Source organism: Kaistella polysaccharea (assembly GCF_020410745.1).
Classification (GTDB): Bacteria; Bacteroidota; Bacteroidia; order Flavobacteriales; family Weeksellaceae; genus Kaistella; species Kaistella polysaccharea.
In genome coordinates, this window is record NZ_CP084528.1 from 1,153,431 (window position 1) to 1,268,773 (window position 115,343).

Consider the following 115,343-nt stretch of genomic DNA (forward strand, 5'->3'; position numbering starts at 1 on the left):
TCACCCCATCTTCTAATTCACGAAACCTGTTTCTTAAAAATGTTTGACCTGTCAATCGAGATGAATTACACTCGTCTTCTCCCGGATGAAAAATAATTACAAGTGGTTTTGAATCATCGAGCTTTTCATTTATCGCCTTTTCTATTAAAGATTGCAGGGCCGGTCTGCTGCTGATATTTCCCCTATTTACTCTAAAAATAAGTTTCTTATGATTCATAGAATCTCCGGGAACATCAAGAAATTTATGAGTCGCCCGAATTTCATCGAATTTAGTTTTGGTTATTTGATTATCATCTTCATCAAAGTATTTTATCTCCTTTGTTGCAGCTGGTGTCGCGGAACAGGAATACATTAAAATTGCAAATAGCAGTGTAGGTAAAAGATTTTTCATCGTTTAAAAAATTTATAACTGCAAGAAATTTAGTTGAAGACTGCTCATAACGAAAAGTTTACATGGTTTTAAGGAAAATAACGTTCGAGTGAACGTTTTTTTAAGGTGTCAAAGCCATTATTTGAGATTTAAAATTTTCAAGTTTGATCAAATAATAACCAGAAAATAATAAGACCCAAAGCATGAAAACTAAATAAAACGGAATGAAGTTTATTTCAGAATTTTGGATTTGTGCACTCATCAATAAAATTCCAACAATTATTCCACCGATGAAATTATAAATCATGGCGTTTTTAAGACTCATCGCAATTAATCCCGTTAAAAAATTCCACCCGGTTAATTTGTCTTTTATTTTAATTTTATTGGGTTCAGAAAAGTCAATCATAACTTTGTGTGCAAAATCAAGATTTACAGTCACGTGATTTGCGTGTACTGCATATTTAAAATCATACCTCTCAAGAAAGTTTATAATTTGATCTTTTCCCATTATTTAATTTAATGATTTAGTAATAATGCGCGTACCGTACGTACCGTACTGCATTTCGAAAACCAAGACTAAATATACTGAAACTTTATCTTTAGAAGATACTTTAATGCATCTAAATTTTCTGAAATAAAAGTTGAATATCTTATAAATACTTCCCTCCTACTGTCGGTTACCTTAGATTCCATTTTTAATTGAAGGAGGCGGTACCCTCACCTCATTTGCTTTATTAATTATTTCTGGATGATTTTTTTTCCATTTTTCATTACAAAGTGAGTCCAACTTATTAGGATGTCTATTCAAGGGGACTATTTTATCAAGTCTTTGTAAATATAACAAATTGAACAATTAGTGGAAATCTTTAAACTTACGAATATCCCACACTATTGCAAAACAGCTGTTATCTGATCTTTTTCATTTTTTCAAGAAATCCAATATCTTTTTATTTAGAATTCCAGGTTGCTCGAAAGGAATATTATGGGTGCTGTTCTCAATTATTTCTAATTTTGCATTATCAATCATTTCTGCAATTTGCACCGTGTGTTCTTGTTTTATATCATCATCGTCACCTGCAAGAATTAATACAGGATTTTTAATCTTCTTTAAATCATCAATGGTAATATTGGGATAATTGATCATTAAATTTAATCTTCTTTTTTCCTTTTCATCTTTGGAATTTTCATAACCTTGCTTTATTGATTGCATTAATTCATCTTTCACTCCTTGAGGATTTGTATTCGCACCAATTGTAACCAGTTTATTTACCAAATCATGATTTTTAGCATTGAAAATTAAACCTGTAATTCCACCATCGCTCCAACCCACGATATTTACTTTTCCCAATTTCAGTTCCTTTATTATTTGTAACAAATCGTCAGCTAACTTCTCATATCCGTAATTGTTTTTTGCAAAATCAAGACTTTTTCCTTGTGCTCTCGTGTCTATTGCAATCACCTTGAATTGTTTTGTGAAGTATGGAATTTGATTATAAAAATCTGAAATTATTCCATTATTTCCTTCTAATAAAATGAGTGGTTCTCCGCTTCCATATTCTTCATAATAAATTTTGGCATGGTCAAGTTTAATATATCTTCCATTCGTATTTCTTCCATATATTGTTTTTATGCCTGCTTCTCTGCCTTTATAAAAACTGATTAGTTCTTTTTCAATATGATTTTCTGTTGGCTCTTCATTAATTATTTTATAATCAAAATTTGTTTGTCCTTTCTTCTCATAACCGACATTTATATTGGTAAGAAATGTGCCTTCACTTTTTTTCCATTGAGATTGGCTCTGATATTTGAATATTAAATTTTCCGATAGAGATTTTTTAGCAGAAATTCCAAAAACAAAATCTTCATTATCAATAGGATTGTAATCTACCAGTTGTAAGGTAATTGCAATTTTATCTAAGTTATTGAATATCAATTTATATTTTAATAAATCAATTATTTGCCAACCTGTTGATGAAGTTTTAAAAATGATATTCTCATTCAAAATTGATCGGTCTGGCAACGAGTTTTTTACGCTATAGATATTTAGTTTTAAAGTTATTTGTTCAAACTTCGAACTTGGTATTATGTGGAAACTGAAATAATTTAATTTTGTTTTTTTATAAATTTCAAAAATATTTCCCTGTTCAATGGTTGGTACATTCTTATCAAACATTTTTGAAAAAGTTATAATGGGACGAGATTTCTGACCAATCGTTTTTTCTTTTAATTTTTTTGCGGTTAAAAAAACTTCTTTAATATTCTCAGTTTTAAATTTTAGAATAACGTTCGGATTTTCTTTTAACTCTAAAAAATTAAATGTTTGCTCCAGATAACCTTCTGCCGTTATGATTACATTTTCATTTTGAAATTCATTTGGAATACTTATTTTGTAAAATCCTCTTTCATCTGTAATTGCACCTACATTTGTATCTTTAATACCAATAGCACAATACGATAAAGTTTTGTTTTCCTCGTTTTTTATAACCCCCTGAATAATGGTTTGAGATTTAACTAAAAAGAAAGACAATAATAAGAAGAAGATAAATTGCAATTTCAGTTTCATAAAAATTAGAGGAATTTTGAAAATATTAAATTAAAAAAATTAATTGTCTTAAGATGGCAGATAACGTTTTGCGTATTGGCGATGGTGTGGCTTTAATGCGAAAATTTTATTGTTATAGGTTAAACTTCGAAATATCTAAAAGTTTAAACTTGCAAAAAACCCGCACTATTGCAAAAACCGCTGTTATCTGCAGGTATATTTTTCAATCTTATTTAAACTGTAATTTTGCTGACTCAAAAATTAATTCAGTTATTTTACGAAATTTCTCTCCTTTCTTTGGATTTCCTGTATAACAGAAGTCTTTTTTAAATTCATTCCTTCTATATTCAATATTGAAATAAGGTGGGTCAATCCCTTCCATTTTTGCTGTGTCTTTGATTGAAATTTGTTTATATAAATCTACAATTTGGTTGTATTCATTTTTAGATATTTTCCGATTGTCCAACTTTTTATTTGCGTAAAATATTTTTACAGTTTCATTTTTCGCTCTTTTTTTATTTGTAGGAATCAAAGTTATACTTGTCTCACCTCCAATAATCATTGCATTTCCAGTTTCAAATTTGAGATACTCATTACTTTGGGTTTTACAAGAAATTACCAATACAATCAATAATAAAAATAGTAAATTTTTCCTCATTTAAATTTGTGCTTTTTGTTGGTAAATTCTTGCAGATAACATTTTGCGGCTTTGCGATGGTGCGGATTAATATGATAAATCTTTCTATTATAAACTGAACTTCGAAATATATAAAATCTTTAAATTTGCGAAAATCTCGCACTATTTCAAAACCGCTGTTATCTGTAGTGCTTTTTAATAATAATCAATTTTTCTAATCCATTTAAACAAGTCAACACCATCAACATTTTTTATAATTTCAATCCAGTTATTTTTTGAATCGTATTTGTATCTGAAAGATATTTTATGTTTTTTACCTTCTTCTATATATTGTAAATCGGAAATGCTACCATTTTTATATTTAAACCTTTCAATTATCATTGATTTTTTTATATCTACATTACAGCAATTGCGCTCTGTTACGTGATTTAAATTATTATATTTAAAATAATCAAAACTTTCCATTCCTGTCCTATATCTTCTTTTGGTTGAAATTAGATTGTCATTTTTATATTCATATTCAATCCTATTTGTTAAAAGAGGCTCTTTGTGATTTTCGTCATCTTCGTACAAATCATAATTTTCATATTTGATTAATCTACTTTTCGCATCATAAAAGTTTAAGATATCTTTATAAACAGTTAAAAGTGAATCTTGAACACCATATGACCAACTCCTTTTTCCTTCTTCTTTCCAAGAGTTCGGATTTTTGTAAATTCTGTATTTCAATTTTCCTTTATCATTATAATAATATTTGTATTCATTAACAGTTCCATCTTCATCAAATTCTTTTAAAGTTGTCAATTTCCCTTTATCATATTTTTTGTAAGTATGACGAAAAAAATCATTTTTAGAATTCTGTCTTATAATGTTTACATCTCCGTAATCAGAATAATAGTAGGTTGTGGTATATTTTGAATAATTACTTGAGTCTATTTCTTTTTCTATTTTTTATTAATATTATAAATTTTTTTATATGAATTCATAAAATTGTCCTTTTTGCCGAACCACGTATCAACTGTTATATTTCGGTTTTTGTCAAAATTTCTTTCATAATTTATAAAATAGCACAAATCAGAAGTATACCAAGTGTCTTTAAATCTCGCAATAGTTGATTCTGGACCCATAAATCCAGAATGTCCATAATCATCATAATAAAGAAGTTGTGGATTTTCAGTTTCAGTTAAAAAAAGAACTTTTTCTCTAATTTTTTTAATATTCCAAAAATTGTATCCTTTGGCAAATAGTTTTGCGATTTAAATTCTGTAAAAAATAATAATGTTAAAAGTGTAAAGAATAGACATTTTTTCATTTAATGACGGTTTTGTTAGCATTACAGATAACGTACGGGTATTTCTGCAGGCGGGGCTTAATATAACCACCTTTTCTATTTACGAATATATTGAAAATATCTAAAATCTTCAACTAAAAACTGATCCCCGCTTGCAGAAATATTGTGTTATCTGCAGTTTCTTTCATTGAATTTCCGAGTTGTTTTCGATAAATCTCTTGTTTATTGGATCAGAAATTAAAAATAAACTTCCCATCTCATTGCTATAATTTGGATTATAATATATTGTGCTTGAATCAGAAATGACTTTTATGATTTCTCCAGTTTTCCTTTCCACAGAAACCGTTGCATAAACTTCTGCGTATCCATTTTTGATTTTATATGGGAACATATTTGAATTTATTTTTCTATCGAAATTCTTAATGTTAGATTTAGTTAGTTCTACGCCAATAATTCCAAAAGCATGATTATCAGAACGCTTTAAGTATTTAATTTTTCCTTCAAATTTTATATTATTTGTTAAAGCTTTGTCAGAAAATTCACTGGTTTGCCTACTAATTTTTAAGTCATAAAATATAAAAATAATTAGAGCAAAAAGTAAAATTAAAAATCTATATTTTTTCATTGATTTCATAACTTTTTGTTCTAGGCAGTTTTTTGAAATTGCAGATAACGGTTGGGTATTTCTGTTGGCGGGGACTTTTTATAACAAGTCTTTGTAAATATAACAAATTGAACAATTAGCAAAAATCTTGATGATAGGAACTTCCGCCCCGCTAATAGAAATACCTTGTTACCAGCAGTTTTTTTTGTGGTTAGTAGTTTAAAGTTATAAAGAGAATTTTCTTGTGAATCATTTTTCAATTTCATATTTGTAAAGCAATTCCTCGTTTTATTGTGGGTCCGATTTATTCCACATTTCTAAAAACTCAACCTCTGTCATTTCGTTGTCGATAAATTCAGTAATTTCAAGTTGTTGATCGGCTAAACCTCCAAAATCATCTTCTAAATACTGTTCGTTATATTTAAGAATTTTGCCATTTCGGAAAAGTTGAATTTGCTTTATAACATTTAAGTTTTTGTCTGTTTCAAAAAAATAAGTTGAATCACCCCAAGAATCAGTCAATTCTTCTCCAGTAGTTTCTTCCCAAAATTTTTTAAAATATCTTGTATTCATATAAAAACGATTCTTTTTAAAATTGCTGGTAACGGTTGGGTATTTCTGTTGGCGGGGACTTTTTAAAACAAGTCTTGGTAAATATAAGAAATTGAGCAATTAACGAAAATATTTATGATATAATCTTTCACCCCGCTAATAGAAATACCTTGTTGTACGACGTTTTTTTTACTCAATATACTTATTTAATTTCGGTTGCAAAATCCAAACTCCAACTATATAAAACCAAAGTAAAAAGAAATTCCCTGCTGTTCCAAAAGTCTCAAGATTTTTATTCTTTTCATATTTCGTTAAACTTTCAGAACCTAGAAGAAGTAATATTAATCCACATAGAATTGCAAATAAATGAAAAGGGAATATTTTTATAAGTCCGTTTCCATTATTGACTGAAATATCATAAATCATATAAATTATTAAAACAAAAAAGTAAAATATAGAATAGAAAGTCGAAAATTTTGTTAACAGTTTTCTTCCAGAATTATTTGTTCCATTTTTTTTGTCAAATTCCGTGATAATGGAATACATCCACAAGTAAAAAGGGGCACCGAGAAAAAATAAAAAGAAAATTTTCGTGGCATTTTGATTTAAGTACCATTTAGATATTTCTTCCATAATTTAATTTTACTCTTGTATGTGCAGTTTTATTAAAATGTCGTACAACGGTTGGGTATTTCTGTTGGCGGGGACTTTTTATAACAAGTCTTGGTAAATATAACAAATTGAACAATTAGCGAAAATCTTTATGATAGGAACTTCCGACCCGCTAATAGAAATACTTTGTTACCAGGAGTTTTTATATTTCCATTTCTACCATTTCGGCTCTTGCCCCAAATCTAATAGGTAAAATACTCGTTCCAATTCCTTTTGAAATATACATTTTTGGCTCCGAGTCTTTATACCAACCTTTTAAATATCTTCCACTTCCTTGAGGTTTGAATGGAACAATTCCTAAGAATGTAATTTGTCCTCCGTGAGTATGACCAGAAAGAACTAAATCAATATTTATATTTCCTTTTTGTTTTGTAATTATATCTCTATGTTCAGGACAGTGTGATAAAACAATATTTGTTGCAGAGCTTTTTAGATTTTCAGTCGCTTTTACGAAATCAGCATCGCCACCAATAAAATCGTCAATTCCAATTATTGATATATCACGGTTTCTTATTGATATAGTTCTATTCTCATTTATTAACAATTCGCAATTATTTTGAAAATAGACACTTTTAAGTTCATTTAGATTAACATTTCCCCAATATTCCCAATTTCCCGTTATAGCATATTTTTTAATCGAATTATCAATTAATTTGAGGAATAAGTTCAAATGTTCTATTTTTTCTGTTTTGTCAACAGAATCCCCAGTGATAAATATTAAATCGGGTTTCAGTATATTTATTTTTTTCGCTATAGATTTGTGGAAAAATCTTAATTGATCAAAATGTAAATCCGAAATTTGTATGATTCTTATTTTATTCTTTTCCGATTTTGAGATGTCAAAATAATTCCAGTCAATAACATATTTTTCAAACCAAAATGAGTCTAAAAGAATTAATCCAGATGTGGCTAATATTCCTGTTTTTATAAATTTTCTTCTGGTTAATTTTTTCATTTCTAAAATTACTGGTAACGGTTGGGTATTTATGCAGGCGGGATAAAAATACGAAAACTTTATACTTGCTAAAATCTTAATTAATTGCTAAAATCTTCGATGAAAACGTCTGACCCGCTTGTATAAATACCTTGTTAGTGGCTGTCTTTTTCTATTGTTTTTTCATCTTTTTTAAATATTTTTTCATTATCCAACCTGTCTGTGGTAAGTTGTCAATTGGACTAAAGTAACTTACATATGCCCACTTGCTATTAAATTGTAAGATTGTAACTTCAAAATCAACTGGAAGGCTTATAATTAGAACTGCTTTCGATCCAGGTTTTGATAAAACTTTGCAAACTCGATCTACAATTCGAAACTCTTTATCTTCTTTTAATTTGTTTTGATAAATACCAAATTGTTTACTAATCAACGTTTCAACTTCTTGTCTAGTTGAATATTCAGGTTTAGGTATCCAATTTCTCGCTTCACTCGTCAACGTAATAATAAAACCTAACAAAGTCAAAATTTTCCAAAATAGAGTTTGACCGTCTGAGTCAATATTGTCAACTTTATTTTCAATTCTTTGAAGAAAATCATTCAGTTCATTATACCCATCCTTTGTAATTCCATTTTCATCGAATATTCTTTCATTTAATAAAACTACTTCTTGCGTAATTTCCTCAAAATCCTTTATTAAATTCCATTTTTTGTGGGCGGTTGCAACAGAAGATAACTGTCCTGACAGTCCACTAACTGCAAACTGTATATTGCCAATTTGAGAAAATAGGTAGTCATTTCTATTAAATACTTCGGATATACTTCTAAGGTTTCCGAAAAGTATATCGTGTTGCTTACTTATAGATGCTATTGCAGTAATAGTTGCTTGTGGAATAGCAAATTGAGTTAAACCATTAAGTCCTTTAATTGCTGCCAAAGATGAATTCAAACTAGTTTGCTGTAGTGAGGCATTTATGCCAAGTGCATTTAACATATTTATTCCAGTAAGATTGCTAAATGGCTTATCAATTTGTTGAAAGGTTTTGGCAAGTTGACTAATTGTAGTAAATCCAGCCAAATCACTTGAGATTTTTCCTTGAGTTTTGAGAATTTCAGATATTTGTGAACTTACTCCAAAAGACTTAGGAAGATTCTGCATCCATTCGGTAGATTTTATTATGTCTTCAATTCCTTTCATCTTTTATGTTATTTTCTGCTTCGGATAAGGTTGCCACTAACGGTTGGGTATTTCTGTTGGCGGGGACTTTTTATAACAAGTCTTGGTAAATATAACAAATTGAACAATTAGCGAAAATCTTGATGATAGGAACTTCCGCCCCGCTAATAGAAATACCTTGTTAGCAGAAGTGTTATCTTTTTTCAAGTTTTTGAATAAATTTTCTATTTATTCGAGATTTGCTCTTCAGTTTAAATAAGCTGTATAATTTAGAAGTTAATTCTATTTCTTTGTTTGTATTTGTTCCTTCAAAACCACCAATAGAATAGACTCGATTATCGTTTAAAACAATAACTGTATTAGTATTTGCTCCATCAATTACAGGATGTTTTTTTTCATCCTCTTTAAAGTCATTCTCCGTGAAAGAAGTAATGATTTTTTGAATGGCTTTTATCTCATCCTCATTTAATTCTAAATATTCAGGTTCCAACTTTGGATTGTCGTCTATGAATTGTTGATGTTCGGTTCTCCGATTTTCTAATTCCTTCTCACTTGCATCTTTTGATGGTGGTGGAGGCGGTGGAATCAAATATTTAGAGGGATTATAAAATATGAGAGATTTGTCACTTAGATTAGCAATGATCTCAAATTGCTGAATAAAGGGTGGATAATATCCAAACTTTACCAAATTTGCCTCGTTAGAATTAATTTTCTTGTCACAACTTACGGTTGCGAAAATCAGAAGAATTATTGTGAAAAAATATTTCATGCGGATCGGGTTTCTAACATTTCTGCTAACGGTTGGGTATTTATGCAGGCGGGATAAAAATACGAAAACTTTATACTTGCTAAAAACATAATTAATCGCTAAAATCTTCGATGAAAACTTCAGACCCGCTTGTATAAATACCTTGTTACCTGAGGTCTTTTCTACTCACTAAGTTTTCCGTCTTTGTAATTCTGAATTACTTTTTCCTTTCCATTCTCATTATACATTTCCCATGGTCCGTCATAAATTCCATTTTTCCAATTTCCAATTCCTCTTAATTGTCCGTTTTCGTACCAGTATTTATGAGTTCCATTTGGTTTACCGTCGATGAATTCTCCTTCACGTGCTTTTTTGCCGTTAGAATGCCAAAATTCCCACTGTCCATTTTCTTTGTGATTTTTAATTTCACCTTTTGAAAATATATTACCATTTAAGAAGTATGCGGTTTTACTTCCGTCGGTTATAGGTTTGAATTCAAGTTTTTGAGATTTATCTGTCGGTATGTTCTGAGCATTTTTTAAAAAATCTGATTTTCCGATCAATGTTTCTCCAATATAAATTTCGTAATCATCCATATTGATGTTTTGAGAAAACATATTTAAAAAACAGAACATTGTAAAAGTCAATGTAAAAAATATTTTTTTCATGCGGGATTTTGTTTTTAAGATCGCAGGTAACGGTTGGGTATTTCTGTTGGCGGGGACTTTTAATAAAAGTCTTTGTAAATATAGCAAATTGAACAATTAGCGAAAACCTTTATTATATAAACTTCAAACCCGCTAATAGAAATACCATGTTGTACGCAGTTTTTATTTATTTTAAGAGGTAACTACCAAATATTATAATCGCAAATATACCACTTGCAATACTACCATAAAAAGCCGATTGTGCTGAATACTGATATTTAGTTGTTTTAGTTAAAGGCAGCTTACAAACAACGAGTACAATCAAACAAAAATTTATAAGAATTAGAGATATCAATAAGGATTTTTCTAATTTTTCTATATCAGTAAACTGAATAATTAACAAATCAATACCAAAGATCGCTAATCGAGATAACTCGTAATAGTTTATTTTCTTAAAAATCCTCAAAATATTACTCATTTCAACTCTTCATATTTGTTATTAATTTCATAGTGAAGAATATTAACTAAGAAATCTATTTAGTCTGGTATTTCCGTCGGCGTTGTGAATTGCGGACAACGGTTGGGTATTTCTGTTGGCGGGGATTTTTTATAAATGGTCTTTGTAAATATAACAAATTGAACAATAAGCTAAAATCTTTATGATAGGAACTTCCGACCCGCTAATAGAAATACTGTGTTACCTGACGTATTTATTTTCACAATCTTGTGCTTTTTTTATCATTAATGAGTCAAAACGCTGACTTTTTTTAAAATTTTCAACTTTTCTATCAGTATAACTTCCTACAAAAAATTCTTGGTAATAATATTTTTTGGTCGTTGCCGATTCTGCATAATTACCAAGCGTTCCCCATCCAAAAATTCCAATTTTTTGTCTTGAAGGTTCGTTTAGATTCTTTTCAATTGTCCATTCCTCATTGAAATCTCTATTATCCATTTGAGGAATTTCAGATTTATTTCCTTTATCATCAACAAAAAAATACTTTTGATCAATGAATCCATCATCTAGTTTATTTGAAATTAGTAATATCCCGTCGTTTGGTATTTGATAAATTATTTTTCCGTCATTTTCTTTTATTTCTGGAGCGCATTTTAGATTGTAAATAATGTTTACTTTTCCTTTAAAATTTTGCGGAATTAAAAAAACTTCGGGAGATTTAGTATTTAGTTGCTTCCATATGAAAAGAAAAAATGGAATTGAAATTATTGGAAAAAGGGTCCACAATATTTTGTGAAAAATTTTTGTTTTGCTTATCCAAATTAATATTAAACCGATAAACAAAAATACAACAGGTAGTAAATAATAGTAAATTGTTCCTGGAGCAAATCCGATAAGCACAACAGTTATTATTGTTATTAAAATACCTGAAATGTAAAATTTTTTGTTTTTAAACACGATTTTTATAATATGGCAGGTAACGGTTGGGTATTTCTGTTGGCGGGGACTTTTTATAACAGGTCTTGGTAAATATAACAAATTGAACAACTAGCGAAAATCTTTATGATAGGAACTTCCGACCCGCTAATAGAAATACCTTGTTGTAGGAAGTTTCTTAATCCTTTACCTGTAATAAAAGGTCATTTATTTTAGTTTCGTAAAAGTCCAATTTCATTTTTTTAAAATCAATTTCGTTTACATCTAAAATAATCTTTTTTGAAGTTATGATTTTATTATCAATTAATTCCTCGTTAATAAATTTTGCTATTTCTGGTTTTTCATTTTGATCGAAATAAATTGTAGTTTGATAAGAAATCGTTTTAGCAGGAATTTTTTTATTTTTTTTGAAGAAGTGAATTTCTGAGTTTAAAATACGAACTAATTTCCCATCGTGGTTTCTGCTAAATTCGGTTTCAAATCCAATTGAACCAATTATTTTTTTAGACTTATTTTTTATTGTTCCAGAACCTTCAATTAGTTTCGTTGGAAATGATTTTGAGTAAGTATTTATTGTGTCCAAATACTTATAAGATTCAAATCTGTTTTTTAAAGCATTATCTTTATTTTGCGCAAAAGTTTGAAATGATAAGAAAAATAAGATCGGAATTAATGCTTTCATTCTTAATCGGTACTTGTGTGAAATTGCCTACAACGGTTTGGTATTTATGCAGGCGGGATAAAAATACGAAAACTTTGTACTTGCTAAAATCTTAATTAATTGCTAAAATCTTCAATTGAAAACTTCAAACCCGCTTGTATAAATACCGTGTTATACGGGGTTGCTTTGTTCCCAATCTTCTTTATTAATCTGAAATAAATCCATTAATTTACTTCCATAATTTATTTGGCGATTTAATTTCATTCCATTTCTTGAGGCAACTCTTTTTGAATTTATATTTTCTTGAACAATAATAGAAATCAATCTATCGTGAAAATTGTTTTCAAAAGCATAGTCTCTGCATTTTTTTGCACTTTCGATCGCAAAGCCTTTCATTCGGTAATTAGGAAGAATAGAATATGCTACTTCTAATTCAAAATCTTTTTCAACTTCCCTTACTAAAAGTCCACATTGTCCAATTAATTTATTGTCCTCTTTGCAAATTAATACATTTTGCCCACCGAGATTATTTTCATACCGGTTAAATGTCCATTCGAACCATTTTTCACAACGTTCTTGTGGCGACTTGTATTCTGCCATTCCGAGTAATTGTGTGGTATGATCATCCTTGAATAATTCCAACCACTTTTCAAAGTCAGAATCTTCTAATTGTCGAAATTTTAATCTTTCAGTTTCTTGGTTTGTTAAAAGAAATTTCATTGGCTGACGATATTTTTTTGCAATCTCGTATAACGGTTGGGTATTTCTGTTGGCGGGGACTTTTAATAAAAGTCTTTGTAAATATAGCAAATTGAACAATTAGCGAAAATCTTGATGATAGGAACTTCCGACCCGCTAATAGAAATACCGTGTTGGGCGATCGCTTTTTTACGGTTTCTGATATTCTTTTAAATAGTTATAAGTCGCGTCTTTTAACGACTTTTTTAAATTATTCATTTCATCGCCACCACCACTTTTGCGAATTCCAGTCGCTTGAATTTCTCTATTATCTCTTATGTTTTTGAAATTTATTACCGTTTTTAATGTTGCTACAGAGAAACCAAAATGCCAATTGATTATTGAAATATCAGTATCAATTATTAAAGGTTCTTCACCATCAACTTCGTCAAAACTTTCAATAAATTTTAAATTTAAATTGGTTTCGTTAGCAAGTTCTTTGATAGATAATTTGAAAGTTTCCTTGACATTTGGTTGCGCTATTCCTCCGAACACCGTTCCAACCATTCCTGAGAAGTTTATAGTATTTTGACTTTTAGTGTTTAATTGGAAATAAATAGTTTTTCCATCGTAGAAGTTTTTATTTAAAGTGCTATTTGTATAATTATGAGAAGTGCCACAACTCAATAATGTCAGCATAGTAATAAATTTTAACAATAATTTCAAGTTTTTCATATATATATCTTTTTTTAAAGTGGCGCCCAACGGTTGGGTATTTCTGTTGGCGGGGACTTTTTATAAGAAGTCTTTGTAAATATAACGAATTGAACAATTAGCGAAAATCTTCATGATATAAACTTCCCACCCGCTAATAGAAATACCTTGTTAGCGGTTCGGCATATTTTCTTGATTTTCTATTAATTTTTTTGTCAAAAGGTTTTCCAAGTCATTAAAGTTACATTTTAAAGTGTTGGAAGTTATAGATAATGGTGTTCCATATATTTTATTATTTCCCTGTAAAAGTTTTTTCTTAAAGCCATTTACTCTTTCAACATAATAGTCAGGATTTGATATATAAATTAATAAAAATTTTGTCGAAGCAACTTTTTCTGTTTTTATTTCGATGATATCATTCCATTTTATAAGTCCAACACTTGAAGCATTTGAATTATCCAAAATTCCGTCATCATCAACTGTTAATCCAATTTTTCTCTCTAATAATTTTTTAATTCCGTAAATGCCTGTTGCAGAGAAAAAAATAATAGCCGCGATACCTGCGATTCTTATTATTTCCAGACTTCTGAAAAACAATGATATAAACATTTCAGGTTTAGTAGAGAATAAAATTCCGCATACTACAAATAAAATAGACGCAAAAGTTCCAAGAAATAATTTCGTTTTGCTTAATGGAATTTCAATTTTGTTCATTTTAATTTTTTTCGAAATCTCATTCTTTATTTCTCGGTTTTTTTGCTGACCGCTAACGGTTGGGTATTTATGCAGGCGGGATAAAAATACGAAAACTTTATACTTGCTAAAAACTTTATTAATCGCTAAAATCTTCGATGAAAACTTCATACCCGCTTGTATAAATAGCTTGTTAGTGGCTGCCAATATTTAAAGAAATAATCTCTTATCGTTTTTTTTAGCAATTTCTAAAGTGTCCATATTATTTTTAAAATCTTTGTTTTTCTTTAAAAGAACAAATAATTCTTCTTTAAACTTATAAATTTTAACTTCTGTCTTCGTAAGTTTTGATTCGGTTAAATTAACTTGTGTTGAAATATAAATCTTGCATTTAAGTTTGTTTCCTTTTTTTAAAGTAATTTCATCTTTAAAATTCGGCATCATTAGATTTTCTTTTCCAAAAACATAGTTTTTGCCTTTCAATTTTTGAATACTATATTTATAAATCAGTTCATTTAAATGGTCTTTTTCATTTTTAGAAAACTCAATATTACTTTTATAATTTTTATACCAGTCTATTTTAAACTCTCCATTTTCAACATTTAGATTATAATTTACGGTTGAAATATATAAATCAAATTTTTCTTCTTTCGAACAACTTGTTATTAAAATGACAACTAAAATCAAGCAAAAATTTTTCATTTTTTCTTCTTTTTGTTTTCGCGCGGGTTGGTTGCCACTAACGGTTGGGTATTTATGCAGGCGGGATAAAAGTACGAAAACTTTATACTTGCTAAAAACTTAATTAATCGCTAAAATCTTCGATGAAAACTTCAGACCCGCTTGTATAAATACCTTGTTAGCCGTAGTATCTTCTTACTATAATATTTTGTCGATTGAATCAGGTAATAATGGTTTAATAAATTCACCTGTATCTTTTAAGAATTTTCTATTCTCTTCTTTTGAAACCCACGTAAATATTTTTCCTCCAAAAGATTTGAACCAATTTCGTTTATTCAAAACTTTTGATTGACCTTTAAGTTTTTCAATTTCTTTATGTAACTCTTCAAGAACGTCTTTTAATGCTTCCTTATCTTTAATTTCGCTTTCTAATTTATCAATGAATTGATTTTCTAAATTTTCTAATTTTTCATTGAGTTTTGTTATTTCATCCTTAGAAAAATAATCTTCAGGAACATTATCGAATTTTTCATTTATTTTTTGAATTTCTTCATCAAGATCTTTCAATTTTCTCAGTTCAGGTGCGAACGTTAATTCATTCCATAGATTATTTAGCCAATTATTTAAATATGTTAAAACTTTAGCCTCACCTTCAAATTTGAAATGTTCCGTTTCTGAAACCGTTCCAGGACTTAACCTTCCTGAAAACTCATATTGCTGATACTCAATTTCCTTTTGATTTGAAAGAATTCCGAAAGAACTTGTTTGTTTTTCACTGCGAGATAAAATAGACATTTCAGATGGAATCTTTAGTTCGAAGAAGTAAGTTTCTGTATAATTATAGTTAACATTTAATTTCCCATATTCTTCAGTAACAGAAAAATCATTACTGCCAAAATATTTGCTTTCGTCAATTTTCTGCTTTAATTTTAAAATGAATGTCTTATTTACCATGATTTTATTTGATATTACGGCTAACGGTTGGGTATTTCTGTTGGCGGGGACTTTTTATAAAAAGTCTTTGTAAATATAACAAATTGAACAATTAGCGAAAATCTTTACGATAGGAACTTCCGACCCGCTAATAGAAATACTTTGTTACCTGCTGCCCTTTTTTAGTCTCCGTCATTTTTCCCCTTATTTAATGTAATTTGCATTTGTCAGATTACGCAATAAATTAGTGTAAATCCAATAAGAGCTGAAAATGGTGAAATTAATTGAAAGTAAAATGGTTTTAAAATGTCAGCCGCTTTGTTTGAAAAATTATGATGAAATTTATGAGGCACAAAATATAATACCAAAGAAGTAAGCAACATAAACCAACCAAAAGTTTTAAAAATGTCAGGATATTTTGAAATGTTTGCCGATAAAATCAGTGCAGTTGCTGGAATAATTCGTACCGTTATTTCAGCGTAATTTATAAAATTCGTACTTCCTGCTTTTCGTAAAATTGTTCTTGCGATTTCGGGTTTAATAAGCATTAAAACTCCAACACAAATAAAAAATAGACCGAAAAGTATAATTGTCCATTTAGCTAATATTTCTATCATTTTATTGTCTGTTCGTTGTTTGCGAGGTTTATTTTAGGGTTGCAGGTAACGTTTGGGTATTTCTGTTGGCGGGGACTTTTTATAACAAATTTTTGAAAATATAACAAAATGAACAACTAGCGAAAATCTTGATGATAGGAACTTCCGACCCGCTAATAGAAATACCGTGTTAGCGGTAGGTTTTATTTATTTCTATATTTTTTCCATTCTTCAAAACGTTTGTCAATTTTAGGTTGCAAAGTTTCATAATCTTCAAATGTATTTTCGATATGATAAAGTGTTTCATATTCAAAACCTAATTTTTCTGCTTTTTGGTCAAAAACTTCAGAATAGTCATCTAAATAATTAGCGAATTTTTTACCAAATTCCGTTGCATTTTCAAAATAATCTATGGCAAATTCATTTCCTAAATCATTTAAATCTTCATCAGTGAATTTTTCATCGCAGTTGTCAATCAAAAATTCGGCACCAGTTAAGTTTCGCTGTTTTACTCTTTCAATATCTTTAGTGTTTTCTTCAAGTTGAAATTCAGATACTAAATCATTATCTATACACCAATTTATAAACATTCCAATATGTGTCGCTCCATTTTCTGTTGGTAATTCATCAGGAAATTCTCCTCCATAATGCCACGATGCGTCGTCATATTTTGCCATATTAATTTACTTTTCTTTGAATATTTTTGGTTTCACATTCGGTTTTCTAAACTTACCGCTAACGGTTGGGTATTTCTGTTGGCGGGGACTTTTTAAAACAAGTCTTGGTAAATATAAGAAATTGAGCAATTAACGAAAATATTTATGATATAATCTTTCACCCCGCTAATAGAAATACCTTGTTGTACGACGTTTTTTTTACTCAATATACTTATTTAATTTCGGTTGCAAAATCCAAACTCCAACTATATAAAACCAAAGTAAAAAGAAATTCCCTGCTGTTCCAAAAGTCTCAAGATTTTTATTCTTTTCATATTTCGTTAAACTTTCAGAACCTAGAAGAAGTAATATTAATCCACATAGAATTGCAAATAAATGAAAAGGGAATATTTTTATAAGTCCGTTTCCATTATTGACTGAAATATCATAAATCATATAAATTATTAAAACAAAAAAGTAAAATATAGAATAGAAAGTCGAAAATTTTGTTAACAGTTTTCTTCCAGAATTATTTGTTCCATTTTTTTTGTCAAATTCCGTGATAATGAAATACATCCACAAGTAAAAAGGGGCACCGAGAAAAAATAAAAAGAAAATTTTCGTGGCATTTTGATTTAAGTACCATTTAGATATTTCTTCCATAATTTAATTTTACTCTTGTATGTGCAGTTTTATTAAAATGTCATACAACGGTTGGGTATTTCTGTTGGCGGGGACTTTTTATAAATGGTCTTTGTAAATATAACAAAAAAGAACAATTAGCGAAAATCTTTATGATAGGAACTTCCGACCCGCTAATAGAAATACCTTGTTGTAGCGCGTTTTTATTTTTCAATTTCTATTACTTCGACAGTTTTGTTTACGTATAAAACAATCATGATTCCAATGATAACGGTAATTCCAGTTGTAATGTAGTGAAGGGAATTTGCGTTCACAAAATTATCAACAGCATCCTTCAATAACCTTCCAAAAAATTGAAGTCCAGAAGCGATTATCAAGAAAATTATTGACCAAATTTTAATTCCAATTTTAGCATATTGATTCCTCGTTAAGATTAATGCGAGTAAAACTCCTTGAATAGTTATTGGAAGTATTCCACTTAATTTGCCTGTATCTATAGTCGCATAGATATTCCACATCATTAATCCTCCGATGACAGCAATAATTGTCCAATAGACTGTTTGGTTATTAAATTTTGATATTTTCATCTTAGATTTTAAAATGTGCTACAACGGTTGGGTATTTCTGCAGGCGGGCATAATAACCAAACTTTTTCTACTCGAAATATACTAAATATATAACACAAATCTCGTTTTGAAAACTTCCAGCCCGCTTGTAGAAATACCGTGTTGCCCGCAGTGTTTTTTTGCGAAATTTAGTCCAAAATTTCAGTTGAGTTAAATTCGTAATTATTTAAAAATACCATCATTTAGCTCGATATTTTTTCCTTAGAAATTCCAAAATTTATTTCCGCACATTTGCGGCATTTATTCGGTGCGATTTCCAATATTTTTTTTTCGTCGCTATTTTCAATATTTATTCCGGTTTTTTGTCGTCCGCTCTTTAATATTCACGCTGTCTGTTTTGAGAATTTCCACACGTTTAGCACGGAATTTTTTAGATTTTTATTTCAGAAATTTTAGCCGTTAAAACAGTAAAATTTTAATTTTGAACGATATTTTTCACATTGCGGGCAACGGTTGGGTATTTCTGTTGGCGGCAACTTTTTATAACAAGTCTTTGTAAATATAACAAATTGAACAATTAGTGAAAATCTTGATGACAGGAACTTCCGCCCCGCTAATAGAAATACCGTGTTGCACGCAGTTTTTTTATTTCTCAATTATTTTTAGTTTCTCAAGAGCGTTAGGAAGAAGAAATGTTTTAGTTTCTCAAGTCTTAATTCGCTTGAAAGTCCGTTTTCAAAGTCGAAAATTTCAGATGATTCCGATTTAATACTCATCATTATGTCAGAGGCGTCATGTTGTATAAATTCGGTAGAATTAAAATTTTTCTCAAAAGGTTTTATTTGAGTTTTTATTCTAAAATAATAATTCTTTGAGTATCCTGATTTTATCAATAATATGAAGATAATTGTATCGCTACTTTCTAAAAAATAAGAACTTTTAAACTTCTTAAGATTTAATTTTTTACAATTTATATCAAATTCATTTCGAAAATCTTTAATCTCCATTCTTTCAACGATCGTGGTTTTTAAAATTGCGGGCAACGGTTGGGTATTTATGCAGGCGGGATAAAAATACGAAAACTTTATACTTGCTAAAATCTTAATTAATCGCTAAAATCTTCGATGAAAACTTCAGACCCGCTTGTATAAATACCTTGTTAGCAGATGTGCTTTATTTTGGTGCGTTAAATTTTAAGAATTCTATGCTGTTTTCCTCAACATTTATTAACGCGTTAAAATAGCATTTTCCTCCGCCTTTCACTGTCAAAATTTGCGAATCGAAATATTCTGTTTTTCTACATGATGCATTTACGTAAATAAAGTTTTTGTCAAGTTTTTTTACTCCGACATACTGAAAATAATAATTTGAGTAGTTAAGTTTTTTCTTTTGTAATTCGTTTTTGAGTAATGAATTTACAATTTCTATATTTTTAACATTTGGTAAGAATTGGTCATAATTTTCAGTGCCTTTTTCAAGGTAAATTTTTTGTCCACTAGCGAAGCATATTTCTTTGTCCGTCAACTTAACTTGAGCGAACGTAAATATTGAATTTATTACTAAACCAAAAATAAAAAGTTTTTTCATTTCTTTTATTTACATATTGTTAACCGCAATGTCTGTAGCATATCTGCTAACGGTTGGGTATTTATGCAGGCGGGATAAAAATACGAAAACTTTATACTTGCTAAAATCTTTATTAATCGCTAAAATCTTCGATGAAAACTTCAGACCCGCTTGTATAAATACCTTGTTATCGGCAGTGTTTGTTAATTTCTTCGGTCTAGACTTAAATTGGATTCAATTATATATCGCAAAAAGTCTTGTCCAAAATTAGTTATTGTAAGCGAATTTGATTCTTGATCATAGTTAACTAATTTATTTGAAATTAAAAATTGCAAATAATCTTTATAAAGATAGTTCTTATATGTTTCGGGATAAATCTTTACAGCATTGTCAAAATAAAACTTCAGTTCATCAATATCTTCAGTTATAGAGTAATTAAGTCTTTGTAATATTCTTATCTGACTTCCAAAAATCACCAAATAAATTCGCTCAAAATTCTTTAACAATACAATTAATTTAGAGTAATCATAGAGTTGTTCGGCTCGAGTTTGAACATCATTTATTTCAGTTAAATTTGTTTCGGAATTAATTATTTCGTCAAGTTCAATATTAGTCGCTTGTGAAAATTTAGACAAGTAATTTTTGAAATTACTTTCATTAATTTGAGAGTCTATATTTTCCAATTCCGCGATTTGTTCTTTTTGATTTGATTCAGAAAACGTTTCTAAAAGCGTTCCTCCGTAAGATAATTTTTTCAAATTCAGCAATAAATTTGAAATAGGCTTTTTAAGTGATAAAAAAATAACGAGAACAATTATTGGCCAAGCAATGGAACCAATAAACTTTAGAATTATTTCAGTAAAATGATATATCATATTTTAAACTTTTTTTTAACATTGCCGATAACGGTTGGGTATTTCTGTTGGCGGGGACTTTTTATAACAAGTCTTTGTAAATATAACAAATTGAACAATCAGCGAAAATCTCGATGATAGGAACTTCCGCCCCGCTAATAGAAATACCTTGTTATCTACCGTTTTTTTACTGGATCCAATAACTGTTGCAGTAATCTATAACTTGTCCATTTTTCACGATTATATCAAAATTATTTCCATGCTCATAATCTTGCTTGGTCATAAATATTCTTGTCAAATAGATATCTTCTGCAATCTGGATTGAAGATGAAACTTTCAGATTGTATTTTTGGGAAAATATTTTATTGACTTTATATCTAAATATTCCCGCTTTTCTCTCTTTCGTTTTAAGTGTTTTTCTAAATTTTATATTTTCTGGAATTCTCAAAGTCGTTAATTTCGAGTTTTTGACATTCGCATAAGTTAACATTGTTTTAAAGTCATAGTTTTTGTCAATATTGAACGTGTAATTGTTTGAAGAATTTTTACACGTTTTATAGTCCCATAAAATTATTTCAATAATCGTTTCCTCACCTTCATTTTTACTAATTGGCTCATATGAAGATTTATTAATAACATTTCCATCGTAATATATTACTGATTTCTTTATTTTTGGTAGAATTTTGGACGCAAAATAATCAAGGCTAATTTGTTCTGTTTGAGCAAATATAAAATTAGAAAAAATAACGAAAAGTGTTAATGTTACGCGCTTCATAAAATGGTAGATAACGGTTGGGTATTTCTGTTGGCGGGGACTTTTTATAACAAGTCTTTGTAAATATAGCAAATTGAACAATTAGCGAAAATCTTGATGATGTAAACTTCAACCCCGCTAATAGAAATACCTTGTTATCTGCTGCCAAAGATCACAAAAACATTCTGTCGTCGTACTTTTTAACTGATTTTAAAGTATCTAGACATCTTTTAAAGTCGGGATTTTGCTTTAAAATATTAAGTAAGTTTTTTTTAAAGAGCAATATGTTTTTCTCCTTATCAGGAAGGTCGTCAATATTTTTATAGTCGCCGTTTACTATTCTTATAAAAGACTTATTGAATCCTTTGTAATAAATATAAAAAGAATCTCCAGAATTTGGCATAATCATCATTTCATTTTGGTCAACAACAATATTGTCGTTTGTCAAAGTGTCAATAAATTTTTCGAAAAATACTTTCGCAATTTTATTTTCCTCAGTTCTAGAAAGTTTTATAGAGTCAGAAAATTTGTAGAAATCTATTTTAAATTTACGTGACTTCATATCGAATTCGTAATCGGTGTTTACTAAGTTGAAAGAGTAATTTTTAAAACTATCAATAGGATAATTTCTTTGAGTTATAGCAACTGATTTTTTCTCATCATTACTACAAGAAGTGAGGATTAATGAAACAAGGAAAAGTATTATCAATTCTACTCTCATTTATAACGCAAATTTTATTTTGGTAGCAGATAACGGTTGGGTATTTATGCAGGCGGGGTAAAAATACGAAAACTTTATACTTGCTAAAAACTTAATTAATCGCTAAAATCCTCGATGAAAACTTCAGACCCGCTTGTATAAATACCTTGTTAGCGACAGTATTGTTTTACATTTGCTTTTCAATTTCGTTCATTTCAGTTTCGAGATCTATTATTCCTTTATTAATTTTAATATGTTCAGACATTTTGTATTCTGCAATATTTGAAATTAGCAGAATTTCATCAAATTCTTCTATAATATTCATACATATTTTTTCCATTATTTTTAAGAATACTAATTTTTCATTTAATGTGTCTGGAAATGAATATTCGTAAACCTTATTCTCTTCGTTATCAAAAAAAGACTTATTCTTAATTTGGAAGTTATGAGCCAGAAGTTGATTTCTAATATCGTATAAATTTGTCCATTTATTTATTCTTTTTAATCCGTATTTATTTTTATCTCGTACTTTTCTTATTCTCGCCTTTAAAGATTCATTATCAGTTAATGTTTGATTAAATTTTTTGTATTCATCTAAAAATGAACAAAACTGAATTACTGAGTAATTAGAAAGTAATGCACGAATCGAATTACTAAAAGGAGTTCTATTATAAAATTCTTCATCGAATTGAATTTCATTTATATATTCACTTTTAATCAAGCATTTCTCAATTGAAATAACTGTTAATTTAGTTTGCGTAAATAAAAAAGATAGTCCTTTGTAAACTTCGACTAATTGTTTCATAAAATATTGTCGCTAACGGTTGGGTATTTCTGTTGGCGGGGACTTTTTATAACAGGTCTTGGTAAATATAACAAATTGAACAACTAGCGAAAATCTTTATGATAGGAACTTCCGACCCGCTAATAGAAATACCTTGTTGTAGGAAGTTTCTTAATCCTTTACCTGTAATAAAAGGTCATTTATTTTAGTTTCGTAAAAGTCCAATTTCATTTTTTTAAAATCAATTTCGTTTACATCTAAAATAATCTTTTTTGAAGTTATGATTTTATTATCAATTAATTCCTCGTTAATAAATTTTGCTATTTCTGGTTTTTCATTTTGATCGAAATAAATTGTAGTTTGATAAGAAATCGTTTTAGCAGGAATTTTTTTATTTTTTTTGAAGAAGTGAATTTCTGAGTTTAAAATACGAACTAATTTCCCATCGTGGTTTCTGCTAAATTCGGTTTCAAATCCAATTGAACCAATTATTTTTTTAGACTTATTTTTTATTGTTCCAGAACCTTCAATTAGTTTCGTTGGAAATGATTTTGAGTAAGTATTTATTGTGTCCAAATACTTATAAGATTCAAATCTGTTTTTTAAAGCATTATCTTTATTTTGCGCAAAAGTTTGAAATGATAAGAAAAATAAGATCGGAATTAATGCTTTCATTCTTAATCGGTACTTGTGTGAAATTGCCTACAACGGTTGGGTATTTCTGCAGGCGGGCATAATAACCAACTTTTTCTACTCGAAATATACTAAATTAATAACAAAAATCTCCTTTTAAAACTTCCAACCCGCTTGCAGAAATACCGTGTTGCCCGCAGTGTTTTTTTCAGGAAGTTTATTCTTAAATTCCCGCTGAATTCGTTTCGTAATTTATTTAAAATTGCAAGAATGTAGCTCGATATTTTTCCTTAGAAATTCCAAAATTTAAATCCGCAATATTTCCGTCATTTATTCCGCGCAATTTTCCAATATTTTTTTGCGCCGGTAATTCCAATATTTAGTCCCATTTTTTGTCGTCCGCGGTAAGAAGTTCGCGCTGCTTTTTTTCTAAAATTCCACGCGTTTAACTCCAAGTTTTTTTACGTTTTTATTCTCAGAAATTCTAGCCGTTAAAAAAGAAAAATTTAATTTTGAACGGTACTTTTCACATTGCGGGCAACGGTTGGGTATTTATGCAGGCGGGATAAAAATACGAAAACTATATACTTGCTAAAAACTTAATTAATCGCTAAAATCTTCGATGAAAACTTCAGACCCGCTTGTATAAATACCGTGTTACAAGCTGCGCCTGTTTGCAAGTTTACTGAGAATATATTACAACAATTTATGCACTTTTAACTGTCAGTTTTTTTTCGTCAGAACAGCAATTTTCCATTATTCTTTAATGATGTGTTGAATCTAAAATATTAATCCGTCATGTAATTTAACGCAATAATTTAATTGTACAACAGAGTAGAAGATGTCTGGAAAGTCAGTTTTAATTTTTAGAAAAAAACTTTATTTGATTCCGTCTTCTAATAATATTTTTCTGGGGTTTAAGAGTTAAAAGTGGAAATCAAAATTAAACATAATTCACAAAAAAATTTGATCAGAATCCAGTTTTGCTGAAGTCAAGTTTCAGTAATTCGAGAACTTCGGAATTAGCACAAAATTTTCTATGGCGTTGCTTGTAACGGTTGGGTATTTCTGTTGGCGGGGACTTTTTATTACAAGTCTTTGTAAATATAACAAATTGAACAATTAGCGAAAATCTTGATGATATAAACTTCAGCCCCGCTAATAGAAATACCTTGTTGTAGGCAGTGCTTAATATAGTTTTCCAGGATATTCTTCCGCAATTATTTCCTCGATAGATTTATGATCTTTTATTGAATTTAAATTCTCTAATATTTCTAGAGTTTCACGATATTGCATTGCTTCTGGCAAAACGGTAAATTCAGCTTCAAAGCCAAGTTCAGCAATTTTATTTTCGATTTCGGCTAGACTGACATTAAAAAATTCTTTTCTATAATTCATCATATTTACCTTTCTTTCACTGAAAGCTTTATGAAGTTCAGCTTCTAGCGTTCTTGCTTCATCAGAATATATCATAGCGTGAACATCAAACTGAAATGGTACTGAAGCATCTCCAAGTTCACGTACTCTATCAATAGGTTCCAATCTTCTGGTCATTCCAATTTTGTAAACGTTTTCACCAAAAGATCCGAGGTTTGAAATTATATAAACATGTCCACGTTTAGTTTGTTGAGCCATCGATAAAGCTCTTTCCTTTTTTTCTTGTGCATTTAGAAGTTCCTGTTCAAGAAGAAGAATTTGTGCATGTAATTGTTGTTGTAGTTCTCCAGTTGCTTTCTCAACTTCTTTTCTAGCTTTTTGTAATGCTTTCTGAAATGTTTCTTCTTCCTTCTCTGCCTTTCTTTGAGCTTGCTCAAATTCACGACGCGCCTTTTCTTCTTCGCGTAATTCTTCTTGAATTGCACGCATTGCTTCTTTCTCGTCTTGGCGTTTTACTTGAAACTCATATTCTAAGATTATTTCTTGTAATTTAAGTTCTAAATATTCGTTCGAGAGATAAACAGTAGAGCTTTCACCAAGTTTGTTTAACGTTTCATACGATTTTTTAATCCTTTCTTTAATCTGATTGATGTTATTCCATTTAACTTTTGATATTAAAGCATTGCACTCACCATTGAAAGCACGAAGAATTAGTTTAGTGAATTTTTTTGTCGAAGCTCGCCCTTTTGCCTCACTGCCATCAATGGTCCATCTCGTATTACAAATTGCAGCTGTATCGAGTTGAATCATGCTTTTTTGTTGTTCGATAATGCTTTTTTGTTCAGCACGGTACTCTTCAGATTTTTCAAAATCGTAAATAGGTTCATAAATTCCAAATTCAATTAAATCTATTTTCGATTCAAATAAGCTCACATCTTTTCTCAGTCGCGTATAAGTTTCCAAGGAAGCTTGGTAAGTAATATCTAATTTTTCAAAATCACTCTGCAGCTTTTGAAGTACTTCTGTTTTATTCTCAATTGTTGTATTTAGTTCCTTGGTCTTTTCAAATATTAAAGATTGTATTTCAATTTCTTTGTTGACGATTTCTTGTTCAATATTCGAAATTGGTTTGTACTTTTCTAGTTGCGTTTTTAACAGTTTAATTTCATTTAGTTCTTTTCTCTTCAAAAAGTCAAATAATCCCATATTTCATGTTTTTATCTCTATGTTTTTGTATGCGTGATCTTGGTTGCATTGCCTACAACGGTTGGGTATTTATGCAGGCGGGATAAAAATACGAAAACTTTATACTTGCTAAAAACTTAATTAATCGCTAAAATCTTCGATGAAAACTTCATACCCGCTTGTATAAATACCTTGTTATCGGCAGTTTATTGTAATCGAAATTTACCGGTATTCATAGACTCGTAAAGTGACGTTATCAAGTTTCCCATCAATAGTTTCAATTTTTTGAATCCAATTGCAATAGTTATCATAAACATATTCATAGCGATTGAATCTATTTCCAGTTTTTGAAGTACATTTCTTTTCTATCATGTTGTTGTTTGCATCAAATTTGTATTCACATTTGAAATTTCCAATAGGTCCATCATAGTGATAGCCAATTTGATTATTGTTAGAATTATACTTTTTAATCTCAGTACTTTTCACCTTTTTATTTTGTGAATTTAAACCTATTCGTTCTATTTCATTTCCTCTACCATCATACTTTAGAGAAATTATATCATTAACTAATTTTCCATCTGCATCATATTGATATTCTATGATCGCTTCTTTCTCTCTTTTTCTAATTACTTTTGACTTTAAATCATTTCTTTCATATTTGATGACTTCAATTTTCTTTCCAGTAGAATCAAAAACGTTTATTTCTTTTCTAAGTAGAGTAGAAATTGTATCTTTTATTTTATATGTTATTTCCTCAATATTTTTTCCATTGCTGTCAAATTTGTAAACGTTTTTTATCAAAATATCCTCAATTTGTGTGTTCGGTTCATATAAATATTGAGCCATTACTTCCTGAACATTTCCATTAATATCAAAAAAGAAGGTTTCGTGAACGTGATTCCGTCTTAAGTCAGTTTTATAAATAAGTTTATCCGAATTTGATACTACTTCATGAACTGTTGATTTATATGATCTGACTTTTCCTTTTAAGTTATCATTTGCTAAAGTATTACCTTCATTTAAATTATTTTCGCAATTAATTCGCTCTTTTTCAGAGTTTGATATTTGTCCAAACATAAATGTTATTTGACAAACCATTAAAATAGGTAGTAAATATTTTTTTTTCATTCTTAATTCTTTCTATCGAAGTGGTGAGTAAATTGCAGATAACGGTTGGGTATTTCTGCAGGCGGGATAAAAATACGAAAATTACATACTTGCTATAAATTTGACAAATAGCGAAAATCTCCAACTGAAAAACGTCCTACCCGCTTGTATAAATACCTTGTTGCGCGATGTTTTTATTTGCAGTTTTTTGTTTTTCGATCCTCAGATATTTTCTTTAAAAAACGGATTTATAATCTTCCACAAAGTTTTAATAAAATAGCGCGCAACGGTTGGGTATTTCTGTTGGCGGGGACTTTTTATAACAAGTCTTGGTAAATATAACAAATTGAACAATTAGCGACAATATTCATGATAGGAACTTCCGCCCCGCTAATAGAAATACCATGTTGTGCGAAGTATTTTATTTCCAAACTTCAAAAATATTCGAGTCATTCAGTTTGAATAATTTATTCGAAACAATATGATCTCCTGTTTCATTTATTTCTTTTACTCTATTTTTTAGTTCTTTAATGTCAGATATAGAACTGCTTCCCGTTACAAAAAGTAAATCTCGTGCTGGAATTGCTATGATTATTTCCCCATTAACCGGAAAATTATTATGATTCCAAATGTCTAATAATATTAAACTTGATTCATAATTTCCGCCCGCGATTAACATGAAAATTTCTTCGTTGCCATTTCGTTCAATATTCTCAATTATAGAATTCAAATTATCGATTGCTAAATTTTTAAGTTGATTAAATTCCAAGTTTAAAGACTTTAAATCGTCTTTTTGTAAATAAGAAATATTGCTTTCAAGGTCTTCGGCGTAGAAAATATACAAATCCGAATTATACTTTTCATAAACGTGGTCCTGAAAATTTTCAGTTAGATTAGATAATTCTATTACAAAGCGGTAGTCTTTAATTATTGGAATAATCCTAGACAATTCTATTGATTCTTTTTTTGAATACAAAGTTTTAGAAGCGTTTATGTATCGTTCTATTATTTCATCAAGTTCTTCTGGATTAAAACAATACTCAGAATAACTGTTATTTAAGTAGTGAGAAAATTGTTCACCTTTTCTGTCCTCTGTTTTAATTTCTAAATTATCAATGCTGAGTAATGAAATCTCCTTTACTTTCTCGCATAGTTTTTCATAGAAAAGATTTGAAAACTGAATTTCTGTTAGAAGTTTATTCTTTAATTTTTCCATGAATTTATAACATACTTTGTGAAATATTGCGCACAACGTTTGGGTATTTCTGTTGGCGGGGACTTTTTATAACAAGTCTTTGTAAATATAACAAATTGAACAACTAGCGAAAATCTTGATGATAGGAACTTCCGACCCGCTAATAGAAATACCTTGTTGGCGGCAGTTTTTTTATTCAGTGCCGAATAATTTTCCATTAAAAGTATGAGTACAGCAGTTACAAAATGTGTTCATATCTTTTGCTTTTAGATTTGGATTCGAGATTTGTAAAATTCCGCTTTTGTCAACATATAAACCAGAAAAATAAGAGGATTCTCCAGTTCTTACAAAATCTTCTTTTTCATCTTCTCTTAAAGCGACCATCCCAAATATTGCATCAGAACTATTTAATCTAGATTTTGCTTCACTAAAAACAGTGTCCCAATCCGATCCAACTTTTGACAACAGAAATCTATAAAGTGGTGTGTAATCTAAACCTCTTTCTTTTCGACCAAACATTTTTCCTTTCGTTTGTTCTAATGTTTCCTTTTTACTGTTTCTTGTACGTTTAAAATCTCCACCAAAATTATGATGAACATTATATGTTTTAGTATTTACTTTTCTAAATAATTTAGATTTTTCTTTGTTCATTTTTTACTTTTAAAAAAAAACTGAATATCATTTTTTTTTCGCGGAATATCTTTGATTGCAGTCGGTTTAAAATTGTCGCCAACGGTTGGGTATTTCTGTTGGCGGGGACTTTTTATAAGAAGTCTTTGTAAATATAACGAATTGAACAATTAGCGAAAATCTTCATGATATAAACTTCCCACCCGCTAATAGAAATACCTTGTTAGCGGTTCGGCATATTTTCTTGATTTTCTATTAATTTTTTTGTCAAAAGGTTTTCCAAGTCATTAAAGTTACATTTTAAAGTGTTGGAAGTTATAGATAATGGTGTTCCATATATTTTATTATTTCCCTGTAAAAGTTTTTTCTTAAAGCCATTTACTCTTTCAACATAATAGTCAGGATTTGATATATAAATTAATAAAAATTTTGTCGAAGCAACTTTTTCTGTTTTTATTTCGATGATATCATTCCATTTTATAAGTCCAACACTTGAAGCATTTGAATTATCCAAAATTCCGTCATCATCAACTGTTAATCCAATTTTTCTCTCTAATAATTTTTTAATTCCGTAAATGCCTGTTGCAGAGAAAAAAATAATAGCCGCGATACCTGCGATTCTTATTATTTCCAGACTTCTGAAAAACAATGATATAAACATTTCAGGTTTAGTAGAGAATAAAATTCCGCATACTACAAATAAAATAGACGCAAAAGTTCCAAGAAATAATTTCGTTTTGCTTAATGGAATTTCAATTTTGTTCATTTTAATTTTTTTCGAAATCTCATTCTTTATTTCTCGGTTTTTTTGCTGACCGCTAACGGTTGGGTATTTATGCAGGCGGGATAAAAATACGAAAACTTTATACTTGCTAAAAACATAATTAATCGCTAAAATCTTCGATGAAAACTTCAGACCCGCTTGTATAAATACCTTGTTACCTGAGGTCTTTTCTACTCACTAAGTTTTCCGTCTTTGTAATTCTGAATTACTTTTTCCTTTCCATTCTCATTATACATTTCCCATGGTCCGTCATAAATTCCATTTTTCCAATTTCCAATTCCTCTTAATTGTCCGTTTTCGTACCAGTATTTATGAGTTCCATTTGGTTTACCGTCGATGAATTCTCCTTCACGTGCTTTTTTGCCGTTAGAATGCCAAAATTCCCACTGTCCATTTTCTTTGTGATTTTTAATTTCACCTTTTGAAAATATATTACCATTTAAGAAGTATGCGGTTTTACTTCCGTCGGTTATAGGTTTGAATTCAAGTTTTTGAGATTTATCTGTCGGTATGTTCTGAGCATTTTTTAAAAAATCTGATTTTCCGATCAATGTTTCTCCAATATAAATTTCGTAATCATCCATATTGATGTTTTGAGAAAACATATTTAAAAAACAGAACATTGTAAAAGTCAATGTAAAAAATATTTTTTTCATGCGGGATTTTGTTTTTAAGATCGCAGGTAACGGTTGGGTATTTCTGTTGGCGGGGACTTTTAATAAAAGTCTTTGTAAATATAGCAAATTGAACAATTAGCGAAAATCTTGATGATAGGAACTTCCGACCCGCTAATAGAAATACCGTGTTGGGCGATCGCTTTTTTACGGTTTCTGATATTCTTTTAAATAGTTATAAGTCGCGTCTTTTAACGACTTTTTTAAATTATTCATTTCATCGCCACCACCACTTTTGCGAATTCCAGTCGCTTGAATTTCTCTATTATCTCTTATGTTTTTGAAATTTATTACCGTTTTTAATGTTGCTACAGAGAAACCAAAATGCCAATTGATTATTGAAATATCAGTATCAATTATTAAAGGTTCTTCACCATCAACTTCGTCAAAACTTTCAATAAATTTTAAATTTAAATTGGTTTCGTTAGCAAGTTCTTTGATAGATAATTTGAAAGTTTCCTTGACATTTGGTTGCGCTATTCCTCCGAACACCGTTCCAACCATTCCTGAGAAGTTTATAGTATTTTGACTTTTAGTGTTTAATTGGAAATAAATAGTTTTTCCATCGTAGAAGTTTTTATTTAAAGTGCTATTTGTATAATTATGAGAAGTGCCACAACTCAATAATGTCAGCATAGTAATAAATTTTAACAATAATTTCAAGTTTTTCATATATATATCTTTTTTTAAAGTGGCGCCCAACGGTTGGGTATTTATGCAGGCGGGATAAAAATACGAAAACTTTATACTTGCTAAAAACTTTATTAATCGCTAAAATCTTCGATGAAAACTTCATACCCGCTTGTATAAATAGCTTGTTAGTGGCTGCCAATATTTAAAGAAATAATCTCTTATCGTTTTTTTTAGCAATTTCTAAAGTGTCCATATTATTTTTAAAATCTTTGTTTTTCTTTAAAAGAACAAATAATTCTTCTTTAAACTTATAAATTTTAACTTCTGTCTTCGTAAGTTTTGATTCGGTTAAATTAACTTGTGTTGAAATATAAATCTTGCATTTAAGTTTGTTTCCTTTTTTTAAAGTAATTTCATCTTTAAAATTCGGCATCATTAGATTTTCTTTTCCAAAAACATAGTTTTTGCCTTTCAATTTTTGAATACTATATTTATAAATCAGTTCATTTAAATGGTCTTTTTCATTTTTAGAAAACTCAATATTACTTTTATAATTTTTATACCAGTCTATTTTAAACTCTCCATTTTCAACATTTAGATTATAATTTACGGTTGAAATATATAAATCAAATTTTTCTTCTTTCGAACAACTTGTTATTAAAATGACAACTAAAATCAAGCAAAAATTTTTCATTTTTTCTTCTTTTTGTTTTCGCGCGGGTTGGTTGCCACTAACGGTTGGGTATTTCTGTTGGCGGGGACTTTTTATAACAAGTCTTTGTAAATATAACAAATTGAACAATCAGCGAAAATCTTGATGATAGGAACTTCCGACCCGCTAATAGAAATACCTTGTTATGCGAGGTTTCTTTAATTAGATAACATTGTTAAAAGTTCGCATTTTTGTTTGTCAGAAATAGTATAAGTTTCACATATTTCATTATGCTTATTATTTTTTATTCCTAATTCTCCAGGAATTGGCCTAAATAGTTGAAAGACATTAACAAAACTTAAAGCGTTTCTTTTAAAGGAAAGTAACAAATTAGGTTTATTTCCATAGTCATTAACAATTTGAATTTTTAGTAGAAATTTTCCAAAACTTTTTCCAAAAAAGGTTTCTAAAATGGGATTTAAAATTATTAATAATGCAAACGAAACAGCAAATAATTCATACATGTCATTAAATTTGCGTCCAATTAATTTATAAATTATTATTCCTAAAATTACATAAATAATTAAATCAATAATTTTCGCAAAAAGTCTAATGCTAAAATTTCGAATGGTAGGATTGTATTTTATGTCAAAATCCACCACTTCTTGGTAACGATTTCCATAAGAATCTTTTTTTATTCTTCTAACTTTTTTTTCGGTTGTTAATTCAGAAATTTTCTTTGACATTTTGAATCCTATATTAGGTTTTTTACACAATCTTTATGAAATCTCGCATAACGGTTGGGTATTTCTGCAGGCGGGCATAATAACCAAACTTTTTCTACTCGAAATATACTAAATATATAACACAAATCTCGTTTTGAAAACTTCCAGCCCGCTTGTAGAAATACCGTGTTGCCCGCAGTGTTTTTTTGCGAAATTTAGTCCAAAATTTCAGTTGAGTTAAATTCGTAATTATTTAAAAATACCATCATTTAGCTCGATATTTTTTCCTTAGAAATTCCAAAATTTATTTCCGCACATTTGCGGCATTTATTCGGTGCGATTTCCAATATTTTTTTTTCGTCGCTATTTTCAATATTTATTCCGGTTTTTTGTCGTCCGCTCTTTAATATTCACGCTGTCTGTTTTGAGAATTTCCACACGTTTAGCACGGAATTTTTTAGATTTTTATTTCAGAAATTTTAGCCGTTAAAACAGTAAAATTTTAATTTTGAACGATATTTTTCACATTGCGGGCAACGGTTGGGTATTTCTGTTGGCGGCAACTTTTTATAACAAGTCTTTGTAAATATAACAAATTGAACAATTAGTGAAAATCTTGATGACAGGAACTTCCGCCCCGCTAATAGAAATACCGTGTTGCACGCAGTTTTTTTATTTCTCAATTATTTTTAGTTTCTCAAGAGCGTTAGGAAGAAGAAATGTTTTAGTTTCTCAAGTCTTAATTCGCTTGAAAGTCCGTTTTCAAAGTCGAAAATTTCAGATGATTCCGATTTAATACTCATCATTATGTCAGAGGCGTCATGTTGTATAAATTCGGTAGAATTAAAATTTTTCTCAAAAGGTTTTATTTGAGTTTTTATTCTAAAATAATAATTCTTTGAGTATCCTGATTTTATCAATAATATGAAGATAATTGTATCGCTACTTTCTAAAAAATAAGAACTTTTAAACTTCTTAAGATTTAATTTTTTACAATTTATATCAAATTCATTTCGAAAATCTTTAATCTCCATTCTTTCAACGATCGTGGTTTTTAAAATTGCGGGCAACTCTCAAATATACGCAACTTTCACAATCCCACAAATTTTTTTTATTTAGGGTTAATTCCTCACTATCAGGTATTTATTTTTTTTATACTTTCGTAGTTATACAAAATACGCAAGTTTAACTATTCAAATACGCAGGTCGTACTATGGAAAATACCTACTCCACTTTTGATAAGAAATACTTCATTCCCGAAGAATCTACTCACCGGGATCAAAACATTATTCTCCTTAAATTCCCCAAAGATTTCGCTTTGGTCAACATGCTGAAAAGCGCTGCCAAATGCCGTTGGTCCCAGACCAAAAAATCCTGGTATGTCGCCGACAGCCCTTTCAACCGCGATCTCTTTGGTCTCGATCGGAAAATTGTCGGCAAAGAAGTACTGCTCAAAATTCATCCTGTAAACTTAGATGAATTTGCAAAATACCAGAATCACCTTATTCTCAAAGGATTCAGCCAAAACACCATACGCGTCTATTCCCTGGAATTTGCGCAGTTGCTTTACATTCTCAAATCATTTCCCATAAAAGACCTCACCAAAGAAAAACTTCAAAGTTATTTTCTCTACTGCCACAAAGAATTAAAACTTTCCGAAAACCAAATTCACAGCCGAATGAATGCCGTGAAATTTTATTTTGAAAAAGTGCTGCATCAGGAAAAAATCTTCTTTGATATTCCGCGACCCAAAAAACCTCTACTTCTTCCCAAAGCATTGAACACCACCGAAATTAAAAAACTTCTGAATGTCACGGTGAACCCAAAACACAAACTCATTCTTCAATTATGCTATGGCATGGGTTTGCGCGTAAGCGAGATCGTAAATATTAAAATAGAACACATCGATTCTAAAACCATGAAAGTCTTAATTGCTTCAGCCAAAGGAAAAAAAGACCGTTACGTAAATCTTCCCCAAACCATACTCCAGGATTTACGGCAATATTACAAAGCATTTACACCCAAAATCTATCTTTTCGAAGGACAGTCTGGCGGCAAATACGCCATCAGAAGCGCCCAATTTGTTTTTAAAAACTCCATGAACAAAGCCGGAATAATAAAAACAGTCGGCATTCACAGTTTACGGCATTCCTACGCCACACATCTTTTAGAATACGGTACCGATATTTCCCTCATCCAAAAATTACTGGGCCACAACGATATCAAAACCACGCTCAACTATACGCAGGTCGCCGACCGCACCATTTCCAAAGTCCAGTCACCTTTAGATCACCTCTAAAACGTGGCAAAATAGTTTTTTTGGGAGCAACACGGTTTTGGCTTCTTTGCCAAACCTTACCTGCTCTCCGTTACAATTCCTCATTTCGCCGCGCTCCGCCTCGGCGGAGCGCGCCTCATTCCGGGATTTTCACTGCGATCAGGGCTAGAATGAAGTTTCAGCTTTTTCTCACAGGCCACACGCAGATTTTGTCGCGGTTACTTCCATCTAAAAAAAGATTTTTTAAAACGTCGAAGTGCAAAAAACATCTTTTTAAAAGCAAACTACTTTCGCAGGTAAAATTTACTTCTGTCAAAATTCTAAAAATTTAAAATGATTAAAGTAAACTTTTAGCAAAATATTTTACGTGTGAAGAGATTTCATTTTCCGGAAGTTCCGGAGAACAGAAAAGCAAAAAAATATGCTTTTAACGCCATTTTTATTCGAAATAAAAAACGAAAAAAAAATGCACATTTAACAGCATAATTTTATAAAAGGAAGTTGGGTTAAAGTTTTGCTGGCACCACGCAACGTGATAGCGCTGTTAGAGCTCAAAGCTCTAACAGCGCTTTAAAACTCTTTTCGACGCTCGCTTCGCTCGCGCCCTGCGCCACTATTTTTCAGTAAATTTTTGGCTGATACAAAGGTAAATTTTATCAAAATCGAAAAGAAAGGGCAAAAAACTGAAACTATAAAAACGAAAAAAAAGCACATTTAGCAGCATATTTTTTCAAAACCAATTTCATTTCAAATTTTCACCGGTAAGACGCTACAAATACTCTTTTCGGCGCTCGCTTCGCTCGCGCCTCATTCTCAAGCCAAAATAAAATATGCTAAAACACCAAAAAAAATCTCCGCCGAAGCAGAGATTCATTTTAATTAGAAGCGCTTGTTTTCCGAATGTCGGTTTTGAAAACGCAGTCTTTATAGCGATCGTTGATGGAGATAAATATATTCGGTAATTTTTCTTTTACCCATTTTTCTACCATTTCATTTTTCTTTTTGTTCAGCGCCATTTGTTTAATTCTGTTGTAATCTGTCGCAATATCCAGTTGGTGTGCTGCGATTACATCGTCGATTTTAACAATGGTTACTGTTTTTCGGTCCTGTTCAGCCGTATCTTGAAATACATCAGTAATATCGCCTTTATTCAGACCCGCAATTTGATACGAGATGGTTGGCGGCAAATTTAATTTTTCAATTTTATCTGACCCATCTTCGGGCGATGTTAGAATTCCCGCGTTAAACTTCGTTTTCTTATCATCTGAAAAACGGTAAGCGGCATCTTTAAAGCTCATCTTTCCGTCGATAATTAAAGTTCGGATGCTATCCAGTTCTTTTTTAGCGGAGGCGATTTCTTCCTCATTAGGCTCGGCTTTCAAAAGGATATGACGGGCGTCGTAATTTTTTCCACTTTTCTTCACCAGTTGAATCAGGTGATAGCCGAAATCAGACTCTACGGGATCCGACATTTCGCCTTCCTGTAAATTCAGCGCTGCGGCTTCAAACGGTTTCACCATTTTCCCTTTAGAAATATTGGTGTAAAGACCGCCTTTCGACGCCGATCCTGGATCATCAGAATAAATTCTCGCCTGACTTTCAAAGGATTCGCCCGCTATAATATCTTGTTTGATTTTATTCAGTTTAGCAATGATTTCGTCTTTGTGCGCATTCGTCAATTTAGGATACATTACGATCTGCGACAGCGAAACTTCATCTTTAACTTCCGGGAGCTGATATTTAAAGGTATTATAGAAATCGGTTACTTCATTCGGCGTAACATCGGCTTTTTCTGTAATCCGGCCATATTTACTTTGCCCGTAATAATTATCGGAGTCTATTTTTTCAATGGCATTTTTCATTTCATAAGACGTCCGGAATTTATACTGCGCAAGCATTGCTTTTTCATCGGCGAACTGACCTAAGATCTGGTTATATTTCTGCGAAGCGTTTTCTTTAAGTGCCGCCGACCGGTTTTCAATTAAAGTATCACGCTTGGCTTCGTAGATTAAAAGCTTGTTGTTTACGATGCTTTCTACAAATTCACACCGGTCAGAAACTGGTCCGCCCTGTTGTTTGGCAAAGTTTGCCTGATCTGCAATATCAGATTCCAAAATAATTTCGTCACCCACCACTACTGCAATTCCATCAACCAAATCACCGGCTTTCATTTTAGACTGCGCCTTCGTAACAATGCTGAAAAACACCATCATAAGGGTGAGAAGAAAAATATTTTTAACGTTCTTGTTCATATTTAATTTTTAAGGACTTGCAAAATTATAATTCTAATCGAAATAATCTGCATTTTTTATTATAATTATTTCTTAAAGTTCTTCTCTAAACCCGTGATAAATTCAGGTTGAACAATGATTTTCGTTTTGGCTTTCTGCTCGGCGATGATCTCATTCATTTTCTGCTCGTTTACTGCATCTCTTACCTCATCCAGGGCTTCTTCCTGCGTCATTTGTTCCGGTGGCAAAATTTTATCAATGACAATAACCAAAGATCTTGCGCCCAAATCTGCTTTGTGAACGCCTGGTTTAAAAGGAACTTTGTATTTCGTAAAAACTTCTGCTTCCTTCGCCATTTCTCCTGTTTCGAAAGCTACTAAAACCTGTTTCTTATCATTCAGCTTTCCGGCATATTTTGCTTTCAGCGCTTCCCAACCTTTTATATTTTTAATTTCTTTTGCGATTTCCTTCTCTAATTTCGGATCTGCAATAATTGCCACGCGACCATCAGCTCTTTCACCCCACATAAATTTGCTTTTATTTTGGTTGAAATATTCAGTTAGCCATTCTGGATGCTTCGCAATTTCATCTTTCAGATATTTAGATAAAATAAAATCGGAATAAAGTCCTCTTTTAAATTCGGTTAACTCTTTATTTACTTCTCTTAAAGTGGTAAAATTTTGGCTGTAAATTCGCATCAGATCCTGGGAGTTTACATTGTTGATGGCTTCCGTCCAGGCAGCAGGTGCAAGTTTTGCAGCTTCGGCTTTCTTATCGCCCATCATTTTTCTTAAATCTCCAACGGTAACTTTCTGACCTTTATATTGGTACAATAAATCCGCATCTTTTGCTGCAGAAAAATTAGCAAACGATTTCTTAATCTGTTGGAAAGCGGGGAACTCCTTGTACGTTTGATCTGTTTTCAGATATTCCGTCATTTTATCCTGTAGAATTTCTGCATACAGCGAGCTGTTCATTTCCCGAAGTAAAAAAGCACGGTTCTTATCGTTCAGCACATAAGGATCTACACTGTAAATATTGAAAATAAAATAATTCTCTCCGAAAAGCAAAGGTTCTGGAGTATAATAACCGGCCTTTTGTCCTTTGAAAAGGTCATAAACCTCGTTGGGCAAGGTCGGCGAACCCATCACCACGCCTCCGTTTTGTTTTTCGTGCTCGTTTGCACCATACAATTTAGCCACTTCCTGAAAGGATTTTCCGGCTTTTAAATCGGCGTATATCTTTTGTTGAAGTGCTGCAGAATTTTCATTCTTCGGAAAAGAAATGGTACCGAAAATCATGTAACCAAGACTTGGCCGTGAATTCACCACTTTCGCAAAACCGATATAAGAGGGCGTATTAAAAAATTGAGTGTACGTATTATTCGCCGCAGTTTTCACCTCGTTGTACATCAAATTATCCAGACTTCCAGGTTTGATGTAAATGGGTTTACCACTTCCTTTTGTGTATTTGGTAATGGCTTCTTCCATAGTGATTTTACCAGCTTTCACATCTTTATAAACCTGCTCGTAATTGTTGGTATCACCTGCTTTCTTTTCCAGAATAAAGACCTGAACTTCTTTCTCCGTCTGATTATCTTTAACATAACCGTTTAAAATCGGATCGATCACTTGAGCCGGAAAGAAATATTTACTGCGCAATTCAGTTTCTTTTTCCGCCATTTTCTCCCGAAAATCAGACAAAGTATCTGCCTTTTTATCGGCCGCAAATTGCTGAAATAAATAGAAATTTTGGGTGGTCGCAATTGTCTTTTCGATCCCCGCATTTTCCAGGCCGTATTTGTATTCCGTTTTAAACTGATTCAGGGAAATGCTGTCATTCCCAATGATCATATACTGCGCAGACATGGTGCTCACAAGGCCGAACATGGCGATAACGCCAAAAATTTTATTCATTTTTTTTACTTTCATTATTTTCTTAAAATCAAAAGCATTACGCTAAAAGATCGTGAGATTGGTGGAGTATTCAATTTTAAAACCTGTCAAAATTTCAGACTCCTTAAAGATTACTGTTTAGGTCTAAGGTTAAACTTCAACTTCAAATGTTGTTAATTCTTTGAAATTTTTAATTCTCGCGATCATCTCGCCTTCTGCAACTTCCTGTAGCTTTTGCGTTCCGAATTTTTCCACAGTGAAAGAAGCCATTGCAGAACCTACGATTAAAGCAGACTTCATAGTTTCAAAACTGAAATCTTCTTTCTTAGCCAAATATGCTGCAAAACCTCCGGCGAAAGTGTCTCCCGCGCCAGTTGGATCATAAACTTCTTCTAACGGTAAAGCTGGTATAGCGAAAATCATATCGTCATGGAAAAGCAAGGCACCGTGTTCTCCTTTTTTAATGATCACAAAACGAGGTCCCATTTTATGAATTTTTTTAGCTGCTTTTACAAGAGAATATTCTCCGGATAATTGGCGCGCTTCTTCATCATTAATGGTAATAACATCCGTTTTACCAATGATTTTAACCAAGAGATCCCACGCAGTATCCATCCAGAAATTCATGGTATCTAAAATGACCAGTTTCGGTCGGGAAGTCATTTTTTCTAAGACAGAAAGCTGAACGCCAGGATGAAGATTGCCAAGAACTAAAATCTCTGAATCTTGCATCGAATCTGGAATTTTCGGATCAAAGTTTTCCAGCACGTTTACTTCAGTCACCAACGTATCACGGGAATTTAAATCGTTGTGATATTTACCGCTCCAAAAAAATGTTTTACCATCTTTTACGACTTCAATACCTTCTATATTAATTCCTCTTTCTTCAAACATGTCTAAGTCACTTTGGGGAAAATCGCCACCAACTACGGAAACAATACCAGATTTAACTTTCAATATAGTGGAAGCTAAACTGATATAGGTAGCCGCACCACCCAAAATTTTATCAGTTTTTCCAAAAGGAGTTTCGATAGCATCGAACGCAACTGAACCTACAACTAATAATTTCATATTTATTTTTTTTCTAATTTATTTCCACTCGAATGTATCGATCAAGTGAAGTAAGTCTTTTTTAATATAATCTACCGCCGGACCCAAAGAATCTGGTTTCGGTCGGGAATTAAAATACAAATTGGCGGTGACATAATGCCGCGTAGAATCGGTCACAAAAAATTGGAGATTGCTTGCGGTTGGACCTTTAAGCTCATAAAAATTTCCGTACACATTACGTTCCGGATAACTGAAAGATTTGGTATCAATCGCACTGGCTTTGATGGTATGTTCGTACACCATTTTCTCTGATTCCTGCACATGACGATCAAAATCATTTTTAATGGGAAAGTACGTGATGAATACTTTCGCTTTCATTGCAGGATATTCTATATAATACCAGCAGGGATTTTTTGCCTCTTTTACTTTCGCAAATTCCGAATAGTCAAACGAGAAATTGCAAGGTGATATAAACCGCTGATATTTCGCTTCTGGATACTCTAACCGAAGTTCACCCGTAGGTTTTGGTTTTGTGTCTTCTGCACAAGAAATCAAAACGAATCCTAAAAAAGTTAAAATGAGTTTTTTAAACATTGCGCAAAAATACGAATTACTTTTAAATTTTAAGTATCAATATAAGGAGTGTTTCACAGAAAATAATTAATGATAATTAGTTCTCACAAACCGAACTCAAATAGGTTTCTAAGGGTTTGGGAAAGGATTTCTGTTTCGCCTCTTCTTCATTAATGATAATATATCCTTCTTTCTGCGCAAAATTCATTAGCATTGTCCTTGAAGGGAGTTGAATATGATCAAACTGAATCGTCAGATTCTTATGCGTAAGTTTATGCAAAACCGTTTTTTGGTTCACCAAATAATCGCTCCAGTCGGCTGGAACTTCCATCGGAAAATCGTAGAGTTTCTTCCAGATGAAATCTTCTTTGCGCTGTCGAATTAAAAAGGAACCTTTAAATTCTACAAAAGAATACTTTAATTTTAAATCGGTCGGCTTCGTCTTCTTCGTTTTTACGGGAAAATCTTGTACTCGCCCGAATTCGAAGGCGAGACAATCATTATTTAAAGGACAACTTTCGCACACTGGATTTTTGGGTTTACAGATCGCCGATCCCAAATCCATAATGGCTTCATTGAAATGTCCGGCTTCATTTTCGGGCATTATTTGCCTCGCGAGGTCGGAGAAATACCCAAATGCTTTACTATTTGAAACATCAAAATTATCGGCAAAGATGCGCGATAAAACACGGTAAAAATTGCCATCGACGGCGGGAATACTTTTTCCAAAACAAATACTGGAAATTGCAGCCGCCGTATATTTGCCAACTCCTTTTAAGGTTAGTATATCTTCATATTCCTGGGGGAAAACCCCTTTAAAATCATTAATAATTTGCAGAGATGCTTTGTGTAAATTTAAAGCTCTGGAATAATAACCAAGTCCTTTCCAATATAATAAAACATCATCTGTGGAGGCTTCAGCTAAAGTTTGAACATCCGGAAATCTTTCGATAAATAGATTGTAATGATTTAAGCCCTGTTCAATACGGGTTTGCTGGAAAATAATTTCACAAATCCAGATCTTGTAAGGATCATTGGTTTTTCGGAAGGGTAAATCGCGTCCGTGGATTTGATACCAATCGAGCAGTTTCCTACCAACATGAAGAAAATCAGCATTTTGTTTTTTTGTTTTCAAAAATTCTTGTTATATTTGCACACCAAAAATATAAATAAATAAAGGAATGACAAAGGCAGAATTGGTGAATACCATCTCAAATAAATTGGGAACTGAAAAGAATGAAACACAGAAGGTTATAGAAGCTTTTATGCAGGAGATCAGAACATCAATGTACAATGGAGACAATGTTTACTTAAGAGGTTTTGGATCATTCATTATAAAAACCAGAGCTGCAAAGACGGGAAGAAACATTTCTAAGAACACAGCAATAGAAATTCCTGCACACAATATTCCGGCTTTCAAACCGTCAAAAACGTTTGTAGAGAAAGTAAAAACCAAAGTTGCAGTAAAATAGTCAAGCAGTAAATAGTTATAAAACAATTAACAAAAGAAATATACGTTACAAACCAAAAAATTTAAATTATGCCAAGCGGAAAGAAAAGAAAGAGACATAAGGTTGCGACCCACAAAAGAAAGAAAAGAAGAAGAGCAAACAGACACAAGAAAAAATAATCTCTTTGCGATTAACAATATAATAATATAGTTGGTGTTTTTATACGTATAAATTTCACCGACTATATTTTTGTTTTTATCCAGCGGTAAACGGCGAATATTTAGTATTTTTACGAAGGATTTCGTCTTTCCTTACCCCAAAAACAAAAAACACAAACCATTAAAAAAATTGAGTCATTGTATTTTGAATTATCGAAATGTAAACCACACTCAATTATTTTAATCCCTTACTAAAAGAATGAAGAAAGAACTGATAATATCACATGAAGATGCGCAATCAAAAATTGCCCTACTCGAAGACGGCCGTCTCTTTGAACTTCACGAACAGGAAGACAAAAGAGATTTTGTTGTTGGCGATTTATTTATCGGTAAAGTAAAAAAACTCGCGCCCAATTTAAATGCGGCTTTCGTCTCTATTGGTTACGAAAAGGATGCATTTCTTCACTATCAGGATTTGGGTCCTCAGTTTCTGACGTATAAAAAATTTCTTCAGGATACCGTCACCAACAAACAGCAAAACTCCTCATTGAAGAATTTCGAAATTCAAAAGGAAATTCATAAGAACGGTCTCATTGAGAAAGTTTTAGCAAAAGATGACAGCGTTATTCTTCAAATTACCAAAGAACCTATTTCTACAAAAGGTCCCAGAATTTCTACCCAAATTTCCCTCACGGGACGTTTTTTGGTTTTAATTCCCTTTGATAAAAGTGTTTCTATTTCGAAGAAGATTGGAAATGGTGAAGAAAAAGAACGGCTTCGTACTCTTATTGAAAGCATTAAACCAGAAGGTTTTGGCGTAATCATCCGTACGGTAGCAGAAGGAAAGAAAGTAGCAGAACTTCACAACGACATGAATCAGCTGATTCAGAAATGGGAAACTGCTTTTAAAAATCTTCAGAAAAACAAAGTTCCCAGCAAAGTATTGAGCGAAGAAGATAAAGCCTCTTCGATCTTGCGCGATAACTTCAATGCAGATTTCGTTAATATTTACTGTGATGATAAACAGATGGTTGACGATATGCGCAATTACCTGGAAGTAATCGCACCCGAACGTAAAAATATCGTTCAGTTCTACGACAAACCAATTCCTTTAATGGAATATTATAACGTAGAAAAACAACTGAAACAAAGTTTTGGCAAACACGTAAACATTCCAAGTTCAAAAGGTGCTTATCTTGTGATCGAACATACGGAAGCACTTCACGTCATCGATGTAAACTCCGGAAACAACCTATCTTCCGGCGCTGGTGCTGGCAGTAAAGAACACGCTTTAAACGTAAACAAAATGGCAGCAACGGAAATTGCACGTCAGCTTCGTTTGCGCGATATGGGAGGAATTATCGTCGTCGACTTCATCGATATGATCAGCGCGGATCACCGTAGAGATTTATACGAACATTTTAAAGAAGAAATGCAACGTGATAAAGCACGTCACAAAATTTTACCGCCAAGTAAATTCGGACTTATTCAATTGACGAGACAGCGAACGCGACCGGAAAAACAGATTAAAACCAAAGAAGACAATCCAAACATCGATGGGGAAATTCTGGCGCCAATTGTGGTGGTAGAAAGAATGGAAGAAGTGATTCGTAATCTGATTCAGACCGAGAAAGGCAAACTTTTTCTGCATGTTCACCCTTTTGTAGAAGCTTATCTGACCAAAGGTTTAATCAGCATTCAGGTGAGATGGTTTTTGAAATATAAAAAATGGGTAACAATTATCCCAAGAGATTCTTTTAAATATTTAGAATACAAAATGGTAAATTCTAAAAAAGAAGAATTGATGAGCTATTCTAATTAAGACTACTAAAAATCGCACTAAAATATACAACTTCCGAAAATTATCGGAAGTTTTTTTGTGGTTTAAATCCGTAGAAGACAATTCGGAAAATAGTTTTATATTTAAAATTCAAAACACAAAAAACATTCATTATGAAAATCAAAATCTCTGTAGTAATTCTTCTTTTTTCTTTTACGGCTTTGATGAGCCAAAAATTCGACAAGTTAATCTATTCGAAAAAAGATAAACCGACGGTTATTATTAATGAAATTATCATCGCCAATTGGGAATTATTAAATTCAATCCCAAGCAGTAAAATAAAGAAAATGGATGTCATGAAATCCAAGTCGAACGAAGCGGATCAATATTCCGCAAAATATCCTAATTTAAGTCAATATGGATTAATCGTCTGTACTGCAGATGTTGCTCAACTTGAGTCGAAAACCCAAAATCAAATTCGAACTTTCTTTGGCACAGATCCAAAAACTAAAATATATGTGGATGGTTTTCTCTTGGTAAATAATGATTTCCGGATCGCTACAAAAAGCATCAGAGAAATTGAAATGATCAAACCCAACGAAGAGGAATTCAATACAGAAATGATTATTAATGTTTGGACTTTGGATAAAGAGAACAGAATATCGTCTTTGACAATATCAAAAAATGAAATTATAAAAGATTTTTAATAATTTCAAAAGAATGCGCAATATTTTCCGAGTACTTGTGGCGTTAACTTTTGCATTAATTTCGTGTAATCCTAAAACCGAAAAAACCATGAACTCTACGAACTGCGCTTGATGAAACCCAGTTTGAACTCGCCATCTGCACTATTTTCACTTTGGAAAGTGGCCTTATAACGAAAGACTTCACCTATTATGATAATTTCGATGAGGAGGAAATGAAATAATTTAGATCAAAAAATTAATATTTCTTAAGAAATCTTTTTTACATTAAATTTTCAGTAATTTAGGTTTTTATTAATTTTCAGATTTACAATTAACGCATGTCCGATTCTTTTTTCATCGACCAAACTTTTGACAAAATAGACTTTACTTTAAATCAATTACCAAAAGGCGAATATGAAAACTGTATTTTCCGAAACTGTGATCTTAGCGATTATAATTTGTCTGACTTTAAATTTAATGAGTGTGAATTTGTAGATTGTAATTTGAGTTTAGCCCAATTACATGGAACGGTTTTTCGGGATGTTAAATTTAAAGAATGCAAAATGCTGGGACTTCAGTTTGAAAATTGCAATGATTTCGGTCTTGCTTTTACTTTCGCGCAATGTCAGTTGAATCACTCCTCTTTTTTCCAGCTTAAAATAAGAAAAACAGTTTTTAAAGAGTGTCAACTGCGTGAAATCTATTTTTCCGAAGCTGATTTAAGTTTCGCAACCTTCGCAGATTGTGATTTATCGTTATCTAACTTTTACCAAACTGTTCTCGAAAAAGCCGATTTTCGGACGGCTCAAAATTATTCTATCGATCCGGAAAATAACCGCATCAAAGGCGCTAAGTTTTCCTTATCAGGAATTTCTGGCCTACTCTACAAATATCAAATTAAGATTGAGGAATAAGTAGAATTACAATTCTTTCTACATTCAACTTTAATCTAAAAGCACTAATTTATTTCTTGCTCTATGAAGTTCATAAATCTTCATTGTTTTTCCCTTTCAACATGATTTGAAAAAGGAATCGGCAGGTCATTTTCTTGGACTTATATTTGTTGCTATGGAACGGATTTGCAAAACAGACATTTCATGCCTTGCGTAAATGAACGATAATGTTGTGAAATAATTTCACATCCTTTAAAACTATATTGTAATACATTTCGTATTTTACAGATACTAACAGAAAGTGAGAAATGATGGATAAGAGGAAAAATAGTGATTTAAATTTTGGAAAGGGTTTCACGTTTAGCAAACACACCCCAGAAGAAATTTCTCATTTTGATCGGGTTTTCGATGTTTTTAAAGATCTTCTCACCCATACTTCGGGTGACATTGAAGAAGCCTTTGAATGGCTGGAAATGCTGGATAAAGAATATGACATTTTCACCGATGAATATACCTTGGAGAATTTTGAAGAAGACCTTAAGAAAAGAGGCTACATCAAAGAAGAAATAGATCCAAAAGACGGAAATGCTGGAACTGGGAAAGGTAAAAATATTTTAACCGCTAAACTAGAAGCTGCTTTGCGGGAATTTGCTTTAGACCAAATTTTTGGGAAACTGAAAAAAAGCGGCATCGGAAATCACAATACCAAAAAAGTTGGCGTTGGTGATGAACGCGACGGTGAAAATCGAAACTTTCAATATGGTGATGATCTATCAACCATCAACATGACCGAAAGTTTAAAAAATGCTCAGATTAATAATGGAATCTCAGATTTACGCTTAACCGAAGACGACCTCATCGTTGAGGAAACAAAACACAAAGCGCAAATGAGTACGGTTTTGATGATTGACATCAGCCACTCCATGATTTTATACGGCGAAGATCGGATCACGCCCGCGAAAAAAGTGGCCATGGCTTTGGTGGAACTCATCAATCGAAAATACCCAAAAGACTCCATTGACATTATTGTTTTTGGAAACGAAGCGTGGCCCATAAAAGTGAAAGACCTTCCCTATTTACAAGTCGGACCTTACCACACAAATACGGTTGCAGGTTTAGAATTGGCGATGGATATTTTGCGTAGAAAGCGAAATACAAACAAGCAGATTTTCATGATTACAGATGGAAAACCGAGTTGCATCACCTTGCCAACGGGGGAATTTTACATGAACAGCAATGGTTTGGATGAAATGATAGTTTCCCAATGTTTGACAAAAGCTGCACAAGCCCGAAAATTGAAAATTCCAATCACCACTTTTATGATTGCACAAGATCCTTATTTACGGAAATTTGTGGAAGCTTTTACCGCACTTAACAAAGGAAAAGCATTTCTAACAGGACTTTCCGGATTGGGCCAAATGATTTTTGAAGATTACGAGAAAAACAGAATAAAAAGAATTTAACGATTGTACAAAGTATAATATACCAGGTAAATTACTTCGTACATTTTTACATTTGACATCGTACAACTAAAAAGAATATGAAAACAGATATTACATTTAAAGAATTAAAAGATTCCGGTTACCAACATAAAACCATTAACCAGGAAATTCAGGCAAATTTAATTGCAAAAATAAAGGCAAAAGAACCTGTTTTCGAAGGTCTTTGGGGTTATGAAGATACGGTTGTTCCGCAATTGAAAAAAGCAATATTAGCAGGACATCACATCAATCTCTTAGGTTTACGCGGACAGGCAAAAACAAAGATTGCACGAAGTATGGTGAGTTTGCTGGATGAATATATGCCGATTGTGAAAGGTTCTGAAATTAACGACAGTCCTTTTATTCCAATCTCAAAATACGCAAGAGATCTTATTGAGGAACACGCCGATGAAACTATGATTTCCTGGGTTCACCGTTCTAACCGTTTCTTTGAAAAACTGGCAACTCCCGATGTGAATGTAGCCGATTTAATTGGTGACATCGATCCGATTAAAGCAGCAACTTTAAAATTGCCCTATTCCGATGAACGCGTTTTGCATTACGGAATGATTCCACGAGCAAACCGCTGTATTTTCGTATTGAATGAATTGCCCGATTTACAGGCGAGAATTCAGGTTTCTTTGTTTAATATTTTGCAGGAAGGTGATATTCAAATCCGTGGTTTTCAGTTGAGAATGCCACTGGATATTCAGTTTGTGTTTACGGCAAATCCAGAAGATTATACGAACCGAGGAAGTATAGTAACTCCTTTGAAAGATAGAATTGGATCTCAAATTTTTACCCATTATCCAAAAACAATTGCACTGGCGCGTCAGATTACGGAACAGGAAGCCATGATTTCTTCCGAGGATCAATCGCAAATTCAAGTCCCAAGTTTGGCAAAAGATTTATTAGAAGAAGTTGCGTTTGCAGCGCGAGATAGTGAATATGTAGATGCAAAAAGTGGCGTAAGCGCGCGACTCACCATTAGCGCCATGGAAAACTTAATCGCCGCAGCAAAATTAAGATTGATTGAATCAGATGCGACAAAAACTTCAGTTCGACTGGTCGATTTTATGTCCATTATTCCATCCATTACCGGAAAAATTGAACTCGTTTATGAAGGCGAGCAGGAAGGTGCGGATCACGTTGCGAAGTTGTTAATCGACAAAGCAGTCATGACCCAGTTTGAAATGATATTCCCGCGCGTTCCGAAGTTAGAAAAAGAAGGTATTAAAACGCCATACACCGATTTAATTAATTGGTTTAACAAAAAATCAGTTCAACTCAATTACGCTGATTCTGACGAAGAATTCCATACCAAACTGAACAGCATTACTCCGCTTCACGACATCGTAGCCGAATATGCGGAACAATTGGACGACGATGATCAGGACTTTTGCAAAGAACTCATTTTGTGGGCATTAACCATCAGTAAGAAATTAGACAAGTCGGAAAGTGAAAATGCTTTTACCTTTGATTCTGCGGGAATTGGTAAATATTACAGCAATTAAAAACAGATTTTCAGATTAAAGAATTTCAATTAATTTAAAGTTTTTTTTTCAACTTTGAATTTTATTAATTTAACCTCTCTTAAATATTATAAGAGAGGTTTTTTTAATATAATTGCGGAAAATTATCCTACTTTGTACTCAATAAAAATGAGGTAATTTTGAAGTTTAAATTTAATTTTTAAAGGAGCTTATTATCAAAAAAAATCTTCTTTTTAAATCCGTGTAAAACAGAAAGAAATGGACTTACTCAGCAATATAACCTGGAGCTTTACCGAAAAAGGATACGATTTGCAAAATGAATTCAATGCCGATATTTCAGAATACCAAAAGGAAATCAAGCAAGAAAAATCATCCTGGAATCCAACTGAAATCGTGATTGAACATCCGAGCGTGGATATCGTTTTCGTAGCCTGGATCGATGTTAATGGTTTGGCTGAAAACGAAATTCTTTTAGAAGACGAGGATTTTTTTGATGATGAAAGAACCAGTGAATTTGGTTTATTTCAAGCTGACATTCAGGCTCGTCTCCACGCTGAAAATGGAAAGAATTTCTCTGCTTTAGAATTAATGTATAAGCTCGATCAACAGTTAAAACCCAAAGAACTTGGTGATGATCTCTTTTTTGAGGGTTTGGGAAGTCTTGAAAGTGACGGTAATATTCCTAAATTTTATTTATTCTGTGGCAGTTGAGATTGGATAAATAGAACAACTTTTCGCACAAATTCTACTGGTGATCAGAAAATGTACTTTTAAGAAATTTAGAAATCTTTAATCCCAAAAGCAATAAGCGACAATTGCGATAAATTAAGGGTTTTAGATATATTTGTCTTCAATAAGCTCAACTTAAAATCTGAAAAAGATGACGCAAAATAAAATTGAAATAATCAATTTTTCGGAAGGTTTGGAAGAACCCATAAAAACCCTCAATTATGAATGGCTGGAAAAATATTTCCGAGTTGAAGAAAGTGACATCCGTTCTCTTTCAAATCCAAAAGAAGAAATTATTGACAGAGGCGGATTTATTTTTTATGCAAAACTAAATGATGTTATCGTTGGGACCTGTTCTCTTCTGAAGAAAGATGAAACTGTTTTCGAATTAGGGAAAATGGCCGTGTCAGCAAACGCACAAGGACACAAAATCGGGACAATTTTACTGGAACACTGTTTAAATTTTGCCAAAGAAAAACAAATTAAAACGCTTATTTTATACTCAAATACGCAATTAAAATCTGCCATTCACCTTTATCTTAAATACGGCTTCAGGGAAATAGCCCTGGAAAAAGGATTGTATGAAAGAGCAGATATTAAAATGGAAAAGCAACTTTAGTCAAATTAAAATCTTCTGATTTTATTTGAATATTATACGTTATTTTGGGAAAAGAAGGATCAAGCCCAAATCAAAATTTTGACTCAACTTCCAAAAAAAAACGGCACCTTTCGGTGCCGTTTATCAATTATTTAAAACAGAAATTATTTAAAATCCGCTTCTGTCGCGTTGTTTAATTCATACGACTGAACATCCAACTGCATGTCTTGTCCCATTTGATTTACTTTGATGGTAAACGGTAATTTCACACCGTCAACTTCTTTGTAATTGGAATAGTACGTTGGGGTTTCAATTTCTTTCCCCTGCATTTTCTGCTTCTTCACTTCACCTACTTTTAAGCCCGTTTTCACGTCATAGTAGTAAGTAGCATCAGCTGTTTTGACTGCGTACGCATCAGCACCGTCAATTTTTTCGATACCTCCCAACGTGTAATCTTTAGAAGTTCCAAAAGTTAATTCCGGGAAAAGACTTTTCTCTTTGGCATAGGCTGCCTGCATTTCTGCGGGCATATCCATCTTATTTCCCTGTGCGGACATTGAACCTTTGTTTCCGTCATACGTCATTTTCTGCACTACATTACCCATCATGGAAACTTCCATATTTACTTTTCCACCAAGAGCTTGTGTATTTTTGATACCCAATTCCATTCCCTGCATTTTTGTGGTCGCAACAGAAGTAATAGAGTTAATTTTAGAAACTTTGTCTTTACCGCCGATAGCAGCAATGTACTTATCTCCAATACTTGCAACAGTTACATTGGCATCAACCTTCTTCACTTCTGGTTTTGCAACCGGATTTCCGTAGGTGTCAAAATATTTTACCGGATAACCTAAACCATCCAGCTGATCCGCAAACTGACTCGATTTGCCTGCCACAAATATTCTCATATTGTTCGGCTTAATAAAATAATCAGATGCTTTTTGAACTTGATCAATCGTCAATCCATCAACCGATTTCAGATAATTGGTGTAGAAATCTTTTGGTAAATCCTGCGTAATTAAATTTAAGGCAAAACGCGCAACCGTTTCCGGTCTTTCTAAGGACATGATAAATGTACCTTTTAACTTCTCTTTTGCATTCTTCAATTCTTCCGGTTTAATGGTTTTGATGCCTTTAATTTCCGTCATGAATTCTTTGATCGCTTTGTCGGTTACTTCACCACGAACATTCGCAGTTCCGCCAAAATTAGAATCGTATTTCGATGTGTCTAAGGCAGTATAAGCTCCATAAGTAAACCCGTTTTTCTCCCGAAGGTTCATGTTCACTCGCGTTTCCAAACTTCCGCCTCCTAAAATATAATTGGCTGTAGTCGCTGCAAAATACTGTGGATCTTTCATTTTTAAATTATGAAGATCTCCTAATTTAATTACAGACTGTGCTGCCGTTGGAACATCCACCACATCGATTTCAGTTTTGGCAACATTGGTAAACTTCGGTAAAGAAGGATATTTGTAATCTGATTTTTTCCAACCTTCAAACGCATTTTCAACCATTTTCTTCACCTCGTTGTACTTCACATCCCCGATAACAACAAGGTATGCGTTGTTCGGTGCGTAAGATTTTTTGTAATAATCCTGAACATCAGCCAAATTAATGGCATTTAAAGTTTGCTCAGTTTCATACTCACCTAAAGCAGAATTTTTGCCATAAGTTAAAACATTGAAAACACGTCTTCCGATTACTTCGGCGCTTAGTTCACTTGATTTTAAACCTGCAATTCCTCTTTCTTTTGATTTACTTAATTCTTCATTCGAGAATTTTGCATCGGTAGCTCCAGCAGCAAAAAGGGTTAAAATTTCTGGGTAATATTTTGAAAGTGTACTTGCGCTCGCGCCATTTCCTCCATAATTAATGCTAGCTCCCAGGAAATCTATTTTTTTGTTAAACTCGTCTTTCGATATTTTCGAAGTTCCACCGCCCAAAAGATCGGCCATCATACTACTTACACCTGCTTTGCTTCCTTCCACCATCGGCGGACGATCAAAGGTTAAAGTAGTACTTACACGCGGTAATTTGTGATCTTCTACCACCATAACAGTTAAACCATTTTTCAGTTTAAAGGTTTGGGGCGTTGCAATATTTACAGTCGGCGTAGGTCCTGGTTTTGGCATTTGGTTAAGGTCGATAACCTGTGCACTCATAAAGCCAGAAATAAAAAATACGGCGGCAATACTATATAATGATTTTTTCATCTTCGATTATTTTTTTTCTGGTAAATAATTAATAATAACTCTTTGGTTGCTGTTCAGATATTTCTTTGCAACGTCGCGAATATCTTCACGGGTAATGTTTCGGTAGATTTCAATTTCTTTATTAATTAAATTGGCATCGCCCTGTAAAACGTGATAGGTCGCCAAAGAACTTGCAATTCCCTGAATACTGGAGTTCGCATTTACAAACTGATTTTCAAACTGGTTTTGCAATTTTTGGAAATCTTCTTCACTGATTAAAGTAGTCTGTAATTTTTTTATCTCAGCATCGATATCTGATCTTAACGTAGCTTCAGTCGTCGTTCCTAATGGAATCGCAAAAAATGCAAACACACTATAATCTTCTTCACCTAAATTGATCGCCTGCACCTGAAGCGCTTTTTTATCTTGATCAACCAGTTTCTTGTAAAGCACAGATGATTTACCGTTACTTAAATACGAAGAAATCATATCCAAAACTTTAGAATCACGTGTTTTATCACTCGGCGTTCTATAGGTGTAAAGGTAAGCTGGCAACTGAATATTAGGATCAGTAAAAGTCATTACCGTTTCTTTTGTAATCGGATCTTCCTGTGGTAAGTTTCTTACAATTGGCGCTCCTTTAGGGATGCTTGCAAAATAAGTATCAATTAATTTCTTTGTTTCCTCCTTTTTAAAATCTCCCGCTACAACTAAAGTTGCGTTATTTGGAACGTAATATTTTTTAAAGAAAGTTAAAAATTCTTCCAATTTTGCAGAATCTAAATCTTCCATTTCACCAATGGTCGTGTTTTTATAAGGGTGTTTTTTAAAAAGTCCGGTTTTAATGGCTTTCATAATATTCCCGTAAGGCTGATTATCAACACGCATTCTTTTCTCTTCTTTCACCACTTCATTTTGAGTATCAACTCCAATTTGATTGATGACAGGATGTCTCAAACGTTCTGATTCCATCCACAATCCAAGCTGAAGATTATTGGAAGGGAAAGTTTCGTAATAATACGTACGGTCGTCTGTCGTGTTGGCATTGTTTGTACCGCCGTTGGCACCCACAATTTTCATCCATTCACCACGTTTGATGTTCGGTGTTCCTTCGAAAAGCAAATGTTCGAAGAAGTGTGCAAACCCAGTACGGTTTGCGATTTCATCTTTTGCACCTACGTGATACATCACAGCAGTGGTAACAACAGGCGCCTTATTGTCCTGATGCAGAATAACATGCATACCGTTTGGCAAATCATATTCTTCAAATTTAATTTCCTGAGCCTGTGACAAAACTCCCAAAAGAAGGAGGCCAAAAGCTGAAAAAGATTTTTTTATCATAATGTTGAATTATATTATTTTCAATAAGTAGCAAATTCTCTATAAAAGTTACATAATCATATAAATTATTATCGTCATCGTCTTAATTATTATTGATATTAATAAAATAGTTCAAAATCATCAGCGTAAGGTCAATTGATTAACACACGTATCTTTTTGTTGATTAGAAGTTGCGGAAATAATGAAAATGCATTTTTACTATTTAAAAAAGCTTTTCTACATTTGTTAAAATTTTAGAAATGCAATTGATAAAAGTGGGACTTTGCGCCTTTGGAATGAGTGGAAGAGTATTCCACGCACCATTTTTAAAAGAACATCCGGGATTTTTTATGGCAGCGATCGTAGAACGAACCAAAGAAGAATCTAAATCCTACTATCCCGAAACCGATATTTACAGATCGGTAGAAGAAATGCTTCAACATGCTGATATCGAATTAGTTGTTGTGAACACACCCGTTCAAACACATTTTGAATACGTAAAAAAAGCACTGGAAGCCGGCAAAAATGTTATTGTCGAAAAACCATTTACCGTAAATGTTACCGAAGCTGTGGAACTCGTAACGTTAGCAAAAGAAAAAAAGCGCTTCCTCAGCGTCTATCAAAACCGCCGATTTGATCGTGATTATCTTCAAGTTCAGAAAATTTTAAAAAGTGAAAAATTAGGAAATATAAAAGAAGTTGAAATTCGTTTCGACCGTTTTCGTACTGAACCGAGCGCAAAAGAACATAAAGAAAATCCACAATTAAAGGGTTCTGGCGCCTTGCACGATTTGGGATCACATCTGATTGATCAGGCAACGCAACTTTTTGGTTTCCCCGAGAAAATTTTCGCTGATGTAACTTCAATGAAAGGTCCTGAATTCGCCAATGACTATTTTGAAATCATCCTTTACTATCAAGATGGTCTGCGCGTCCGATTAAAATCCTCGGTTTTCAGCAAGGAAGCGCATTACGCCTATATAATTCACGGCGACAAAGGAAGTTTTTTACAGGAAAGAAGCGATGATCAGGAAAAAGAATTGGTTGCTGGCGCAATTCCCACATTCAATGAAGATTGGACAAAACCGTTAAATGAACCCGACGGAATTCTAAATTATAGAACAGAAAATTCCGACACCAAAAGAAGTTTAACGTTGAGCGAACCCGGCAATTATATGACCTACTATCAGGAGATTTACGAACATATCGCTTTCGGATATCCGTTACCTTCGTCAGGAGAAGAAATTATTCAGAATATGAGAATTATTGAAGCTGCGTTGGAAAGCTCGAAAGAAAACAAAACGATTGCCCTATCTCATCATTAAGTAGGCTTTTGAGGAAAGGTTTCACGAGAAAGATATGTAATATTTGGGCACCTTTTTCCTTCCTCCACGCTCACTTTTTTATCAGTGGTTTTGACTTCCTTCAGCAATCATTAAAAAAAGTATTCCATTCATTCCGCGTCTCGGCTTGGGAATTAAAAAGTATTGTGGTAAACCGCTGGACAATATAACCTACAAAAAAGTTATGAAATTGTTAAATGAAACGCACTTTAATGTTAATCTGATGTTAAACCACAGCTCAATTTTTCAAAATAACGCCGTATTTCATATCTTTAATTGAAAGTATAAATAAACACTTTAAACGTTAAAAAAATATGGAAATCTTAATCAACACCGACAACAATATTACTGCAAGTGCATAGATGAGAACGCATCTAACAGCAGATTTAGAAGCAAACTTCGAACGTTTTGCCGAGCATCTATCCCGCCTGGAAGTGAAAATTAGCGATGAAAATAGCCACAAAGAAGGTGAAAATGATAAAAAATGTGTGCTCGAAGCCCGCTTGCGCGGAATGAAACCTATAGCCGTAACAGGTCAAGGAAATTCGATTGATCAGGCGCTGAGTGACGCTTCTACCAAGTTGAAAACCTCCCTGGATACGACCATGGGAAAATTACGCAGCTATTAAGAAGAACTTACTATTGCTCATTATAAAGACGTTTTCTCAAGCGTCTTTATTTTTTTGCCTTTCAGTTTCTGGAGATGTATGTTTTTTTATAAATCATGTAATTTTCGGTCTGCTTTTGACTAAAATTTCTCATAAAACGTATTATTTATAAATTAACGAAAACATTTTTATCTAATAATTCTCTTTGGTATCTTTGTCACCTGTTCGAAAGTATGAGAAAACACCCACAAAATAGATTACAAACTCAAACTTCGACAACCGCCTAAAAGTTGATGAAAAAGGAACAAAACAATTGGACTTTCTGCCCAGACTGTCAGAGTCTTGGCAAAAAAAAGCGCAGAATTAAAAAAAGTCTGAGACTTCGCTACCAAGAGGAACTGGAAAAATTCGAAAAGGCAAATGGCAAAGGAACTCCTCCAGTTCGTCCCGAAGCTCAACTTTATACTTGTCCAACTTGTTCTGGCGCTGGAATAATTCCTTTGGAACACCCGCCGATTCCAGATCCTGATAATTATCCAAACGTTGCCATTATTGGCGGCGGAATTGGCGGCGTTGCTTTGGCAGTCGCTTGTCTCCATCGCGGAATCCCTTTTACACTTTATGAACGTGATCAAAGTTTTGATGAACGCTCGCAAGGATATGGACTAACGTTGCAACAGGCGAGCAAAGCCATCGAAGGATTTGGAATTTTAAAGCTGGAAAAAGGCGTAGTTTCTACGCGACATTTAGTTCACACGACCGACGGGAAAGTGGTCGGCGAATGGGGAATGCGGAAATGGTTGGAAACTGAAACCGAACAGAAAACTTCTCCAAAAAAAACCAATATTCATATAGCGAGACAATCTCTGCGCCTGGCACTACTGGAACAACTCGGCGGAAATAAAGCGGTCAAATGGGGATATCAACTCCTCGATTTTAAAGAAAATAAAGGCAATGGAATTGAGCTCAACTTTCAAGTCGACGGGAAAATAAAAACCACCAAAGCAGATCTTATTGTTGGCGCGGATGGAATTCGCAGTGCTGTCCGGAACTTGCTGATTGACGAGGAAATCTCTCCATTGCGTTATCTGGATTGCATCGTGATTTTGGGAATTTGCCCTCTATCTGCGTTGCAAAATATTGAGAGTGATTTATTAGATTCCGCTACCGTATTTCAAACAGCCAACGGCAAGGAGCGAATCTACATCATGCCTTTTGATTCCGACTCGGTAATGTGGCAATTGAGTTTTCCTATGTCAGAAAAGGAAGCCAAAGAATTGAGCGCAAAAGGAAGTAAAGCGCTGAAAGAAGAAGCAATTCGCAGAACACAATGGCACGTTCCAGTTCCCCAGATTTTAGCAGCTACTCAGGAAGCTCAGATTTCCGGTTATCCAGTTTATGATCGCGCTCTGCTCACTTCAGAATTATTAAAAAATGCTGGGGCTGCAACCTTGATCGGCGATGCCGCACATCCGATGAGTCCATTTAAAGGTCAGGGCGCGAATCAAGCTTTGCTGGATGCCCTTTCTTTAGCCCGTGAAATTTTTAAAAAATGCAAACCATTATCTCAATGGAAAGAAAGTGGAATTAGAGAAAGTGTTTTAACTGATTTTGAAAATGAAATGTTAGAACGCAGCAAATCGAAAGTCGAGGATTCTGCCGCCGCCGCAAAATTTCTCCATTCTGAAATAGCTATTTATGAAGGTGATGAACCGAGAGGAAGGGTTTTGAAGAGGAACGAAGTCTGAATTTCGACTTTATTTGCTGCTACTTTTTTGTACCTTCTTTTTAGCAATCTATATTCTAACAGTAAAATTCAGAACAAAAACGAACAAAAAAAGCACAATCCCTTTCGAAATTGTGCATCTATATTTTATAAAATAACAGAAAATTAATCCGCCATTGCTTCACCTGCTTTTCTGTAGGTGTAATTTCCGTAAATGTGTCTTCGTGCAAAACGGCTCGGCGAATCTGAATTTACCATTTTGATGTAGGCATTTCTAGGAACACCAATGTATTCGAACATTTTTCCATTCAAATGCTGAACTTTCAATATCGATTTTTCTAAATAGAAATCCTGAATATTTGATTTTGATATCGTTTCGGTATATTCTTCTTTGTACTTTTCCTGCGTCTCTGGGTTGATGCTTACCAAAAAGTGGTAGGCTTCAATCACCGACTTGCTTTTTTCTTCAGCGTCGAGTTTCGCAGCTTCGTCGTTTACAAATTTATCTGGATGAGAATCTTTCATCGTATTCCGGTAAATTGTTTTTAAATCTTTTAAGGTGGCGGTTTTATCTACTCCAAGAAGCTTTCTGTGCTCTCCAATTTTTTTCATGTACTGAATTTATTTTTGCGGGTGCAAAATTAGGCTTTTTATATTTAATAGGAATATTAAAAAGCTTCAACTTCCTCAAATTCATCACAAAATTTATCTAATCGCCGACAGTAGGACTTCACACAGAATATTGCCAAAGACGATCAGTGTTGTAAGAATTGCTCAACTGAAGCACGATGCAGTTTTACCGAACAGCGCCTTCGGGGAATTTAACCTGGTTAGGAGATTCATTCAGCTTTGGTAAAGCGTATTTTAAAATTCGAGTTCGGCGACCAGTCGTATCGGTCGGTTCTACTGGATAAGAAACCACGGCTTCCATCCAGGCGTAAACATTATTCCTAAAATAAACAGCTGGTTCCCATTGTCGGTGCTTTCGCATATCAATTCTCGGATATCTTTCATTAAAATCCTGTCGTGCAGCTTCTAGCAGACAATCTTCTACAAATTGTAAATCACTCGTGTATGCAACCTGAATCGCCGTTTCATTCCAGATAAAAGGAACTTGCGGACCGGAATAATTAATGATTTCTTCGCGCAAAATTAAACTGTTTGGAAAACGAACAGTTCTACCACTTCGTCGGTCATTGCCAAGATAGTCTCCGCTACATTCTAAAATAGAAGTGTCTAAGTAATTAATTTCAATGACATCGCCACGAAACCCTTTGATCTGAATTCGATCGCCTACCAAATAAGAACGGCGCAAAATCAAATAAATCCACGCGATAAAGGAGGAAATGGGTGCCTGCAAAGCAAAACCTAAAACCAAAGAAATCAAACCGAAACTTACGGCGGCGGCCATTAAATTTTGAAAAAGAAAAGATGCCGCCACAATAAGACTGAAAACGAGGGCAAGAAAACGTACGATTCGCAACAGATTATACCGGTCGCCTTCCAGATGGTTTTGACTGTAGATCAGTTTATCGATGAATTTACTGATGAGGTAAATGATGGATATTAGAAATAAACTGATACTCAACTTTCTAATAAAAGGAATATAATGACCCCAAGAATTGAAAATCGGCAAATTCACGAGATAATAGATTGCAATTAAAGCCACGGCGATGGAACTATAAATGATAATCCATTTTTTATTATTGTGCTTGTCCATAGAAAAGGTGTTCAAATTTAAAGTCGAAAGGAAAAAGAATTCTTTAATATAAACTTTAAAGTTAAAAAAAGATATTAAAAAAATACCCCCGTCGTAAACCTTTGCTGAAATTAATCACTGAAAGGTTTTTAAAAAAAATAGAAAATAGCCGCTAACCTCTGAACAAAAAGAAATCATCTTTCATATCCTCAATTTGCGAATCTTCGTTGGTAATGATATAATCAATCGCTCTCGTGGTGAATTCATTTCCCTTTTCAGTTAACGAAACGATACCATGTTGGATGGTGAAGAGATTATTTTTCAATCCTAAATTCAAGACGGTTTTACTGCGTATTTTTTGCCAGTTGATGTGTTCATTAAGATGGTGAACGTGTCGCTCTTTCACTTCGTGATGATTTTTAAGATGCAGAATAAAAGTGATTAAGGAGACTTCGATTCGTTGTTGCTTTTCTCGATAAAGTACCGCGAATAAACCTTTGCTTGGCGCAAATAAATACACTATTAAAAACACAACGCCCAACATGGTAGCAATACTTCCGGCAATAGAAGCATCTAGATAATTGGCAGCCCAATAACCTGCAACAGCGCTGAAGACGCCAAAGAAGCAAGCCAGCAGAATCATTTTCGTGAGATTTGTCGTCAGCAAATAAGCAGAGGCTGCGGGAGCAATCATCAATGCCACTACCAGAATTGCACCTACGGCATCGAAGGCTCCAACAGTTGTAACCGACGCCACACTCATTAAACCATAATGAATGATCGCTGGAGAGAAGCCCAGTGAAGTCGCCAGTCCCGCATCAAAAGTGCTGATTTTTAACTCTTTATAAAAAGCCAGTAAAAGCGTAATTGTTATCAGCAATATAATCCCGATTACCCACATTGATTTAGGGCCAAGATCAAATCCGTCATAATAAATACGGTCAAAAGGAGTAAAAGCCAATTCGCCCAAAAGCACCGCATCGATATCCAAATGTATATCATTGGCATATTTGGCAATCATAATAACGCCAATACTGAAGAGCGCCGGAAATACCAATCCGATGGCTGTATCTTCTTTGACCAGTTTGGTTTGCTGAATTTTTTCCACCATTACCACGGTAAGCACGCCCGTTAAAGCGGCTAGTAAAATGAGCAAAGGCGAATTTAAATCTTGCGTGATAAAAAACCCGATTACCAATCCAGGTAGAATAGAATGACTGATCGCATCGCTGATCATCGCCATTTTCCGAAGGACTAAGAAGGTTCCCGGAATAGCGCAGGCAATCGCTACCAAACTGGCAATGATCTGTATTTCTAATTGAGCACTACTCATCCTTCAGGTTTTGATTATACATATTGGTAGCTGCTTTTACGCCTGCTGGCGTCAGACTCCACATGTTTCCATGGAGCGTCACATAGTTTTTATTGACGAGCTGTCGAAGTCCTTTTCGGCTGTAACCTTGGAAATTATTCAAAATTTTAATTGCGTGCGGATGCGAACTGTCTTCGTGATCTTCAATAATATGATACATAAAGGCCAATGTTTTCTGAAATTCTAAATCGTTTCTATTTTGGATCAATCTAATTTGTTTGAATAAAAGTCCGCGGGTCGGTGAAAAAATAAAGGAGAATAAAACAAAAACCGAAGCGACTAAAACAATCACAGGTCCGGTTGATAAATTATTTTGAGTAGAACTGATGGCCGTTCCAAAAACTCCAGCACTTGCTCCTAATATTGCGGCGAGAAAAACCATTAATCCTAGACTATTTGTCCATTGTCTGGCCGCAGCTGCAGGTGCTAAAAGCATAGCGCTCATTAAAACCACGCCGACCGTCTGTAAGCCAAGAACAATGGCTAGGACAATAAAACTTGTTATTAAAAGATCAATGAACTTGGTGTTAAAGCCTAAAGTTTGCGCGTAATCTTTATCAAAAAGTAGGATTTTAAATTCTTTCCAGAAAAGTAAAAGAACGATTAAACATAAACCGGTGACAATACTCATTAACCACACATCACTTTCTACCAAAGTGGCGGCTTGTCCGAAAAGATATTTATCTAAACCCGCCTGATTGGCGTTGGGTTGTTTCTGAATGAAAGTCAAAAGTAACATTCCGAATCCAAAGAACACAGAAAGAATTAATCCTAAAGCAGTATCAGATTTTAAATGGGTTTTGGTGGTAATTCCACGAATCCATAAAGTGCCGATGAGTCCACTTATTAAGGCTCCAATTAACAGAACATTGGTGTCTTTGGAACCGGTAATTAGAAAGGCTATAGCAATTCCCGGCAAGGCAGCATGAGAAATAGCATCGCCCAGTAAACTTTGTTTTCGCAACACGGCAAAACTCCCCAACATTCCAGTAACTCCGCCCAAAACAGCGGTGCCCAAAGTGATGGTTCGCAAAGTATAATCGCTAAAAACGAGTTTGATGTATTCTACGATATCCATTTTATTTCTGAATACTTACTTTGTAATTAATGCCGTAGGTCTTCGTCAGATTATCATCATTAAAAATATCTTTCACGGGACCAGTCGCAATTTTCTTAACGTTTAAAAAAGTGACCCAATCGAAATATTCGGGAACGGTTTGCAAATCGTGATGGACAACCACCACCGTTTTATTGGCTTTTCGAAGTTCTTTTAAAATATTGATAATCGCTACTTCAGTTGTGGCATCAACTCCCTGAAAAGGTTCATCCATAAAATAAATTTCTGCGTCCTGAACTAAGGCACGCGCTAAAAATATACGCTGTTGTTGGCCACCAGAAAGCTGGCTGATCTGTCGATCTTTAAAAGAAAGCATTCCCACTTTTTCTAAGGCTTCCAAAGCTTGTTTTTTTTCTTTTTCTCTCGGTCGCTTAATCCAACCTAAATTTCCGTAGGTTCCCATCATGACGACATCAACGGCAGTGGTTGGGAAATCCCAGTCGACACTTCCCTTTTGAGGAACATACGCTACTTTTTTTCTTTGCGAATCGTAAGGTTGATCGAAAATGGTTACACTTCCGGCGATGGGTTTTAAAATTCCTAAAATAGCTTTAATCAATGTTGATTTTCCAGCACCATTTGGTCCGACAATCGCCATCAACACGCCTTCTGGAATCTGCAAATCAATATCCCACAAAACCGGTTTGTAATTATATGCGACCGTAAGATCATCTACTTTAACTGCTATTTTTTCCATTATTTTAAAGCGCTGACGATGGTGTGAACATTAAATTTAAACATGCCGATATAAGTACCTTCTGGAGTTCCAGGATTCCCTAACGCATCAGAAAACAAAGTTCCCCCGATTTTCACGTCGTGATTCTTAGAATTTACCGCAGCCTGCAAAGCTTCCACAGTTCGTCTCGGAACAGAACTTTCAATGAAAACAGCTTTTACTTTATGGTCGATGATATAAGCGGCAGTTTTCTGAACATCTTGCACGCCGGCTTCCGTTGCGGTAGATAATCCTTGCAAACCAACAACATCAAATTTATAGGCTTTTCCAAAATAATTAAAAGCATCGTGAGCCGTAACCAGTCGACGTTGATCTTGGGGAAGTGTGGCGATTTCCGCTTCAATTTCCTGCTGTGAAATTTCTAATTTTTCTAAATATAACTTGGCATTCTTTTGAAAAAATTCTTTATTTTCCGGCATTGCAGCTGAAAGTTGTTTTTCGACAAAAACGGTAATTTTCTTCCAATTATTAACATCAAACCAAATATGAGGATCGTAATTCGACGCAAAAAGCGTGGAACCAATTAAATCTTTTTTATCTAAAGCATCCGACACCGCTACCGTATTGATTTTTTGTCTTTTCATCTTTTCAAAAACTTCTACCAGTTTACCTTCCAAATGAAGACCGCTGTATAAAATCATATTTGCATTGGATAATTTAGAAACATCACCTTCACTGGCTTTATAGAGATGTGGATCTACACCTGCGCCCATTAAACCTTCTATCACCACTTTGTCACCACCGATATTTTTAACCAGATCCGTAATCATGGAAGTCGTAGTGACGATATGGAATTTACCGTCTTTGGGTCTGGTATCTTTACAACCGAGAAGAAAGAAGCTTAAAAAGGCGATGAGTAAAAATTGTTTCATTAATCTAACATTTGAAGCGAAGTTATAAAAAAAAGCTGGCTTACAACTCATAAAATAATCAAAGACAATAAATTGACGGTCAAAAATTCAAAATAATTTTTCCTGAAAAAAATCAAAAGTTACTATCACTACAGGAATTTTAGTGAGGTTGACCGCTCTGTGTTATAATCTTATATTTGCCGCAAAAAAAAATGAACCTGATTCACGAACCGTGGCCGTGGTATGTTGCCGGACCCATGATCGCCTTAACCATGTTTTTATTACTCTACTCGGGAAAACATTTTGGAATGTCATCGAATTTAAGAACGATATGTTCGATGGGTGGCGCAGGGAAAATCTCTTCCTTCTTTCAATTTGACTGGAAAAAAGAACGTTGGAATTTAATGGTGGTGGTTGGTGCCATCATCGGTGGATTTTTAGCCTCTAAATACATGTCGAATAATGTAGTAGAAATCAACCCAGAAATCGCCTCTCAACTTTCCGAAAAATACGGAATTGAAAGTGCCAACGCAGGTTATTTGCCAACGGAAATATTTAGTTCAGAAAATCTCTCTAATCCTTTTACGCTGGGAATTTTAATCTTGGGTGGATTCCTGGTTGGTTTCGGAGCAAGATATGCTGGCGGATGTACTTCTGGTCACGCCATTTCTGGCTTAAGCAACTTACAAGTTCCTTCCTTGATCGCGGTTATTGGCTTTTTCGCAGGTGGTTTAGTGATGATTCATTTATTATATCCTTTCATTTTCGGTGTATGAAATATTTAAAATTTTTAGCAGTAGGTATCTTTTTCGGAATTGTGATGTACAAATCAGAGGCAGCGTCATGGTTTCGAATTTACGAGATGTTTCATTTTGCCTCTTTCCACATGTATGGAATTATTGGCTCCGCAGTGATTATCGGCTTAATTGGCGTACAGTTGATTAAAAGAAAAGATTTAAAAACATACGAAAATCAGGAAATGTCTTTAACGCCAAAGAAGCCGGGAATCTCTAGATATTTAATTGGAGGAACCATTTTCGGGCTTGGTTGGGCATTGACAGGAGCATGTCCCGGACCGATGTTCGTCTTAGCAGGTGCAGGATTTTATTCAATTTTAATAGTGATTGCGGGATCAATCTTGGGAACTTTAGTTTATGGAGTACTGCATAAAAAACTTCCTCATTAATAATGTAAATGATCAATAATATCGCTTTTATAAGGTTGAATTTAATTTGAAAATTATTCATCACCATTAATAAAAATAGGAAATCCATTCTCGAAAACTTGACGATTGTACTCCTCTCCATCTCCCTCAAAATTCCTACCTTTGCGTCTTAAAATTTTGCAAGAAAATGAACGCTTTTATTGAAGAACTGAAATGGCGCGGCCTGTTTGCCGACATGATGCCGGGAACCGAAGAACAACTGAATAAGGAAATGACCACGGCCTATATTGGCTTTGATCCTACCGCAGATTCGTTGCATATCGGAAGTTTAATTCCAATCAAAGTTCTGGCCCATTATCAGCAACATGGTCATAAACCCATCGCTTTAGTGGGTGGTGCTACAGGAATGATCGGTGATCCATCTGGAAAATCGAATGAGCGAAATGCTTTAGATGAAGATACGCTGAATCATTATGTGGAATGCTTGAAGGGTCAACTTTCTAAGTTTTTAAATTTCGACGGTACCGAAACCAATAATGCAGAACTCGTCAACAATTACGATTGGATGAAAGAAATTTCTTTCCTGGAATTCATTCGGGATATCGGTAAAAATCTTACGGTAAATTATATGATGGCTAAAGAGTCGGTGAAGAAAAGAATTACTGGCGAAGGCGGCGCAGAAGGAATGAGTTTCACAGAATTCTCTTATCAACTCTTGCAAGGTTATGATTTTCTGCATTTGTACAAAGAAAAAAATGTACGATTGCAAATGGGTGGTTCTGATCAGTGGGGGAATATTACGACCGGAACAGAATTGATCCGTAGAAAAGTGCAAGGTGAAGCTTTTGCTTTAACCGTTCCATTAATCACCAAAGCTGATGGTTCTAAATTCGGAAAATCGGAAGCGGGTGAAAATTACTGGCTCGATCCGAAAAGAACGTCACCTTATAAATTCTACCAATTTTGGGTAAATGCTACAGATGCAGACGCTGAACGTTTTATAAAATTTTATACATTTTTGAGCAAAGAAGAAATTGAATCTTTAATTGAAGACCATAAAACCGCTCCGCACGAAAGAAAGTTGCAGAAAAAATTAGCGGAAGAAGTAACCGTTTGGGTTCATAACCAGGAAGAATTTGAGAAAGCGGTAAAAGCTTCAGAGATTTTATTTGGTCGTTCGACAGCAGAAGATTTAGTGAGTTTGGATGAAGCTACCTTTTTGGAAGTTTTCGAAGGTGTTCCACAAAAAGAGATCCTGAAATCTGAAGTAATTGGCAGCAACATCGTCGATTTAATTTCTGAGAAATCAGGTTTCCTTAAATCAAAAGGAGAAGCAAAAAGAGAATTGACCAGCAACGCCATTTCCATTAATAAAGAAAAAATAAGCGAAACCTTCGAAGTAGCAGAAAAAGACCTTATCGACGGTAAATTTCTTCTTTTACAAAAAGGAAAGAAAAATTACTTCATTTTAAAAGTGATCTAACAAAATAGAATGCAACTCGTAACAATTAGTATGTCGAACCGCGTTAAACTTTCACAAACAATCTAATTTTAGAAGCATTTCGTATATCTTTACACCAAATAATTTAATCAATGACAATCATTATATTCATCATCGTTCTCTGGTATTCAGGGTTATTTTTTCAAACTTTTTTCCTGCACCGTTATGCAGCACATCAATCCTTCAAAATGTCAAAATTTGGCGAAAAGTTGTGTTATGTTTTAACGTGGGTTACACAGGGTTCTAATTATTTATCCGCTTACGGATACGGCGTTATGCACAGAATGCATCATGCTTATGCTGATACCGAAAAAGATCCTCATTCTCCGAAATACGATGATAATTTATTCACCATGATGTGGCGTACAAAAAAAATCTACGCAGATATCAACAGTCAGAAAGCGATCATCGAAGAAAAATTCACGAAGAATGTTCCGCAGTGGGAAGCTTTTGATAAGTTCGCCAGTTCTTGGGGTTCCAGATTAGCTTGGGGAATTGCTTATACCGCATTTTTCTACTTTTTCGCAACCGCTTGGTGGCAGTGGCTTTTGCTTCCTGTTGCTTACATGATGGCGCCAATTCACGGCGTAATCATCAACTGGTTTGCACACATTTATGGTTATACCAACTTTAAAGTTTCTGATACTTCTAAAAATTTATTGAAATTTGATTGGTTAATGATGGGTGAAGCCTATCACAACAATCACCACAAACACGGTGGACGAGCGAATTTCGGTGGAGTAAGATGGCATGAAATGGATGTCACATATCAGATCATGATTTTGTTAGACAAAATGAAACTGATTAAACTGAATCCAGTTGCAGTGGTTAAAAGAGAACATTAAAAATAAACCGAGTTTACGCTCGGTTTTTTTGTGATTAATTTTAAAGTTGGGTTATTTATTTATTATAAACGAAAGGTTCGAACTTGCAATCTATTATCATATTATAATATACTACTCTACAATAATTTTTCCTTTCATTACGACATGAACCGTGCAGTAATAGTCTGAGGTTTTTTCTGGTGTAAATGTCCACGACTGGCCGTTTGCCAAAAGCGGCGAAGCCCAGGAATTGCCCTTCTCAGTAGCATTGTGCTGCACAATATCATCATTACTGAATTTTACTTTATCGCCTTTTTTTACGGTAATTGTGGCAGGATTAAATTTCATATTATTGATGGTCACCACATGAGTTTCTGCTTTTGAAGCAACCGCATCGCTTACCTTTTCATTTTCAGTTGTCACGACACCACCGACTGGCAAAGCACTGGAAGAATCTATTGGAGAACTTGCGTTCGTGCTATCACTAGTAGTTTGCGTATTTGCTTGAACAGCAACTTCCTTATTTTCTGAATGACAACTCCCAGCACTTAATAAACTTCCAATCGCAATCAATGCTACTCGTGATCTGTATAATTTTGAAAGCATGATTATTTTTTAGGAGTGTTAAATCCTTTCTGAACCATTTTCGCATGGTCAAGGTGCATTTGCAAAGTCGGCATAATTTTTACGAGCAAGGCTTTGAGTTCTGCATTTTGTGCTTGTGGAATCAACATTTTCTCAACGGCATTGATGACCGCTTCATGATAACTTACTTCATTATCAATATATGCTTTGTCAAAGGCATGTCCTTTTTTCATATTCAATGTGGCTTTTTCTTTCGCAGCTCCGGCTAACAAAGATTTCGAAACATCATTTGTTTCTGGGGTCACATTGAGTTTTGTAACAAGCTTAACCGCCATATCAATTACTGCAGCATGATCTCGCTTCATCGTATTTGCAAAGTTTTTTACTTCTTTGTTGGTTGATTTTTTTAAGGCGATTTGAGCGTAATCCACATCTATTTGGTTGGCAACAACGGCTACAGAGGCAATTTCAGGATCAGTGAGTTTTGGAGTTTTTGGGTCTTGAGCGTTCACGTTGGTAGAAAGTGAAACAGCAATTAAGAGCATTGTTCCACTTAAAGCTAAATTTTTTAGCGTTTTCATTTTGTCTATTTTTAAGTTAATATTTAGGTTTTTTTTCGCTGTTAATGAAATTCAGAGGACAGGAAAATTTTTATATTATTTTTAAGAATGTAAATGGTAAGATTAAACTGTATAGAAATTGTATAAAACTTCGAGGCAAGTCAACCCAATCACTATTGCAGACTTTTTTCTAAATATATAGAGTTTGGCAAACAGGAAAAGGTTACAAAAACTTTAACCCAAAGAATATTTTAACTCATTTTAGAAAAAAAATAGGTAGTAAAACAGGATCGATGATGATCTCCGAATTTATCCTAAAACCTTATCTTTGCTTCATGGATTTACATTATCGCGTTCGCGAACCTCAAATAATTACTTCAAAAACCCCTTTACTTATTCTCCTCCACGGTTACGGCAGCAACGAAGAAGATCTCTTCAGTTTTACGCCGACATTGCCAGAGGATTGGTTAATCGTAAGTTTTCGTGCACCTTTTAGCAGCGCTTATGAAGGTTATTCCTGGTACGATATCGATTTAATGAATCAGGAGAACCGCATCGATCTTCCGCAGGCGAAAGAATCATTGCAGACCGTTCTAGAAAACATCATGAAAATTACCAATCATTACGAGTTGACCGACAATCAAACGCATTTAGCAGGTTTTTCTCAAGGCGGAATTTTGAGTTACGCTTTGGCTTTGCAGAATCCAGATCTTTTCACAAAAGTGGCGTGCCTAAGCTGTTATTTCGAAGAGAAGTTAGTTGGAAATATCAGCGGTAACAAAAAGAAAATCGAAAAACAGCGTTTCTTTATTTCTCACGGAACGGACGATGCAGTTATTCCGCTGGAATGGGGCCGAAAAGCTGCCGATATTTTATATGATTTAGGCGCCTATTTTTCGTTCCGCGAATATATGAGCGGACATGACGTCAATCAGAAAAACTATATGGATCTGATGGAATTTTTCGAAAAGTAAACCGAAATTATTTTACTATTTCTAAAGAATAATCCTTAATAATTCAATTCATTAACAATCAAAAACCTATGAAAAAACTTTTCCTTTTGGTCATTTTAATATCTACTAGTGTAGTCGCACAAATTACACTCAAGATTACGGCCGTTCCTACCAATACTCCAGCTGGAGCCACCATCTATGTTGCTGGAAATTTTAATGGTTGGAATCCGAGCGCAACTCCGATGGTCGCCGATGGTGCCGGAAATTATACCTACACTGTAGCTGAAGGTAGCGGTGTTTTAGAATATAAATTTACACGCGGAGCCTGGTCTTCAGTGGAAGGAACCGCAACCGGAGATGAGCTATCGAATCGTACTGCTACTTTCACCGGAACTGCACAAACATTAAATTTGACTGTTGCTTCTTGGAAAGACTTAGGTGGAACGGCAAATCCAAGTACGGCAGCTTCAAATGTGAAGATTTTAAGTAACGACTTTTTAATTCCACAATTGAATAGGACTAGAAAGATCTGGATTTATCTACCACCGGATTACGAAACGTCCACGAAAAGATATCCCGTGTTGTATATGCAGGACGGTCAGAATTTGTTTGATGACAAAACTTCTTTTTCGGGAGAATGGCAAGTTGATGAAACCTTGAACAGACTTTTCAGCGAAGGCGACTACGGTGCAATCGTGATTGGTATTGAAAATGGGGGCGAAAGTCGTATCAACGAATATACGCCTTGGAACAATCCAAAATATGGCGGCGGTGAAGGTGATCTTTACATGAAATTTATGGTGGAAACCCTGAAACCTTACGTAGATAAAAACTATCGAACACGACCTGGAAAAGAATATAATGCATTGATAGGAAGTTCTTTGGGTGCTTTAATTTCAAACTATGGCGGCGTAAAATATAGCGACACTTTTTCTAAAATAGGATCTTTCAGTCCGGCGTATTGGATCGTAGCTTCGGAATTTAATAGTTTTATTACCAATTCAACTGCAGATTTATCGGGATCGCGAATTTATTTTGTGGCTGGTTCTAAAGAAAGTGAAACGATGGCAAGCGACATCGAAAGCGTAAAAAATAAGATGTTCACCAAAGGACTTACCGCAGCAAATACTTTAATAAAACTGGACGCTGAAGGACAACACAATGAAAATTACTGGAAACGTGAATTCGGAGCTGCATATGAATGGCTCTTCAAAACCACCGTATTGAAAACCACTGATGTTGTTAAAAAAAAACTCGTTGTTGGTTTCGAAAAAAATCAAATCTTCGTTAAAGGATTAACTGGAAAATCGGAGGCGAGAGTTTACGACATGTCTGGAAGATTGCTGCAGAAACTCCAACTGAATAATGGTTGGAATACTTTTAAAAATTCTTTACAGAAAGGTAATTATATTCTGCAGACCGAAACAGAATCTATTCGTTTCATCTACAAATAAGCAAGGAATACAAAATTTAAAAAAACGAAGTTGATTTTTTCAGCTTCGTTTTTTTTATGCAGTAAATAGTTGCAATTTTCTTTTATTTCTATGGTTCAATAACGGTAGAATTCTTAACTTCTTTGATCATAAACGAACTTTGTGTACTCCCAATATGTTGTAGATTCGTGAGTTTACTCACCATAAATTCCCGATATTCAGAAATATCTGCGACACAGATTTTTAAAATATAATCGTAATCACCAGAGACATGAAAACATTCTAAAACCTCCGGAAATTGCGTGATTTCTTTTTCAAATTGAACAATATATTCTTTCTTGTGTTGTGCTAATTTTACGTGACACAAAACAACAAAGCTCTTATTCAGTAGGCTTTTATTGACCAACGCCACATATTTCTCGATTACTTCGTGTTTCTCTAATTTTTTAATACGCTCGAAAACTGCAGTAACAGACAAATCCAAGTCTGCAGCCAGTTGTTTGGTGGTTTTCTTGGAATCATTCTGCAGCAAAATGAGTAATTTTTTATCTTTTAGATCTAAGTTCATCTGTAATATTTTCGGGATTTATTTTAATAATCATTCAAATATAAAATTAAAAACTAAATTTTATTAGTTTTACCGTTTTATTTTCTAAAAATATGGGAAGTTATTGGTTAAGAATTGGAATTTTAGCAATTTTATCAAAACAAAATAATATCATGGAAAATTTTAATCCGGCAAACAACATTCAGGATTTGCAATACTTTGGGGAATTCGGGGGCGTAAATCCATCTATTTCAGACAGTTCTACATATACGTTCCTTTCGGCAAAAACCATGTTCGATACTTTTGAAGGCAACACCGAAGGATGTTATTTATATTCAAGACATTCCTCGCCAAGCAACCTTTATCTCTCTGAAGCTTTAGCCCAGATGGAAGGTACAGAAAGCGCCAATGTAACAGCCTCTGGAATGGGAGCGATCACTTCTACCCTTCTTCAACTCTGCAAAAGTGGAAATCACATTATTTCCAGCCGAACGATTTACGGTGGAACTTATGCGTTCATGAAAAATTTTCTGCCAGACTTTAATATTAGAACTTCTTTTGTAGATATTACCGACCTTTCGATCGTTGAAAGCGCAATCACCGAAAATACAAAAGTGATCTTTTGCGAAACTGTCAGCAATCCTTTATTGGAAGTTGCGGATTTAAAAGCCTTGGCCGCAATTGCTAAAAAACACAATCTAAAATTGATCGTTGATAACACCTTTTCACCCCTTTCAATTTCCCCGACCATTTTAGGAACAGATATTACGATTCACAGTTTGACCAAATTTATTAATGGGAGCAGTGACGCTGTAGCAGGCGTTGTTTGTGCATCGTCGCAGTTTGTAAATGATTTGAAGGATGTAAATTCGGGCGCCTGCATGCTTTTGGGACCAACGTTGGACAGTTTGCGTGCTTCGAGTATTCTTAAAAATTTACGGACGCTCCATATCAGAATAAAAAAACACAGTGAGAATGCGCAGTATTTAGCAGAAAAATTTGAAAAAGACGGATTAACGATTAAATATCCAGGCTTGGAAAGTCATCCGCAACATGAGCTTTTTAAAAGTATGATGAATGTAGAATATGGCTTCGGCGGATTGCTCACGCTGGATGTAAAAACCGTAGAAAAAGCAAATGAATTGATGGAGTTAATGCAGAAAGAAAACCTCGGTTATCTTGCGGTGAGTCTTGGTTTTTACAAAACACTTTTCTCAGCTTCCGGAAGTTCAACCTCGTCAGAAATTCCAGAAGATGAACAAAAAGAGATGGGACTTTCCCAAGGATTAATCAGAATGTCTATCGGTTTAGATCACGATATCAAAAGAACGTATGAAAAAATGAAATGGTGTATGCAGCAAGTTCATATTTTGTAATCATAGAAAGCAGAATCAAGTTTTTAAAATTTTAACCAAAAAAACAACCACATTATTCTGGTTGTTTTTTGGTATTTAAGAAAAAATTCTGCAATTTAAAGATCAAAATTATTGGGATGCACTTTTTTAAGCTCAGTTACCGTTCCCAAGACTTTATCTTTTAGTGAAACCTGATAATCCTCCAATTTCTTCGAGATTTGCTCATCCGAAGTTCCTAATATTTTCGCCGCCAGAATCCCGGCGTTTGCAGCACCATTCAAGGCGACCGTTGCCACAGGAATTCCGGATGGCATTTGCAAGATAGAAAGTACAGAATCCCAACCATCAATAGAATTCGAAGATAAAATAGGTACACCAATCACGGGCAACGTTGTACCACTCGCCACCATGCCAGGCAAATGCGCTGCACCGCCGGCACCAGCAATGATAACTTTCAAACCACGAGATTTTGCAGATTTTGCATATTCGAACATCCTTTCCGGCGTTCTGTGCGCGGAAACTACCGTCAATTCATAAGGAATTTCCAGGGAGTTAAGAAATTCAGCGGCCTGTTCCATGATTGCAAGATCACTTTGGCTTCCCATTATAATTCCGACCATATTGATATAAATTTTAAGTTTTAAAGATAAGAAAATTTAGGTGTTTACTCATCAATATCCATTTCAAAATCGGCTATCGCCTTTGCAACCCACACACCCGTACTAAAACAGGCTTGCAAAAGATAACCTCCTGTCGGCGCTTCCCAATCAACCATTTCCCCAACGCAATAAACATTTGGAAAGTCTTTTAGTTCGAAGTTTGATTTTAAAGAGGGAAATGAAACACCGCCCGCCGTAGAAATTACTTCATCAATCGGTCGAAAACTTAAAACTTCTATGGGAAATTTTTTGATTAATTTCGACAGTTTATCCACATCAGTATAATTTTCTTTATCCAATGTTTTTAAAAGATTTAACGCGGTAGTTGACAGCTTGAATTTCTTTTTTAAAACCGAACTTATTTTATCAATTCCGCTTAAACCTACTACTATTTCTTGCTCCGTCAAATTTGGTTTCAGATCAATATTGATCGTCAGCGGAAAATTGTATTTCCTTGTAAAACGATTCAGATAATAAATTGGACTGCCTTCAATACCGTATTTTGTAAAAACTATTTCACCCGTTTTTTGGTGACCTTCAAAAGAAACTTTGATATTTTTTAGATATTGACCTTGTAACTGATGAAAAACAGAATTCGTTTCATACCCCGAATTCGCAGATTCTAAGGGCGTTATAGAAATATTTTTCTGCTCTAGTATTTCAACCCATTTCGCATCTGATCCGGTTTTTTTCCACGAGCCACCTCCCATCGCCAGAATTAGTTTTGAATAATTTACTTCTATTTCCTCTCCATTTTTACGTAAAATAACGGTAGAAAGATCAAAGTTTAAAAAAGTATGCTCGTAATGAATGATGACTCCAAGTTCTTCCAAACGATCAAGCCAAGCTTTTAGGACGTGAATTGGTTTAAAGTTTTTGGTCGGAAAAACTTTGCCTGAACTTCCAACATAAGTCGTAATTCCCAAATCAGCAAGCCACTGAACAACTTTCTGATTATCAAAATTCTGTACGATATTCCGGATTTCCGGAGATCCATATTTATCTAAAAATGATTCTAGATTTTCGCTGTGTGTCAGGTTAAATCCTCCATTACCAGCAACTAAAAACTTACGTGCGGCGGCTTTATTCTGCTCATAAATATGCACTTTAAAACCTTTTAAAGCCAAATGCTGAGCTGCCATTAAACCCGCGGGACCGGCTCCAATTATGATGATTTTATTTTCGTGCATCGTCCTGCAAAAATACGATTTAAGTTTCTTTGAGAACAATAGATTACTTGAGTTGAAGTCCTATTTCCAGTCCTTATAAGGTAAAAGCGTCAGGTTTGAATTGTAATATTTATCCTCACCTGTTACTTCATCTGTAATCCAGGAAGGAATGTTGAATTTTTCGTTTTCACTTTTGAGTTCAATTTCGGCCACGATAAGTCCTTTATTGTCCGCCAGAAATTCATCAACTTCCCACAAATGACCATCAAACCATATTTTATATCTGATTTTTGAAAGTGCACTGGCTGAAAATTGATCTAATAATTCACCCGCCTCTAAAAACGGAATTTCATATTCAAATTCAGATCTTGTTGCGCCAACTGAAATTCCTTTGATGGTTAGAAAACCTTTATCTGGAGTTTGTCGCACGCGAATCGTTTTTTCTGGATCCGTCAATAAATATCCCTGTCGGTAATTTTCTCCCTCAGGTTTTTCCAAATGATCCCATTGTTGCTGATCCACCAAAAATTTTCTCTCTATTTCTATTCCCATCACACTTTTATAAATTCTGCATTCACTTACCCACAAAGTACAAATATTTCAAGTCTAAAAACAAGCTTTAAACGTAAGTTCTCCGAAATAATTTAGCCAACTTTATTGCTCATCGGCGACATAAAATTTATCTTTGCAAAGTTACAGCAATCGCCTTTTTTTAAAAATTCAGGTGCTTTCTCTATCCCATAATCCTTCATTTTACATGTTCAAAGATCCCAAATTAGTTATCGCCATCGTTACCGTTGCATTAGTTTGGGGCACAACTTTCTTGGGAATTCGTATTGCTGTAGAGACTATTCCACCTTGGTTTGTTGCGGGAATACGCCAGTTTTTAGCAGGGATTTTACTCTTAATAATTCTTCTTTTTTCAAAAAATCTAAAGTGGATCGGCTGGAAAAATTTTGGAAATCAAATTATATTATCTTCTTTAATGCTTATTGTTGCCAATGGGATGACGACCGTTGCAGAAAAACAACTCACGAGCAGTTTGGCTTCTTTAATTAGCGCAACTTCGCCCCTTTTGGTATTCATTCTCAGTATTTTTTTTAGTTTACAGAAATTCCGATTTCGTGGATTAATAGGAGTTTTACTGGGATTTTCCGGAATATTCCTCATTTTCAAAGATGGCTTACAGGACCTATTGGATCCAGAATACAGAATGGGCGTAATTTTTATGTTTTTCGCGATTTCGGGCTGGGCTTTCGGAACAATTTTTACAAAAAAAATAAATCATCAACCCCAAAATATTTCGCTGAACCTTTTCTATCAGTTTAGTTTTGCCGGAATCGTACAAATTATCTTTGGTTTCATCGCTGCAGATCAGATCGATGTTTCTACGTGGACACTCACCAGCATTCTAGCAACGGTTTATTTGGCAATATTTGGATCTGTAATCGCTTTTTTCGCTTTCCATTTTGCCTTAAAAAAAATTACACCCACACAGATATCAATTCTCTCCTACGTTAATACGATTATCGCCATTTTCCTCGGTTGGCTCATTTTGAACGAAACAATTTCAGCGACATTTATTACCGCTACCGCGCTGATTATTTGTGGAGTTTTCATCACGAATTATAAACCGGGCATGTTCAGAAGATCCTGATTTTAGCTGTAATTTTGGCTATTCTTGATTTTACAGAACTCCCGTTTTTGCGTCCCTATCTATTCGCTTTAAAAATCAACTTTTATCCCCACATTCAAATTTCGTTTCGCTGATGGATTATAATAACGATTTCCAAATGCGTTAATATCGTACCCTAAAACATATTCTGAATTGTATAAATTCTGAACCTGAACTCTAAGGTCAAGTGTGGTTTTTCCAAAATTCAGCGGATATCTCACCTGAATATTTCCTACAAAACTCGGATCGGCCCAAACGGAACTGGCATCATTCAAAGGCATTTTTGAAGTATAAAAATGAGAGAAATCAACGCCTAATTTTTTAAAGAAAACAAAATTCAAAAGACTGCTGAAACTTTGAGAAGGAACGCCTGTTAGATCATTTCGAGAAAAATCATTTTTTCCCTGAAGGTATTCCCCAAATTTAAACTGATACAAATTTCCAGAAAATCTAAATTTAAAATTGTTGAAAAGATCATTTTGTAAATTGAAATTTTTCGACTCCAAAAGAATCTCCAACCCTTTTTGAACTGTATTTCCCTGATTTAAAAAATATTCCTGCCCGTTTTCATTTTGCCGTCGGACGATTGCATCTTTCAACCGAAAATCAAAATAACTTGCCTCTACAAATAAAGAATTGATAAACTCTTTTCTGATACCAATTTCTTTGCTCCAGCCATATTCCGGCGAGAGATTGGTATTAAATTCCTGCGTCGAAGAACGAATTTCCTCATTCGTAGGCGCTGAATTTCCTTTTCCAATTTTTCCGCGGACTGAAAAGCCTTTTGCGAAGACATAAGTAACTCCAAAATTTGGCAGCATCTGATTCTTAAATTTCACATGTCCCATTTCAGGAGAGGGATAAATTTTTTCCCAATCGTAAGAATTGTAGTTTAAACTTAAAGAAATATCAGTGAAAAATTTCTCACTAAAATTTAGTTTTTGAGAAAGGAAATAAAATCCAGAATTATTTCGAAGCTTGTCAAAGTTCTGCGGATTTCCTTGAATTCCTTTATTATTATCAAAGTTTTTAATAAAAATAGAATTGGTGGCACCTTCGAAGCCGCCACGCCATTCAACGTTTACATGAGCCCAATTTTTCGCATAATTCAAATGTGTTCTCAGCGCGAAATTGCTTTCAAAACGATTTTCAAAGTTTGTAATAAAGGGATTTTCAAAATCAACGTATGAACCCTGAACCAAAACAAAATGCGATAAATCGGGGCGTAACTTGATTTCATGTGAAATTCCGCCTAAAATCATTTTATTTCGAATTCCGGCATTTTGCTCTTTAGCACCGGGAAGTTTTGCGGTTGCTGGTCGCGCTTGTCTTCGATCAGCAATCATCTGTTCAAAGGTCAATCCACCCGGAGTTTCGTAATCTAGATCCGAATACAAAATCATGGTTTTTAGTGCGGCGTTTGCAGCGTAAGAATAATCATCTTTTAGAAATATCTGTTTCCGCTGTACTGCAGATTGTTCCCGATAGGAATCGGTTTGAAAAAAGTTCTGAAAAAGCTGAAAAAAATGTTTACCTGAAGTTTTTGAAAAAATAATGCTTTCATTAAACGTATTATAGCTACCCGCAGAAACATTAACGGACGAATTTTCAGAATGGCGTGTTTTCAATAAAAGTGTCCCACCAGTGACGGCACCAAAATCACCACTTTCTGGCCCTTTATAAATTTCAATTTTATCTATTAATTCGGGAGAAATTACATTAAAATAGGTATTTCCAGAGGCATCAGATAAAATGAAATCGTCCAGATAAACCTTAATATTTCTCACTCCGAACGGAGAACGCAACGAACTTCCCCGCACAGAAATACGGTAACTTCCCGGCGACCGCTCCTCCACTTTGCTGCCTGGATTTTGGTTGATTGATTCCAGTAATCGTTCTGGTGTATTGCTGTCGAGTAAATTTCGTGAAATTAAACCTACCGATTTTGTAGAAAAAAGAAAAGAAGTCGGCTTTTTGTAAGCTTCTATTTTAACTTCAGAAATTAATGTTGCAGAATCCTCTTCCTGTGCGAAGACGACGAAGAAACTGGCAAGAAATAGTAATAAGTAAAATTTATTCATAAAATTGAAAACTCAGCGGAGCTTTTATTATTCTGAAATAACTTGTACCAACGATTTTATATGAATGAGCTGATCCAAAAGTTCTTCCCGCGAATTTGCTAAAACATTGATGTGTCCCATTTTGCGACCAGGTTTTGTGTCGGTTTTACCGTAGAGATGAATATAAGTGTTTGGTAATTTCAAAACATTTTCCAAACCATCATATTTCGCTTTTCCCGTAAAGTTTTCTTCGCCAACTAAATTGAGCATTCCAGAAAACTGGTACGATGAAGTATCCGCTAAAGGAAGGTTTTTCAAAACACGATAAAACTGCTCAAATTGCGAGTTTGCATTTCCTTCCTGCGTTTGATGCCCCGAATTGTGTAAGCGTGGCGCGGTCTCATTAACCCAAACTTTTCCCTCTTTATCCAGGAATAATTCAATGGCGAATAATCCTGCGGAATCAGCAGCGTTCATAAACTGATCCGTAATTTTATCAATTTGGTTTTGAACTTCTCCCGAAATTTGCGCGGGACAAATATTGAAATCCAGTAAGTTCAATTTTGGGTCGGCAATCATCTCTGTAACCGGAAATGTTTTGATTTCGCCTTCTTCATTTTTGGCAATAATAATGGATAATTCTTTATCAATATCTACCAAGCTTTCCAATACTGAAGGTTCGTCCCACATTTTTTCTAAATCATTTTCAGTACGAATGACCTGAACACCTTTACCGTCGTAACCACCCGTATTTAATTTCTGAACAAATGGAAAACCAATACGGATTTCCTCCTTTAATGATTGAATTATCTGAAAATCCGGACTCGGAATCTGGTGGTGTTTATAGAATTTTTTCTGCAAAATTTTCTGCTGAATAATTTTTATAATTTTTGAATTTGGAATCACCTTTATACCTTGATTTTCAAGTTCTTCCAATGCTTCTGCGTTCACATGTTCAATCTCGATGGAAACTACATCTTTCCCTTTTCCAAAATCAAGAACATCTTGCTGGCTATTAAAATTTCCTTTGGTGAAAAAAGAAATATTTGCGCAGGAACAATCGGCATTTGGATCGAGAACGTAAAACTCATCATCGTATTTTAATGCGTCCTGAATTAACATGCGTCCCAACTGTCCGCCTCCTAAAATCCCTATTTTCATTGTTTATTTACTTTAATTTACTGAGTGCCAAATAGCCGATGAAAGTGTAATTTTCCTGATTTTCAACCCCGGTTTTCTCTAAGATAATTGAATACTTTTCTTTCATTTCCTGTGGGAGGATATCATCTATTTTGAAAATTTCATCAATGTCAACGCCATATTTATCATCAATATGACTCTCTGCATTTTTAAATCCCATTGTTTTATAAAAATCAGTTTTTTTCACTCTTCTGATTATTTCCGCCAATGATTTACCAACCATTAAATATTGCTGATGTTTTTCCTCAAACTTTCCGGGTTCATAACCACCAAGATTTATAAAAAAAAGATAATCGTCCGACGGGTCTGATATTTTTTCCACGATTTTAACTTCAAAACCATCTACAAATTGTACTTCCTTGTAACCATCGATATGAATTTTACCTTTTGCCTCTGGCCAGAATCTTTTCATTTCAGGCACCAGTTCTATCAAAGAATCGGCAATGCCAAAGAACACATCGTGTTGCTCCGTATTTCTTCCTTTGGGCGTGGCGCCAAGAATGGTGTAAAACAGTTTCATGCTGAACAAAAAACAAAAATACGGTTTAAATAAGTTCTGTAAAATTAAAACTCAAATTATAAGGTTCAAATTTTTCAGGAAAGCAGATAATTCTTAAATTTGTGAAATGTCGGAAATCTTAATTCTGTTCTTTGGTGCCGTCTGCGCGGGTTTACTTGGTTCTTTAACCGGTCTCGGCGGTGGCGTTGTAATCATCCCTTTATTAACCCTTGGCTTTGGAGTTCCCATGCACTACGCGATCGGAGCATCATTAATATCAGTTATCGGGACATCTTCTGGTGCGGCGGCCGCCTTCGTGAAAGAAGGTTTTACGAACGTACGAATCGGTATGTTTCTGGAAATCGCGACGACCACCGGAGCGATTGTTGGCGCCTTAGTATCGGGACTTTTAAATCCAAATACCATTGGGATTATTTTTGCGAGTATTCTAATTCTGACGGTCATTTTAAATCTGAGAGCAAAACCTGATCATCAGGAAATATTAATTAAAGGAAGTTTAGAACATAAACTACAACTCTACGGCTCTTTTCCAGACAAAGGAATTATTAAAGATTATTCAGCCAGAAATACAGTTTCAGGTTTTTTCATGATGGCTTTTGCTGGAGTGATGTCCGGACTTCTAGGAATTGGATCTGGTGCGCTAAAAGTTTTAGCGATGGATAACATGATGAAACTGCCTTTTAAAGTCTCAACGACAACGAGTAATTTTATGATTGGAGTGACCGCTGTCGCGAGTTCTCTTATTTATTTTCAGCGCGGTGAAATTATTCCTGTAATTGTAGCGCCTGTATTAATCGGTGTGGTGGTGGGCAGTTATATCGGGTCAAAAACACTTATTGTTTCCCAAACCAAAAAACTAAAATTGGTCTTCGGTGTGGTGGTCACCATTTTATCAATTTATATGATGTATAATGGTATCAGTCAAAATTTCAAATAGATGAAGCGTCATTTTACAGATCTAGATCTAAACCGTTCCGTCGGAAATCTCTTGCGGATTGGCGTCGTTTTATCCGTTGTAACCTCATTTATTGGATTTCTGAAATTATATAAAGAAGGTTTTGAAATGCCAAAAGACTATGCGGCACTCGAAGTTCCGGAAGGTAAAATTTGGGGCAGTTTCTGGACTTCACTTTTAAATCTGGAAGGTGTCGCCATTATTCAGCTGGGAATATTACTGCTGATTTTCACGCCTTTGGTGCGTATTATTTTTGCGATGGTTGGTTATCTGAAAGAGAAAGATTACACGTATGTTATCGTTTCCCTAATTGTTTTGGGAATAATGGTGGTCAGTTTTCTGATGGGATTTTCGCACTAAATTCTGCTAATTCTAATTTATTTAGAACCTAAAATTTCCTTTAAAAGTCCCTTAATCTTCACTAAAACACAGATTATTCAAAATAGCCTCCGCTTTTAACTCAGTTTCCTGCCATTCTTTTTCGGGTGAACTGTCGGCCGTAATGCCACCACCAACGTAAATGAATGCTGCATTATTCAAAAATTCTGCACACCGCAAATTAACGAAGTACTGAATATCCTGCGAAGTTTCAACTTTGATAAAACCTGAATAAAAATTTCGGGGATATTTTTCAAATTCAAGAATCGCTTTTTTACAGAAATCTTTTGGAATGCCACAAACTGCCGGCGTTGGGTGAAGCGCTTCGATGATACTTTCCACATCTTCCGATTTTATTTTAGCTTTAAAATCAGTCCTCAAATGTTTTATATTTCCTGAAATATGATCGTAGGTTTCCGATTGTTCTACCTGATCTGAGAAACCGTTCAAGGTTGTTTTAATGAAATCTGTTACCGGTTTCTGTTCTTCAATTTCTTTGGTATTCCAGCTTTCTTCGAGTGGAAGCGTGGCTGCCAAACTCATGGTTTCAAACTGGCAGGTTTCTTTATTAAATTTTCCTAAAACTTCAGAAAATGCACCGATCCAACATTTTCCATTTTCCAGAAACAAGTAGACAAAAGCGTTTGGATAGCTTTCGCATAAATTTAAAAAAGTTTGGGTGAGATTAAGCTTTCTATTTTTATACTTTACCAATTTACGCCGGGAAATGACGAGTTTTGAGAGGTTTTCGGTTTTGACAAAACTAATAACATCGGCGATTTTATCAATATATTCGCCTTTTTCTTCGGGCATAAATTCATACAATACCTCTGAAATATCTTCATTAGATAGTACACTTTGTTGAAATTTCTCTTTGGATATTTCTTTGATATTTCCTTTAAAATGAATGTGTTGCGCACGATCAAACGAAAAAAAAGAAACTACATTATTATCTGACGAATGATCAGCAGTTAAGATGTGATCTGAAAAAGGAAAGCGAAAATAAACCATTGATTTACAAAACTTTAAATACAAAGAAGGTTACAATAAAGTAAAAACTGCCGATGTTTAGCGCGGAATTATATTATTGGTCATGGTCGTATGATTGATAAGCGTGCCTTTTTCATCACGAATTTCTATTTCAGAAACGTGCATCGTATTCCCTTTTCGGATAAACCGAGCGGTTCCTGTAACCATTCCTTCTTTTTTACTGCGCAGATGGTTTGAATTAATGTTCGTTCCAACGGGCGCGTATTTTTCAATATCCACATGCAAAACCGATAAACAAGAACCTAATGTTTCTGCCAAAACACAACTTGCTCCACCGTGCATAATGCCGTACGGCTGATGAATTTTTGGCGTAACTGGCATTGTTGCAGTGAGTGATTCATCGGTAACATCAGTAAAAAGAATGTCTAAAGTTTTACCGAGCGTTTCGCCGCCCCACGTATTTAATTTTTCTAAAATCTGCTCTTTATTTTCCATGGATGATTTATACTATTTCTAAAATTCTGGTATTAAAATTTAATTAATAAATCTTCGGATTCCACTGCTCAGGAAATTTCGGATGTATCTTTTTATAATATTCTTCCATTTCTGCCATGATCTCTTCGTACGTGCGGGTTTCTAAATCTTGCACCGAAATTTTTCGGCCTAAATACATTATTTTTTCTTTGAAATCACCTGCAGCAAATACGATAGGAACTTTGGCAGCCAAAGCCATATGATAAAATCCTTTCCGCCATTTCGGCACCCAACTTCTTGTCCCTTCTGGAGTAATTACCAAACTAAAATCTTCTTTATTAAAGAGATCTACGACAAATTTCACAAGATCATTTTTCTGAGACCGGTCTATGCCAATACCGCCAATGGCTTTCACTAAAAAACCATACCATGCTTTGGTATGCTCATCTTTGATAATAACCTTCAAAGGTTTTCCTAAAGACCAATATGCAAGGTTGCCCAGCAAATATTCTTCATTTGCGGTATGCGGAGCCACTACAAGTATGCAGCGATCCAGATTATCAACATCACCTTCCAGCACCACTTTCCAGCCTACCAGTTTAAGCATCAATTTGCCAAATAGTTTTTTCATAAAATTGAAGTTTCAAGTCGTAATTCCCGTAGAGAGATGGGAACATTAAACAAAAAAGTATAACCAAACTCAACTGGTTATACTTTACAAAGATATTGAATTATAATTCGTCTTATAATAAATTGCTGACGAAATCTACAATTTTGATGGCTATTTCTAATACAAATTGTACCATAATTTAAAATTTAAAATGTTAATCGGTCTCAATAAAATTAACTGTACGAAATTAGGGATTAAAACTAATATAAAAAACTTTATAAGTGTTAATTTTTATTAAACTTTGAAGAATCGTAAAAGCTCTTGAAAGTCTGTTGAGAAATCTGCACTTAAAAACATTCTACTTGGTTTTAATAGAAATTTCTTTTTTTCCGTCTTTAATAGAAATGTTTAAATCTTTAATATTATCAGAATCGAATTTCATTTTTTTAATCATAAGCTCCGCTTCTTTTTTTCCAACCTTTTTTCCGTTGACAATAATACTATCTGGATTGCCAGATGGAAGTACGATAGAATTTGAATTCGTATTCACGGTTACCGAATCATCGTCACTTGAATTATCATCATTATCGGTTGCGCCATCGTCGTTTACAGAAAATCCTCTTTCGTCATGTAGCGCAATCACTTTCATATTTTGGGGAACAATCAACTCATAATCTACGCGGTAATCGCGGAAACGGTCTTGATAAGGATATGAAAAATAGTTCGGAAGTATTATTTTATTATCTACAATCTGAACAGGAACCGATACTTTTAAAGGAATATTATAACCATCAGCTCTTTTTTTAATTTCGAGATAAGGTGCTTTCACGTCTTTTCTGATGACATCAATTCGTGGATAGTCTTCTTTGTAGATCGTTTTCCCATCAGAATAAACATCGTCCCAGTATGCTTTGAAATTTTGTGGAATAACGACTTTATTTACATCGATCAAAATAGAATCGGAGACCGTATTAATCGCGACATTTTGTGTGTCATCATTATTACCACTGTACTGAGATTTAAATTTAATAGCGCTGAAACCTGTTATCGCAACCAAAGCAATCCAAAGGAAGACCAAGGCACCAATCACATAACCTGTATTGTTAAATTTGGTTTTTGGGGAAAATAACTTCAAGGCAATATAACAGAAAATAAGAGCTGGAATAAAAGTGGTCAAAAACCCTAAAGCAATGACTAAAAAGCCAATATTACTGTCTTGAAGATAAAATCCAAGATTGTTGAAAAAATTGAAATTGCTGCTTCCTGAGAAACCGAAACCTAACAGCGTAAAAGCACCAATCAGCATGGAAACGCCCATCACCGCAAAAATGGCTCCCAACAAATACCGCAATACATTCCAAATACCGCTCCCGGCTTTATTGATGTACGGTTTATTTTCGTTGTAAATTTCGCCTACGCGTTGTGTTGATTCGTTCGCAAACTGTACAACTTTGGTCGATTCCTGTTTTAAATTATCAAAATTTAAGGGCTTTCCCTTCATTTTCAAAAAATCTGTGGCCGTTTGAGCATTGGGCAAAACAATCCAAAGAATAATGTAAAGGAGAATGATCAACGACGTTGAAATCGCAGCCGTGAAAACACCTAAAAGTGCAATTCCAAACCAGATGGCACGCATCGCGCTCATATCTAACCCAACATAATGGGCAAGTCCTGCGCAAACACCACCAATTTTAGCATGTTCTGGATCGCGAAAAAGTTGCTTTTGGCCTGTGAAAGCAGTGGATGTTTTTTCTTCTTTTCTTTTACCGTTTGGCTTTTCAGAAAAATACACTTCTTCCTGTTCTTCGATCATTTCTGGAGATCCGATTTGTGAGATCACCTTTTCAACATCGATATCGTTAATTACTTCACGCTTTCCCAAGAGATCGTTGAAGATTTCAACCATTCTTATTTCGATGTCGTGCATCACTTCTTCAGCTTCGGTGGCATCTAACGAGCTTCTAAGCGCATTCAGATAATCACTGAGTTTTATGTAAGCGTGTTCCTCTATGGTGAAAGAGTAGCCCGCAAGTCCTATAGAGAGTGTCTTGTTCATAGTTTTAAGAATTTGGTTGGAACGTACTTTCGGCAGCGTTCGCTGGGTTATTGTTTTTAGTAATTTGATTCACGGAGTCAGTCAGATCGATCCAGGTATTTTGAAGTTCGGTAAGGAATAATTTTCCTTTTTCCGTCATCTGATAATACTTTCGGGGCGGTCCGCCTGTTGATTCTTCCCAACGGTAGGAAAGAAATTCGCCATTTTTCAGGCGGGTCAGCAACGGGTAGAGAGTTCCCTCCACCACATCCAGTTTTCCTTTTTTAAGCTCTTCGATGAGATCGGAAACATACATTTCACGACCATTGATCAAACTTAAAATACAGAATTCCAGAATGCCTTTTCGCATTTGCGCTTTGGTGTTTTCTGTGTTCATATTAATTAGGTTATTATTTGGTTCAATTTTGCAAGAAGTTTAGATTTAAAGATTTTCTTCTCGATTATTTCTAAAGTTAATATCTCAACCTCTCCATTCTTACAATACAAAGATATAAATAAATAATAGTATTATGCAATACAAAGTAGTAAATATTTTAAAATTATTATAATATTTAATTTCCAGTCCCTCTTTTCAAAATACAATTCAGTAAAAAACCGCCTGTAAAAAGCGGTTTGATGATATTTTGCGCGCAAGAAATAACTTTGCAAATTTATTTGAATGTTAGATAAATTGTTTAACTTTTAGATAATTATCCATTAAATTCCCTAAAAAAAGCACTTTATTCTTCTGGCCATTTTAATGAATGACGGTTTAGTTGCCGATTTTCTGACCGCAATTTCTCTAATTGTTCCAACAGATGATTGATGACTTCCAGGCCGGGCAAATTCACTTCCAAATCATAATACCAGGTTGTAAACCTTTCAAATGCAGGCAATTCTTCGTACATCAAATATTTGATTTCATTTTCGGTGATGGTGGAAACCAGACCCGCTTCTTCCAGAGAATCAAAGAAGGTGATTTCTACATTATATATTTTTACGAGTTCTTCTCGGGATATTCTTTCGCTCATTTCGCTAGATTTTTAAGTTGAAGGAATAATTCTTTTTCTTCTTCTGACAAACTTTTCGGAAGCTGCACATTATAAGTCACTAGCAAGTCTCCAAATTCGCCCTCATTTTTATATACAGGAAAACCTTTTCCTTTCAGCCGAACAGTCGTACCATTCTGTATTCCGGGTTTTACTTTCAGATTTACATTTCCGTCCAGAGTTTCCACATGAACTTCTCCACCCAAAACTGCGGTATATAGATCAATATTTAGCGGCGCACTTAAGTTGTCGCCTTTCCGTTTAAAGTGAGAATCTTCTTGAATATTAAAAGTTATGAATAAATCACCGTTTGGTCCGCCGTTATGACCCTGATTGCCGTGCCCTTTCACTTTTATTTTTTGACCATCGGCAATTCCTGCGGGAATGGTAATTCGTACTTTCTTACCATTAATTTCAAATGTTTGCTGATGGGTTTTCGCAGCATCTCGCAGGTGCAGATTCAAAGTTGCTTCCACGTCCTGACCTTTAAATTTTCCTGCAGCACTGCCCCGTGTTCTACCACCGAAACCGCCGCCACCGCCGCCGAACATGCTTTGGAAGAAATCTGAGAAGTCTGCGCCATCGGAAAAATCATCTGCGCCAAAACCTGCGTATGCACCTTGCTGTCCGCCAGGTTGACCACGATATTGATTTTGTGCTTTCTGATATTCTTCGCCATGCTTCCAGTTTTCCCCATATTTATCATATTTCGCACGATTTTCTTTATGACTCAAAACTTCGTTGGCCTCATTTATTTCTTTAAATTTACGTTCTGCCTCTTGGTTGCCAGGATTCACGTCGGGATGATATTTTCGAGCCAATTTCCGATAGGCTTTTTTGATCTGATCCGCCGAAGCTTTGGAATCAATCCCTAAGACTTTATAATAATCGATATATGCCATGAAATAATGCTTTCTTCAAATTTATAAAATCTAAAATGGTTTTTCCTTTAAAATTATGTTAAAAATTTGTCGCAGATTTTATTTAAAAATTGATTTCTTAAGATGTAGGAGATTATTTGATTGACGAGAATTACCATTAATAATTACCAGGTGAAATAATTGAGCGATCTTTCATCTGTTTTAATTTCATTACCTATCAGAATGTACCAACAGTTTAAAAGAATCATTAAGACGATTATTCCGCAAAAAATTCTGTTTGAGCAGGAAGAAAATTTGCGCAGAGTTTTATTGCCATTTTATAAGGGAAATGACCATACGTGTGTGATCTGCGAGACAAATCTTAGCATTTTCGCTGAGGCTGAATATGGAACCTTACTCTGCCCTATTTGCGGAAGTTTACCCAGAACCCGTAGATTGTGGAAACTTTTGAGTGAGGAATTTCTAAAAAATGGAATTTCCGTGTTGGATTTCTCCCCTTCCAGATCAATCTACAGAAAGTTAAAAAAAGTTGAAAATATCCATTATTTTTCTAGTGATTTTGAAAACGAATTTTTAGCTGATTATCGGTTTGACATCACCAAAATTGAAAAAACCGATAATACCTTTGATTTAATAATATGCTATCATATTTTGGAACATATTGTTGATGACGTTTCGGCAATCAGTGAACTGTATCGCGTTTTAAAACCTGGCGGTCACATTTTAGTTCAAACTCCATTCAGAGAGGGAAATATTTACGAAGACTCTTCGATTGTAACAGAAATTGATCGAGAGAAATTTTTTGGGCAAAATGATCATGTGAGGATTTATTCTGCAAACGGCTTACAGGAAAGGTTAGAGAATAGCGGCTTTATCACGCAAATCCGTACGTTAAAAAAGGATCGCTATTTAGGTTTGGTGGAAAACGAGCGAGTAATTGTTTGCACAAAATAAAATACTGCTAATTCTATATATTTGTTTAATTTCCCTTTAATTTATTTCTGATTCACATGAAATCTCCATACTATTTGATCACATTACTTTTTCTATTTAATTGCACAAAGGAGCCGGTTGTTGATTATACCGATTCATTAACAAAAGATTCCATCACTATTTCTGCGGAACCCACGATTAATAAAAATAGTGAAGACTTTATTTTAAAGGATTTTAACGACAAGGTTTTAAAAAGTTTGAAAGAAAAAGATTATAATCAATTTGCCACTTTCATTCATCCCGAAAAGGGGATTTCGTTTTCGATGTACGGGTTCATCAATCCAAAAAAAGACAAACATTTCACGCCTGCCGAATTTAAAAAATATATTTCAACTGATATCAAATTTACATGGGGCGAAAAAGATGGAACCGGGGATTTACTTCAAATGTCGCTCAAAAATTATCTGGAAAAATGGGTCTTTGTGAAAGATTTTACGCAAGGTGAGTTTTCTTTAAACGAAATTAAACACAGCGGAAATACCATTAATAACCTCAAAGAAGTTTATCCAAATTCGATCTTTACCGAAAATTATTTAAAAGGCACGAAAGAATATGCTGAAATGGATTGGAATTCACTGAAACTGGTTTTTCAGGAATATAAAGGAAAATTATTTCTGGTCGGTATCATTAATAATCAGTGGACGATTTGATTCTGAACTAACCAAAATTACATTTACCTTTGCTCAAATTAAAATAAATGAAGACCATTTTACAAAATTATTCCGGAATTATTTTGCTTTTGGGCGGCATTATCATCGGAAGTTTCATTGGAATTTTTTCTCCAGATTTCGTCATTTATTTAAAACCACTTGGTGATATTTTCCTGAATTTATTATTTGTAAGCGTGGTTCCGCTCGTTTATTTTGCGGTGGCAAATTCCATTGCAAGTGTCGAAAAAGAAGGCAAATTTGGAAAAATTATTTTCTCCATGATTTTTACCTTTCTACTTTTTATTATAATTGCTGCACTTTTTACCATTTTAGTGGTCTATTTATTTCCCACCGAAGCCTTGCCTTCCACTTCTCAAGATATCATTGAAAGTAATGTAGATGAAAGTTGGGGAGACCGAATTGTAAGTTTTTTCACCGTGGGCGAATTCACCCAATTATTTTCCCGCAAAAACATGCTTGCTTTATTAATTTTCGCATTTTTAACAGGAACCGCAACTAGAAAAGCTGGTGCAGCTGGAGAAAATTTCCGAAATTTTTTAAGCTCAGGCTATGAAGTCATGAAAGAACTTTTACTGCTCGTTATGAAAGTGGCGCCAATTGGTTTAGGTGCTTATTTCGCGTATCAGGTTGCGACAGTTGGACCACAACTTTTCGGATTTTATGCGAAACCACTCGGGATTTACTACGCTTCAGGAATCGTTTATTTCTTTTTATTTTTCACCATTTATGCATTTGTAGCGAATGGAAAAGCCGGTGCTAAAAGTTTCTGGACGAACAATATTTATCCCAGTTTGACGGCAATTTCTACGTGTAGCAGTTTCGCGACGATGCCTGCAAATTTACAAGCGGCCGCAAAAATTGGTGTTCCAGATGCAATTGCAAATATTGTAATTCCGATCGGCAGTACGCTTCACAAAAATGGTTCATCTATGTCTTCCATTATTAAAATTTACGTGGCATTTTTAATTATCGGAAAAGATTTTTTCGATCCGATGAACTTATTGTTAGCTTTAGGAATCACCATTTTTGTAAGTATTGTTGCGGGCGGAATTCCAAACGGAGGTTATATCGGAGAAATGTTGATGATTTCTGTTTATCAATTACCACAAGAAGCAATTCCAGCGGTAATGATTATCGGTACTTTGGTTGATCCTTTAGCAACAGTTCTAAATTCAACAGGAGACACGGTTGCCGCAATGTTTGTGACGAAGATTTCTGGGGAAAGATTTGAAGCACCGAAAGAATTTGCACCTTGAATAAAAACAAAAAAGATTGCTTCTTTCGAAACAATCTTTTCTTAATTTATCAATTCTACATCATACAAAAGAAACTTATTTATAAGCGTCAATCGTTTTGTTAATTAAATCAATCTGCGCATTAATTGTTGTGCTTGAAGGATTAGCTTTCAAAACCTGCATTTTTTTTGCAAGTCCCTCTTGCAAAATCTTTACAATCATCATTTTTGCTTGTGGATTGCTCCCAATTTGACCTTTGACCTGAGTTAAAACTTTCGTTAGGTTTTCGGTTGCTTTCAAATTATCAGAACTCATGATCCAATTAAAACCGTCTTCTGCTGCCGCTCCCAGCTCCGGATTCTGAAATTTCAAAAACGGATAGAATGCAGCCGTGGACGCAATTGCGGGCATTTGCTTTACGATTTTATTTTTTACAATCGTCGGCAAAAGCTCGGCGATTAAATCATCACCGGAATTTTCCAAATCAATTTTATCTGCTAAGGCTTCTACTCTCGACGGATCGATCGCCACAATAGCTGAAAGCGAATTTGCCTTTACAGCATTTGAAACCGCATTCATTCCTTTCTCGAAAAGTGGAAGGTATTTTTTATCCTTCATTTTTGCTAAAGCAGAAATAGCTGCTCCCTGAACCAGCGTTTTCGGATCTGAAGAAGCCATTTTTTCAACTTCCGACAGTACAGATTTTGCTTGATCAGCTTTGGTTAAATCTAAACCACTGAGCGCCTTCATTCTGATTCTGAAATTAGAATCTTTTAAAGCAGCTGTTAATGTTTTCAAAGCAGCAGGATTCTTGGCCACATTCTCTGTAGCGTTATCCACGGCCTTATATCGGCTTAAAAATTCTTTAGAATTCTGATATTGCATTAAAAATTGTTCCGGCGTTTTATTATCTGTAAATTCTCCGACAATTATTCCATCTGCATTAATGTTGATAAAGTCTGGAGTTTTCGAAACATTGAATGTAAATTCATTTTTTTCTTTGGCGCTTACCCACACATTTTTGCGGGATGGTTTGCCGTTATCATACACATCAATCGCCAACGGAAATTGAAAACTTGGGCCAAGTTGCGTTTGATTAATGCTTACCGTAACCTGTTTTTTTATAGGTTCAAAATTCGTAGTGTAGGAAACTTTGGGATGTCCGCTGCCAAAATACCATTGGTTAAAGAACCAATTCAGGTCTTTCCCGGAAACTTTTTCTAAAGACAATCTCAGTTGATGCGCTTCGCCGGTTCCGTATTCGTTGGTTTTTAAGTAATCCGTTAATCCATTGAAAAACGCGTCATCACCCAAATAATTCCGTAACATGTGTAAAATCGCACCTCCTTTATTGTAGGAAACACCATCAAACATATCTTCACGGTTATGATAATTGAAACGTACTAAATCTTTTGTCGGATTTGATGGATCCATGAAATAGCCCTGCAAAGCTTTCATCATTCCATAATCCGCGAAGTCTTTTCCGTACTTATTTTCATTCCAGAGATATTCGGAATAATTTGCAAAAGATTCATTAACTGTAAGATTACTCCAACTTTCGGCCGTTACCAAATCGCCAAACCAATGATGGAATAACTCGTGAGAAATTACATCTTCCCATTTATTTTCATCGATGAGATCGCCAGGTTTTTGCTGTGCAGATTCCTGGTGGAGAACCGCTGTTGTATTTTCCATCGCGCCGGAAACATAATCTATACCTGTAATTTGTGCATATTTTGACCACGGATAATCGTAGTTCAGTCTTTTAGAAAAGAATTCTATCATTTCTGGTGTATTGCCAAAAATCTGCTTTGCGTAGGGTTCATATTCCTTTTCAACATAATAATCAACGTCGATATTTCTCCATTTATCTTTTACGATGGCATAATCTCCTACACCCATAAAAAATAAATAGGGCGCATGTTTTTTATCCATCACCCAATAATCGGTGCGTAAACCGTTGCTTTCTTTTGTAGAAGATTTCATGAGGCCGTTTGATAAAGTCACATATTTATCGGGAACGGTCATATAAATTTCCTGCGTAGTTTTTTGGTTTGTTTTATCAATGGTTGGAAACCAGGCAGAGCTTGATTCGGTTTCTCCTTGCGTCCAGATTTGAGTAGGTTTATCCGCTTCCTTTCCCTGAGCGTTGATAAAATACAATCCTTTTGCATCAGAAATTGCTGCGCTTCCTTTTGTTTTTACTTCATTTGGCCGCGCCGTATATTTAATGTAGACCGTATAATCCTGATTTCTGTTGTAGATTTTATCAAGGTTAATTTTGAGCATATCGTCTTTATACTCAAATTTTAAGGGGCTTTGAGAACCGTTTTTATCTAAAGCTACTTCATGAATCAACATTGCCTTCGCATTTAAAACCAAAGAATCTGTTGGATAAAAATAAGGCGCTGCCGTAAGCCATTCTTCACCACTCATCTGCTCTTTTTGATAATCAAACTTTACCTTAAGTTTGGTATGCTTAAGTTCGGTCATTTTGGTGTGCGACGCGTGGTAGATTTCTGTTCTGCCGGAAGTTTCAGTTTGGGCAAAAACATTTCCGGAGAATAAAATCCCCAGCAAACTAATGGAAATAATTAGTTTTTTCATTTATTAAGTAAGTATTTTATTTAAGAATAATGATTAAAAAATTTAAGATTTTTTATTCACAAAGGTTTCAAATAAATCATTCACAAACGATTCATAGTCGCCACTTTTTAACTGTTCCTTGCTTTTGTTAACCGCCTTTTTTAAATCGCTTTCATCATTTTCATGATTGATGAGTTCCACAGATTTAATGCCTTTAATTTGAATTAAAAGCTCGGTCAATTTGCCGAGATCTGCATTTTCTTCAAGGTTAATTTTTAATGATTTCATTGAATAATTGGTCTATGTTTTAAGGGAAAAGTTACAAAAAAAGTGAAGTCTAAAAACTTCACTTATAATAATTATCTAATTGCAATATCAACGGCTGTTCTAAGCAATAGATTGCAGCCAGACAGGAAATGATCCCGATGTAAAATCGTGACGGAGTTGAAGGCGGATTAAGCAGCCCAAAAAAATATAAATTTGAACATTAGATCGCAACCGGCGCTTTAATTCCGGGATCCGGTAAATAATTTTCTAAAGTAAAATCTTCAAAATCGAAATCGAAAATATCTTTAATTTCCGGATTCAGTTTCATCGTTGGTAAAGGTTTCGGTGTTCGCGAAAGCTGTTTGTTGACTTGCTCAAAATGATTATTATAAATATGAACATCGCCGAAAGTATGTACATAATCTCCAACTTCCAAATCACAAACTTGCGCAACCATCATCAACAGCAAAGCATAACTTGCAATATTAAAAGGAACTCCCAAAAACACATCTGCACTTCTTTGATATAATTGAAGAGATAATTTTCCCTCAGCAACATAAAACTGAAATAGAGCGTGACAAGGTGCCAAAGCCATGTTCGGGATTTCCGAAACATTCCAGGCGGAAACAATTAATCTTCTGGAATCCGGATTTTTTTTAATTTGGTCAATGACTTCTGTAATCTGATCGACCACTTTTCCGTTTGCTCCGGTCCAACTTCTCCACTGCGCGCCGTAAACAGGACCGAGATCTCCGTTTTCATCCGCCCATTCATTCCAGATTGAAACCCCATTATCATTCAAATATTTAATATTGGTATCACCTTTTAAGAACCAAAGCAATTCATAAATAATCGATTTTAAATGAACTTTCTTGGTCGTAACCAAGGGAAAACCTTCAGACAAATCGTAACGCAACTGATAACCAAAAATACTTCTGGTTCCGGTTCCTGTTCGGTCGGTTTTGTCGGTTCCTTTATCTAAAATATGTTGAAGTAAGTCGAGGTAATTTTGCATGATTTAAAATGAGTAAGGAGTAATTAGCGATGAGTATTATGGAAAATTTATTTAATGATTTACAAAAATAGGAATTTTCACCACAGGTTCTGAATGATTTGTTTGGTGTTATTAAATGAAATTTCTTCTCCTTTTTTCTTTCCAAATAAAGCTGTACCCAAAGGACTTTCGGTAGAAATAACGAAAATTTTCTTTTTATCAGAAACGATTTCGCCCAAGGAAACTGCGATATAAAACAAACCTTTATTCGTTTCGACCAAACTTCCTAAACCGATGATTTGGTGCGGATTGGCATTAATGAATTTCAAAGAATTTTTTGCTTTTACATTTTCGTTCAGCTGGATCTGCAAATTATTAATTTCCTGCTGTACCATTTCTCGGGAAGTTTCATATTTATCGCCCATGGAACTCTTCGTCTCATTGTTGGATGCACGAGTTTCGGCAATCATTTTTTCTAAATTTTGAATTTTTTCGGAAAGTTTAAATTGGATGATTTGTAAAATTTCTACTTTATTCATTTTTGCAAAAAACAGTTTAATTTCAATCTATTTTTCCATCACAGCATAACCGCCAATTGGCAAGTAGAAACTTTTATCTTTTCCAAAATCTTTCAGTGGTCCGCTGAAAACATTTTTAAAGCTTCCGGAAACCTGATCATCATTGATGGTAAATGAAACATTTTCTTTGGAAAAATTTAAAACCGTTAAAACCTCATCTTTTCCATTCTTACGCACGTAAGCAAAAATTTTATCATCTGCAGATGTTTTCAAAATATGAGTTGTCGCAGCAGGATCACCCCCACGAAGCGCGGGATTTTGTGATTTTAAGGTGAGTAAAGTTTTATAAAAATCTTGAAGTTCATATGTACCATTCCACGGAATTATATCTTTCTCGAAAAACTCCAGACGTTTTGTTTTCAAAGGCAATTCTTGCCCATTATAAATAAGTGGAACTCCATTCCAAGTCACTGAAAAGACCGCTAAAGGAAGGGCCAAATCACCGTATTTTTCGTATTCGGTGCCGTTCCAGGTATTTTCATCGTGATTGCTGGTAAACCAAGCGCGCATCGATGAATCACCGATGTCGGAATATCTGGCTAATAACGCTTTTAAGTCTGTAAACGATATTTTACCTTCATTATATTCCTGTGTTTTGTGCATCCAAGTCCAAACGTAACTGGCATCAAATACTTTCCCATATTCTGGATTATCGAGTTCGTCGAATTCACCTAAAAAGAACATGGGTTTCACTTTTTCAATTTCAGGTCTGGCTTGCTCCCAAAAATCAACTTCAACCCAACTTGCAAGATCACAACGGAATCCATCAATATTTGCTTCGCGCACCCAAAATTTCATCGCCTCGATCATGGCAACTCTCATCGCAGGATTTGAATAATCCAATTCTATAATATCATCCATTCCAGAGGCAATTTGAAAATCATTTGTTTTCGCATCTTTCAGATAATATTCAGGATGAGTTTTGGTCCAGACATGATCCCAACCCGTATGATTTGCCACCCAATCAATAATTACTTTGAAACCCATTTTATGCGCTTCATCAACCATATGCTTAAAATCGGCCATCGTTCCAAATTCCGGATTGATGGCGGTATAATCTTGCGCAGCATATTGGCTTCCTAAACTTCCTTTTTTATTTTTTTGGGCAATAGGAGTAATCGGCATAAACCACAAGGTCTTCACGCCCATCTCTTTCAGCCGCGGCATCTCTTTTTCGAAAGCGCGGAAAGTTCCTTCTGGCGTATACTGTCTGATGTTAACTTCGTAGATATTGGTGGTGTGTTTCCACTCACTTGGTAATTCCATTTTTGAGGTATTTTTTTGAGTCGTACAGGAAATCATTCCTACGCCAAGAATTGCTAAAAGAATAAGTCTTTTCATGGGTTAAGATTTAGGGCAAATGTAAAGTTTTTTAATTGAATTCTAAACAGATGAAGCAGGCGTTTTCTCGCTTTTGAACTGATAAATCATAAAACATTAATCTCAATTTTTCCCATAAAAAAACCCTGATTAGTTTCAGGGTTTTCAATGTATTTTAAATTTAATTCAAATCGTCATCAAAGTTGTCATCTGCAAAATTCTCCTCATCTTCATCGAAAGAGTCATCATCTTCATCCGCGAAACTTCCGGCGGCAAATTCTTCTTCAAAAGAACCGAATTCGTCTTCGGTTAAGGGAATAACTGAATTTTTCTTGCCTTTCGAAGCAGTTTTCGTGGGTGCTTTCAGCGGCATTTTTCCAAATCTGAAAACGGTGATCGGGTAATTTACTGCAGGTTTTTCATCGATAATTTCTACGAGTTCACAGAAAAACTCCCATAAATCCATAAATCCATATTGGAAATGAATCTTGTCGCCAGCTTTCTCGAAAACTTCCGTAATATAAACATCAGACATAGTTTCGCCTTCGCCATCGTCGCTCATGTCTTCCAACGGAACAGTTTTCACCACGATTCCCTCTTCATCCAGAATACTGAAAATAGACAAATCTTCGCCCATCAAGGAAAAAGCACTTTTAATCCCCAAATGAAGGTTCCAAAGTGTTTGCTTGCCTTTAATTTCTACGTCCCTGAAAATATCATCCTTGGCGTCTAAAATTATTCGGAGTTTATAGACCATTATTATCTTAAATTTTATAATTAATTTTTAGATTTCCTTTTCGGGTACAAATATAAAACAATTGAAATTCGGCAAAAAAGTTATTCACTTATTTTATTAAAAAAGTTTTTCATACATTTTGACCCTTCCTATATTTTCGGAAGAGAAAAACTGAATTTGGTACCTTCTAAATAAATACTATCCACCTTTATCGTTTCGTCGTGCGCTTCTAAAATGTGTTTCACGATCGCTAAACCAAGACCAGAACCGCCGTCATTTCTGTTACGGCTCGATTCTACCCGGAAAAACCTTTCGAATATACGCGGTAAAGTTTCTGGTTTTATACCCATTCCATTATCTTCAACGGTTACCTGAATTTTATTATTATGAATGACTGTTCTTACGGTAACCGTGGCTTTTTCCCGATTGGCGTAATTGATGGCATTTGTAATTAAATTCATTAAAACCTGCGATATTTTCTGTTTATCTGCCCTCACAAACATTTGACTGGTGGAAGTTTGCAAACTGATGCGGGTATCTTTTTTCTGTGCTTCCAAATCGAGTAAATCAATCATTTCGCGGATCAGTAAATTCACATCGAAACGACTTTTGTTTAGGGTGATTTCGCCACTTTCAAATTGGTTAATCATGTCTAAATCTTTCACGATGGTGAGGAGCCGCTCCACTGATTTATCAATTCGGTCCAGGTATTTATCACGAATCGCGAGATTTTCTATCGCACCTTCTGTCAGTGTATCCAAATAACCTTGAATGGTAAAAAGCGGGGTTTTGAGCTCGTGAGAAACATTGCCAATATATTCTTTCCGGTAGATTTCCATCTCCTTCATGGTATCGATTTCGGTGGTATTTTTCAGATTAAGATCGGAAAACCTTTTGCCCAGTTCTTGTAAATTTAGCTGATGATCTTCTTCTCCAAATTCCTCTGGCAAAATGGTTGATATTTTGCGAATCTGTCTCTTTCCATAAAAATTAAATAGAAAATCGACCACCAAATAATTAATAACAATCAGCAATAAAGTGCTAACTCCAACTGCCGACAAAAATTTGCTATTCGTGGTGATATATTCATCTTTAACCTCATCAAAAACAAAAACGAGCAGCAACATAGACGCCGTGAGGAATAAAGCCGCCAAAAATGTAAGTCTGTAAATTTTCATATCAATAAAAGGAGAAGTAAAGATAAATTGAGGAAACCAAAGTTAAACAACTAATTTATAACCAATTCCCTTTAAAGTTTGAATGGTGTTAATTCCCAGTTTTTCGCGCAATCTACGGATATGAACATCGATGGTTCTTTCGCCCACAACAACATCATTTCCCCAAACTTTTTCCAGAATTTCTTCACGTTTAAAAACTTTTTCGGTATTTGATGCGAGAAGATAAAGAAGATCGAATTCTTTTTTAGGCAATAAAAAATGCTGTCCATTTTTGGTCACTTTCACATTATCTTTATCGATGACCAAATCTCCGATGGTAAGAACTTTTGCATCGTTACTTACTTTTGAAGTCAGTTGTAAAAGAGCATTAATTTTCGAAATGAGAATTTTTGGTTTAATAATTTTGACCACATAATCATTAGCGCCAGCTTGAAAACCCGCTAACTGAGAAAATTCTTCGCTTCGGGCAGAAAGGAACACAATCAACGTATTTTGTAATTCTTTAATCTGACGTAATTCCTGACACGTTTCAATTCCATCTTTTTCGGGCATCATGACGTCCAGAAGAATTAAGTCGGGTATCAATTCTTTGGCTTTAATAAGTCCTTCGTTCCCATTATTCGCGGTTGTTACCAGATAACCTTCTTTTTCAAGATTATAGGAAATGATTTCTAAAATATCTTCTTCATCGTCGATTAAAAGAATTTTCTTTTGGTTCATTAGTTCTAATTTATCCTTTCAAAATTAATCAAATTAAAGGTTCCAAACAGTACTGCACAAAATGTTCATAATTAATTAATATGTGAGCATTTTTGTTAAACTAATCGTAAGATAAAATTAAAACTCCCGAAACACCATTTGACTTCTGAATTTCTTCCTTTGTCCCGAAAGAAATATAAAGAAAAAGAAGAAATGAAAATCAGAAAACTGAGTCTTGCCCTTGTCTTGTTGAATGCCTCTGCCACTTACCTGTACGCGCAGGTTTCCGTAAAGGATACTTTGAGTAAGGAAAAAAAAATTGAAGAAGTCATTATCAAAAGTTCCTCTAATAAAAAAACAGAAAGTGCACTTTTAATTGATCAAAAGAAAGCGATTATTCAAAAACAATCGATGGGTTCTGAAGAAATTTCCCGAAAAGGAATTTCAAATATTGAGCAGGCTTTGGTAAAAGTGACCGGAATCACCAGTGTTGAAGGACGAGGTTTATTTGTAAGAGGTTTAGAAGACCGTTACAATACCTTATTGATCAATGGTTTGGGTTCGCCTTCAAACAACCCGTTTCAGAAAATTATTGCGTTGAAACAATTCCCAACTGATGTGGTTGGAAAACTTAATATTTACAAAACTTTTAATTCTAATCTATACGCGGATTTTGCGGGAGCAACTTTCGATATTGAAACTCTGACATACGAAAAACCTTTTTCTAAAATTGAGTTTGGAATCGGAGTGAATACTTTGAGCACATTTAGAAATGATTTTAAAATTAATCCAAACGCTAATTCTATTGAAGGTTATGTTGGTTTAAATTCGAGGGATAAACAATTGCCAAATGAGATAAAAGGATATCGACCATCCAGTTATAATTTTAATGCAAATCAGTCCCGAAATTCTTTTGGTGAAGGCTGGAATGTAGATAATATAAAATCTTTACCGAATACGAGTTTGGGTTTTACGACGGCTCAGAAATTTAAAATCGGTGAAACTTCAAACTTAGGTTTTCTCTTTTCATTAAATCAAGGAAACCATTATGAATATAAAGATGGCGTAAAAAATCAATTTCGTTTAAATGGAAATTCAATTGATTATAACAACAACCTCAACCGAAAAGAATATACCTACGAAACCGAATCATCCGTATTATTAGGATTGGGTTTTAAAAATAAAGGCACTGCCATTAATTTAAATGGATTTTTTCTTCAAAACTCCGAGAACCTTATTCAGGATTATTTAGGATTTAGAAATGGAGAAACGAATAATCAGCAGTTCATCCGCGTAAATCAACAGGATATTTCAAGGTTTACAGATTTACAGTTAACTGCGTCACAGAAAATCAACGACAGACATTCCGTAAAAGCAGGCGCAAGTTGGGTGAACAATTTCTATCAGCAACCGGACCGTAAAATCATGTACGGACAACCTGGTGAAGGCAACGATATTAATTTATCTTTTGGTGGAAACAATTTACTTCGTCAATATTTGGACGTAAATGGTAAAAACTACTTTTCTGCCTTTGCGGAATATGCTGTAAACCTTGGTGAAAAAGGCGATAAAAAAGATTATCCGTGGCAATTGGCGATTGGTTATAATGGTTTTGCAGATATTCGAAATACATCTTACCGATTTATTTACTCTGTTTTAAATGATCCTTCACAATCACAAGTTACGGTAGACAGAGATGCGCCACAAGCGATTTTTGATCAGTCGATTTTAAATGGAACTTACCATTATCGTGAAGGTTCCACGTCGGAATACAAAAACAATTTGTATCAGTTTGTGAATGCGGGCTACCTAAACATTAATTATAAGCCATCGGAATTGTGGGATATTTTAATTGGCGGAAGAGTTGAAAACAATATCAACATCACGCGATACAAACGAATCAGTGTTGGAGTTAATGACGATTTTGATAATATCACCAAAAACCAATATTATATTCTTCCCTCTTTATCGGTTAAGCGTGCTTTGAATGAAAAATCAAACATTCGTTTTGCAGCCAGCAAAACGATTACAAGACCGATCCTTATTGAATATATGCCAATCACTTATATCAATCCCGATAACGAAAACATCTTCGGAAATAAAGATTTGAGCAACAGTGAAAATTATAATATTGATCTGAAATACGAATTGTTCCCAAGCAATAAAGAAATGTTTGCGGTTAACCTTTTTGCAAAGAAAATTGACAATGCAATTGAACGTTCTTACATCGCTTCCGGAAATTCAAACGGACAAACGATTACCTTCTTTAATGCTAAAACCGCAACATTGGCGGGTGTTGAACTGGAAGGAATACTTTCATTGAGCAGAATTAGCGAATCTCTATCAAGGTTTACTTTAGGCGCCAATACAACGATTATGTATTCTGATGTAGAACGCAGCGCAGACCAGAGTAAAGAAACCGATGTGGAAGCCAATAGAAAACGTGCTTTGCAAGGCGCAGCGCCCTGGACGGTGAATGCAGACTTGAAATACGAATACAAAAACAGTCAAAATCTAACCAAAACTTATTCTCTCGTTTACAATGTTTCCGGGAAGAAGATTTATGGCGTTGGCTTCTCCCAACTAGACAACATTTTCGAAATGCCTTTTCATCAGCTGGATTTCGTGTACAATAACCAAATAAGTAAAAACTGGAACGTAAAACTGACCATTCAAAATTTATTGAATTCAGAATATCAACTGAAATTGGGCGACAACAGTTTGGCGCAGGTTCAGGAAAGTTCGCTATTGATGGAAAATTATAAAAAAGGAACTTCATTTAATATGACCGTTGGTTATACTTTCTAACTCAAATTTAAATCTCATAAAAAAGTAAAAAAGAAATGAAAAAAAACATTTTAACTTTAGTATCGCTGGCCTTGGTTTTATCGGTTACCTCTTGTACGGTAGACATTCGTGAAGATAATGACATGCCAACAAACACAGGCGGAAATCAACAAACGACCGGAAATGTGATGGATGGTTCCGGAACTTTAACGGGAGAAATTTCAAAAGACCTTTTGATAAAAAAAGGAAATTATATTCTAAAAGGTATTGTTAAAGTAGTCTCCGGAGCAACACTTACGATTGAACCGGGCGCTACGTTTACCGCAACGACAAGCGATGTAAGCGGACTAGTTATCTTAAAAGGCGCAAAAATTAATGCAGTTGGAACTGCTGATTCACCCATTGTTTTCACCTCTGATAACAAAACTCCTGGAGATTGGGGCGGTGTAACTTTGTATGGTGATGCACCGATTAAAGCCTTAAACGGCGCAACAACCGCACTCTCTGAAGATGGTAACAATCAGTATTACGGTGGCTCTGATGCGAATTCAAACTCCGGAACCATGAAATTCGTAAGAGTGGAATATGGAGGACGGAAAATTGGAGACGGAACTTCTGAAACCAACTCGATGACTTTCTACGCAGTTGGTGCCGGCACGACTTTAGAAAACTTAGTCGCTTATAAAGGAACCGATGACGGTTATGAATTTTTCGGTGGAACGGTAAGTGCTAAAAATCTAATTTCTTACGGAAATTACGATGATGCTTTTGACTGGCAGGATTCCTGGAGCGGACAAAACAATTCGAACTGGTTTGCTTACCAAACGGGAATTGGTAATTTCGGGATGGAAATCGAAGCCTCTTCAAACGCAGATAATATCGCACCTAAAGTGAGCAATATTACTTTGATGAGAGCCGCAGGAACGTTACCTGAAGTTTCAGGTTCTGCTGAAGTTTCAGCCATTCAGTTTAAAAAACAGGGAACCGGAATTTTCTCCAATGTTTATATCGACGGGTACAAAAATACGGGTGGGAAAAATGCCTTTGCAATTTTGATCCAGGATTTAGCCACGGAAACGAGTCAATTGGCAACCGGTAAAATTAAAGTTGAACCGATATTTACAACAGCCAACAACGATAATCAATTAAAATTTGGATACGGCTTCACCTCAACAAATCCATTAACCTACACCAATGCTGCAACGGTAACCAAAGTTTCTCTGGTTGGCGGCGCGTGGGCAACTGTAAACGGCCAAAACTTAATCGCGCCACTTCAATAAATTCTTCATTTTTTCCATATCAAATTAAAGGGCTTTTCAATATTTTTGAAAAGCCCTTTTTTTATTCTGTATCCTCGTCTTCATACTGTTCCAGATAATACGCAAACGAAAAATCTTCAAGTTCCTCATCCGCATCTTCTAAAGTCGTGAGCAAATCTTCGAAATCTTCGAGTTGTTCCACGCTCATATTGACGAATTCGATATGTAAAGGAAGTTCTACAAATCCCGTAATCGAATCGTAAAGTGCGTCTAGATTATCGCCAAAGGTTTCGGGCAGTTTTAATTTTTCTTTTAACTGATCGAAGAAATCTTCCATATCTCCGATTTCTGTAAAGTCTATATATACGGTGTTCATATTTTTAGGTTGTGGATTTTAGTTTTCAGGTTTTAGTTCTAAAGTTTATTGATATAAAGTGAAAATCTTTTTTTAACGCAAAGACGCAAAGTTTTTTCTATTTTATTTATAAAAAATTATGATCGCAAATCAAATATTAATCGATTCCATCAAAATCAATAAATAAATGAGATAAAGGCGCTTCGCTTAGCAAAGGGAAACACACCAGCATTTCACTTGGCTCTTTTTACTTTTTACTTTTTACTTGGCTCTTATCTTACTGCTTTTCAAAACTCATATAATGATTCTTCGTCAGCCAAACTTCTCCATTTTTTGTGAAAACGATTCGGTCTGCATTTCGGTTTCCGCAGTTGTAATTGACGTCGGCTTCGAAATATTTATTTCCGGAAGGAAGGGTTTTTTCTCGGTTACTGAAATTATCACCGCCAATCGCTCTTCCTGGCAGAACGTCACAAAGATTTCCTTTTGAGGCAATCCAACCCTGTTTTCGTGCTTCGCCTTTGGTGATATAATAATCCGGAAGTCGGTGATTGCTCTTCACATAATCAATGACGGTATTTTCATTGGTCAGTTCATCAATATTTCCTGAGAAATTTGGTGATCTTGAAGTTTTATTTTCTTTAAAGTTTTCATTTCTATTTTCATTAATTGAAACCTCCGAATTGATGACGTCTTTATTTTTCTTTTCAATGCGGTAATTGTTGATAAAATACATCGCCAGAAATGCCGTGAGCAGTCCGATGATGAAAAATAAGAAGAGTTTTATGTTTTGATTGTTCATATGATGCAAATGTTACTTCTTGTTTTAGATAGCGTTCCTCCGGAACGCGACTTTATTTATTAATTGCTACAGAGATACCGTTCCTACGGAACGCTTTTAAATCTCCAATCAATTACGCCAATCTTCCGGAATATCGCAAACCGGAATGGGTTGAATTTTATGCTGCGCCGCACGATTCATTCTTTGGAAAATTTTGAAAACTTCTAAATCACGTCCTGAATAATCTGCTTCTGTTTTCGTTCCCCACTCTTTTTGGATTTTCTCCAGCTCCGGATACGTTGCGCCAATCTGCTGTTCATCGGTTCGGGCTTCGTCCCACAATCCATCTGCCGGAATGGCATTTTGAATGGATTCTACAAGATCTAATGATTTTGCCAAAGCGTAAACTTCTGTTTTGTACAAGTCTGCAATCGGCGAAACATCTACTCCACCATCGCCGTATTTGGTGAAAAAACCGACACCGAAATCTTCTACTTTATTTCCGGTTCCGCAAACGAGAAGACTGTTGATTTGTCCGTAATAATACAAAGTCAACATTCTTAAACGGCTTCTGGTATTGGCAAACGCCAGTTTCTCCGCCGGAAAGTCTTCATCTTTAACATCAAACGTTTTATACAATTCTTCAAATGCGGGAGTCAAATTAACGGAAATCGCTTCTACATTTGAGAACCGTTTTTTCAAATGTTCCATATGTTCCCAGGCACGATTTACTTCATCCTGATTCTGGCGGATCGGCATTTCAATGAGCAAAGTTTTTAAACCTGTCATTGCACAAAGCGTAGAAACGACCCCGGAATCAACTCCACCGGAAACTCCGACGACATATCCTTTGACATGTGCTTTTTCAGCGTAATCTTTGAGCCAAGAAACTATTTTATCTGTTATTTTATCTGTTTGCATTGCTTAATTTTAAAGATAAAGGTTCGTATTTAGAAAAGGATAATCCCTAAAAATTTCCTTATTTTTGCAATCCTAAATACGATGTAAAAATAATGAAGTTTTTTAAATATCTCTTTTTTTCTGCACTATTCCTCATGAGTAGCAATTCATGTCAGAAAAATAATACAAACCGGTGGGAAATCGACGTGAAAGATACTGCTCAAAAGGTAGATATTACTGATATCTCTAAAGAGTTCTATGATTCTTCAGTGCCGCTGGAAACATTTATCCAGAAATATCCTTGGTTTCAGGGAACCGTGCCGAATGACGAATTTGCTTTACGCCGAAATGATACTGAAGAATCAAAAATTTATAAGGAAGCCATTTCTAAAATTGACGTAACCAAACTTCAATCAAATTTAAGTCAGCTTTTTGCGCACATTAAATATTACTTCCCTGATTTTGTAAACCCTAAAGTTTTTCTTTATTCATCGGCACTGCAAGGTGCACTAGAACCTGTTTTTTATAAACCTCAAGAAAATTTATTGTTTATCGATGTGACAGGTTTTATGGGTGATAATAATCCCAATTATAAAGGAATGGAAAATTATTTCCAGAAAAGTATGAATCCCCAAAATATACTGGCAAAAGTTTCAGTTGTTTTTGCAGAATTATTTGTTCCGATCACTGGAGATCAGCAGAAATTTATAGATCAAATCGTTTATGAAGGGAAAATTATGATTTTGCAAGATACATTCTTGCCTTCAGAGCCGGATTTTTTAAAAATGAATTATACACCCGCGCAATATGACTGGGCAAAAGCGAATGAAGCCAACGTCTGGAATTATTTCGTAGAAAACAACCTTATTTTCAGTGATGATACGCGACTTCCGGAACGATTTATCAAGCCTGGCCCATTTTCTAAATTTTATACTGAAATTGATAATGAATCCTCGCCGCAAATTGGAATATTTACCGGCTGGCAAATTTGTAAAAAATTCTTCGTAGAAAATCCCAAAACAAAACTACAGGATTTCCTCAAAATGAACGCACAGGAAATCTTTAATCAAAGTAATTACAAACCAAAAAATTAATGAGAAAGACGCAAATTACAATAGATATCGAACTTGATGACAACCAGGTTCCAGAAAAAATGACGTGGAATGCTGAAGATGGCGGTATTGAAAAACAAGATACTAAAGCAACCATGATTTCGGTGTGGGACGACAAAAAAAAGGAAGCTTTGCGAATTGATCTCTGGACGAAAGAAATGCCCGTTGATCAGATGAAAATGTTTCTTCATCAAATTTTAATTTCGCTCAGCAGCACTTACGAAAGGGCAACTGGTGAAGAAGATGTCGCCCAATGGATGGAAGATATGGCGGAAGAATTTGCCCAGAAATCTGCAATAAAAATGTAAATTCTTATCGCTTTTATTTATCATCTTTAATTAAATATTAAAAAAAATGAACTTCAATACAAAAGTAATTCACGGTGGCCAACACCACGAATCAGCAACAGGATCAGTAAATGTACCGGTATTTTTAACCTCAACATTTGCACAAAAATCACCCGGAATTCATTCAGGGTACGAATATTCTCGGGCTGCAAACCCGACAAGACAAGCTTTGGAAGACAGTTTAGCTTCTATTGAAAATGGCGCGCGAGGTTTGGCTTTCGGGTCTGGATTGGCTGCAATCGATTGTGTCTTGAAATTATTAAATCCTGGTGATGAAATTATTTCTGTAGACGACTTATATGGTGGGAGTTACAGAATGTTCACAAAATTATTTGAAAAGTACCAATTGAAATTTACTTTCGTTAATTTTGATGATGTTTCAAAAATCGCAGATGTAATCACCGATAAAACCAAATTGATCTGGTTAGAAACTCCGACCAATCCATTAATGAAGTTAGTGGACATCAAAGCAGTAACTGATCTGGTGAAAGGAAAAGATATTTTGGTTGCCGTTGATAATACTTTTGCAACTCCGTATATTCAAAGACCAATTGATTTGGGAGCTGACATCGTGATGCATTCGGCTACAAAATATTTAGGCGGACATTCCGATGCGATTGCAGGTGCATTAGTTGCAAATACTGCTGAACTGGGAGAAAAATTACATTTTATTCAGTTTGCAAGTGGCGGAATCTTAGGACCACACGATTCTTATTTAGTTTTAAGAGGAATTAAAACTTTGGCTTTAAGAATGCAAAGACATTCCGAAAATGGGATCGCAGTTGCAAAATATTTAGAAAGTCATCCTGCGGTAGATAAAGTTTTTTATCCAGGATTAGCATCTCATCCGCAACATGAATTGGCGAAAAGACAAATGAAAGATTTCAGTGGAATGGTTTCTTTCACATTTAAATCAGGAAAAAAAGAAGATTCCATCAAGTTCTTGGAAAAAGTAAAAGTTTTCACTTTGGCTGAATCTTTAGGCGGTGTAGAATCTTTGGCGAATCATCCAGCATTAATGACGCACGCTTCAATTCCTGCAGAAAAAAGAGCAGAGTTAGGAATCACCGACGATCTGGTTCGCCTTAGCGTAGGGATTGAAGATAAAGAAGATTTGATCGCTGATTTGGAAAGGGCTTTTGCTTAAAATCCTTTTACAATTGCTTTACTATTTATAACCACAAAAGTCACAAAAGAGAAAGTAAAATATTTTGCTTTTTAAAGGTAAAATAAGATCAATCAATATCGTTTTTTACACTTTAAAAAGTATTTTATTTTAACTTAAATAAAAATTTTTGTGCCTTTTGTGGTTAAACTAAAACACTACCATGACAGAATTTCAAAAATATATTCAAAGATATCTGGATTTAATTCCAAGCGACAATTGGCTGGAAGAAATGAAACTTTCGGGAAATCAAACTTTGGAAATATATGAGCGACTTTCAGAAGAAGAATCCAATTTTGCTTACGCGGAAGGAAAATGGAGTTTGAAAATTCTGTTGCAACACCTCATCGATGCGGAACGTATTTTCGATTATCGTGCTCTCAGATTTGCCAGAAAAGATCAGGCAGAATTGGCCGGTTGGGATGAGGAATTGTACGCCAAAGAATGTGACCTCGAAAATGTATCTCTTAAAAATTTAATTTCAGAATTTGATAATTTGCGAAAATCAACGATTCATTTTTTTGAAAATCTAAATCAAGAACTTCTTTCTCAAACTGGAATTGCAAATAAGAATGAGATTTCTGTAGAAACGATCGGGAAATTAATTGTTGGTCATAATATTCACCACCTCAATATTATTAAAGAAAGGTATTTACCCATTCTTATTTAAAATTAAATATAGAAAAAAAATGAACTGTCCCTGCTGTTCCGGAAAATCGTACGAAGAATGTTGCAAACCTTTCCACCTCGGTCAGCGACATGCTCCAACTGCTGAAACTTTAATGCGTTCAAGATTCTCTGCTTTTGCTATACCTAATGGAGAATACTTAATGGAAACAACTTTACCCACAAAAAGAAAACTCCACAATAAAGAAGATTTACAGGAATGGGGAAAAATTAATCAATGGACAAAACTCGAAATTGTGAGTGCACCATCTGCTGATGAGGTAGAATTCAAAGCTTATTACACTGACGAGAAAGGTAAGCCACAAATTCATCATGAACTTTCTTTGTTTGAAAACTTGAATAATCGCTGGTATTATGTTTCCGGTGAATTTTTAGATTAGAAAATTTAGAATTTAACCATTAAGGTTGATGAAGTAATTAAGATCATTAAGATTTGCTTCGCACAATAAGTTTACAAGTAATTTCGCACTCTTTTGATACTTTAAGGTCACCTAACTGTTGTGCCTTTTGCGGTTACAAAAAACCTATTCTCTTAACCTTTCCTCCTTCTTTTTCTGCCTCAAAACATACAGATACAAACTTTCCACTTTAGTTCTTGCCCAATCGGTTTTTCGTAAAAATTTCAACGACGATTTAATACTCGGATTATCCGTAAAGCATTTGATATTAATCTGTTCACCCAGTTTTTCAAATCCATTATAATAGTCAACCAATTCTTCTAGAATCGCATCAAGGCGTTTTCCGTGTAAGGGATCTTTCGATTTCTGTTCCATAATTATTGGTAAAAATAACGATTTTACAATTTACAATTTGTAAAAAAACTTGTGCTTCTTTAACAAAAAAAATCAGGTTTAAAATCAGTAAAACTAGAAGTACAAATTAAAATCCTCTTTTTGTTTCTTACATTTGAGATATGAAAATTCTGCATACCGCCGATTGGCATTTGGGTAAACGTTTGGACCGTTTTTCACGCTTAGAAGAACAAATTTTAGTGATGGACGAAATCGTTCAGATTGCCGATGAACAGAATGTGGATGTTGTGTTGGTGGCCGGAGATTTATTCGATAATTTCAATCCGAGCGTTGAGGCGATTGAACTTTTTTATAGAACATTGAAACGTTTATCTCAGAATGGAAAACGCCCCGTAATCGCCATTTCCGGAAACCATGATTCTCCCTATTTAATTGATGCTCCGGATCCGTTGGCACGGGAATGTGGAATTATTTTAATCGGTCATCCGAAAGCAAAAGTAACTCCTTTTGAACTTGAAGATTTTGAAATTTCAAATTCAGTGGAAGGTATGATTGAATTAAAAATCAAAAACCTCGATTTCCCTATTCGAATTGTACATACCGCTTTTGCCAACGAGATCAGGTTAAAAGAATATTTCGGTGAAAATAAAGAAGACGCACTTAATCAGGTTTTGGCCGAAAACTGGGCAACTATTGCGGACGAATTCTGTGATGAAAATGGCGTCAATATTCTGATGACTCATTTGTATATGAATAAAAGAGGCGCACCCATTCTGGAAGAACCGGACGGTGAAAAACCCATTAAAATTGGAAATGCTGATTTGATTTATTCCGATACGATTCCGCCGCAAATTCAATATACGGCTCTAGGACATTTGCATGCTTTTCGAAATATTGGAACGACAGAAAAACCGGTTGTTTATTCGTCTTCGCCGCTGTGCTACAGTTTTAGTGAAGCCGGACAGACGAAATATGTTTCGATTATTGAAGCCAAACCGAATCAAAATATGTCTTACGAAAAGATCGCCTTGAAAAACGGGAAATCTTTGGTCCGTAAAACTTTTGATGAGGTTGAAAAAGCAATTGAATGGTTGTCTGAAAACCAGAATACTTTCGTCGAACTCACCTTAGAAAGTGAAACGTACTTAAAAGCGGAGGAACGAAAAATGATCAATAATGCGCATCACGGAATTGTGCACCTTATTCCGAAAGTTAAAAATCAGGAATCCACTCAAAAGCAATTGCATGATATCAATCTCAACCAAGATATTCAGAGTTTGTTTAAAGATTATTTTAAATCTAAAAACAACGCGCAGGAACCCAATGAAGACTTACTCAATTTGTTCAACGAAATTTTAAACCCATAAAAAATGATTCCTATTCAATTAACTTTAGAAGGTTTGTATTCTTATCAGGAGCGCCAAACAATCGATTTTACAACATTGACAGACGCCGGTTTATTTGGAATTTTCGGCTCCGTTGGTTCGGGTAAATCTTCAATCTTAGAAGCGATTACCTTTGCACTTTATGGCGAAACTGAAAGGCTGAATTCCCGCGACAAGCGTGCTTACAACATGATGAATCTGAAATCTAACCGGTCGTTTATCGCGTTTGATTTCATGAATTTTGAAAATAAAAAATTTAGGGCAACCCGAGAATTTAAGAGGAATTCTAAAAATTTCGAAGATGTAAAATCTCCAAATGTGATTTTATATGAATGGAAAGACGAGCACTGGATTCCGCTGGAAAGTTCCAGTACGGAAGAAATAATTGGATTGAGTTACGCCAATTTCAAACGGACCATCATTATTCCACAAGGTCAGTTTAAAGAGTTCATCGAACTCGGTGCCACGGAACGAACCAATATGATGAAGGAAATTTTTGGCCTTCATCGTTTTGATTTGCAAAATAATGTTGCCGCATTAAACACTAAAAATAAATCTGAACTTGATCAGTTAGAAGGTGAATTAAAAGGTTTTGAAGAAGTAACTGAAGAACACATTTTAACTCAAACTGAAAAATTAAAACTGGAGAAAATTCATTTTAATGAAACTGAAAACAATTTTAAAAAAATTGATCAACATTATCAACAACTTAAAAATTTAAAAACAGACTTTCAAATTCTGAAACAGAAAAAAGAAGACTTCACAAAATTATCGGAGAGAAAATCCGCAATCGATGCTTTAGAGGTTAAAACCGAATTATTTGACCAGGTTTTTAGAATTTTCAATCCGTTGGTTTTAGAGAAAAATAAACTACAAAAAGAAATTTCAGCCCAGAAAAAAGAAAAAGAAAATCAGGACGAACTTTTAAAGAAAATTGAAATTGAAGTCAAGTCGCTCACTGAACAGTTAAAGTTAATTCTTCCAAAATATGAAGCATTAAATGAATCCAAAATTCAGGAAAATGATTTGAACTTAATTTTGCAAATGTTGCAGTTTTCGGAAGAAATAAAAACACTAAAAACTCGTACTAAAGATGGTTCAGAACAGGTAAAAAAAGTTGAGCAAAACATTAAAAACATTCAGCAAAATATTAAAGATCTTTCTGAGAGATCAGAGTTATTAAAAGGCCAAAAATTAGATTCGAATCTTTTGGTAACTGTTGGAAGTTGGTTTTCAGAAAACAAAAAACTGAAAGAAAATCTGGGAATTCAAACTAAAAAAACTGAAGAACTTCAAATCAAAATCAGTAATATCTCAATTGAATTAAAACCTTTTAAAATTAATGTTGAAACATTTAATGAAGATTTCAATGCAAAAAATAAAGCATTAGAAATTGTAAAAAAAGAACTTTCCGAAAAAAGAACGCATCTGGAAGTTCAACAAAAGTTAGCACATTTTTCAAGTGATTTGCACGATGGCGAATCCTGTCCGCTTTGTGGCGCTTTAGAACACCCGAATATTGTTGCTTTCGAAGATGTTGAATCTGAACTGCATTCAATTTTAAAACAAATTGAAAATGCGGAAAATCAACAGAAAGAACTTCAGAAGAATTTAGCTGAAATTGAGAAAATCCTTTATCGCAAAAAAACTTTTGAAGAACAGTTAAATGCGGAACAGGAAACACTCGGCCAAATAAAAATTCAACTTGATAAGCATCAGCAAAATTTTATCTGGAAAGAATTTAAAGCCGAAAATGAATCTGAATTTGAGCAGAAACGCCTACAGTCTTTTAGTATCGAAAAGCAAATTGAAGAATTAGGTCAATCCATTTCAAGCAAGCAGAAAGACCATGAGAAAGAGAGGGAAACCTTGGAAAAATACAGCAAAGTTTTGGAAGAATTTAAACTTAAAGAAGCACAAAAAGAAACGCAGATTAATTCTAATCTTTCTAATCTTAAAGTCTTAAACTGGAATGATTTTGAGGAAAAATCAATAAATGACGTCGAAGCATCTTTGCAGCAATTATCAAAACTTAATCTTGAAACAGAAAGGAATTACAAGCAGTTGGTTGAAAAGGAGAAGGAAATTTCGCCCAAGTTCGCTGCACAAAAAACAAGTGTCGATCATTTAGAAAAAAGAATTGGTGAATTAGAAAAAGAAAGTTCGGATAACGAAAAGCTTTTAAGTCAATCTTTAATAACTCAAAATTTTGTTGATTTCAAAGAGGTTGAACTCATTTTAGCGCAGGATATTAAGGTCACAGAATCCAGAAATCAAATTCAGAAATTCAGGATCGAATTTGAAACTTTAAAGAACAGTGTTGACGAATTGACTTCGAAACTGAAATGCTTTTCTTTTGATGAAGAAGAATTTACGAAGGTTGAAACTCAATTTCAAACTGCTGAACATCAATTAAAAATCGCAAACGACGCGGTCGTAAAAACAAATGCTGACCTCGAAAGACTGGAGAAAGAATTTAAGAAAAAAGAAACTTTATTAAAAAATTTAGCGAAACTTCAGAAACGGTCAGATGATCTGAAAGTGATGTTTAATCTTTTTAAAGGAGCAGGTTTTGTGCAGTTTGTCTCCTCTATTTATTTAAGACAATTGTGTGATCACGCCAATATTCGGTTTCATCGCATGACGAGAAATCAACTTAGTTTGCAACTGAATGAAAATAATGATTTTGAAATTATCGACTATCTGAATGAGGGAAAATGCCGAAGTGTAAAAACGCTTTCTGGCGGTCAAGCATTTCAGGTTTCGCTGAGTTTGGCTTTGGCGCTCGCCGAAAGTGTACAGTCAAATGCGAAGGCAGAAAAGAATTTTTTCTTTATCGATGAAGGTTTTGGAACGCAGGATTTGGAATCGGTGAACGTGGTTTTTGAAACATTAATCAATCTTCAGAAAGAGAACAGAATTGTGGGAATAATTTCCCACGTTGAGGAACTGAAAGAGAAAATGCCGGTTTCCCTGAATATTACAAAAGATGAGGAAAGGGGAAGTTTAATCGAAGTAATTTAATTTGAGGGCGGAGAAATCTTACGGAATAAAAAAATTATTCAGATCAAAATTTTCAATAAAACAAAAGGCGGTAAAACCCGCCTTTTTTATATATTTCTTTTATTGAAAATCTATCTAACCAAAGGTGCTACTTTTTCACCGAACAGTTCAATTGATTTCATCATAACGTCATTTTCCGGTGCGCCAACATCCATATGCCCGATAAATCGGGTGAGACCGAAAATCTCTTTCACCTGCTGAATTTTGTCTGCAACTTCATTGGTATTCCCGATGAATAATGCGCCGTCTTTGCTTCTTCCACCGTCGTACTGCATTTTGGTGTAAGGTGCCCAACCTCTGGTCGTGCCAATTCGGTCCATTTGTGCTTTATAATTTTCAAAGTATCCATCAATTACTTTCGGATCTTCACTTACAAAAGTGTGGGAATGAACGGCAATCTGCATGTCAGATTCTGAGTGACCGGCGGCCAGATATTCTTGCTTATAAAAATCGACCAGACTTTTAAACTGAAGCGGCATTCCGCCAATGATTGCCACGATGAGCGGCATTCCTAATTTCGCGGCACTTAAGACCGATTGTGGTGTTCCGCCCACGGCTCGCCAGATTGGGAGTTTGCCATCATTCTTAGCCCTTGGATAAACCGTCTGATTCTTCATAGGTGCCCGAAGTTTTCCTGTCCAGGAAACGTTTTCTTCGGAATTTATTTTAAGCAAAAGGTCCAGTTTTTCATCGAAAAGTTGTTCGTAATCATTAAGTGAATATCCGTACAAGGGAAAAGATTCGGTGAAACTGCCACGACCCACGAAAATTTCAGCACGACCATCAGAAATTAAGTCCAAGGTTGCGAAATCCTCATATACCTTTACAGGTTCTGAGGAACTTAAAACAGTTACTCCACTTGCTAATTTGATGTTTTTCGTAATGCTCGCCGCCGCAGCTAAAAGCATTTCCGGCGATGAAACTGCGTAATCCTGGCGGTGATGTTCTCCCATGGCAAAGACGTCGATTCCGACTTCATCCATTAATTTTACCTGACCTAAAATTTCGCGGATTTTAACGCCCGCATCTTTATATTTTCCGGTATTTTGGTCAACGGCTAAGTCACCAAACATTCCAATTCCTAATTCCATAACACTTTGATTTTTGATTTTACAAAATTACTTTAATTGAAATTTAAAAGCATTGATGAATGATAAGAACCGATCTTAAAAATAAACTTCAAATTTTTAATTACTTTTGCATCTATTGAAATTTTAAAAAAGTTCACCATAAATAACCCATGGAAAAACTCATCGAAACTTTAAAATCCGGCGGAACCATCCTTTATCCTACCGACACTATTTGGGGAATCGGGTGCGATGCGACCAATATTGAAGCCATCAATAAAATTTTTGAAATCAAAAAACGGGAGAAAAACAAGTCGATGATCATTTTGGTAGAATCTGCAAAACGTTTGGAAGATTTGGTTGAAGTTCCCGAAATGGCCTGGGAAATTATGGACTTGTCGGAAAAACCGGTAACTTTAATTTATGATAACCCGAAAGGTTTACCGAAAGAAATATTGGCTGAAGATGGAAGTATTGGAATTCGGTTAGTCAATGATTTATTTTTAAAGAAGATTATTACTAAATTAAATAAACCTTTGGTTTCAACCTCAGCGAATTTTAGTGGTGAAAAATCGCCAATGAAATTTTCAGATATTTCTCAGGAAATTATTGATTCTGTAGAATTTGTGGCCGAAGAAAACCATGATAAAATTTCGGAACACTCGGGTTCTTCGGTGATTAGAATTTGGAATGATGGACGAATTAAGGTTATTCGGGAATAATTTTTTTGAACCACAAAAGCCACAAAAGTTTAGTGATTACTAAGGTGAAAATTATATGCATAAAAGTTCATAAAAGATAATGTGTGAAACTGTTTTCAACCACAAAAGTCACAAAAGTTTAATGATTACTAATTGAAATTATACTGCATAAAAGGTCACAAAAAGCAATTGCTTACTTCTTTTTAAATTCCCTTTCATATAAAGTAATCCAATCTTGTGGAGTTATTTTCTGACACAACTCCGCAATTAGTTCAAACGGAATATCTTCAAATTTCTTGAAGCGAATGCATGATTTTCCCATATCCAATTTTCTTTTAGAATATTTTGGATATTCTGCTACGAACCAGTTTAATAATTCTGGATTGGCATAAATGCCCATGTGGTAAAGTGCAATAAAATTTTTCTGAGAAGCCAAATTAATAAAAGGCAAAGGTGTATTTGGCGTACAATGATAACCAGGCGGATAAGTTTCCAGTGGAATACTCCAGCCAATCATTCCGTAGCTGAGCTGCTCCTGAAAACCAGGAGGCAAATTTTGAGAAACAGTTTCATACAATTTTCGGAAAGAAGCTTTTCTTTCTTCCGGAACTTGATTCAAATATTCTTCCACAGAATTTACCTCGATTTTCATATTTTATTTCTTCAAATATTCATCAAAATAATCAGTCACTTTTTGCATCAAATGAACTCTGTCTTTTCCTAAAACATTATGCTCATGTCCCGGATAAACGAAGTAATCCATCTGCACACCATGATCTACCGCTGCCTTTAAAAAGTTCATGGAATGTTGCCAAACCACGACATTATCCTGAGCTCCGTGAATCATCAATAAATGTCCTTTTAGGTTTTGAACTTTGTCTAAAAGATTGGCCTGTTTATAACCTTCCGGATTATTTTGTGGAGAATCCATATATCTTTCGGTGTACATAATTTCATACATATTCCAGTCGATCACGGGACCTCCTGCTACTGCTACTTTGAAAACGTCTGGATGTTTCAACATAAAACTCGTGGTCATAAATCCACCATAACTCCAACCGTGAATTCCCAACCGATCGGCATCTACGTAAGGTAGAGATTTCAAATAAGCAACTCCTTGCAGTTGATCTTTCATTTCGGTTTCACCCGCATGTCTAAAAATGGCCTGTTCAAATTTTAATCCGCGGTTAGAAGAACCTCGTCCATCCATGGTGAAAACGATGTATCCTTTTTGCGCCATAAATTCG

Annotated in this window: 117 protein-coding genes (2 of these 117 cut by a window edge); 35 read left to right on the forward strand and 82 right to left on the reverse strand. The window is 34.4% G+C overall.

Features of this window, described 5'->3' with window-relative positions:
• From LC814_RS05225 to LC814_RS05410, 38 genes are all read right to left on the reverse strand, one after another.
• Nucleotides 1–391, reverse strand: partial view of a hypothetical protein gene (locus LC814_RS05225; RefSeq protein WP_226065464.1) — the 5' portion only. 275 nt of this gene lie to the left of the window's left edge; the window shows 391 of its 666 coding nt (coding positions 1–391); it begins with the start codon at nt 389–391; the stop codon falls past the left edge of the window.
• 100 nt (nt 392–491) lie between these two features.
• The gene (locus LC814_RS05230) at nt 492–878 is read right to left on the reverse strand and encodes a hypothetical protein (protein WP_226065466.1); all 387 of its coding nucleotides are present in this window, start codon (nt 876–878) and stop codon (nt 492–494) included.
• Between the two features lie 411 nt (nt 879–1,289).
• On the reverse strand, nt 1,290–2,933 hold the full coding sequence (locus tag LC814_RS05235) for an alpha/beta fold hydrolase (RefSeq protein WP_226065468.1): 1,644 nt from the start codon (nt 2,931–2,933) through the stop codon (nt 1,290–1,292).
• 208 nt (nt 2,934–3,141) lie between these two features.
• Entirely contained in the window at nt 3,142–3,570 is a 429-nt protein-coding gene (locus LC814_RS05240) for a hypothetical protein (protein WP_226065470.1), read from the reverse strand.
• Between the two features lie 174 nt (nt 3,571–3,744).
• Nucleotides 3,745–4,353, reverse strand: a complete 609-nt coding sequence (locus LC814_RS05245) for a hypothetical protein (protein WP_226065471.1) — start codon at nt 4,351–4,353, stop codon at nt 3,745–3,747.
• A 671-nt stretch (nt 4,354–5,024) separates the two neighbouring features.
• Entirely contained in the window at nt 5,025–5,465 is a 441-nt protein-coding gene (locus tag LC814_RS05250) for a hypothetical protein (RefSeq protein WP_226065473.1), read from the reverse strand.
• Nucleotides 5,466–5,732: 267 nt separating this feature from the next.
• Nucleotides 5,733–6,017, reverse strand: a complete 285-nt coding sequence (locus tag LC814_RS05255; protein ID WP_226065475.1) for a hypothetical protein — start codon at nt 6,015–6,017, stop codon at nt 5,733–5,735.
• Between the two features lie 168 nt (nt 6,018–6,185).
• On the reverse strand, nt 6,186–6,629 hold the full coding sequence (locus tag LC814_RS05260; RefSeq protein ID WP_226065477.1) for a hypothetical protein: 444 nt from the start codon (nt 6,627–6,629) through the stop codon (nt 6,186–6,188).
• A gap of 181 nt (nt 6,630–6,810) precedes the next feature.
• A complete protein-coding gene (locus tag LC814_RS05265) occupies nt 6,811–7,623 on the reverse strand; it encodes a metallophosphoesterase (protein ID WP_226065479.1) in 813 nt (270 codons plus the stop codon).
• A gap of 151 nt (nt 7,624–7,774) precedes the next feature.
• A complete protein-coding gene (locus LC814_RS05270) occupies nt 7,775–8,800 on the reverse strand; it encodes a hypothetical protein (protein ID WP_226065481.1) in 1,026 nt (341 codons plus the stop codon).
• Between the two features lie 172 nt (nt 8,801–8,972).
• Nucleotides 8,973–9,548: a hypothetical protein gene (locus LC814_RS05275; protein WP_226065483.1), complete on the reverse strand. Its 576-nt coding sequence runs from the start codon at nt 9,546–9,548 to the stop codon at nt 8,973–8,975.
• A gap of 161 nt (nt 9,549–9,709) precedes the next feature.
• A complete protein-coding gene (locus LC814_RS05280; protein ID WP_226065485.1) occupies nt 9,710–10,195 on the reverse strand; it encodes a toxin-antitoxin system YwqK family antitoxin in 486 nt (161 codons plus the stop codon).
• A 676-nt stretch (nt 10,196–10,871) separates the two neighbouring features.
• Nucleotides 10,872–11,588: a DUF6843 domain-containing protein gene (locus LC814_RS05285; RefSeq protein ID WP_226065487.1), complete on the reverse strand. Its 717-nt coding sequence runs from the start codon at nt 11,586–11,588 to the stop codon at nt 10,872–10,874.
• A 157-nt stretch (nt 11,589–11,745) separates the two neighbouring features.
• Nucleotides 11,746–12,249, reverse strand: coding sequence for a hypothetical protein (locus tag LC814_RS05290; protein WP_226065489.1), 504 nt, complete (start codon nt 12,247–12,249; stop codon nt 11,746–11,748).
• Between the two features lie 150 nt (nt 12,250–12,399).
• Entirely contained in the window at nt 12,400–12,948 is a 549-nt protein-coding gene (locus LC814_RS05295) for a GNAT family N-acetyltransferase (protein WP_226065491.1), read from the reverse strand.
• A gap of 168 nt (nt 12,949–13,116) precedes the next feature.
• Nucleotides 13,117–13,641: a hypothetical protein gene (locus LC814_RS05300; RefSeq protein WP_226065493.1), complete on the reverse strand. Its 525-nt coding sequence runs from the start codon at nt 13,639–13,641 to the stop codon at nt 13,117–13,119.
• Nucleotides 13,642–13,791: 150 nt separating this feature from the next.
• Nucleotides 13,792–14,334 carry an STM3941 family protein gene (locus LC814_RS05305; protein ID WP_226065495.1) on the reverse strand — a complete coding sequence of 181 codons (543 nt, stop codon included), beginning with the start codon at nt 14,332–14,334 and terminating at the stop codon, nt 13,792–13,794.
• Between the two features lie 189 nt (nt 14,335–14,523).
• Nucleotides 14,524–15,015, reverse strand: a complete 492-nt coding sequence (locus tag LC814_RS05310) for a hypothetical protein (RefSeq protein WP_226065497.1) — start codon at nt 15,013–15,015, stop codon at nt 14,524–14,526.
• Between the two features lie 177 nt (nt 15,016–15,192).
• Nucleotides 15,193–15,789, reverse strand: a complete 597-nt coding sequence (locus tag LC814_RS05315; RefSeq protein WP_226065499.1) for a coiled-coil domain-containing protein — start codon at nt 15,787–15,789, stop codon at nt 15,193–15,195.
• Between the two features lie 365 nt (nt 15,790–16,154).
• Nucleotides 16,155–16,544, reverse strand: a complete 390-nt coding sequence (locus LC814_RS05320; protein ID WP_226065501.1) for a hypothetical protein — start codon at nt 16,542–16,544, stop codon at nt 16,155–16,157.
• Between the two features lie 182 nt (nt 16,545–16,726).
• Complete coding sequence (locus LC814_RS05325) at nt 16,727–17,200, reverse strand: DUF7832 domain-containing protein (RefSeq protein WP_226065502.1); 474 nt, start codon at nt 17,198–17,200, stop codon at nt 16,727–16,729.
• A 198-nt stretch (nt 17,201–17,398) separates the two neighbouring features.
• The gene (locus LC814_RS05330; protein WP_226065504.1) at nt 17,399–17,842 is read right to left on the reverse strand and encodes a hypothetical protein; all 444 of its coding nucleotides are present in this window, start codon (nt 17,840–17,842) and stop codon (nt 17,399–17,401) included.
• A gap of 182 nt (nt 17,843–18,024) precedes the next feature.
• Nucleotides 18,025–18,408 carry a hypothetical protein gene (locus LC814_RS05335; RefSeq protein WP_226065506.1) on the reverse strand — a complete coding sequence of 128 codons (384 nt, stop codon included), beginning with the start codon at nt 18,406–18,408 and terminating at the stop codon, nt 18,025–18,027.
• A gap of 1,152 nt (nt 18,409–19,560) precedes the next feature.
• Nucleotides 19,561–19,974 carry a hypothetical protein gene (locus tag LC814_RS05340; RefSeq protein ID WP_226065508.1) on the reverse strand — a complete coding sequence of 138 codons (414 nt, stop codon included), beginning with the start codon at nt 19,972–19,974 and terminating at the stop codon, nt 19,561–19,563.
• 182 nt (nt 19,975–20,156) lie between these two features.
• Nucleotides 20,157–20,828 (reverse strand): hypothetical protein, encoded by a 672-nt coding sequence (locus LC814_RS05345; RefSeq protein WP_226065509.1) that lies wholly within the window; start codon nt 20,826–20,828, stop codon nt 20,157–20,159.
• A 166-nt stretch (nt 20,829–20,994) separates the two neighbouring features.
• Complete coding sequence (locus LC814_RS05350) at nt 20,995–21,582, reverse strand: hypothetical protein (protein ID WP_226065511.1); 588 nt, start codon at nt 21,580–21,582, stop codon at nt 20,995–20,997.
• A 151-nt stretch (nt 21,583–21,733) separates the two neighbouring features.
• On the reverse strand, nt 21,734–22,282 hold the full coding sequence (locus tag LC814_RS05355; protein ID WP_226065513.1) for a hypothetical protein: 549 nt from the start codon (nt 22,280–22,282) through the stop codon (nt 21,734–21,736).
• 166 nt (nt 22,283–22,448) lie between these two features.
• Nucleotides 22,449–23,066: a hypothetical protein gene (locus LC814_RS05360; RefSeq protein ID WP_226065515.1), complete on the reverse strand. Its 618-nt coding sequence runs from the start codon at nt 23,064–23,066 to the stop codon at nt 22,449–22,451.
• Between the two features lie 150 nt (nt 23,067–23,216).
• The gene (locus tag LC814_RS05365; RefSeq protein ID WP_226065489.1) at nt 23,217–23,720 is read right to left on the reverse strand and encodes a hypothetical protein; all 504 of its coding nucleotides are present in this window, start codon (nt 23,718–23,720) and stop codon (nt 23,217–23,219) included.
• A 1,146-nt stretch (nt 23,721–24,866) separates the two neighbouring features.
• A complete protein-coding gene (locus LC814_RS05370; protein WP_226065517.1) occupies nt 24,867–26,261 on the reverse strand; it encodes an SNIPE associated domain-containing protein in 1,395 nt (464 codons plus the stop codon).
• 201 nt (nt 26,262–26,462) lie between these two features.
• Nucleotides 26,463–27,368 (reverse strand): hypothetical protein, encoded by a 906-nt coding sequence (locus tag LC814_RS05375; RefSeq protein ID WP_226065518.1) that lies wholly within the window; start codon nt 27,366–27,368, stop codon nt 26,463–26,465.
• A gap of 400 nt (nt 27,369–27,768) precedes the next feature.
• Entirely contained in the window at nt 27,769–28,563 is a 795-nt protein-coding gene (locus LC814_RS05380; RefSeq protein WP_226065520.1) for a DUF1444 family protein, read from the reverse strand.
• A gap of 171 nt (nt 28,564–28,734) precedes the next feature.
• On the reverse strand, nt 28,735–29,193 hold the full coding sequence (locus LC814_RS05385) for a hypothetical protein (RefSeq protein ID WP_226065521.1): 459 nt from the start codon (nt 29,191–29,193) through the stop codon (nt 28,735–28,737).
• 202 nt (nt 29,194–29,395) lie between these two features.
• Nucleotides 29,396–29,938, reverse strand: a complete 543-nt coding sequence (locus LC814_RS05390; RefSeq protein WP_226065495.1) for an STM3941 family protein — start codon at nt 29,936–29,938, stop codon at nt 29,396–29,398.
• 188 nt (nt 29,939–30,126) lie between these two features.
• Nucleotides 30,127–30,612, reverse strand: a complete 486-nt coding sequence (locus LC814_RS05395) for a toxin-antitoxin system YwqK family antitoxin (protein WP_226065485.1) — start codon at nt 30,610–30,612, stop codon at nt 30,127–30,129.
• A gap of 165 nt (nt 30,613–30,777) precedes the next feature.
• Nucleotides 30,778–31,302, reverse strand: coding sequence for a hypothetical protein (locus LC814_RS05400; protein ID WP_226065493.1), 525 nt, complete (start codon nt 31,300–31,302; stop codon nt 30,778–30,780).
• A gap of 163 nt (nt 31,303–31,465) precedes the next feature.
• Complete coding sequence (locus LC814_RS05405) at nt 31,466–32,056, reverse strand: hypothetical protein (RefSeq protein ID WP_226065523.1); 591 nt, start codon at nt 32,054–32,056, stop codon at nt 31,466–31,468.
• Nucleotides 32,057–32,133: 77 nt separating this feature from the next.
• Nucleotides 32,134–32,661: an RDD family protein gene (locus LC814_RS05410; RefSeq protein ID WP_226065524.1), complete on the reverse strand. Its 528-nt coding sequence runs from the start codon at nt 32,659–32,661 to the stop codon at nt 32,134–32,136.
• A gap of 1,192 nt (nt 32,662–33,853) precedes the next feature.
• On the opposite strand from LC814_RS05410, the gene LC814_RS05415 reads away from it, so the two are divergent.
• Nucleotides 33,854–34,939 carry a tyrosine-type recombinase/integrase gene (locus tag LC814_RS05415; protein ID WP_226065525.1) on the forward strand — a complete coding sequence of 362 codons (1,086 nt, stop codon included), beginning with the start codon at nt 33,854–33,856 and terminating at the stop codon, nt 34,937–34,939.
• A gap of 854 nt (nt 34,940–35,793) precedes the next feature.
• Here LC814_RS05415 and LC814_RS05420 read toward each other — a convergent pair.
• The 5 genes from LC814_RS05420 to mutY form a co-directional block, all read right to left on the reverse strand.
• A complete protein-coding gene (locus LC814_RS05420) occupies nt 35,794–37,170 on the reverse strand; it encodes a peptidylprolyl isomerase (protein ID WP_226065527.1) in 1,377 nt (458 codons plus the stop codon).
• A 65-nt stretch (nt 37,171–37,235) separates the two neighbouring features.
• A complete protein-coding gene (locus LC814_RS05425; RefSeq protein WP_226065528.1) occupies nt 37,236–39,065 on the reverse strand; it encodes a peptidylprolyl isomerase in 1,830 nt (609 codons plus the stop codon).
• A gap of 129 nt (nt 39,066–39,194) precedes the next feature.
• A complete protein-coding gene (locus tag LC814_RS05430) occupies nt 39,195–40,115 on the reverse strand; it encodes a PfkB family carbohydrate kinase (protein WP_226065530.1) in 921 nt (306 codons plus the stop codon).
• A gap of 18 nt (nt 40,116–40,133) precedes the next feature.
• A complete protein-coding gene (gldD, locus tag LC814_RS05435) occupies nt 40,134–40,688 on the reverse strand; it encodes a gliding motility lipoprotein GldD (protein ID WP_226065532.1) in 555 nt (184 codons plus the stop codon).
• Between the two features lie 76 nt (nt 40,689–40,764).
• On the reverse strand, nt 40,765–41,802 hold the full coding sequence (gene mutY / locus LC814_RS05440; protein WP_226065534.1) for an A/G-specific adenine glycosylase: 1,038 nt from the start codon (nt 41,800–41,802) through the stop codon (nt 40,765–40,767).
• 46 nt (nt 41,803–41,848) lie between these two features.
• On the opposite strand from mutY, the gene LC814_RS05445 reads away from it, so the two are divergent.
• The 8 genes from LC814_RS05445 to LC814_RS05480 all read left to right on the forward strand — a co-directional run bounded on the left by LC814_RS05445 (nt 41,849) and on the right by LC814_RS05480 (nt 49,957).
• On the forward strand, nt 41,849–42,139 hold the full coding sequence (locus tag LC814_RS05445) for an HU family DNA-binding protein (RefSeq protein ID WP_039346147.1): 291 nt from the start codon (nt 41,849–41,851) through the stop codon (nt 42,137–42,139).
• Between the two features lie 396 nt (nt 42,140–42,535).
• A complete protein-coding gene (locus tag LC814_RS05450; protein WP_226065536.1) occupies nt 42,536–44,098 on the forward strand; it encodes an Rne/Rng family ribonuclease in 1,563 nt (520 codons plus the stop codon).
• A 131-nt stretch (nt 44,099–44,229) separates the two neighbouring features.
• Nucleotides 44,230–44,763 carry a hypothetical protein gene (locus LC814_RS05455; protein ID WP_226065538.1) on the forward strand — a complete coding sequence of 178 codons (534 nt, stop codon included), beginning with the start codon at nt 44,230–44,232 and terminating at the stop codon, nt 44,761–44,763.
• A gap of 317 nt (nt 44,764–45,080) precedes the next feature.
• Entirely contained in the window at nt 45,081–45,656 is a 576-nt protein-coding gene (locus LC814_RS05460) for a pentapeptide repeat-containing protein (RefSeq protein WP_226065540.1), read from the forward strand.
• Between the two features lie 287 nt (nt 45,657–45,943).
• Nucleotides 45,944–47,098 carry a vWA domain-containing protein gene (locus LC814_RS05465; protein ID WP_226065542.1) on the forward strand — a complete coding sequence of 385 codons (1,155 nt, stop codon included), beginning with the start codon at nt 45,944–45,946 and terminating at the stop codon, nt 47,096–47,098.
• 77 nt (nt 47,099–47,175) lie between these two features.
• A complete protein-coding gene (locus LC814_RS05470) occupies nt 47,176–48,630 on the forward strand; it encodes a sigma 54-interacting transcriptional regulator (protein WP_226065544.1) in 1,455 nt (484 codons plus the stop codon).
• 237 nt (nt 48,631–48,867) lie between these two features.
• Nucleotides 48,868–49,320, forward strand: coding sequence for a hypothetical protein (locus LC814_RS05475; protein ID WP_226065546.1), 453 nt, complete (start codon nt 48,868–48,870; stop codon nt 49,318–49,320).
• Nucleotides 49,321–49,489: 169 nt separating this feature from the next.
• Nucleotides 49,490–49,957 carry a GNAT family N-acetyltransferase gene (locus tag LC814_RS05480; RefSeq protein WP_226065548.1) on the forward strand — a complete coding sequence of 156 codons (468 nt, stop codon included), beginning with the start codon at nt 49,490–49,492 and terminating at the stop codon, nt 49,955–49,957.
• A gap of 143 nt (nt 49,958–50,100) precedes the next feature.
• Here LC814_RS05480 and LC814_RS05485 read toward each other — a convergent pair whose 3' ends face one another.
• Nucleotides 50,101–52,149, reverse strand: coding sequence for a M16 family metallopeptidase (locus LC814_RS05485; protein WP_226065550.1), 2,049 nt, complete (start codon nt 52,147–52,149; stop codon nt 50,101–50,103).
• Nucleotides 52,150–52,155: 6 nt separating this feature from the next.
• Nucleotides 52,156–53,469, reverse strand: coding sequence for a M16 family metallopeptidase (locus tag LC814_RS05490; protein ID WP_226065552.1), 1,314 nt, complete (start codon nt 53,467–53,469; stop codon nt 52,156–52,158).
• A gap of 239 nt (nt 53,470–53,708) precedes the next feature.
• On the opposite strand from LC814_RS05490, the gene LC814_RS05495 reads away from it, so the two are divergent.
• The 3 genes from LC814_RS05495 (at nt 53,709) to LC814_RS05505 (ending at nt 57,147) form a co-directional block, all read left to right on the forward strand.
• Nucleotides 53,709–54,773 carry a Gfo/Idh/MocA family oxidoreductase gene (locus tag LC814_RS05495; protein ID WP_226065554.1) on the forward strand — a complete coding sequence of 355 codons (1,065 nt, stop codon included), beginning with the start codon at nt 53,709–53,711 and terminating at the stop codon, nt 54,771–54,773.
• Between the two features lie 380 nt (nt 54,774–55,153).
• Nucleotides 55,154–55,420, forward strand: coding sequence for an HPF/RaiA family ribosome-associated protein (locus tag LC814_RS05500; RefSeq protein ID WP_226065556.1), 267 nt, complete (start codon nt 55,154–55,156; stop codon nt 55,418–55,420).
• Nucleotides 55,421–55,692: 272 nt separating this feature from the next.
• Nucleotides 55,693–57,147, forward strand: a complete 1,455-nt coding sequence (locus tag LC814_RS05505; RefSeq protein ID WP_226065558.1) for an FAD-dependent oxidoreductase — start codon at nt 55,693–55,695, stop codon at nt 57,145–57,147.
• 143 nt (nt 57,148–57,290) lie between these two features.
• Here LC814_RS05505 and LC814_RS05510 read toward each other — a convergent pair whose 3' ends face one another.
• From LC814_RS05510 to LC814_RS05535, 6 genes are all read right to left on the reverse strand, one after another.
• The gene (locus tag LC814_RS05510; RefSeq protein ID WP_226065560.1) at nt 57,291–57,737 is read right to left on the reverse strand and encodes a KTSC domain-containing protein; all 447 of its coding nucleotides are present in this window, start codon (nt 57,735–57,737) and stop codon (nt 57,291–57,293) included.
• Between the two features lie 184 nt (nt 57,738–57,921).
• Entirely contained in the window at nt 57,922–58,845 is a 924-nt protein-coding gene (locus tag LC814_RS05515; RefSeq protein WP_226065562.1) for a mechanosensitive ion channel family protein, read from the reverse strand.
• A gap of 151 nt (nt 58,846–58,996) precedes the next feature.
• Nucleotides 58,997–60,157 carry a metal ABC transporter permease gene (locus tag LC814_RS05520; protein WP_226065564.1) on the reverse strand — a complete coding sequence of 387 codons (1,161 nt, stop codon included), beginning with the start codon at nt 60,155–60,157 and terminating at the stop codon, nt 58,997–58,999.
• Nucleotides 60,150–61,274: a metal ABC transporter permease gene (locus LC814_RS05525; protein ID WP_226065567.1), complete on the reverse strand. Its 1,125-nt coding sequence runs from the start codon at nt 61,272–61,274 to the stop codon at nt 60,150–60,152. Before LC814_RS05525 ends, LC814_RS05520 begins: the two co-directional genes overlap by 8 nt.
• Before the next feature lies 1 nt (nt 61,275).
• The gene (locus LC814_RS05530) at nt 61,276–62,010 is read right to left on the reverse strand and encodes a metal ABC transporter ATP-binding protein (RefSeq protein WP_226065568.1); all 735 of its coding nucleotides are present in this window, start codon (nt 62,008–62,010) and stop codon (nt 61,276–61,278) included.
• The gene (locus LC814_RS05535; RefSeq protein WP_226065570.1) at nt 62,010–62,921 is read right to left on the reverse strand and encodes a metal ABC transporter solute-binding protein, Zn/Mn family; all 912 of its coding nucleotides are present in this window, start codon (nt 62,919–62,921) and stop codon (nt 62,010–62,012) included. Before LC814_RS05535 ends, LC814_RS05530 begins: the two co-directional genes overlap by 1 nt.
• 191 nt (nt 62,922–63,112) lie before the next feature.
• On the opposite strand from LC814_RS05535, the gene LC814_RS05540 reads away from it, so the two are divergent.
• The 4 genes from LC814_RS05540 (at nt 63,113) to LC814_RS05555 (ending at nt 66,411) form a co-directional block, all read left to right on the forward strand.
• A complete protein-coding gene (locus LC814_RS05540; RefSeq protein ID WP_226065572.1) occupies nt 63,113–63,676 on the forward strand; it encodes a YeeE/YedE family protein in 564 nt (187 codons plus the stop codon).
• Nucleotides 63,673–64,086, forward strand: coding sequence for a DUF6691 family protein (locus LC814_RS05545; protein ID WP_226065574.1), 414 nt, complete (start codon nt 63,673–63,675; stop codon nt 64,084–64,086). The genes LC814_RS05540 and LC814_RS05545 overlap by 4 nt, the downstream gene beginning before the upstream one ends.
• Before the next feature lie 166 nt (nt 64,087–64,252).
• Nucleotides 64,253–65,548 carry a tyrosine--tRNA ligase gene (tyrS, locus tag LC814_RS05550; protein WP_226065576.1) on the forward strand — a complete coding sequence of 432 codons (1,296 nt, stop codon included), beginning with the start codon at nt 64,253–64,255 and terminating at the stop codon, nt 65,546–65,548.
• Between the two features lie 110 nt (nt 65,549–65,658).
• On the forward strand, nt 65,659–66,411 hold the full coding sequence (locus LC814_RS05555) for an acyl-CoA desaturase (protein ID WP_226065578.1): 753 nt from the start codon (nt 65,659–65,661) through the stop codon (nt 66,409–66,411).
• 111 nt (nt 66,412–66,522) lie between these two features.
• Here LC814_RS05555 and LC814_RS05560 read toward each other — a convergent pair whose 3' ends face one another.
• Nucleotides 66,523–66,996, reverse strand: coding sequence for a cupredoxin domain-containing protein (locus LC814_RS05560; RefSeq protein WP_226065580.1), 474 nt, complete (start codon nt 66,994–66,996; stop codon nt 66,523–66,525).
• Between the two features lie 2 nt (nt 66,997–66,998).
• Nucleotides 66,999–67,556 carry a DUF4142 domain-containing protein gene (locus LC814_RS05565; RefSeq protein WP_226065582.1) on the reverse strand — a complete coding sequence of 186 codons (558 nt, stop codon included), beginning with the start codon at nt 67,554–67,556 and terminating at the stop codon, nt 66,999–67,001.
• Nucleotides 67,557–67,870: 314 nt separating this feature from the next.
• Between LC814_RS05565 and LC814_RS05570 the strand changes: the two genes are divergently transcribed.
• Nucleotides 67,871–68,509 (forward strand): alpha/beta hydrolase, encoded by a 639-nt coding sequence (locus LC814_RS05570; RefSeq protein WP_226065770.1) that lies wholly within the window; start codon nt 67,871–67,873, stop codon nt 68,507–68,509.
• 68 nt (nt 68,510–68,577) lie between these two features.
• Complete coding sequence (locus LC814_RS05575) at nt 68,578–69,942, forward strand: alpha/beta hydrolase-fold protein (protein ID WP_226065584.1); 1,365 nt, start codon at nt 68,578–68,580, stop codon at nt 69,940–69,942.
• A gap of 88 nt (nt 69,943–70,030) precedes the next feature.
• Here LC814_RS05575 and LC814_RS05580 read toward each other — a convergent pair whose 3' ends face one another.
• The gene (locus LC814_RS05580) at nt 70,031–70,489 is read right to left on the reverse strand and encodes an Lrp/AsnC family transcriptional regulator (protein WP_226065586.1); all 459 of its coding nucleotides are present in this window, start codon (nt 70,487–70,489) and stop codon (nt 70,031–70,033) included.
• 152 nt (nt 70,490–70,641) lie between these two features.
• Between LC814_RS05580 and LC814_RS05585 the strand changes: the two genes are divergently transcribed.
• Nucleotides 70,642–71,844, forward strand: coding sequence for an aminotransferase class I/II-fold pyridoxal phosphate-dependent enzyme (locus LC814_RS05585; protein WP_226065771.1), 1,203 nt, complete (start codon nt 70,642–70,644; stop codon nt 71,842–71,844).
• Nucleotides 71,845–71,939: 95 nt separating this feature from the next.
• Here the strand turns inward: LC814_RS05585 and purE are convergent, their stop codons facing one another.
• Genes purE through LC814_RS05600 form a run of 3 tightly spaced genes read right to left on the reverse strand, consistent with a single transcriptional unit; the run spans nt 71,940 to nt 74,203 of the window.
• On the reverse strand, nt 71,940–72,443 hold the full coding sequence (purE, locus tag LC814_RS05590; protein WP_226065588.1) for a 5-(carboxyamino)imidazole ribonucleotide mutase: 504 nt from the start codon (nt 72,441–72,443) through the stop codon (nt 71,940–71,942).
• A gap of 44 nt (nt 72,444–72,487) precedes the next feature.
• On the reverse strand, nt 72,488–73,672 hold the full coding sequence (locus LC814_RS05595; RefSeq protein ID WP_226065590.1) for a BaiN/RdsA family NAD(P)/FAD-dependent oxidoreductase: 1,185 nt from the start codon (nt 73,670–73,672) through the stop codon (nt 72,488–72,490).
• A 60-nt stretch (nt 73,673–73,732) separates the two neighbouring features.
• Entirely contained in the window at nt 73,733–74,203 is a 471-nt protein-coding gene (locus tag LC814_RS05600; protein WP_226065592.1) for a CYTH domain-containing protein, read from the reverse strand.
• Between the two features lie 205 nt (nt 74,204–74,408).
• On the opposite strand from LC814_RS05600, the gene LC814_RS05605 reads away from it, so the two are divergent.
• On the forward strand, nt 74,409–75,308 hold the full coding sequence (locus tag LC814_RS05605; protein ID WP_226065593.1) for a DMT family transporter: 900 nt from the start codon (nt 74,409–74,411) through the stop codon (nt 75,306–75,308).
• 68 nt (nt 75,309–75,376) lie between these two features.
• Here LC814_RS05605 and LC814_RS05610 read toward each other — a convergent pair whose 3' ends face one another.
• From LC814_RS05610 to LC814_RS05620, 3 genes are read right to left on the reverse strand one after another with little or no spacing between them, the layout of a single operon-like run.
• Complete coding sequence (locus LC814_RS05610; RefSeq protein ID WP_226065595.1) at nt 75,377–77,407, reverse strand: TonB-dependent receptor; 2,031 nt, start codon at nt 77,405–77,407, stop codon at nt 75,377–75,379.
• Between the two features lie 27 nt (nt 77,408–77,434).
• Entirely contained in the window at nt 77,435–78,547 is a 1,113-nt protein-coding gene (locus LC814_RS05615; RefSeq protein WP_226065597.1) for a 5-(carboxyamino)imidazole ribonucleotide synthase, read from the reverse strand.
• Between the two features lie 7 nt (nt 78,548–78,554).
• Nucleotides 78,555–79,106, reverse strand: coding sequence for a DUF1543 domain-containing protein (locus LC814_RS05620; RefSeq protein ID WP_226065598.1), 552 nt, complete (start codon nt 79,104–79,106; stop codon nt 78,555–78,557).
• A 106-nt stretch (nt 79,107–79,212) separates the two neighbouring features.
• Between LC814_RS05620 and LC814_RS05625 the strand changes: the two genes are divergently transcribed.
• Entirely contained in the window at nt 79,213–80,043 is an 831-nt protein-coding gene (locus LC814_RS05625; protein ID WP_226065600.1) for a sulfite exporter TauE/SafE family protein, read from the forward strand.
• Nucleotides 80,044–80,421: a DUF1634 domain-containing protein gene (locus LC814_RS05630; protein WP_226065602.1), complete on the forward strand. Its 378-nt coding sequence runs from the start codon at nt 80,044–80,046 to the stop codon at nt 80,419–80,421.
• A gap of 51 nt (nt 80,422–80,472) precedes the next feature.
• Here the strand turns inward: LC814_RS05630 and LC814_RS05635 are convergent, their stop codons facing one another.
• The 7 genes from LC814_RS05635 to LC814_RS05665 form a co-directional block, all read right to left on the reverse strand.
• The gene (locus LC814_RS05635) at nt 80,473–81,450 is read right to left on the reverse strand and encodes a chorismate-binding protein (protein WP_226065605.1); all 978 of its coding nucleotides are present in this window, start codon (nt 81,448–81,450) and stop codon (nt 80,473–80,475) included.
• A 57-nt stretch (nt 81,451–81,507) separates the two neighbouring features.
• Complete coding sequence (locus tag LC814_RS05640) at nt 81,508–81,924, reverse strand: PaaI family thioesterase (RefSeq protein WP_226065607.1); 417 nt, start codon at nt 81,922–81,924, stop codon at nt 81,508–81,510.
• Between the two features lie 43 nt (nt 81,925–81,967).
• On the reverse strand, nt 81,968–82,534 hold the full coding sequence (locus LC814_RS05645) for a 1-acyl-sn-glycerol-3-phosphate acyltransferase (RefSeq protein WP_226065609.1): 567 nt from the start codon (nt 82,532–82,534) through the stop codon (nt 81,968–81,970).
• A gap of 337 nt (nt 82,535–82,871) precedes the next feature.
• Complete coding sequence (locus tag LC814_RS05650; protein ID WP_226065611.1) at nt 82,872–84,569, reverse strand: PspC domain-containing protein; 1,698 nt, start codon at nt 84,567–84,569, stop codon at nt 82,872–82,874.
• A 4-nt stretch (nt 84,570–84,573) separates the two neighbouring features.
• The gene (locus LC814_RS05655) at nt 84,574–84,945 is read right to left on the reverse strand and encodes a PadR family transcriptional regulator (protein ID WP_226065613.1); all 372 of its coding nucleotides are present in this window, start codon (nt 84,943–84,945) and stop codon (nt 84,574–84,576) included.
• A 343-nt stretch (nt 84,946–85,288) separates the two neighbouring features.
• Nucleotides 85,289–85,579 (reverse strand): chaperone modulator CbpM, encoded by a 291-nt coding sequence (locus tag LC814_RS05660; RefSeq protein WP_226065615.1) that lies wholly within the window; start codon nt 85,577–85,579, stop codon nt 85,289–85,291.
• Nucleotides 85,576–86,499, reverse strand: a complete 924-nt coding sequence (locus LC814_RS05665; protein ID WP_226065617.1) for a DnaJ C-terminal domain-containing protein — start codon at nt 86,497–86,499, stop codon at nt 85,576–85,578. The genes LC814_RS05660 and LC814_RS05665 overlap by 4 nt, the downstream gene beginning before the upstream one ends.
• 159 nt (nt 86,500–86,658) lie before the next feature.
• On the opposite strand from LC814_RS05665, the gene LC814_RS05670 reads away from it, so the two are divergent.
• The 3 genes from LC814_RS05670 to LC814_RS05680 all read left to right on the forward strand — a co-directional run bounded on the left by LC814_RS05670 (nt 86,659) and on the right by LC814_RS05680 (nt 89,398).
• Entirely contained in the window at nt 86,659–87,432 is a 774-nt protein-coding gene (locus LC814_RS05670; protein WP_226065619.1) for a class I SAM-dependent methyltransferase, read from the forward strand.
• 74 nt (nt 87,433–87,506) lie between these two features.
• A complete protein-coding gene (locus LC814_RS05675) occupies nt 87,507–88,121 on the forward strand; it encodes a hypothetical protein (RefSeq protein WP_226065621.1) in 615 nt (204 codons plus the stop codon).
• 47 nt (nt 88,122–88,168) lie between these two features.
• On the forward strand, nt 88,169–89,398 hold the full coding sequence (locus LC814_RS05680) for a dicarboxylate/amino acid:cation symporter (protein WP_226065623.1): 1,230 nt from the start codon (nt 88,169–88,171) through the stop codon (nt 89,396–89,398).
• A 75-nt stretch (nt 89,399–89,473) separates the two neighbouring features.
• Here LC814_RS05680 and LC814_RS05685 read toward each other — a convergent pair whose 3' ends face one another.
• From LC814_RS05685 to LC814_RS05720, 8 genes are all read right to left on the reverse strand, one after another.
• Nucleotides 89,474–91,984 carry a M1 family metallopeptidase gene (locus LC814_RS05685; protein ID WP_226065625.1) on the reverse strand — a complete coding sequence of 837 codons (2,511 nt, stop codon included), beginning with the start codon at nt 91,982–91,984 and terminating at the stop codon, nt 89,474–89,476.
• A gap of 42 nt (nt 91,985–92,026) precedes the next feature.
• A complete protein-coding gene (locus tag LC814_RS05690; RefSeq protein ID WP_226065627.1) occupies nt 92,027–92,251 on the reverse strand; it encodes a hypothetical protein in 225 nt (74 codons plus the stop codon).
• Nucleotides 92,252–92,450: 199 nt separating this feature from the next.
• Nucleotides 92,451–93,245, reverse strand: a complete 795-nt coding sequence (locus LC814_RS05695) for a thymidylate synthase (RefSeq protein WP_226065629.1) — start codon at nt 93,243–93,245, stop codon at nt 92,451–92,453.
• A 77-nt stretch (nt 93,246–93,322) separates the two neighbouring features.
• A complete protein-coding gene (locus LC814_RS05700) occupies nt 93,323–93,763 on the reverse strand; it encodes a GreA/GreB family elongation factor (protein WP_226065630.1) in 441 nt (146 codons plus the stop codon).
• 27 nt (nt 93,764–93,790) lie between these two features.
• Nucleotides 93,791–95,143: an alpha-amylase family glycosyl hydrolase gene (locus tag LC814_RS05705; RefSeq protein WP_226065632.1), complete on the reverse strand. Its 1,353-nt coding sequence runs from the start codon at nt 95,141–95,143 to the stop codon at nt 93,791–93,793.
• A gap of 160 nt (nt 95,144–95,303) precedes the next feature.
• Nucleotides 95,304–95,879 (reverse strand): IS1096 element passenger TnpR family protein, encoded by a 576-nt coding sequence (locus LC814_RS05710; RefSeq protein ID WP_226065634.1) that lies wholly within the window; start codon nt 95,877–95,879, stop codon nt 95,304–95,306.
• Nucleotides 95,880–96,007: 128 nt separating this feature from the next.
• Complete coding sequence (locus LC814_RS05715) at nt 96,008–97,036, reverse strand: sensor histidine kinase (RefSeq protein ID WP_226065636.1); 1,029 nt, start codon at nt 97,034–97,036, stop codon at nt 96,008–96,010.
• 42 nt (nt 97,037–97,078) lie between these two features.
• Nucleotides 97,079–97,756, reverse strand: coding sequence for a response regulator transcription factor (locus tag LC814_RS05720; RefSeq protein WP_226065638.1), 678 nt, complete (start codon nt 97,754–97,756; stop codon nt 97,079–97,081).
• Nucleotides 97,757–97,948: 192 nt separating this feature from the next.
• Here LC814_RS05720 and LC814_RS05725 point away from each other — a divergent pair, with 192 nt between their 5' ends.
• Nucleotides 97,949–100,543: a TonB-dependent receptor plug domain-containing protein gene (locus LC814_RS05725; RefSeq protein ID WP_226065640.1), complete on the forward strand. Its 2,595-nt coding sequence runs from the start codon at nt 97,949–97,951 to the stop codon at nt 100,541–100,543.
• A gap of 35 nt (nt 100,544–100,578) precedes the next feature.
• Complete coding sequence (locus tag LC814_RS05730; protein WP_226065641.1) at nt 100,579–101,802, forward strand: beta-helix domain-containing protein; 1,224 nt, start codon at nt 100,579–100,581, stop codon at nt 101,800–101,802.
• A gap of 61 nt (nt 101,803–101,863) precedes the next feature.
• Here LC814_RS05730 and LC814_RS05735 read toward each other — a convergent pair whose 3' ends face one another.
• The 3 genes from LC814_RS05735 to nadE all read right to left on the reverse strand — a co-directional run bounded on the left by LC814_RS05735 (nt 101,864) and on the right by nadE (nt 103,838).
• On the reverse strand, nt 101,864–102,157 hold the full coding sequence (locus LC814_RS05735) for a barstar family protein (protein WP_125023807.1): 294 nt from the start codon (nt 102,155–102,157) through the stop codon (nt 101,864–101,866).
• A gap of 256 nt (nt 102,158–102,413) precedes the next feature.
• The gene (locus tag LC814_RS05740; RefSeq protein WP_226065644.1) at nt 102,414–102,938 is read right to left on the reverse strand and encodes a ribonuclease domain-containing protein; all 525 of its coding nucleotides are present in this window, start codon (nt 102,936–102,938) and stop codon (nt 102,414–102,416) included.
• 108 nt (nt 102,939–103,046) lie between these two features.
• The gene (gene nadE / locus LC814_RS05745) at nt 103,047–103,838 is read right to left on the reverse strand and encodes an NAD(+) synthase (protein ID WP_226065645.1); all 792 of its coding nucleotides are present in this window, start codon (nt 103,836–103,838) and stop codon (nt 103,047–103,049) included.
• Nucleotides 103,839–103,930: 92 nt separating this feature from the next.
• Between nadE and gldB the strand changes: the two genes are divergently transcribed.
• From gldB to LC814_RS05770, 5 genes are all read left to right on the forward strand, one after another.
• Nucleotides 103,931–104,911 carry a gliding motility lipoprotein GldB gene (gene gldB / locus LC814_RS05750; protein ID WP_226065647.1) on the forward strand — a complete coding sequence of 327 codons (981 nt, stop codon included), beginning with the start codon at nt 103,931–103,933 and terminating at the stop codon, nt 104,909–104,911.
• Nucleotides 104,911–105,237: a gliding motility protein GldC gene (gene gldC, locus LC814_RS05755; RefSeq protein WP_226065649.1), complete on the forward strand. Its 327-nt coding sequence runs from the start codon at nt 104,911–104,913 to the stop codon at nt 105,235–105,237. Before gldB ends, gldC begins: the two co-directional genes overlap by 1 nt.
• Before the next feature lie 46 nt (nt 105,238–105,283).
• Nucleotides 105,284–106,423, forward strand: a complete 1,140-nt coding sequence (locus LC814_RS05760; RefSeq protein WP_226065651.1) for a cystathionine gamma-synthase — start codon at nt 105,284–105,286, stop codon at nt 106,421–106,423.
• Nucleotides 106,424–106,604: 181 nt separating this feature from the next.
• Nucleotides 106,605–107,111: a DinB family protein gene (locus tag LC814_RS05765; RefSeq protein ID WP_226065653.1), complete on the forward strand. Its 507-nt coding sequence runs from the start codon at nt 106,605–106,607 to the stop codon at nt 107,109–107,111.
• A 19-nt stretch (nt 107,112–107,130) separates the two neighbouring features.
• Nucleotides 107,131–107,508 (forward strand): YchJ family protein, encoded by a 378-nt coding sequence (locus tag LC814_RS05770; protein ID WP_226065655.1) that lies wholly within the window; start codon nt 107,131–107,133, stop codon nt 107,506–107,508.
• A gap of 144 nt (nt 107,509–107,652) precedes the next feature.
• Here LC814_RS05770 and LC814_RS05775 read toward each other — a convergent pair whose 3' ends face one another.
• Complete coding sequence (locus tag LC814_RS05775) at nt 107,653–107,901, reverse strand: VF530 family protein (protein WP_226065657.1); 249 nt, start codon at nt 107,899–107,901, stop codon at nt 107,653–107,655.
• Between the two features lie 140 nt (nt 107,902–108,041).
• Here LC814_RS05775 and LC814_RS05780 point away from each other — a divergent pair, with 140 nt between their 5' ends.
• Both LC814_RS05780 and LC814_RS05785 read left to right on the forward strand, forming a co-directional pair.
• Nucleotides 108,042–109,247: a metallophosphoesterase family protein gene (locus LC814_RS05780; protein WP_226065659.1), complete on the forward strand. Its 1,206-nt coding sequence runs from the start codon at nt 108,042–108,044 to the stop codon at nt 109,245–109,247.
• Between the two features lie 3 nt (nt 109,248–109,250).
• Nucleotides 109,251–112,289 carry a sbcc family protein gene (locus LC814_RS05785; RefSeq protein WP_226065661.1) on the forward strand — a complete coding sequence of 1,013 codons (3,039 nt, stop codon included), beginning with the start codon at nt 109,251–109,253 and terminating at the stop codon, nt 112,287–112,289.
• Between the two features lie 110 nt (nt 112,290–112,399).
• Here the strand turns inward: LC814_RS05785 and LC814_RS05790 are convergent, their stop codons facing one another.
• Nucleotides 112,400–113,419 (reverse strand): LLM class flavin-dependent oxidoreductase, encoded by a 1,020-nt coding sequence (locus tag LC814_RS05790; protein WP_226065662.1) that lies wholly within the window; start codon nt 113,417–113,419, stop codon nt 112,400–112,402.
• Between the two features lie 149 nt (nt 113,420–113,568).
• Between LC814_RS05790 and LC814_RS05795 the strand changes: the two genes are divergently transcribed.
• Nucleotides 113,569–114,117, forward strand: a complete 549-nt coding sequence (locus LC814_RS05795; RefSeq protein WP_226065664.1) for an L-threonylcarbamoyladenylate synthase — start codon at nt 113,569–113,571, stop codon at nt 114,115–114,117.
• 172 nt (nt 114,118–114,289) lie between these two features.
• On the opposite strand, the gene LC814_RS05800 is transcribed toward LC814_RS05795, so the two are convergent.
• The gene (locus LC814_RS05800) at nt 114,290–114,748 is read right to left on the reverse strand and encodes a DUF1801 domain-containing protein (protein WP_226065666.1); all 459 of its coding nucleotides are present in this window, start codon (nt 114,746–114,748) and stop codon (nt 114,290–114,292) included.
• 3 nt (nt 114,749–114,751) lie between these two features.
• Nucleotides 114,752–115,343: the end of a S9 family peptidase gene (locus LC814_RS05805; RefSeq protein ID WP_226065668.1), read on the reverse strand. The gene runs 1,550 nt beyond the window's last position; 592 of the gene's 2,142 nt are visible here — the last part of the coding sequence; the start codon falls outside the window, past its right edge; its stop codon occupies nt 114,752–114,754.

What these genes read in the sequence shown, in the direction of transcription:
- LC814_RS05230 (WP_226065466.1), bottom strand. Translation starts at nt 878, where the DNA reads ATGGGAAAAGATCAAATTATAAACTTTCTTGAGAGGTATGATTTTAAA.
- LC814_RS05235 (WP_226065468.1), bottom strand. Translation starts at nt 2,933, where the DNA reads ATGAAACTGAAATTGCAATTTATCTTCTTCTTATTATTGTCTTTCTTT.
- LC814_RS05240 (WP_226065470.1), bottom strand. Translation starts at nt 3,570, where the DNA reads ATGAGGAAAAATTTACTATTTTTATTATTGATTGTATTGGTAATTTCT.
- LC814_RS05250 (WP_226065473.1), bottom strand. Translation starts at nt 5,465, where the DNA reads ATGAAAAAATATAGATTTTTAATTTTACTTTTTGCTCTAATTATTTTT.
- LC814_RS05255 (WP_226065475.1), bottom strand. Translation starts at nt 6,017, where the DNA reads ATGAATACAAGATATTTTAAAAAATTTTGGGAAGAAACTACTGGAGAA.
- LC814_RS05260 (WP_226065477.1), bottom strand. Translation starts at nt 6,629, where the DNA reads ATGGAAGAAATATCTAAATGGTACTTAAATCAAAATGCCACGAAAATT.
- LC814_RS05265 (WP_226065479.1), bottom strand. Translation starts at nt 7,623, where the DNA reads ATGAAAAAATTAACCAGAAGAAAATTTATAAAAACAGGAATATTAGCC.
- LC814_RS05270 (WP_226065481.1), bottom strand. Translation starts at nt 8,800, where the DNA reads ATGAAAGGAATTGAAGACATAATAAAATCTACCGAATGGATGCAGAAT.
- LC814_RS05275 (WP_226065483.1), bottom strand. Translation starts at nt 9,548, where the DNA reads ATGAAATATTTTTTCACAATAATTCTTCTGATTTTCGCAACCGTAAGT.
- LC814_RS05280 (WP_226065485.1), bottom strand. Translation starts at nt 10,195, where the DNA reads ATGAAAAAAATATTTTTTACATTGACTTTTACAATGTTCTGTTTTTTA.
- LC814_RS05290 (WP_226065489.1), bottom strand. Translation starts at nt 12,249, where the DNA reads ATGAAAGCATTAATTCCGATCTTATTTTTCTTATCATTTCAAACTTTT.
- LC814_RS05295 (WP_226065491.1), bottom strand. Translation starts at nt 12,948, where the DNA reads ATGAAATTTCTTTTAACAAACCAAGAAACTGAAAGATTAAAATTTCGA.
- LC814_RS05300 (WP_226065493.1), bottom strand. Translation starts at nt 13,641, where the DNA reads ATGAAAAACTTGAAATTATTGTTAAAATTTATTACTATGCTGACATTA.
- LC814_RS05305 (WP_226065495.1), bottom strand. Translation starts at nt 14,334, where the DNA reads ATGAACAAAATTGAAATTCCATTAAGCAAAACGAAATTATTTCTTGGA.
- LC814_RS05310 (WP_226065497.1), bottom strand. Translation starts at nt 15,015, where the DNA reads ATGAAAAATTTTTGCTTGATTTTAGTTGTCATTTTAATAACAAGTTGT.
- LC814_RS05315 (WP_226065499.1), bottom strand. Translation starts at nt 15,789, where the DNA reads ATGTCTATTTTATCTCGCAGTGAAAAACAAACAAGTTCTTTCGGAATT.
- LC814_RS05320 (WP_226065501.1), bottom strand. Translation starts at nt 16,544, where the DNA reads ATGATAGAAATATTAGCTAAATGGACAATTATACTTTTCGGTCTATTT.
- LC814_RS05325 (WP_226065502.1), bottom strand. Translation starts at nt 17,200, where the DNA reads ATGGCAAAATATGACGACGCATCGTGGCATTATGGAGGAGAATTTCCT.
- LC814_RS05330 (WP_226065504.1), bottom strand. Translation starts at nt 17,842, where the DNA reads ATGGAAGAAATATCTAAATGGTACTTAAATCAAAATGCCACGAAAATT.
- LC814_RS05335 (WP_226065506.1), bottom strand. Translation starts at nt 18,408, where the DNA reads ATGAAAATATCAAAATTTAATAACCAAACAGTCTATTGGACAATTATT.
- LC814_RS05340 (WP_226065508.1), bottom strand. Translation starts at nt 19,974, where the DNA reads ATGAAAAAACTTTTTATTTTTGGTTTAGTAATAAATTCAATATTTACG.
- LC814_RS05345 (WP_226065509.1), bottom strand. Translation starts at nt 20,828, where the DNA reads ATGATATATCATTTTACTGAAATAATTCTAAAGTTTATTGGTTCCATT.
- LC814_RS05350 (WP_226065511.1), bottom strand. Translation starts at nt 21,582, where the DNA reads ATGAAGCGCGTAACATTAACACTTTTCGTTATTTTTTCTAATTTTATA.
- LC814_RS05355 (WP_226065513.1), bottom strand. Translation starts at nt 22,282, where the DNA reads ATGAGAGTAGAATTGATAATACTTTTCCTTGTTTCATTAATCCTCACT.
- LC814_RS05360 (WP_226065515.1), bottom strand. Translation starts at nt 23,066, where the DNA reads ATGAAACAATTAGTCGAAGTTTACAAAGGACTATCTTTTTTATTTACG.
- LC814_RS05365 (WP_226065489.1), bottom strand. Translation starts at nt 23,720, where the DNA reads ATGAAAGCATTAATTCCGATCTTATTTTTCTTATCATTTCAAACTTTT.
- LC814_RS05370 (WP_226065517.1), bottom strand. Translation starts at nt 26,261, where the DNA reads ATGGGATTATTTGACTTTTTGAAGAGAAAAGAACTAAATGAAATTAAA.
- LC814_RS05375 (WP_226065518.1), bottom strand. Translation starts at nt 27,368, where the DNA reads ATGAAAAAAAAATATTTACTACCTATTTTAATGGTTTGTCAAATAACA.
- LC814_RS05380 (WP_226065520.1), bottom strand. Translation starts at nt 28,563, where the DNA reads ATGGAAAAATTAAAGAATAAACTTCTAACAGAAATTCAGTTTTCAAAT.
- LC814_RS05385 (WP_226065521.1), bottom strand. Translation starts at nt 29,193, where the DNA reads ATGAACAAAGAAAAATCTAAATTATTTAGAAAAGTAAATACTAAAACA.
- LC814_RS05390 (WP_226065495.1), bottom strand. Translation starts at nt 29,938, where the DNA reads ATGAACAAAATTGAAATTCCATTAAGCAAAACGAAATTATTTCTTGGA.
- LC814_RS05395 (WP_226065485.1), bottom strand. Translation starts at nt 30,612, where the DNA reads ATGAAAAAAATATTTTTTACATTGACTTTTACAATGTTCTGTTTTTTA.
- LC814_RS05400 (WP_226065493.1), bottom strand. Translation starts at nt 31,302, where the DNA reads ATGAAAAACTTGAAATTATTGTTAAAATTTATTACTATGCTGACATTA.
- LC814_RS05410 (WP_226065524.1), bottom strand. Translation starts at nt 32,661, where the DNA reads ATGTCAAAGAAAATTTCTGAATTAACAACCGAAAAAAAAGTTAGAAGA.
- LC814_RS05415 (WP_226065525.1), top strand. Translation starts at nt 33,854, where the DNA reads ATGGAAAATACCTACTCCACTTTTGATAAGAAATACTTCATTCCCGAA.
- LC814_RS05420 (WP_226065527.1), bottom strand. Translation starts at nt 37,170, where the DNA reads ATGAACAAGAACGTTAAAAATATTTTTCTTCTCACCCTTATGATGGTG.
- LC814_RS05425 (WP_226065528.1), bottom strand. Translation starts at nt 39,065, where the DNA reads ATGAATAAAATTTTTGGCGTTATCGCCATGTTCGGCCTTGTGAGCACC.
- LC814_RS05430 (WP_226065530.1), bottom strand. Translation starts at nt 40,115, where the DNA reads ATGAAATTATTAGTTGTAGGTTCAGTTGCGTTCGATGCTATCGAAACT.
- gldD (WP_226065532.1), bottom strand. Translation starts at nt 40,688, where the DNA reads ATGTTTAAAAAACTCATTTTAACTTTTTTAGGATTCGTTTTGATTTCT.
- LC814_RS05445 (WP_039346147.1), top strand. Translation starts at nt 41,849, where the DNA reads ATGACAAAGGCAGAATTGGTGAATACCATCTCAAATAAATTGGGAACT.
- LC814_RS05450 (WP_226065536.1), top strand. Translation starts at nt 42,536, where the DNA reads ATGAAGAAAGAACTGATAATATCACATGAAGATGCGCAATCAAAAATT.
- LC814_RS05455 (WP_226065538.1), top strand. Translation starts at nt 44,230, where the DNA reads ATGAAAATCAAAATCTCTGTAGTAATTCTTCTTTTTTCTTTTACGGCT.
- LC814_RS05460 (WP_226065540.1), top strand. Translation starts at nt 45,081, where the DNA reads ATGTCCGATTCTTTTTTCATCGACCAAACTTTTGACAAAATAGACTTT.
- LC814_RS05465 (WP_226065542.1), top strand. Translation starts at nt 45,944, where the DNA reads ATGATGGATAAGAGGAAAAATAGTGATTTAAATTTTGGAAAGGGTTTC.
- LC814_RS05470 (WP_226065544.1), top strand. Translation starts at nt 47,176, where the DNA reads ATGAAAACAGATATTACATTTAAAGAATTAAAAGATTCCGGTTACCAA.
- LC814_RS05475 (WP_226065546.1), top strand. Translation starts at nt 48,868, where the DNA reads ATGGACTTACTCAGCAATATAACCTGGAGCTTTACCGAAAAAGGATAC.
- LC814_RS05480 (WP_226065548.1), top strand. Translation starts at nt 49,490, where the DNA reads ATGACGCAAAATAAAATTGAAATAATCAATTTTTCGGAAGGTTTGGAA.
- LC814_RS05485 (WP_226065550.1), bottom strand. Translation starts at nt 52,149, where the DNA reads ATGAAAAAATCATTATATAGTATTGCCGCCGTATTTTTTATTTCTGGC.
- LC814_RS05490 (WP_226065552.1), bottom strand. Translation starts at nt 53,469, where the DNA reads ATGATAAAAAAATCTTTTTCAGCTTTTGGCCTCCTTCTTTTGGGAGTT.
- LC814_RS05495 (WP_226065554.1), top strand. Translation starts at nt 53,709, where the DNA reads ATGCAATTGATAAAAGTGGGACTTTGCGCCTTTGGAATGAGTGGAAGA.
- LC814_RS05500 (WP_226065556.1), top strand. Translation starts at nt 55,154, where the DNA reads ATGAGAACGCATCTAACAGCAGATTTAGAAGCAAACTTCGAACGTTTT.
- LC814_RS05505 (WP_226065558.1), top strand. Translation starts at nt 55,693, where the DNA reads ATGAAAAAGGAACAAAACAATTGGACTTTCTGCCCAGACTGTCAGAGT.
- LC814_RS05510 (WP_226065560.1), bottom strand. Translation starts at nt 57,737, where the DNA reads ATGAAAAAAATTGGAGAGCACAGAAAGCTTCTTGGAGTAGATAAAACC.
- LC814_RS05515 (WP_226065562.1), bottom strand. Translation starts at nt 58,845, where the DNA reads ATGGACAAGCACAATAATAAAAAATGGATTATCATTTATAGTTCCATC.
- LC814_RS05520 (WP_226065564.1), bottom strand. Translation starts at nt 60,157, where the DNA reads ATGAGTAGTGCTCAATTAGAAATACAGATCATTGCCAGTTTGGTAGCG.
- LC814_RS05525 (WP_226065567.1), bottom strand. Translation starts at nt 61,274, where the DNA reads ATGGATATCGTAGAATACATCAAACTCGTTTTTAGCGATTATACTTTG.
- LC814_RS05530 (WP_226065568.1), bottom strand. Translation starts at nt 62,010, where the DNA reads ATGGAAAAAATAGCAGTTAAAGTAGATGATCTTACGGTCGCATATAAT.
- LC814_RS05535 (WP_226065570.1), bottom strand. Translation starts at nt 62,921, where the DNA reads ATGAAACAATTTTTACTCATCGCCTTTTTAAGCTTCTTTCTTCTCGGT.
- LC814_RS05540 (WP_226065572.1), top strand. Translation starts at nt 63,113, where the DNA reads ATGAACCTGATTCACGAACCGTGGCCGTGGTATGTTGCCGGACCCATG.
- LC814_RS05545 (WP_226065574.1), top strand. Translation starts at nt 63,673, where the DNA reads ATGAAATATTTAAAATTTTTAGCAGTAGGTATCTTTTTCGGAATTGTG.
- tyrS (WP_226065576.1), top strand. Translation starts at nt 64,253, where the DNA reads ATGAACGCTTTTATTGAAGAACTGAAATGGCGCGGCCTGTTTGCCGAC.
- LC814_RS05555 (WP_226065578.1), top strand. Translation starts at nt 65,659, where the DNA reads ATGACAATCATTATATTCATCATCGTTCTCTGGTATTCAGGGTTATTT.
- LC814_RS05560 (WP_226065580.1), bottom strand. Translation starts at nt 66,996, where the DNA reads ATGCTTTCAAAATTATACAGATCACGAGTAGCATTGATTGCGATTGGA.
- LC814_RS05565 (WP_226065582.1), bottom strand. Translation starts at nt 67,556, where the DNA reads ATGAAAACGCTAAAAAATTTAGCTTTAAGTGGAACAATGCTCTTAATT.
- LC814_RS05570 (WP_226065770.1), top strand. Translation starts at nt 67,871, where the DNA reads ATGGATTTACATTATCGCGTTCGCGAACCTCAAATAATTACTTCAAAA.
- LC814_RS05575 (WP_226065584.1), top strand. Translation starts at nt 68,578, where the DNA reads ATGAAAAAACTTTTCCTTTTGGTCATTTTAATATCTACTAGTGTAGTC.
- LC814_RS05580 (WP_226065586.1), bottom strand. Translation starts at nt 70,489, where the DNA reads ATGAACTTAGATCTAAAAGATAAAAAATTACTCATTTTGCTGCAGAAT.
- LC814_RS05585 (WP_226065771.1), top strand. Translation starts at nt 70,642, where the DNA reads ATGGAAAATTTTAATCCGGCAAACAACATTCAGGATTTGCAATACTTT.
- purE (WP_226065588.1), bottom strand. Translation starts at nt 72,443, where the DNA reads ATGGTCGGAATTATAATGGGAAGCCAAAGTGATCTTGCAATCATGGAA.
- LC814_RS05595 (WP_226065590.1), bottom strand. Translation starts at nt 73,672, where the DNA reads ATGCACGAAAATAAAATCATCATAATTGGAGCCGGTCCCGCGGGTTTA.
- LC814_RS05600 (WP_226065592.1), bottom strand. Translation starts at nt 74,203, where the DNA reads ATGGGAATAGAAATAGAGAGAAAATTTTTGGTGGATCAGCAACAATGG.
- LC814_RS05605 (WP_226065593.1), top strand. Translation starts at nt 74,409, where the DNA reads ATGTTCAAAGATCCCAAATTAGTTATCGCCATCGTTACCGTTGCATTA.
- LC814_RS05610 (WP_226065595.1), bottom strand. Translation starts at nt 77,407, where the DNA reads ATGAATAAATTTTACTTATTACTATTTCTTGCCAGTTTCTTCGTCGTC.
- LC814_RS05615 (WP_226065597.1), bottom strand. Translation starts at nt 78,547, where the DNA reads ATGAAAATAGGGATTTTAGGAGGCGGACAGTTGGGACGCATGTTAATT.
- LC814_RS05620 (WP_226065598.1), bottom strand. Translation starts at nt 79,106, where the DNA reads ATGAAACTGTTTTACACCATTCTTGGCGCCACGCCCAAAGGAAGAAAT.
- LC814_RS05625 (WP_226065600.1), top strand. Translation starts at nt 79,213, where the DNA reads ATGTCGGAAATCTTAATTCTGTTCTTTGGTGCCGTCTGCGCGGGTTTA.
- LC814_RS05630 (WP_226065602.1), top strand. Translation starts at nt 80,044, where the DNA reads ATGAAGCGTCATTTTACAGATCTAGATCTAAACCGTTCCGTCGGAAAT.
- LC814_RS05635 (WP_226065605.1), bottom strand. Translation starts at nt 81,450, where the DNA reads ATGGTTTATTTTCGCTTTCCTTTTTCAGATCACATCTTAACTGCTGAT.
- LC814_RS05640 (WP_226065607.1), bottom strand. Translation starts at nt 81,924, where the DNA reads ATGGAAAATAAAGAGCAGATTTTAGAAAAATTAAATACGTGGGGCGGC.
- LC814_RS05645 (WP_226065609.1), bottom strand. Translation starts at nt 82,534, where the DNA reads ATGAAAAAACTATTTGGCAAATTGATGCTTAAACTGGTAGGCTGGAAA.
- LC814_RS05650 (WP_226065611.1), bottom strand. Translation starts at nt 84,569, where the DNA reads ATGAACAAGACACTCTCTATAGGACTTGCGGGCTACTCTTTCACCATA.
- LC814_RS05655 (WP_226065613.1), bottom strand. Translation starts at nt 84,945, where the DNA reads ATGAACACAGAAAACACCAAAGCGCAAATGCGAAAAGGCATTCTGGAA.
- LC814_RS05660 (WP_226065615.1), bottom strand. Translation starts at nt 85,579, where the DNA reads ATGAGCGAAAGAATATCCCGAGAAGAACTCGTAAAAATATATAATGTA.
- LC814_RS05665 (WP_226065617.1), bottom strand. Translation starts at nt 86,499, where the DNA reads ATGGCATATATCGATTATTATAAAGTCTTAGGGATTGATTCCAAAGCT.
- LC814_RS05680 (WP_226065623.1), top strand. Translation starts at nt 88,169, where the DNA reads ATGAAGACCATTTTACAAAATTATTCCGGAATTATTTTGCTTTTGGGC.
- LC814_RS05685 (WP_226065625.1), bottom strand. Translation starts at nt 91,984, where the DNA reads ATGAAAAAACTAATTATTTCCATTAGTTTGCTGGGGATTTTATTCTCC.
- LC814_RS05690 (WP_226065627.1), bottom strand. Translation starts at nt 92,251, where the DNA reads ATGAAATCATTAAAAATTAACCTTGAAGAAAATGCAGATCTCGGCAAA.
- LC814_RS05695 (WP_226065629.1), bottom strand. Translation starts at nt 93,245, where the DNA reads ATGCAAAATTACCTCGACTTACTTCAACATATTTTAGATAAAGGAACC.
- LC814_RS05700 (WP_226065630.1), bottom strand. Translation starts at nt 93,763, where the DNA reads ATGAATAAAGTAGAAATTTTACAAATCATCCAATTTAAACTTTCCGAA.
- LC814_RS05705 (WP_226065632.1), bottom strand. Translation starts at nt 95,143, where the DNA reads ATGAAAAGACTTATTCTTTTAGCAATTCTTGGCGTAGGAATGATTTCC.
- LC814_RS05710 (WP_226065634.1), bottom strand. Translation starts at nt 95,879, where the DNA reads ATGGTCTATAAACTCCGAATAATTTTAGACGCCAAGGATGATATTTTC.
- LC814_RS05715 (WP_226065636.1), bottom strand. Translation starts at nt 97,036, where the DNA reads ATGAAAATTTACAGACTTACATTTTTGGCGGCTTTATTCCTCACGGCG.
- LC814_RS05720 (WP_226065638.1), bottom strand. Translation starts at nt 97,756, where the DNA reads ATGAACCAAAAGAAAATTCTTTTAATCGACGATGAAGAAGATATTTTA.
- LC814_RS05725 (WP_226065640.1), top strand. Translation starts at nt 97,949, where the DNA reads ATGAAAATCAGAAAACTGAGTCTTGCCCTTGTCTTGTTGAATGCCTCT.
- LC814_RS05730 (WP_226065641.1), top strand. Translation starts at nt 100,579, where the DNA reads ATGAAAAAAAACATTTTAACTTTAGTATCGCTGGCCTTGGTTTTATCG.
- LC814_RS05735 (WP_125023807.1), bottom strand. Translation starts at nt 102,157, where the DNA reads ATGAACACCGTATATATAGACTTTACAGAAATCGGAGATATGGAAGAT.
- LC814_RS05740 (WP_226065644.1), bottom strand. Translation starts at nt 102,938, where the DNA reads ATGAACAATCAAAACATAAAACTCTTCTTATTTTTCATCATCGGACTG.
- nadE (WP_226065645.1), bottom strand. Translation starts at nt 103,838, where the DNA reads ATGCAAACAGATAAAATAACAGATAAAATAGTTTCTTGGCTCAAAGAT.
- gldB (WP_226065647.1), top strand. Translation starts at nt 103,931, where the DNA reads ATGAAGTTTTTTAAATATCTCTTTTTTTCTGCACTATTCCTCATGAGT.
- gldC (WP_226065649.1), top strand. Translation starts at nt 104,911, where the DNA reads ATGAGAAAGACGCAAATTACAATAGATATCGAACTTGATGACAACCAG.
- LC814_RS05760 (WP_226065651.1), top strand. Translation starts at nt 105,284, where the DNA reads ATGAACTTCAATACAAAAGTAATTCACGGTGGCCAACACCACGAATCA.
- LC814_RS05765 (WP_226065653.1), top strand. Translation starts at nt 106,605, where the DNA reads ATGACAGAATTTCAAAAATATATTCAAAGATATCTGGATTTAATTCCA.
- LC814_RS05770 (WP_226065655.1), top strand. Translation starts at nt 107,131, where the DNA reads ATGAACTGTCCCTGCTGTTCCGGAAAATCGTACGAAGAATGTTGCAAA.
- LC814_RS05775 (WP_226065657.1), bottom strand. Translation starts at nt 107,901, where the DNA reads ATGGAACAGAAATCGAAAGATCCCTTACACGGAAAACGCCTTGATGCG.
- LC814_RS05780 (WP_226065659.1), top strand. Translation starts at nt 108,042, where the DNA reads ATGAAAATTCTGCATACCGCCGATTGGCATTTGGGTAAACGTTTGGAC.
- LC814_RS05785 (WP_226065661.1), top strand. Translation starts at nt 109,251, where the DNA reads ATGATTCCTATTCAATTAACTTTAGAAGGTTTGTATTCTTATCAGGAG.
- LC814_RS05790 (WP_226065662.1), bottom strand. Translation starts at nt 113,419, where the DNA reads ATGGAATTAGGAATTGGAATGTTTGGTGACTTAGCCGTTGACCAAAAT.
- LC814_RS05795 (WP_226065664.1), top strand. Translation starts at nt 113,569, where the DNA reads ATGGAAAAACTCATCGAAACTTTAAAATCCGGCGGAACCATCCTTTAT.
- LC814_RS05800 (WP_226065666.1), bottom strand. Translation starts at nt 114,748, where the DNA reads ATGAAAATCGAGGTAAATTCTGTGGAAGAATATTTGAATCAAGTTCCG.